This is a genomic window from Cnuibacter physcomitrellae, from assembly GCF_014640535.1.
Lineage (GTDB): Bacteria > Actinomycetota > Actinomycetes > Actinomycetales > Microbacteriaceae > Cnuibacter > Cnuibacter physcomitrellae.
In genome coordinates this window covers 3,461,125-3,574,101 of sequence record NZ_BMHD01000001.1, presented here as the reverse complement: position 1 = coordinate 3,574,101, position 112,977 = coordinate 3,461,125, and the positions used below count along the sequence as shown (strand labels likewise).

Genomic DNA, 112,977 nt, shown 5'->3' with positions numbered 1-112,977 from the left:
ATCTCGAGGCGGAGCTCGTTCTCGAGACCGGGCATGTCCTGGTGACGGCCGTCCTCGTCCACCGAGATGATCATGTACGCGGCGAAGTAGATGACCTTCTCGAGGTCCTTCGGCGCCATGTCGAGGAGGTACCCGAGGCGCGACGGGACGCCCTTGAAGTACCAGATGTGGGTGACGGGCGCGGCGAGCTCGATGTGGCCCATGCGCTCACGGCGGACCGAGGACTTGGTGACCTCGACACCGCATCGCTCACACACGATGCCCTTGAAGCGGACGCGCTTGTACTTGCCGCAGGAGCACTCCCAGTCACGGCTGGGCCCGAAGATCTGCTCACCGAACAGACCGTCCTTCTCGGGCTTCAGGGTGCGGTAGTTGATGGTCTCGGGCTTCTTGACCTCACCGTAGGACCACTTGCGGATGTCATCGGCCGTGGCGAGGCCGATGCGCAGCTCATCGAAGGTTGTAACGTCGAGCAATTGTCTTCTCTCTTTTCGAAAGACCGAAGGTAATCAGTGGTCGCCGGCTCAGATGTCGTCGATGGACGACGACTCGAAGCGGCTGGAGATGTTGATGCCGAGCTCCTCAGCGGCACGGAACACCTCGTCGTCGGTGTCGCGGAGGCTGACCGCGGTGCCGTCGGCCGAGAGGACCTCGACGTTCAGGCAGAGCGACTGCATCTCCTTGATGAGCACCTTGAACGACTCGGGGATGCCGGGCTCCTGGATGTTCTCGCCCTTGACGATCGCCTCGTAGACCTTCACGCGGCCGAGGATGTCGTCGGACTTGATCGTCAGGAGCTCCTGCAGCGCGTACGCGGCGCCGTAGGCCTCGAGGGCCCACACCTCCATCTCACCGAAGCGCTGGCCACCGAACTGCGCCTTACCACCGAGCGGCTGCTGGGTGATCATCGAGTACGGACCGGTCGAACGGGCGTGGATCTTGTCGTCGACCAGGTGGTGCAGCTTCAGGATGTACATGTAGCCGACCGAGACCGGGTACGGGTACGGCTCACCGGAGCGGCCGTCGAACAGGCGCGTCTTGCCGCTCGAGTCGATCAGGCGCTCGCCGTCGCGGTTCGGGATGGTCGAGTCGAGCAGACCTGCGATCTCCTCCTCCGACGCACCGTCGAAGACCGGGGTCGCGACCTTCGTGCCGGGCTCGGCCGAGCGGGCCTGCTCGGGCAGACGCGCGGCCCACTTGGGCTTGCCGTCGACCTCCCAGCCCTGCTTCGCGATCCACCCGAGGTGGGTCTCGAGCACCTGGCCGAAGTTCATGCGGCCGGGGATGCCGAGCGGGTTGAGCACGACGTCGACCGGGGTCCCGTCGGCGAGGAACGGCATGTCCTCCACCGGCAGGATCTTCGAGATGACGCCCTTGTTGCCGTGACGACCGGCGAGCTTGTCACCCGCGGTGATCTTGCGCTTCTGAGCGATGTAGACGACCACGCGCTGGTTGACGCCCGAGCCGAGCTCGTCGTCGTTCTCGGCCGAGAACTCCTTGACGGCGATGATCGTGCCCTCTTCACCGTGAGGCACCTTGAGGCTGGTGTCTCGCACCTCGCGGCTCTTCTCGTTGAAGATCGCGCGGAGCAGGCGCTCCTCGGCGCTCAGCTCGGTCTCGCCCTTCGGCGTGACCTTGCCGACGAGGATGTCGCCGGGACGGACCTCGGCGCCGATGCGGATGATGCCGCGCTCGTCGAGGTCGGCCAGCAGCTCCGGGCTGACGTTGGGGAGGTCACGGGTGATCTCCTCCTTGCCCAGCTTCGTGTCGCGCGCATCCACCTCGTACTCCTCGATGTGGATCGACGAGAGCACGTCGTCCTTCACGAGGTTCTGGCTGAGGATGATCGCGTCCTCGTAGTTGTGGCCCTCCCACGGCATGAACGCCACGAGGAGGTTCTTGCCGAGCGCGAGCTCGCCGTTCTCGGTGGCCGGGCCATCCGCGATGACCTCGCCCTTCTCGACCCGCTCGCCCTCGGAGACGACGACGCGGTGGTTGTAGGACGTGCCCTGGTTGGAGCGGTCGAACTTGCGGAGGTAGTACTCCTCGGTGCCGCCCTCGTCGAGCAGGACGGAGACGACGTCGGCGGAGACCTCCTGGACCACACCGGCGTTGTTCGCGATGACCACGTCACCGGCGTCGATCGCGGCGAAGCCCTCCATGCCGGTGCCGACGAACGGCGACTCGCTGCGCAGCAGCGGCACGGCCTGACGCTGCATGTTCGCACCCATGAGCGCGCGGTTGGCGTCGTCGTGCTCGAGGAACGGGATGAGCGAGGTCGCGACCGACACCATCTGGCGCGGGGAGACGTCCATGTAGCCGATCTCGTCGCGCGGGAAGAGGTCGACCTCGCCGCCCTTGCGGCGGGCCAGGACGCGGTCCTCGGCGAAGTGGAGGTCAGCGGTCAGCGGCGCGTTGGCCTGGGCGACGATGAAGTCGTCCTCCTCCGACGCGGTGAGGTAGTCGATGTGCTCGGTGACCCGGCCGTTCTCGACGCGACGGTACGGCGTCTCGATGAAGCCGAACGAGTTGATGCGCGCGAACGAGGCGAGCGAACCGATCAGACCGATGTTCGGACCCTCGGGGGTCTCGATCGGGCACATGCGGCCGTAGTGCGACGGGTGGACGTCGCGGACCTCGACGCCGGCGCGCTCACGGGACAGACCACCGGGGCCCAGCGCCGACAGGCGGCGCTTGTGGGTCAGGCCCGCGAGCGGGTTGTTCTGGTCCATGAACTGGCTGAGCTGCGAGGTGCCGAAGAACTCCTTGATCGCGGCCACGACGGGACGCACGTTGATCAGGGTCTGCGGGGTGATCGCCTCGATGTCCTGCGTGGTCATGCGCTCGCGGACGACGCGCTCCATGCGGGACAGACCGGTGCGGACCTGGTTCTGGATGAGCTCGCCCACCGCGCGGATGCGGCGGTTGCCGAAGTGGTCGATGTCGTCGACGTCGAGACGCAGCGTGACGGGCTGGCCGTCACGCACACCCGGGAGGGTGGTCTGGTTGTCGTGCAGGGCGACCAGGTACTTGATCGTGGCCACGATGTCGGCGACGGTGAGCACCGAGTCGGTGAGCGGCGCGTCGAGGCCGAGCTTGCGGTCGATCTTGTAGCGGCCGACCTTCGCGAGGTCGTAGCGCTTCGGGTTGAAGTAGAAGTTGTCGAGGAGCGCACGCGCGGCCTCGGCGGCGACCTGCTCGCCCGGACGGAGCTTGCGGTAGATGTCCTTCAGCGCCTCCTCCTTGGTGAGGATGGCGTCCTTCTCGAGGGTCGACTCGATCGACGCGAAGCCCTTGAACTCCTCGAGGATCTCCTCGCTGGTCATGCCGAGGGCCTTGAGGAACACCGTGACCGACTGCTTGCGCTTGCGGTCGATGCGGACGCCGACCTGGTCGCGCTTGTCGATCTCGAACTCGAGCCACGCACCGCGGCTCGGGATGATGCGCGCGGAGTAGATGTCCTTGTCGGAGGTCTTCTCCTGGGCGCGCTCGAAGTAGACGCCGGGAGAGCGCACGAGCTGCGACACGACGACACGCTCGGTGCCGTTGATGATGAACGTGCCCTTCTCGGTCATGAGCGGGAAGTCGCCCATGAAGACCGTCTGGGTCTTGATCTCACCGGTCTGGTGGTTCATGAACTCGGCCTCGACGTACAGCGGCGCGGCGTAGGTCTTGCCGCGCTCCTTGCACTCCTCGATCGAGTACTTCTCCGGCTCGAGGAACGGGCTGGTGAAGCTGAGCTGCATGGTCTCGCCGAGGTCTTCGATGGGCGAGATCTCCTCGAAGATCTCGTCGAGACCGCTGCGGTTCGGGAGGTCCTGTCGGCCCGCCTGCTTGGCCTCCTCGACGCGTGCCTTCCACGCGTCGTTGCCGACGAGCCAGTCGAAGCTCTCGGTCTGAAGGGCGAGCAGGTCAGGGACGGTGAGCGTGTCCGTGATCTTGGCGAAAGAAAGGCGGGAGTGGGCCCGACCGTTCTTGGGTGAGTTGGTGGTTGCGTTGCGCGCAGCAGCCAAGGAAATAACCTCCGTGGGCCCCGTCGGGCCTATGAGTCACTGTCGGTCGATGGTGGGATCACTCCGCAGATGTGGCCAGAACCCGCCATATGGTTCTAGAGTGTTGCTGCGACGAGGGTGTCCAGCCGTCCGGAAGGGCGACGATCACACCGCTCCATCACAGGTGCCGACCGCAATATGAAGGCATGAGATGTTCTGGGAGCGCAAAGAACAACTATAGGCACTCTCGACACGCCTGTCCAGTGGTTTGCTTGACCACTTTGAGATTCTCGGGTATAAGTTCTCGTCGATGAGCGGATCCGACCCCTCGGCGGCGTCTCCGCTGCCCCTCGGGCCCGAACGCTCGATCGACTCCTGGCTGCGTCGGCTGCTCGGGCGGGCGCCTCGGCGCGGCCCGCTGGCGTGGCTCGTCGAGCTGCTCGCCTTCGGCCTGAAGCAGGCCTGGGCATGCCTCTTCGGAGCGGCTCTCCTCGCGGTCATCCTCGCGGCGCGCCTGTGGTACCCGGACGGCGTGTGGCTCGCCCGGAACGACGCGCTCACCCTGGCGGCCGTGGCCATCCAGATCGTGATGATCGCGACCCGTCTCGAGACGTGGCGCGAGCTCAGGGTCATCGTGCTGTTCCACATCGTGGGGACGGTGATGGAGCTGTTCAAGACCGACGTGGGGTCGTGGACGTACGGCGCCGACGGGGTGCTCCGGATCGCGGGGGTCCCGTTGTTCAGCGGGTTCATGTACGCCGCCGTCGGGTCGTACCTGGTGCGCGTCTACCGCCTGTTCGACCTGCGCTTCACCCGGTATCCGCGGCTGTGGGTCACAGCGGTGATCGCGGCGGCCATCTACGCGAACTTCTTCACGCACCACTGGATCTGGGACCTGCGCTGGGTGCTGGTCGCCGCGGTCGTGGTGGTGTGGGGCCGGTCGATGATGCACTTCCGGGTGTTCCGCCGCACGCTCCGGATGCCGGTGCTGCTCGCCTTCCTCCTGGTGGCGCTGTTCATCTGGTTCGCCGAGAACATCGCCACCTGGTCGAACGCCTGGACCTACCCGTCACAGGCGGACGGCTGGGAGCTGGTGGGGATCTCGAAGCTGGTGTCGTGGTTCCTGCTGATGATCATCTCGGTCGTGCTCGTGACGTGGGTCTATCCGCCGCGAGCGCCCGCCGGGCCCGCTTCGCCGGCGGTGCCCGCCGGGCCCGCTGCCCGCGGGTAGGGTCGGAGCGTGGCACGCGGGGACGAGAGGTCGGAGACGCCGACCGTCAGGCTGGCGTCAGGCATGGTGGCCACCATCCGGCCGGATCCGTTCGAGGCCGGGTCTCGCATCCTCGTCGTGGACGGGACGCCGCAGTCGCACGTCGACCTCGAGGACCCGACGCACCTGTCGTTCGAGTACGTGCGGCGGATCGGGCACGCGATCGACGTGGTACGGCCCGCGGGAGAGCCGATCACGGCCGTGCACCTCGGCGCCGGCGCCTTCACGCTCCCCCGCTACGTGGCGGCGACGCGGCCCGGCTCGCGGCAGCAGGTGGTGGAGATCGACGAGGACCTCGCCGCCTTCGTCCGCCGCGAACTGCCGCTGCCTCGCGGAGCGAGCATCCGCGTGCGCTACGGCGACGCCCGGGAGGTGCTGTCGCGGCTCCCGGCCGGACTGCGCGGACAGGCGGACGTGGTGGTCAGCGACATCTTCGCCGGAGCCCGGACGCCCGCGCACGTCACGAGCGCGGAGTACTACCGCGAGGTGGCGGAGGTGCTCGCGCCCGACGGGCTGCTGGCCGTGAACGTCGCCGACGGCGCGGGCCTGGCGTTCGCGCGGTCGCAGGCGGCGACCCTGTCCCACGTGTTCGACCACGTGGCGCTCGCCGCCGATCCGCAGATGCTCAAGGCCCGGCGGTTCGGCAACATCGTGGCCTTCGCGTCGAACACAGGACTTCCCTTTGAATCGCTGCCCAGGCGGTTGGCGGGCGACCCGGTGGCGAGCAGGCTGGTCGAAGGAGCGGACGTCGGGCGGTTCGCGGCCGGGGCGCCGATCGCGACCGATCAGACGGCGACCGGCTCCCCGTCGCCGGCGCGCAGCGTGTTCCAGGTCCCCCGCGGAGGCGGGTGAGCTGAGCGACGGCGCTCCCGGACGAGGGCGAGGGAGAGAGGGACGGATGCGCAGAGCAGGGACGCTGACGGCGGTGGCCGCCCTCGCCGTGGGGCTCGCCGGCTGCACGGGGATCGTCGGTCCGGACCCCGAGGTGACGAACTCGCGGTACGCCACCTACAGCCCGGTGGGCACCCCGACCCCGTCGCCCACGCCCTCCCCCACCCCGACCGCCGCACCCGCGGAGGAGCTCGGGCCGGTCGTGCCCTTCGGCGACCCGGGCCCGCTCGTCAGCGGACTGGCCGCGCCGTGGTCGATCGCGCAGCCCGCCGACGGCTCCGTGCTCCTCAGCGAGCGCGACGAGGGCCGCATCGTGGAGGACGTCGGCGGCACCGCGGTCGACGTCGCCCGGATCGGGGACGTGGCCGCCGCCGGCGAGGGGGGACTGCTCGGGCTCGCACCGTGGCAGGGCGCCGACGGGTCGTGGCTCTACGCCTACTACACGACCGCATCCGACAACCGGGTGGTGCGGATGCCGCTCGCGGGGACGCCGGGAGCGCACACGCTCGGCGCTCCGGAGGTGGTGCTCGCGGGACTGCCGAAGGCGTCGAACCACAACGGCGGGCGCATCGCGTTCGGACCCGACGGGATGCTCTACGTCACCGTCGGCGACGCGAACCAGCGCGATCTCGCGCAATCGGTGGAGTTCCTCGGCGGCAAGATCCTGCGGATCACGCCGCAGGGGCAGGTGCCCGCGGACAACCCGTTCGCCGGATCGCCCGTGTGGTCGCTCGGGCACCGCAACCCGCAGGGCATCGACTGGGCCGCCGACGGGACGATGTGGGCGGCCGAGTTCGGGCAGGACACCTACGACGAGCTCAACGTCATCACCCCCGGTGCGAACTACGGCTGGCCGATCGCCGAGGGGTTCGCCGGCGACGGCCGCTTCACCGAACCGGTCGCCCAGTGGGCGACCGACGACGCCAGCCCCAGTGGGATCGCGGTCATCGGCGACACCGTCTTCATGGCCGGCCTCGGCGGCGAGCGTCTCTGGACGATCACCTTCGACGGTCGCTCGCAGGAGTGGTTCACCGGCGCCTTCGGCCGCATCCGGGACGTCGCCCCGGGCCCGGAGAACACGCTGCTCTTCCTCACCAACAACACCGACGGCCGGGGATCACCGCGCGACGGCGACGACGTGCTGTACCGAGTCGACCTCGCGAAGGCCGGCTGACGGCGCGGCGACGGGCACGGGCACGGTGGTGCTCGTTACCCTGGGAGGGACATGAGCATCATCACCGGGTACGACATGACCACCTTGCGCGAGAAGGTCGATGTCGACGCCGTGACCGAGAGGCTCGAGGAGCTCGGTCAGCTGCGCAGCCTGACCGCGCTCAACGAGAAGGTGGTGCTGCTGCGCCTCACCGGGCGGCTCGACGAGGCGATGACGGTCGCCAACGAGGCCGTGCGCCAGGCGCGCTTCTCGGGTGATCGCGAGCTCACCCTCGGCGCTCGCATCCGCCGCGCGCAGGTCATGCAGTACCAGGGGAAGCTCGCCGCAGCGCTGCAGGAGCTCTCTCTGTGCGTCGAGGAGGCGCAGAACCACGAGTGGGGCACCCTCGAGGCCGTGTCGACGCTGAGCCGCGGCAAGGTGCACTTCGAGCTGGAGGACTACCCGGCCGCCCTGGTCGACTTCAAGGTGGCCGTCTTCCTCATGGAGAAGCTCGGCGCCTCGCTCGACCAGCTCGAGTCGTCGCTCGTGGCGGTCGCCGTGACCGAATCGTACCTCGGGTCCTGATCGTGGCCGATCTGGCGCGGGTCACACGGTGGGCGGATGCCCTCATCGCGATGCACCTCGACTCCTCGTGGACCTTCGGGTTCGACAACGCGAAGACACGCGCCGGACAGTGCAACTACACCGCTCGACGGATCACCGTGTCGCGCTACCTCGCGTCGAGGTACGAGGACGACGAGATCCACCAGGTGCTGCTCCACGAGGTGGCTCACGCGCTCGCCGGCGCGGGCGCCGGCCACGGGGTGCGGTGGAAGACGGTCGCGTCGTCGATCGGCTACGTCGGGTCGCGTCTGCACGACGGCGAGCGCGCCGACGACCTCGCACCGTGGGTCGGCGTCTGCCCTGCCGGGCACTCGTACTTCCGGCACCGGCGGCCCACGACCCGGCTGTCCTGCAGCCGGTGCTCGCGCCGCTTCAGCGCCGCCCACCTCATCGAGTGGACGCGGCGCGACGTGTCGCCCGCCCGCGCTCAGGCTCGCCGCTCAGCCTGAGGCCTCCTCTGCCGGCCTCCGGCTTCGGCTGCCTCATCCCCAGCCGAGGCGGCCGGAGAGGGGGTCGGTGAACCAGATGGAGCCGTCCGGGGCGACGTCGATCGAGCCCAGGAGGAGGCCGGGCGTCGACGGGCCCAGGACGGTGAAACGGCCGCGCGGGTCGACCGAGACGATCCGGCCGGTGGTGTCGGCGTAGATGACGCCCTGCGATCCCGGGCGGAGGACGGTAGGGAGCGCGAGACCGGCCGGGGTGGTCGGCACGGGGAACCTGTCCTCCGTGCCTGCGGGGTCGAGACGCAGCAGGTCGGAGCCGTCGAGCATCCAGAGAGCGCCGTCGGCACCGGACTCGAGGTGCGACGCCCACCTCGACGACAAGGGGAGGCTCGTCACCGTGCCCGTCCCGGGGTCGAGTGCATCGACAGTTAAGGACCCGAACTGGGTCATCCACAGCCGCCCGTCCTGGCCCCACGTGACGCTCTCCGGGATCCCGCCGCTTCCACCCGTGATCGTGACGAGGTCGATCGATCCGTCGGGACGCGCGTGGCCGACCACGGAGGCGGTCGCCGTGCCGAACCAGACGGAGCCGTCTCGGGCTGCGGTGAGGTCGGTGATACGGTCGGCGCCGGGGAGAGCGAGGTCGGACACCGCCGCGGAGGCCGGGTCGTACCGGTGCAGGACGGAGTCGGACGGGTCGGCGAACCAGATCGCGCCGTCGCTCGACTCGACGAGCAGGCTCACGCGCCACGGCGAGGTCGCGGTCGTGGGGACCACCGCCCACGTGCCCGAGACCGGGTCGTAGGAGTTCAGCGTGCCGGTCGACTCGTCGTCGAACCACACGACGCCCGTGGACGCGACGAGGAGCGTCCGCGGGCGGCCTCCGGCCGGCTCCGGCAGCTCGCGCCACTGGACGAGCCAGTCCGACGGATGCGGCGCCACCGGCAGGAGGACCGTCGCATGCGCCCCCTCGAGGGTCGAGGCGACGGACGACGCGAGCACCGTCGCCAGGCCGACGCCCAGCGCGACGGCGAGGGCCTTCGGCCCACGGAACCTCGGCGCGCGGACCCTCATCCCCACCCCAGCGAAGCGCGCAACGGGTCGGTGTACCAGAGGGAGCCATCCGGCGCGAGAGCGATGGCCTGGGGCAGATGGCCGGCGCCACCGGGGCCGAGCGGGGTGAACGCCCCATCGGACGCCACGGAGAGGATCCGCCCCTCGGTGTCGGCGTAGAGGACGGCGTCGCCGCCTCGGGTGAGGGAGAACGGGAAGGCGATCGACGACGCGGGCACGATGAAGGTCTCGTCGGAGCCGTCGATACCCACGCGGTGGAGCGAGTTGTTGTCGACGAGCCAGAGGGCGCCGTCGGCACCCGCCTCGATCTCGCTCGTCGCGAAGGCCGAGATCGGGTAGCTCGTCGTGCGCGTCGAGACGGGGTCGTAGGCGTCGATCGCTCCGACGCCGTACTGCGCGACCCAGAGCCGCCCGTCTGGCCCCCAGGTGACGTCGACGGGTATCCCGCCGCTGCCCGCGAGCGTGACGAGCTCGAGCGGGGCGCCGTGCGCGACGTGCCCCACCTCGTCGGCGAGGGAGGTGCCGAACCAGATCGACCCGTCCGGTGACGCCGCGAGCGCCAGAGGACGGATGCCCGCGGGCATGAGGGTCTCGTCGATCACCCCGGTGTCGGGGTCCAGCCTCGACACCGTCTCGGCCGTCGGGTCGGAGTACCAGATCGCCCCGTCGGCCGCTTCCACGATCGAGACGACGAACGCGTCGCTCGCGAGGGGGTACGGGGCCAGCGACCCTGTGGCGGGGTCGTAGGCCAGCAGGCGGGATGACGCGCCGTCGGCGAACCAGACCGTGCCATCGGCCGCCGTCGTGATGACGCTCGGCTGAACGCCGGGAGGGAGCGCGACGTCGTGCCAGAGGACGTGCGAGCCGGGAGACGGCGGGGCGACCGGCGGACGCGCGTCGGCCACGAGGGGAGACACGAAGATCAGTGCCGTCGTCGTGAGGGACGCGGCGGCGAAGGAGAGGAGACGACGCACCCGCCCATCATGGGGGCGGGTGCGTCGGAGGGGACCTGAGTACTTCCTACTCGGTGACCTCGACCTCTTTCCAGAACGCGACGTAGTTCGAGAAGTCCTTGCCCACGCGGTCGAACGCGGTGGCGTACGGGTTCGGGTACGACCACGCGCGGTCGTGGAGCGAGGTGCCGTCGACGGTGACGTCGAAGTACTGGCACTCGCCCTTCCACGGGCACGTGTAGGGGGTGTCGCTCTCGCTGAGCAGCTCCGACCTCACGCTCGACGGCGGGAAGTACCAGTTGCCCTCGATGGCGATGAGGTCCTCCTTGGGCGCCTCCGCGATGACCGTTCCGTCGACCACTGCCTTCATGCTGAATCCTCCTGTGAGACTGTGACGACCACGCTACGCCTTTGCCGGCCCCGTGCATCCGGACAGACTGGGTGGATGCGCGTGCTGCTCAAGCTGATCCTCGACTGCGACCCGGACGCGGCCTGGCGCGCCATCCGCAGTCCCGCCGTCTTCCGCGAGGTGTCGAGCCCGCTGCTCGACATCGAGTCGCTCGCCGCGGACGGGTTCCCCACGGTGTGGGAGCCGGGTCAGCACCCGGTCGAGATCCGCGGCGGCGGGATCGTGCCGCTGGGGAAGCAGATCATCCGCTTGAGCGTCCAGACCCGTCAGCACGGCGACGTGCGCATCCTGCACGACTCGGGTCAGCCGGTCACGGGAGCACTCACGGCCGTGACGCTCTGGGACCATCGGATGGCCGTCGCCCCCGACCCGAAGGGGACGGGCAAGACGCTCTATCGTGACCAGCTCACCATCGGTGCGGGGCTGCTGACGCCCGCGGTCTGGTATTCGCTGTGGGCGTTCTGGCAGTGGCGCGGGCACAAGCTCAAGGAGCTCGCGCCCACCTGGGCGTACGACCTGCCCCGCGATGAGGAGGAGCCGGCGTGAGCATCCGCACCGCGCTCGAGACGGCTGACTGGCGTCAGCGCGTCTTCGCTCTCTACGCCGAGGTGCGCCGGGTGAGCGAGGTCGACCCCGCCGCCGCGCACGCGGCGTGGCGCGCCGCCCGCGACGAGCTCTTCGCGACGCATCCCGCCACTCCCCTGCTGCCCGAGGACAGGGCCTCGTTCCGCGGCCTGCCCGTTGCGGACTACGACCCCGCGTGGCGGTTCGTCGTCGACCTCGCCGAGCCGGCCGAGCCGGCGTCGTTCGAGTTCGAGACCGGGACCGACGGGCTCGTCCCGTTCGAGCTGCTCGGCGTCTCCCACGTGCCTGGCGTCGGCGACCTCGACGTGTGGCGTCTCGCGTCCTACGGCGGCGGGCTCTTCCTCCCGGTGAAGGACGGGCTCGCCGGGAAGCCCGGAGGGACCTACGGCGGCGGGCGGTACCTGCTCGACACGATCAAGGGCGCGCACCTGGGCGACCCCGACGGGCGGCTCGTGCTCGACTTCAACTTCGCCTACAACCCGTCGTGCGCCTACGACCCCGCGTGGGCGTGCCCCCTGGCGCCGGCGGGCGACACGGTCGCCTCGGAGATCCCCGTGGGCGAACGCTACGAAGGCGCTCACTGAGCATCCTGTAGGCTGAAGGGACGCAGGCTCCACGATGAGCCGCGTGCGTCGTAGAACGCTTCCTCGCGCATCCGCCACTCTGGCCGGTGCGGCGACACTTTCTCACGGCGAACGGATGCGCCGACCGGCGCCTTCGCCATCTTCAGCCTGAAAGGCTCCCCCTTGTCTTCTGACACCCTGTCCTTCGGCGCGCTCGGCGTGCCGGCCCCTCTCGTCGACGTGCTCGTCGAGCAGGGCAAGTCCTCCCCGTTCCCGATCCAGGCCGACACCCTGCCCGACACTCTCGCGGGCCGCGACGTGCTCGGTCGGGGGAAGACCGGATCCGGCAAGACCCTCGCGTTCTCCATCCCGATGGTGGCGCGCCTGGCGCAGGACGGCGCGAAGCGCGTCCCGGGTCGCCCGCGCGGCCTCATCCTCGCCCCCACCCGTGAGCTCGCGACGCAGATCGCCGCGACCCTCGAGCCCCTGGCGAGCAAGGCCCGCCTCTCGGTCACCACGATCTTCGGCGGCGTCTCGCAGAACAAGCAGGTCGCCGCACTCAAGGCCGGCGTCGACATCGTCGTGGCCTGCCCCGGACGCCTCGACGACCTCATGAAGCAGGGCTTCGTGAAGCTCGACGACGTCCAGATCAGCGTGCTCGACGAGGCCGACCACATGGCCGACCTCGGCTTCCTGCCCGTCGTCACGCGCATCATGAACGCCACGCCTCAGCGCGGCCAGCGCCTGCTGTTCTCGGCGACCCTCGACAACGGGGTCGACAAGATCGTGGCGCGCTTCCTCCACGACCAGGTGCTGCACTCGGTCGACGAGGCCACCTCGCACGTCGCGGCGATGACGCACCACCTCTTCGAGGCCGCGGACGCCGATGCCAAGAAGGACCTCGTCCGCGCGCTCGCGTCGGGCACCGGCCGCCGCATCCTGTTCATGCGCACCAAGCACCACGCGAAGAAGCTCGCCAAGCAGCTCACCGAGTGGGGCATCCCCGCCGTGGACCTGCACGGCAACCTGTCGCAGAACGCCCGTGACCGCAACCTCGCCGCCTTCGGGTCGGGCGAGGTGCGCGTGCTCGTCGCCACCGACGTCGCCGCCCGCGGCGTGCACGTCGACGACGTCGAGCTCGTCGTCCACGTGGACCCGCCGACCGAGCACAAGGCGTACCTGCACCGCTCGGGTCGTACGGCTCGCGCGGGCAGCGAGGGCGACGTGGTGACGATCATGCTGCCGGAGCAGCGCCGCGACGTCGCCGACATGATGCGGAAGGCCGCCATCAAGGTCGCCGCGCAGAAGGTGACGGCCACCTCGCCCGAGGTGCTGTCGCTCGTCGGCGAGCAGGCCGCCTACGTCGCGCCCGTGAAGAAGGCGCCGGTGCAGCAGGCGCCGTCGCGGCCCGGTGGGTCGCAGGGCGCGAACGCGCAGCGGAAGCGCGCTCGCCGCGGGGGCGGATCGGGTGCGGGCTCGGCTGAGGGCGCCGCTTCGGGTCGCTCGTCGTCGGGTCGTTCCGGCGGACGCGGCGGGGCGGGTGCCGCAGCCGGCTCGGGTTCGGGCTCGGGCTCGGGCTCGGCGGAGGGTGGTCGCCAGGGCCAGCGCCCGGCGCGCACCCGCGGTGGGGCCGGCGGCGGCTCCGGCCAGGCGCGTCGCGGGGGCGGCTCGACCCGCTCGGGCAGCAGCGTGACGTACAGCACCTCGACCGGCGGGCACAGCTCGGCCGCCGACTTCTCCGCCTCCTCGGGCGGCGGACGCCGCCGCGGTCGCTGACGCACGACCGTCATCACGGAATACGGCGAAGCCCCGCGATATTCACGGGGCTTCGCCGTATCTCGTGACGGGCGACCTCGTATCGCCGCCCGTCACGGTCGCTCCGACACCGGAGAGGGCGAAGCCCGACGAATACGGACGAGGTTCGCCGGAATCGGTGTCGAGGCGACGATGACTCCCGCACCACGACGCCGCGGGGCGACGCCCCGGACGAGCGACCGCCGTCGCTTCGACACCGAACAGGGCGAAGCCCGACGACTACGGACGAGGTTCGGCGGAATCGGTGTCGAGGCGACGATGACTCCCGCACCACGACGCCGCGGGGCGACGCCCCGGACGAGCGACTACCGTCGCTTCGACACCGAACAAGGGGAAGCCCGGCGAACACGGCCGAGGTTCAGCCGGATCGGTGTCGGGGTGACGGCTGGCGGTGACGGGGGTCAGGACTTGCGGGGGTAGAGGGTGTCGCCGGCGGCGAGCATGGCGACGAACTGCTCGATGCGGCGGGCCCGGGTCTCCGGGCGCTTCGCCTGGTGGATGCGGAACAGGATCGCGAAGCGGTTCTGGCTGTCGAGGCCGGCGAACGCCGCCTGCGCGGCCGGGTCGGCGGCGAGGGCCGCCGCCAGGTCGTCCGGCACCTCGATGCGGCTGGGCGGCGCGTACGCGGCGTCCCAGCGGCCGTCGGCCTTGGCGCGGTCGATCTCACGCTGGCCGGCCTCGTGCATCCGGCCCGCTCCGGTGAGACGCTCCACATGGCCGATGTTGACCTGTGACCACATGCTGCGAGCGCGGCGCGGGGTGAACGTCTGGAGGAAGGACTCCTCATCGCGCCGGTTCCGGATGCCGTCGATCCAGCCGAAGCAGAGGGCCTCGTCGATCGCCTCCGCGTGCGTCACCGAGGGCTGAGGCGCCCCCTTCTTGGCCAGGATGATGCGGATCCCGTCGACCGAGTCGTGGTGCTCCTCCAGCCAGGCGCGCCATTCGGCCGCTGAGGCGAAGCGCCGCTCCTCGTACGCGGGCACGACGTCGGCCTCAGGCCAGCCGGCCCACGGACGCGAGCGCGGCTCGGAGCAGCGCTCCGCGGCCGCCCTCCATCTCGGCGGCGACCGCATCCGACGCCGCCTCGGCCGGCGTCATCCACGTCAGCTCGAGCGCATCCTGACGCGGTTCGCAGGTGCCCGTGACGGGGACGACGTAGGCCAGCGCGACGGCGTGCTGGCGCTCGTCGTAGTAGGTCGAGACCCCGGGGAGCGGGAAGTACTCGGCGACCTGGAACGGCACAGGGCTCGCCGGCAGCTGCGGGAACGCCATCGGCCCGAGGTCCTTCTCGAGGTGGCGGAACAGGGCGTCGCGGATGGTCTCGCCGTACATGACCCGACCCGAGACCAGCGTCCGGGCGATGGTGCCGCTGGCACCCACGCGCAGCAGCACGCCCACCTCGATCACCTGGCCCATGCCGTCGGTGCGCACGGGGACCGCCTCGACGTAGAGCAGCGGGATCCGCCGCCGGACCTCCTCGAGCTCGCTGTCGCTCAGCCATCCGGAGTTGGGGTCTGGAGTGCGCACCGTCATGCTCCATTCTTACCCGACGCGGGCGACCCGCTGTGGGCGAACAGCGGTGGCCGTGTCGGAGGTGCGGGCCAGGATGGAGGGATGGGCGACGTGCTCGACAGGTTCTCCCCCGCCACGCGGGAGTGGTTCCGTGGCGCGTTCTCGCAGCCGACGCCAGCGCAGGAGGGCGCCTGGGAGGCGATCTCCGGCGGGCAGGATGCGCTCGTCGTCGCGCCGACGGGATCCGGGAAGACCCTGTCCGCGTTCCTCTGGGCGATCGACCGCCTCACCTCCGAGAAGCGGGAGGAGGGGCACGGCACGTCCGTGCTCTACATCTCCCCGCTCAAGGCGCTGGGCGTCGACGTCGAGCGCAACCTGCGGTCGCCGCTCGTCGGCATCACGCAGACGGCGAAGCGGCTCGGCACCGAACCGCCGGTCGTCACGGTGGGCGTCCGCTCGGGCGACACCCCGGCCCAGGAGCGACGGACGCTGGCGAAGACGCCGCCCGACATCCTCATCACGACCCCCGAGTCGCTGTTCCTCATGCTCACGTCGGCCGCGCGCGAGTCGCTCGCGTCGGTGAAGACCGTGATCGTCGACGAGGTCCACGCCGTCGCCGCCACCAAGCGCGGCGCGCACCTCGCCCTCAGCCTGGAGCGACTGGATGCGCTGCTCGAGACCCCGGCCCAGCGCATCGGCCTCTCGGCGACCGTGCGACCGCGCGAGGAGGTGGCGCGCTTCCTCTCGGGCGGGCGGCCGGTGTCGATCGTGGCTCCGCCCTCGACCAAGACCTTCGACCTCCGCGTCGTGGTGCCGGTGGAGGACATGACCCAGATCCCCTCGCTCGACACCCTCGAGGGGTCGGCGGCGGGCGCCTCGGCACCCGATCAGGGCTCGATCTGGCCGCACGTCGAAGAGGACATCGTCGACCGCATCCTCGAGCACCGCTCGTCGATCGTGTTCGCGAACTCCCGGCGTCTGGCCGAGCGGCTGACCGCCCGGCTGAACGAGATCTTCACGGAGCGGTTGGGCATCGCCGAGGAGGCCGACGCCGAGCTGCGCGAGCTGTCGCCGAGCGGACCGAGCCAAAGCCGGAGCCTGAGCCCGGACGCCGCGGCCGGCGGGGCGGCCGCACCCGCCACCACCCGACCGCCCGCCGCCCTGATGGGCCAGGCCGGCAGCACGGCGGGCGCCGAGCTCGTGCTCGCGAAGGCGCACCACGGCTCGGTGAGCAAGGAGCAGCGCGCCCTCATCGAGGACGACCTGAAGTCCGGTCGGCTCCGCTGCGTCGTGGCGACCTCTAGCCTGGAGCTGGGCATCGACATGGGCGCCGTCGACCTCGTCATCCAGGTGGAGGCGCCCCCGTCGGTGGCCAGCGGCCTGCAGCGGGTGGGTCGCGCCGGCCATCAGGTGGGCGAGATCTCGAAGGGCCTGCTGTATCCGAAGCATCGCGCCGACCTGCTGCACAGCGCCGTGGTGTCGATGCGGATGACGTCGGGGCTGATCGAGTCGATCGCGATCCCCGCCAATCCGCTCGACGTGCTCGCGCAGCAGACCGTCGCGGCGTGCGCGCTCGAGTCGATCGACGTCGAGGAGTGGTTCGACACCGTGCGTCGCAGCGCTCCGTTCGCGGGTCTGCCGCGCTCGGCCTACGACGCCACCCTCGACCTCCTCTCGGGGCTGTACCCCTCCGACGAGTTCGCCGAGCTGCGGCCGCGCCTGGTCTGGGACCGCGACGCCGGCACCCTGACCGGGCGACCGGGCGCGCAGCGGCTCGCGGTGACGAGCGGCGGCACCATCCCCGACCGCGGCCTGTTCGGCGTCTTCATGGTCGGCGGCGAGCCGACGGACGCCGGTCCCGAGTCCCCCGCCCCCGCGCGCTCCGCCCCGGGCAGACGCGTCGGCGAGCTCGACGAGGAGATGGTCTACGAGTCCCGCGTGGGCGACGTCTTCGCCCTCGGTGCGACCAGTTGGCGCATCCAGGAGATCACCCACGACCGCGTGCTCGTGCTGCCCGCGTTCGGGCAGCCCGGGCGCCTCCCGTTCTGGCGCGGCGAGGGCCTCGGCCGCCCGGCCGAGCTCGGCGCCGCCATCGGCGAGTTCACCCGCACGATCGCGGCCGACGAACCGGAGGCCGCGCTCGAGCGCGCCCGCGCCGCAGGGCTCGAGGAGCGCGCGGCGACCAACCTCGTGGCGTTCGTGAGCCAGCAGCGCGAGGCGACGGGCAGCGTCCCCAGCGACCGGACGCTCGTCGTCGAGCGCTTCCGCGACGAGCTCGGCGACTGGCGGGTCGTCCTCCACTCCCCCTACGGGATGCCGGTCCACTCGCCCTGGGCCCTGGCGATCAACGCCCGCGTGCGCGAGCGCTTCGGGGTGGAGGCGAACGCGGTGGCGAGCGACGACGGCATCGTCGTGCGGATGCCCGACACCGAGAGCGACCCGCCCACGGCCGAGCTGTTCCTCTTCGAACCGGCCGAGCTCGAGCAGATCGTGACCGACGAGGTCGGCGGATCCGCCCTCTTCGCCTCGCGCTTCCGCGAGAACGCGGCGCGCGCGCTGCTGCTCCCCCGACAGAACCCGGGACGACGCTCACCGCTCTGGCAGCAGCGCCAGCGGTCCGCGCAGCTGCTCGAGGTGGCCCGCAAGTACCCGACGTTCCCGATCATCCTCGAGACGGTGCGCGAGTGCCTGCAGGACGTCTACGACCTGCCGTCGCTGCTCGCCCTGGCGCGCGACGTGCAGTCGCGTCGAGTCCGGGTGGTCGAGGTCGAGACCCAGACCGCGTCGCCCTTCGCGAGCAGCCTGCTGTTCGGGTACGTCGCCTCGTTCGTCTACGAGGGCGACAGCCCGCTCGCCGAGCGGCGGGCGGCAGCGCTGGCCCTCGACCCGAGCCTGCTCTCCGAGCTGCTGGGCCGAGCCGAGCTGCGCGAGCTGCTCGACCCCGACGTCATCGAGCAGACCCAGCGCGAGCTGCAACGCCTGGCCCCCGACCGGCGCGCCCGCGACCTCGAGGGCGTGGCCGACCTGCTGCGTCTGCTCGGTCCGCTCTCTGAGGCCGAGATCGCCGAGCGCAGCCTCGACGACCTCGCTCCCCGCGTGGGCGAGGTCGTCGACGAGCTGGTCGCCTCCCGCCGCGCGCTGCGGGTGAGCATCGCCGGGCGCGACGAGGTCGCGGCCATCGAGGACGCAGGCCGCCTCCGAGATGCCCTGGGCGTCCCCATCCCGTTCGGCGTGCCCGACGCCTTCATCGCGCCCGTCGAGCAACCGGTGCTCGACCTGGTGAGCCGCTACGCCCGCACCCACGGCCCGTTCCTGGCGACGGAGGCGGCGACCCGATTCGGGCTCGGGGTGTCGGTGGTGCAGGATGCGCTGCGTCGGCTGGCCAGCGACCGCCGACTGGTCGAGGGTGAGTTCCGGCCGACGGGTGTCTCGGCCGACGCCGAGCGCCTGGGCCAGGCGGGCGCGACGGAGTGGTGCGACGCCGAGGTGCTGCGTCGCCTCCGCAGCCGTTCGCTCGCGGCGCTCCGGCACGAGATCGAGCCCGTCGACACCGCGACGTTCGGACGCTTCCTCCCGGCGTGGCAGCACGTCGGCGGGAGCCTCCGCGGCGTCGACGGGGTGCTCACGGTGATCGAGCAGCTCGCCGGTGTGCCCGTCCCCGCCTCCGCGTGGGAGACCCTCGTCCTGCCCGCCCGCGTACGCGACTACTCGCCCGCGATGCTCGACGAGCTCACCGCCTCCGGCGAGGTGGTGTGGACGGGCCGCGGCACGCTGCCGGGCAGCGACGGCTGGGTGGCGCTGCACACCTACGACTCCCTGCCGGTCACCGCGGTCGCTCCCGAGGAGATCGACGAGACCGAGGTGCACCGGGCGCTGCTCGCCGCCCTGGCTCGCGGGGGCGCGTACTTCTTCCGGAGCCTCGCCGACCACGTCGCGGCCGAGCTGCCCGACCGTGTCCCCGACGACGCGGCGATCGTCGAGGCGCTCTGGGACCTCGTCTGGGCGGGCCTCGTCACGAACGACACGGTCGCGCCGCTCCGCACGCTCACCGGCTCGGGCTCGTCGTCGCACAGCACCCGCCGCGCGGCTCCGCGGTCGCGGATGTACCGGGGCCGGGCGATCCCGCGCGCCACGATGCAGACGCGGGTCGGTCCACCGACGGCGGGAGGGCGGTGGTCGCTGCTGCCCGAGCCGGCCAGCGACGCGACCATCCGCGCCACCGCGAGCGCCGAGCTGCTGCTCGACCGCTACGGGGTCGTCACACGGGGCTCGGTGATGAACGAGCGCCTTCCGGGCGGGTTCGCTCTGGCGTACCGGGTGCTGAGCCGCTTTGAGGAGAGCGCCCGCTGCCGTCGCGGCTACTTCATCGAGACTCTCGGCGCCGCGCAGTTCGCCACCGGCGGCACGATCGATCGGCTGCGGGGCTTCGCTCCGGACGCGATCGGGCGAGACCGTCTGCGCGACGACGCACCGACGGCGCTCACGCTCGCCGCGACCGACCCCGCCAATCCGTACGGCGCTGCCCTGCCGTGGCCGTCCGTCGAGGGTCACCGACCCGGCAGGAAGGCGGGCGCCCTGGTCGCCCTCGTCGACGGCGAGCTCGCGCTCTACCTCGAGCGGGGAGGGAAGAGCATGCTCTCCTTCAGCGACGACCCTGCTGTGCTCGCGCTCGCCGCCTCCTCGGTGGCCGAGGCGGTGCGCGGCGGCAGGATCGACCGGCTGGCCGTCGAGCGGGCGAACGGCGACTTCGTGCTCGGCACCCCTGTCGGAGACGCCCTGGCCGCGGCGGGCTTCACGGGCACGCCCCGGGGGCTGAGGCTCCGTGCCTGAGGGAGACACCGTCTACCGCACGGCGGTGCACCTCGATCAGGCGCTGTCCGGTCGGCCGCTGACGGTGAGCGACATCAGGGTGCCGACCTTCGCCACCGTCGACCTGGTCGGGCAGACCGTCGACGAGGTGGTCAGCCGTGGGAAGCACCTGCTCACGCGGGTGGGGGACGTCAGCATCCACACCCACCTCAAGATGGAGGGCAGCTGGCACATCTACAAGCACGGCACGAAGTGGCGCCGTCCCGCCTACGCGGCGCGGATCGTGCTGGAGAACGCCGACTGGGTCACGGTCGGATTCGACCTCGGGATCGTCGAGGTGGTGCCGCGCGATCGGGAGGATGACGTCGTCGGCCATCTCGGACCCGACCTCCTCGGGCGGGACTGGGACGAGGGCGAAGCCCTGCTGCGCCTCTCGTCCGATCCCGCGCGTCCCGTCGTCGTCGCGCTGCTCGATCAGCGCAACCTGGCAGGGCTCGGCAACGAGCTGGCGAACGAGGTGTGCTTCCTCCGCGGCATCGACCCGCACCGCCCGATCGGCGAGGTGCCCGATCTCGCCGGGGTCGTGAAGCTCGCCCAGCGCGTCATCCTCGCCAACCGCGACCGCGTCGACCGCACCTTCACGGGCGACACCCGTCCCGGGATGCAGGACTGGGTCTACGGCCGCGAGGGCCGCCCCTGCCGACGATGCCGCACGCGCATCCGGCACGACCAGACCGGGGCGAACGAGCTGCAGCTGCGCGACACCTACTGGTGCCCGCACTGCCAGCGCTGAGGCACTCCTCCCGGTGCGCTGCGGGCGTCGGTGCCCCGGTAGGGTCGGAGGGTGGCTGACTCGACTCCGCTTCTCATCGACGACGACCTGGTCGTGTGGTCGGTTCCGGCCGACGCTCGCCGCGAGACGCTCGCGACGCATCCGCTGGTGATCGTCATGCACGGCAAGGGGTCGCATGAGCGCGATCTCGCCGGGCTGTTCGGCTACCTGCCCGCCGGCGCCGTCTACGCCTCGCTGCGCGCGCCGCTGGTGAGCCCGCAGCCGGTCGTGAACGGGTTCGAGTGGTTCCCGATCGGCGTCCCCGGCGACCCTTCCGCCGACGTCCTGGTCCCGGCGGCGGATGCGGTGCTCGCCTGGCTCGACCGGGTCGAGTCCGCGTACGGGACACCCCCGGCGGTGGCGGCGATGGGGTTCTCGCAGGGCGGCGCGATGTCGATCCAGCTCCTGCGCAGCGCGCCAGACCGCCTCTCGGCCGGGGTGAACCTCTCGGGGTTCTCCGCTTCGGCGACGTTCCCCGGCGACGAGGTGCTCGCGCAGACGAAGCCTCCGCTGTTCTGGGGCTTCGACCGCAACGACCCGATCATCGCCCACTCGGCGGTGGTCCGGACGGCGGAGTTCCTCCCCGGCCACTTCAGCGCGACGGTGCGCGAGTACCCGGGGATCGCCCACTCGATCTCGGGCGAGGAGCTCGGCGACGTGGCCGCCTTCCTCACCTCGGCCCTCCGCCTCGCCCGCTGACGTGGCGAAGAAGGCGGCCGCAGGGCCGACGACCGCGGCGACCACGGCGCTGGTCCGCGCGGGTCTGCCCTACGTGGCGCACACCTACACGCACGATCCCCGCGCCACCGACTTCGGGGCGGAGGCCGCCCGCGAGCTCGGCGTCGATGCCGCCCGGATCTTCAAGACGCTGATGGTCGAGACGGACGCGGGCTTCGGGATCGGGATCGTGTCGGTCGGCGACCTGCTCGACCTGAAGGCCCTGGCCGGAGCGCTCGGGGCGAAGCGGGCCGCGATGGCCGACCAGCAGGTGGCGGAGCGGAAGTCGGGCTACGTCGTCGGAGGGATCAGCCCGATCGGCCAGCGCACGCCGCTGCCGACGGTGCTCGACGAGAGCGCGTCGGGCTTCGAGACGGTGTTCGTCTCGGGAGGCCGCCGCGGCTTCGACCTCGAGCTCGCCCCCGCCGACCTCCTCGCCGCCACCCGCGGCACCCTCGCCGTCATCCGCCGCACCTGAGCGCTCTCCGCTAGGTCGAGGGGGCTCCCGGCCGCGGCCCTCGCGGCCGCGGGTGACCGTCGAAAGGTCGCCTGAGAGCACACACAGCGCGTATATCGCGTCACCTTCGCGCTGACGGTACCTTTCGACGCCCATCCCATCCCGCCCCGCGCCGCTCGTCCGGATGGGGCACGGGTACTTGGCCGCGGTCGGACGTCGGCCGGACCCTCAGGACTCGGGGGAGCCGAGGGCGGCGGTGCGGATGCGGCGGAGGAAGTGGGCGCCGGCGTCGTCGTTGACCAGGCCGTCCTCGGGGCGCAGGACCTCGTAGGGCTTCTCGACGACCGCGACGGGGCGGACGTCGACGTGGGTGACCTCGCGGCCGGTGTCGTGCATCCAGTCGGCCATGCGGTAGTCGCTCGGCGAGTCGCCCATCGAGAACCAGCGGCGGGGCACGGGCAGGCCATCGGCCTCGAGCATGCTCACCGCGCGCTCGGCGCCGAGGTCCTTGCCGACCCTCACGGACTCGATGTCGGTGGAGATGATGGTGGGGTCGATGCGGAAGTCGACCTCGCCGGCCGCATCCGGCGCGCGATCGCCGCCGAGCTCGACGCCCGTGCCGTGCTCACGGAAGAGCTCGAGCACGTCGCGGTCGAACGCGGGCTGGACGGCGAGGTAGTCCGCGGACTCGACGTCGGTGCGCTGCTCGACGGAGATCATCGTGCGCTTCGTGCGATCGAAGAACATCGTGCCCGCGTACCGCTCGGTGACGAGCGCGTCGACACCGTCGACCACCGCGGTCGGAGGGCGGAACGCCTCGTCGGTGGTGAGCTCCCCGATCCCGTCGGCGGTGACGTGGAACCAGACGCCGCCCTTCTCGCACACCCCGATGACCCGTCGCCCGGGGCGGATGCCGCGAGCGGCCAGAGCGGGCACGATCACCTCGGCGACGAACGCGTCGGAACGCCCGGTGTTGAAGACGACGACGGCGCCGGCATCGACGAGGGCGACGATGTCGTCGGCGATCGAGTCGTGCACGATGCGGCGGTGGACGGGGCTCGCGACCGGTCCGTCGAGGTCGAGGAGCAGGCCGAGGTCGGTGGGATCGATCATCGTGACCATCCTCTCAAACCACGAGCGACCCGGAGGCCTGAGCCACCAGACACCTCATCGCAGCGCGCGGCCGAAGCGGGTGTGCACGCCCGGCGAGAACAGCACCGAGTCGGGCGCCCGCTCGGCGAGCCCCGGCAGGCCTGCGGCGGCCAGCAGCTCGTCGTCGAGGTGCTCGAGCTCGGCCGTCTCGACCCGCCACGGCGGATGCTCGTTCGGGATGAAGAGCGTCCTCCCCCGGCGCTCGATGTGGAGACCCCAGCGCGCCGTGAGGAAGACCGCCAGCTCGTCCTCGCTGCGATCCCTCCCGGTGGGCACCACGTCGACGGCGGATGCGGGACCGCGACGGCCTCCCAGACCGCCCTGGCCCCGCCGGACGGAGCGGTAGCGGATCACGCCGCGCGCATCCGTGGTGATCGACATGTCGGCCCACTGGTACGGCAGCCCGAACAGCACCCGGGCCGCGACGACGGCGCCGAGGCTCGACGACTCGAGCGAGCGGAACACCACGCCGTGCCGGCCCCGCTCGTCGATCGAGTACAGCCGCACGTTGACCTCGGGGAACGTGCCCACCACGGGGATGGGCCCGAGCCCGGGCAGGCCGGGCGCGGTGGCGTTGGCCAGGCGGAACGGGATGAGCCCGACCCAGGTCGAGCCGTCGAACTCGTCGGGCCGGGTGCCCGCGGGAAGGAGCGGCGCGACGACGGCCGGATCGGCGCGCCAGTGCAGGAAGGCCAGCGACTGCCAGTCCTGCTCGTGCAGCATCCGCCGGAGGGGCGGAGCCTGCCGCGACGGCCCGTGCGGAGCGGTCACTCGCCCTCGATGGGCACCAGCACGAGGTCGACGCCCGGAGTCAGCAGGAGATGCGCCGGCTGGTAGCGCCCCTCCCCCACGTTCACCTCGAGCCAGGCGGGCTGAGCGGACGCGATCCCGGCGGCGATCTCGGCCTGCAGCTCGCCGATCTCGCGGTCGGACAACGAGTACTGACGCCCTCCGTAGAAGATGTTGACCCGCTTCATGGCACTCCGATCCGTCGTCCTGACGCCTCAGCGTAGCGAGCCGCGCCGACACCCGAGCGAAGATGGCGCGGCGGCGCGTCAGCACGTACCCTCTGAAGGGATGAGCAGCATTCCGACGCCCTACGAAGACCTCCTCCGCGACGTCTACACCAACGGCACGCACAAGTCCGATCGCACGGGCACCGGCACACGCAGCGTGTTCGGTCGGCAGATCCGATTCGACCTCGCCGAGGGCTTCCCGCTCATCACCACCAAGCGGGTCCACTTCAAGTCGATCGCGTACGAGCTGCTCTGGTTCCTGCGGGGCGACGGCAACGCACGCTGGCTCCAGGAGCACGGTGTCACGATCTGGGACGAGTGGGCCGACGAGAACGGCGACCTCGGACCGGTCTACGGGGTGCAGTGGCGGTCGTGGCCCACGCCGAACGGCGAGCACATCGACCAGATCAGCCAGGTGATCGAACAGCTGCGCTCGAACCCCGACTCGCGCCGCATCATCGTCTCGGCGTGGAACGTCGCCGACATCCCCTCGATGGCGCTCGCCCCCTGCCACGCCCTGTTCCAGTTCTACGTGGCCGACGGCAAGCTGTCGTGCCAGCTCTACCAGCGCAGCGCCGACATGTTCCTCGGCGTGCCGTTCAACATCGCCAGCTACGCGCTGCTCACGATGATGGTCGCCGCGCAGACCGGTCTCGAGCCGGGCGAGTTCGTGTGGACCGGCGGCGACTGCCACATCTACGACAACCACGTGGAGCAGGTCGAGACGCAGCTGTCGCGCGCCCCCTTCGCCTCCCCCCGCCTCGTCATCTCGCGAGAGCGCCCGAGTATCTTCGACTACGAGTACGAGGACTTCGAGGTCGTCGGCTACGAGCACCACCCCGCGATCCGCGCTGCGGTCGCGGTCTGACCCTGGGCGCGTCCAACGTGATCGGGCTCGTCTGGGCGGAGTCCCGCGAGGGGGTCATCGGCGCCGACGGCGGGATCCCGTGGCGGATCCCCGAGGACATGGCGCACTTCCGCGAGGTCACCGGCTCCTCCGTCGTCGTGATGGGGCGCCGGACGTGGGACTCGTTGCCCCCGAGGTTCCGTCCCCTGCCGGGGCGCGAGAACGTCGTCGTCACGCGCGACCGCTCCTGGAGCGCCGAGGGTGCGCGGGTGGCGCACTCCGTCGGGGAGGCGCTGTCCGGCCGCCGGGGCGACGTCTGGGTGATCGGCGGCGGTGAGATCTACCGCGAGGCTCTCCCCTCGGCCGACGTGCTCGAGGTGACGGAGGTCGACGCCTCCGTGGAGGGCGACACGGTGGCCCCCGCGATCGGCCCCGAGTGGACGCCCGAGGCGGGCGCTTGGCAGGAGTCGAGCGGCGGGATGCGCTACCGCTTCGTCACCTACCGACGTCGTTCATAACGGGAGACGCGCAAGCGACGCCCCCAGGGGCACCGCTTCGCCGGATTCCGTGACGAGCGACGGGAGGACGCGCGTCAGGAGACGGTGAGCGAGCGGAGACCCGTGAGCTGCAGCGAGCGACCGGCGGCGGAGCGCACGTAGGTGAGCATGGTGTGGCCGCAGGCCCGGCACATCACGATGACGCCCTCGTCGTCGAGCTCGGCGACCGCCTCGGCCAGCGGGCTGCGGTCGCCGCAGTGCCCGCACTCCCCCACGGCCATCGTCACGTCGAAGCAGAACAGCTCGCTCAGCGGCCCCGCGGCGGCGTTGCCGTCGACCCGCCCCACGTCGACCACGCCCGTCCTCGGATGCATCGCCGGCATCTCACGCCCCTCCGAATCTCTCGGTCTTCACGCGGCCCGGGTCGTGCCCGAGGTCGACCAGGATGCGGGCCACGGCCTCCACGAAGCCGGTCGGTCCGCAGACGTACACGGTCGGGTCGTCGGAGGCGGGCAGCGCGGACGCCTCGATCACGGCCCGGTCGATGCGGCCGGCCGGCCGCGCCCATCCGGCCGGCGTCGTCCGCGTGTAGACCCACTCGAGGCTGAAGCGGTCGCCCGAGTAGGAGTCGAGCTCAGCGGCGTAGTAGGCGTCCTCCGGGGCTCGCACCGAATAGATCATCCGGAATGGCGCCGCGCTCGACGACGCCTGGTGCGCCCGCACGATCGAGACCAGCGGGACGATGCCCGACCCGCCCGCGATGAGCTGCACCGGCTCGGTCTGCTGCTCGCGCCAGACGAAGTAGTTGCCGATCGGGCCCCGCACCTCGAGCTGATCGCCCGGCTGGACGTCCTCCACGAGGTAGGGCGAGACCTCACCGTCGGGGAGCTCGTCGACGGCGAGCTCCACCGTGGTGCCCGGTCCGTACGAGGCGATCGAGTAGGAGCGGACGGCCTGGTAGCCGTCGTCGGCCGTGAGCCGGAGGTCGAGGTGCTGCCCGGGCAGGTTGCCCGGCCAGGAGGGCACGTCGAGTCGGAGGATGCGCCCCGTCGGGGTGATCTTCTCGCCGCCCGACACCGTGCCCGTGGACCAGTCGGAGACGATCGCCACTACCAGTACCGCTGCTCTTTCCAGGGGTCGCCGTAGATGTTGTACCCGTTCTGCTCCCAGAACCCGGGATCGTCGTTCGAGTGCATGCGGATGCCGTTGACCCACTTCGCGCTCTTCCAGAAGTACAGGTGCGGCACGAGCAGACGCGCGGGGCCACCATGCTCGGGGTCGAGCGGCTCGCCCTCGAACTCGAAGGCGATCCAGGCCTTGCCGTCCAGGAGGTCCTCGAGCGGGACGTTCGTGGTGTAGCCGCCGTACGAGTGCACCATCGTGTACGCGTCGCTCGTCTTGACCTTCTCGAAGAAGTGGTCGAGGGAGACTCCGCGCCAGTGCGTGCCGAGCTTCGACCAGCGCGTGACGCAGTGGATGTCGGTGCCGATGTCGTCGATCGGCATCGCCATCATGTCGGCCCACGACCACGAGGTGCGGTCGCCCGTCTCGTTGACGATCGTGAAGCTCCAGTCGGCGGTGTCGATCGCGGGCGTGGGGCCCGCCGACAGCACCGGGAAGTCCTCGGTCAGGTACTGCCCAGGGGGCAGGTGCGGATCGCTCTCCCGCCGCCTCGAACCGAATCCCCGTGAGATGACGCCCATCAGGCCCTCCTCGCTCGTCATCCCAGCGTACAGAGGCCGACCCCTCTCCCGCGAGAGGCGCGGAGACGCTTCGGGGGCCCTGCGAGGGTCACGGTCGCCCCTGGGGCTCAGCTCTCGCCGACGATCGGGAAGCTCACGAGCGCGGGCCCCTCGAGGGATGGTGTCGGCAGTACCAGCAGGATCGCCTCGCCGTCCCGCGAGGCCGGCACGGGCGTGCCGTCGGCGAGCCGGGCGCTCGCCACGTCGATCCGATCGGAGACGCCACCGAGCCGCACCGGCCCGACGCCGTCGACGATCAGGTGGGCGGTGTCCGCCGAGCCCTCCGTGCTGCGCGTCCAGCGCGCCCAGGGCGCGTCCGAGGGAGCGGCGATCGAGGGGTCGAGGGGTCGGCTGCCGAACACCGCGCCGCCGTTCACCGCGTTCCACGCGGCCAGGTGCTCGAGGGTGCGGCGCTGCAGGTCGGGCACCGAGCCGGCGGCGGTGAGTCCGACGTTCAGCAGGAGGTTGCCGCCCCGGGAGACGATGTCGACGAACGTCCGCACCGCATCCGGACCGCTCAGCGTGTGCGTCTCGTCCTCCTGCGTGTTGTGCCCGAACGAGAGCCCGATGCCCCGGCAGTGCTCCCACGCCGCCGCGCCTTCGACCCGGCCGCCCAGCTGGTACTCGCTGGTGCGGAAGTCCCAGTGCGTCTCGCCCCAGCGGTCGTTCACCACTCCCTCCGGGGCGGTTCGGTAGAAGCGCTCGAACAGCTGCTCGAGGCTGAACGGCCCGCTCGGCTTGCCCGCATCCGGCCAGTCGATGTCGCCCCAGAGCACATCGGGCCGGTAGCGCTCGATGAGGTCGACGACCTGGTCGTAGGCGTACTCCGCGTACCGGGCGTCCACGGGGCGTAGGAACCCGTGCGTGTCCTCGACGATGGGGCCGAGGTCGGAGGCGTGCCAGTCGAGTCCGCCCGAGTAGTACACGCCGAAGCGGAGTCCCGCGGCGCGGGTCGCGCGCTCGAGCTCGCCGACGAGGTCGCGCCGGGGACCGCGGGACACGGTGTCGCGCCCGCCGGTGTGGGGAGCGTCCCAGAGCGTCACCCCGTCGTGGTGCTTCGCGGTCGGCACGAGATACCGGGCGCCGGTGCTCGCCACCAGCGCGAGGAGGTCCTCCGCGTCGAAGCGATCGGGTCGCCACGCGTCGAGGAAGTCGTCGTACGGGGCGTCGCCGTACGTCTTCCGGTGGTGCTCGGCGGCCGGGCTGCCCGGGATCCGGATCGTATTGGCGTACCACTCGGCGTAGGGGTTGTGCGCGTACCAGCCCTCCTGGATGGTCCCGAGCTCGCCGATGGGCTCGGCCCAGGCGGGCACGGAGTACGGTCCCCAGTGCACGAAGACGCCCAGCTTCGCGTCGGTGAACCAGCTCGGGACCGTGTGCTCGAACCGACGGTAGTGCTCGGGCCGCACGGGCTCGGCGTGGAACATCGCCATGGTCGGCTCCTCTCGTGGTGGGCGATCGGGTCATCGCGGGCGATCCAGCAGCCAGCGCACCGACCTGCTCAGGATCTCCCGGTGCACCGGGGCGTCGAACGACGCGGCGTCGTGCCCCAGGGCGTCGTAGACGACGCGGGCGTCCCCGAAGGTGCGCGGCCAGATCAGCGGATGCTCGCGGCCGTCGTGCAGGTGGGTGGCAACGGGCACGACGTCAGGACGCACCCGGAGCTCGGTGTAGAGCTCGTCGACCACGTCGAAGTCGGACAGTCCGGTCGCGACCTCGTGACGGTCGCCGTGCACCAGGACCCGCCCCTCGCCGTACTCGGGGTGGAAGCTGCGGCCCCGCACCCAGACCGCGCCGAGGATCTCCTCCCACTCGGGGACACCCCGCAGCGAGGTCGACGACACGTGCATCGCCAGGAGCGGCCGGCCTCGGCGCAGGTACGCGAGCAGCCCCGTCCTCCCCCGTTCGTCCGCCTCGGGATCGAGTCGGCCGGCGAGCGCGGGGTCGCCGATGTCGAGCACCAGCAGGTCGACGTCGTCGGAGTCGGCGAGGGCCGCCATCCGATCGTCGACCTCACCGGTGACCTCGACCGTCAGCCCCTCATCGCACAGCAGCTCGGCCAGTCGACCGGCGGTGACGTCGAACGGATGCCACGGGTCGGCGTACCGGCCCGCCCCGCACAGGAGCAGGGCACGCTGGGACCGTCCGGAGCCCTCGCTCACGCGCTGAACCTCATGTCGTCGCGTGTGACCTCGAAGCGGAGCGGCTCGCCCGAGACGTACCGTTCGAGCTCGTCGAGAGCCGCGTCGGTCATCCGCTTCGTCTCGGAGCCGAGCGAGCCGGCCAGGTGCGGGGTCACCATGACGTTCGGCAGACGGTAGAGCACCGAGTCGACGGGAAGCGGCTCGGGGTCGGTCACGTCGAGGATCGCGTTGAGCCGCCCCGACGCGCACTCGCGCTCGAGGGCCGCCGTGTCGACGAGCGCTCCCCGCGCGGTGTTGATCACGGTCGCGTGCGGCGGCAGCGCGGCGAGCTGCTCGGCGCCGATCATCCCCCGGGTCGAGGGAAGGGCCGGAGCGTGCAGCGTCAGCACGTCGACGCGCGGGAGCATCTCCTCGAGCGGGACCGGGACCCCTCCGGCGGCCCGGATGTCCTCCGGGCCGGCGACGGGATCGGCGACCAGGCAGGTCGCCTCGTGCAGCTGCCGGACGAGCTGGACCACCCGACGGCCCACGCGGCTGAAGCCCACCACTCCGATGGTCCGTCCCTCGTTCGAGAGCTCTCCGTAGCGCCCGATGCTCCTGCTGTCGTCGCGCCGCACCGCCGGGTCGGCGGCGATGAACGGCGCCTTCTTCCCCGCCAGCACGAGGGCGGCGAACGTGTACTCGGCGACCGGCACCGCGTTGGCCTCGGCGGCGGAGGTGGCGCGGATGCCGCGCCGCCAGAACTCCTCCGAGACCTGGGGCCTGACGCTGCCCGCACAGTGCAGCATCGCGCGCAGACGGGGCATCCGGTCGAGTCGCGCGGCATCGAGACAGGGTGCTCCCCACCCGGTGAGGAGCACCTCGACCTCGGCGAGCCGGCGCTCGAGCGCAGGATCGTCGAGGTCGTCGACGAAGATCGGGTCCGGCAGGCACGCGAGCCCTCCCAGGCGCGCCAGCCGAGTCTCGTCGAACTGCCGGTCGAAGGCGTCCCGGTCCATCACCACGAGCGCCGCGAGTCTGCTGCCGTCGATCGACACCGTCACCCCCGTCGTCCTCGGATCCGGCCGGAGCGGGTTGCCCGGGCCCGCCAGACAGTCCATACTCGGTCCCGCCCGATCGACATCATTCGTTCAGAGTCGAACATGAACATCATCGACCGATCAGCAGAAAGGCCTTCCGTGACGCGGCCTCGACACCCCGCTCCTCCCGGAACCCACCGGGGTCCGCTCTACGCCCTGTGGGGCGGGCGGATGCGCGAGCCTGCCCTCAGATCGACCTTCGCGGCCGTGGGGATGGATCGCCTGCGGGACCGGACAGGGCTGCCGTCGTCCGCCGACCGCCGGGCGTGGGAGGAGGTCGACAGCGCGACCCTGGACCGGATCCGGCACGAGGCGGAGACCGAGCGGACGAACCCGTGGTCCGACCCGACCGCCTCGCTGTTCGCACGGTTCGTCCGCGACGGAGACCGGACGGAGTACGAGCGCGCGGTGGACGCACGGCAGCAGAGGCTCACTCGCGCCACCGTGCTCGCCGCCGTCACCCGCGCGGACGCCTGGGTGGACGAGGCGGCGGACGGGGTCGTGGTGCTCTGCGAGCAGAGCACCTGGTGCCTCCCGGCCCACGACGAGACCCACGGCCGCACAGGGGACCTGCTGCCGGACGTGTCGGCACCGACGCTCGACCTCGGCGCCGGGGAGATCGCCGCGCAGCTCGCCGTGGCGGACAGACTGCTCGGCGAGGACTGGGACCTCCGCTGGCCGGGACTCCGTGCCCGCATCCGGAACGAGGTCGAGACGCGAGTGCTGGCGCCCTTCGAGTCGCGCGACGACCTGTGGTGGCTCGGCTACTCCCGCGAGGTCAACAACTGGAACCCGTGGATCCTCGGCAACGTGCTGCTGGCGGCCGTGCTCCTCCTCGACGACGCGGACCGGTTCGCCCGCCTCACCGCGCGAGCACTCGAGAGCCTCGACCGCTACGTCGCGACGCTCCCCGCCGACGGAGCGATCGACGAGGGCGTGACCTACTGGTGGAACGGCGCGGCGCGGATGCTCGAGGCCCTCGACCTGCTGTCCCGCGTCACGCTCGGCGGACTGGACGGCGCGGCGCTTCCCCTGGTCGCCGAGCTGCTGCGCTTCCCGCTCCGGATGCAGCTGGGCGACGACTGGTACGTGAACGTCGGCGACGGCCGGGCGCGGAGCCGCGGGGGCGAGCCCTGGCAGGTGGCGTTCCACTGGGGCCGTGTCCTGGACGATCGACGGGTCGTCGACTGGGCTCGCGGCGCCCGGCGCCCTGGTCACCCCGTCGCCTCCGCGACGGGCGGGCTGCCGCGCCTCGTGCGGGCGCTCGTCGACGCCTCCTGGCGGGAGGCCGTGCCGTCCGCGCCACCGTATCCGCGGCGGGTCTGGCTGCCCTCGGTGCAGGTGCTGGTCTGCCGCGAGCGCGAGGGCGATCCCTCCGGTCTGACGCTGGCGGTGAAGGGCGGCGACAACGGCGAGAGCCACAATCACAAGGACGTCGGATCGTTCCTCGTCGCGGTGGGGGGCCGGCCTCTCCTCGTCGACGTCGGGAAGCCCACCTACACGGCTCAGACGTTCAGCGCCGGGAGGTACGGCATCCGGGCCATGCAGAGCGGCTGGCACAACGTCCCCGCGCCACACGGACTCGAGCAGGGCGAGGGCCGCGACGTCGGCGCGAGAGTGGAGGGCGTCCCGCCGGACGGCGAGCCGCTCGTCACGGCGGGCGTCGCGACGGGCGTCGACCGATCGGCTCGTGCCGGAGTGCGTCTCGACCTCACGGGCGCCTACCCGCTGGGCGAGGACGAGCGATGGCTCCGATCGTTCGACCTGGTCAGCGAGAGCCGGATCGAGGTGGTCGACACCTGGCGGCTCGAGCCCGCCGGCGGCGCTCCGGCCGCCTTCCTCCATCTGGTGGCGGCGGGGGACGTGCGGATCGTCGACGACCGCGTCGTGGTGCGCTCCGACGATCGGGCGATCAGCATCAGCTCCGGAGGGGTCGTGCCGACCCTCGAGGAGTGGCGCCTGGACGACCCGGAGCTGGTGGCGGTGTGGGGAGCGCGACTCACGCGGCTCCGGTACCCGCTGCAGGAGCCCTCCGGATCCGTGACCACCGTGGTGGAGGCCGTGTCGTGAGCACGGGAGAGCCGCTGTACGGCGTCCAGCGCAGGGAGCGCATCCTGGCCCAGCTCCGCGAGAACGGATCGGTCAGCGTCAGCGCGCTCGCCCGGCAGCTCGGCGTCAGCGAGCTGACCGTGAGGCGCGACGTGAACACGCTGGCCCAGCAGGGTCTCGTCACGCGCGTGCACGGCGGCGCGACGCTGCGCAGCATCCTCGACACGACGCGGATCGCCGCGAGCGGTCCTGCCCCGCGGTACGTCGTCGGCATGGTGGTGCCCTCGCTGGACTACTACTGGCCGCAGGTCGTGAACGGCGCCCGAGCCGAGGCGGCGAGGCTCCGCACCACGATCCTGCTCCGCGCGTCCACCTACGACGCCCGGGATCAGCGGCGGCAGGTGGAGGCCCTGCTCCGCACCCCGGCCCTGGACGGTCTGATCGTCGCGCCCGACACGAGCGGGGATGAGGCGCTCGACACCCTGCGCTGGCTCGACGCGCTCCCGGTCCCCGTGGTCCTCGCCGAACGCCGGGTGCCCGCTGAGGCCGCCGAGCTGCGGCTCGACTCCGTCGCCTCGGACCACGAGGTCGGAGCGGGCCTCGCGGTGCGACATCTGCACCAGGCGGGTCACACGCGGATCGGGTTGTTCACGCAGCGGGACAACCCCAGTCGCGGGCCGGTGGAGGCGGGCTGGCGGTCGGCTCTCGAGACCCTGGGGCTGCCCGCGGATGCGGCCAGGCTCGACGGCATCCGCTTCGACGCGCCGGGTCGCGACGAGGCGATGGACGACGCTCTCGAGCTCCTGGAGCGCACGCGCACCTCCGCGGTCGTCGTCCTCCCCGATCCCCAGGCGCTCGCGCTCGAGCAGCACGCACTCGACCGCGGGATCCGCGTGCCGCACGATCTCGCGATCGTCGCGTACGACGACGATGTCGCACGGTTCGGGGACCCGGCCATCACGGCGATCCGTCCGCCGAAGGAGTCGGTGGGTCGCGAGGCCGTGCACCTCCTGGTGTCCCGGATCGAAGCCGACGAGGTCCGTCCCACCCACCGGGTGCGGCTCGGACCGGAGCTCCACGTGAGGCGGTCGTCGCTGCCGAGCGCCATCGATCCGGCGTCCGTCGCCGAGGCGGAGGGTGGGACGACGTGGACCGAGGACGGAGCCGAGTGACGCCGTTCGACCCCGCGCACATCGACCTGCCGCCGGAGGACCTCACGGTCTCCCCGAGCACGGGCTGGACCAGGGCGCACTGGGCGGCGGTCGCCGACCACCTCCTCCTGGCGCTGCGCCCCTACGCCACCCCGGCGCACAGCCGTCTGCTGCTGCCGGGGATCACCGGAGCGCACGGACGCGACAGCGACGGGCTCGAGGGATTCGCCCGGTCGTTCCTGCTCTTCGCGTTCCGGATGCGCGGCGAGAGCGGAGCGGATCCGCTGGGCTTCACGGAGTGGTACCGGAAGGGCCTCCTCGCCGGCTGCGCGGCCGGCGGTCCGGAGCGCTGGCCGTCGCCCCTCGACGTGCCGCAGGCCAAGGTCGAGGCGGCCTCGATCGTCGTGGGACTCCAGCTGACGAGGCCCTGGCTGTGGGACACGCTGTCGGCTCACGAGCGGGACAGCGTGCTCGACTGGCTCGCGGACGTCCCCCACGGCGCGTACCCCGACAACAACTGGCGCTGGTTCCGCATCACGGTCCAGACCTTCCTCGCCGGGGAGGGCCGGCCTCACGACCCGCGTCTCCTCGAGGCGGACCTGGCCGACGTCGAGTCGTACTACCGCGGTGACGGGTGGTACGCCGACGGTCCGCTCCGGGCGTTCGACCACTACTGCGGGTGGGCGATGCACCTCTACCCGATGCTCTGGGCCGGATCCCCCGGGGCCGAGGAGCTCGGCGCCGCCGAACGGCGGAGCACGTTCCGCGACCGGCTCGCCGACTACCTCGACGACTACGTGCACCTGATCGGCGCGGACGGCATGCCCCTGCTCCAGGGCCGGAGCCTGGCCTACCGCTTCGCCGCCGCCGCGCCGCTCTGGATGGGTGCCCTCACCGGAGCGAGCCGGGTGCGACCCGGCGTGCTCCGGCGAGGCGCGTCCGGCATGCTCCGGGCCTTCCTCGACAGGGGCGCGGTGGACCGCCACGGCCTGCTCTCCGTGGGCCTCCTCGACGCGTGGCCCGCGATCGCCCAGTCCTACTCCGGGTCGGCCTCGCCGTACTGGGCGGCGAAGGGGTTCCTCGGCCTGGCGCTCGGGGCGGATCACGAGGTGTGGACCGCGGTGGAGGAGCCCCTTCCGGTCGAGATCGAGGACGTACGGCGGATCATCCGCCCCGCGGGGTGGGTCGTCAGCGGGACGGTCGCCGACGGCGTCGTCCGAGTCGTGAACCACGGCACCGACCACGGTTCGCCGGCGCTCGTCACCGCGGACGCGCCGCTCTACACCCGTCTCGGGTACTCGACGACGACGCTCCCTCCGCTCCTCGGCACGACCCGGTCGTCCCCGGTCGACAACGCCGTCGGCGCCGTGGACCCGCGCGGGCGGCTCACCCATCGCTCCGGGTTCGTCACCGAGGACCTGATCGACGACGGTCTGGCAGCGATCGCGGGCTCGACCGCTCGGACGCACTGGGTCGAAGTCGAGGAGGGCGGATTCGATGTGGGCTGGGGATACCGGGGCACCACCACCGACGGGCCGACCCTGCGGACGGTCTCGGTCGTGCGCGGACCCTGGGAGGTGCGGGTGGTGCGCCGGCTGGTCGCCGACGAGGGCGACGAGCCCGTCCGGTTGCGGGTGAGCGGATGGCCGCTCGTGGATGCCCGCACGGAGCCCGGGATGGACGGCTCCCGACGCGTGGTCGTGCGGTCGGGCGGTGCCTTCTCGGAGCTGAGGGTCCTGCAGGGTGCGGGCCGGACGGGCGTCCACATCGAGCGGGGCACCTCGCCGATGGGCGCCGTGAGCGCCGTGCCCTGGGTCGAGTTCGAGGCCCTCGAGACCACGGACGTCGTGGCGGTCGCCGTGCGGCTCGGACGAGCAGACCCTCCCCCGGCTCCGCTCGCCGACCTGGTCCGCGGGCCCGACGGAGAGACCGTGGTCGACGTCCGATGGCCCGGTGCCGGCCGGAGTCGCGTCCGGGTCTGAGCCCTTGTCCCCTCTTGACGGGACGGAGCGTCGCTCATAAGTTATCGATAATCAACGATCGATTGGAGCAATGATGCCCATCCCGTCGCCCTCCCCCCGGTCCCGTCGCGTCCTCGGACTCGCGGGGACCGCCCTCGCCGCTTCCGCTCTCGTCGCAGGCACCGCCGTCCCCGCGGGGGCTGCCGCGCCACCGGGGCTCCGCCTCACCTCGGGCACGACGTACCACGTGTCCGCCGACGCCGCCCAGGGAGGCGACGGACTCTCGGTGCAGTCCGCGTTCTCCTCGATCCAGGCCTGCGCCGACGTGGCCGGGCCAGGCGACACCTGCCTGATCGAGACGGGCCGCTACGAGGAGACCGTCACGCCGGCGCAGTCGGGCACAAGCGGCTCACCCGTCACGTTCCAGGCCGCGCCTGACGCGGACGTCGTCGTCAGCGGCACCGAGGTCCTCAGCGGCTTCACCCCCGTCGACCAGACGCAGCTGGCGGGTGTCATCGCGACGGACCCGTTTGCTGCCGACTCCCTGTTCAGCGACGCTGTCGCGGCGGGGAAGGCGTACAGCGTCGCCGTCGATCTCGGCGACGCCGGAGGCGAGGCGCAGATCTTCACCGATGGCTCGATGGACATCGAGGCGTCGTTCCCGTTCCCCGGGACCGACCTGCTCGATCCCGTGATCGAGCGCGCCGACGCCGGGACCGCGAACGCGACCATCGTCGACTCCACGCTCACCCGACCCGCGGGCTACTGGGACGGCGCACGCGCCCTGACGTCGTACTGGTACGTCACCGCGACCGGGAGCGTCGCCTCGTCGTCGCCGGGGTCGGTCACGCTGACGACCGCGCCGCCGTGCGTGCACAAGGTCGAGCCGACCGAGACGTGGTTCCGCCTGTCGGGGAAGATCGGCGAGCTCGGCCACCCCGGCTCCTACTTCTACGACGCCGACGCGAAGCGGCTGTACGTCTACAGCGACGACGACCCGGCAGGACACACGATCGAGGCCAAGGTGCGCGATCTCGCCTTCGACCTGTCGGCGGCCAGCCACATCCGCGTGGAGGGCATCGGACTGTTCGGCGCGACGATCCGCACCGGCGACACCAGCACCGGGGTCGTGCTCGACGGGATCGACGGCCGGTACCTCAGCCACTACTGGGATGTGACCCAGGGCGCCACCGACTGCGGCGCGAACGTCACGCGCGGAGTGACGACCAGCGGCATCATCATCAAGGGCACGGGCAACACCGTGCAGAACAGCCACCTGCAGTACAGCGCGGGAAACGGGATCTCGCTCGGCGGATACGGCAACACGGCGATCGACAACGTCATCACCGATGTCGACTACGCCGGCACCTACGCCGCAGCGGTCGCGGTGCAGGGGCACAGCCAGACGGTCACGCACAACACCATGGCGCGGATGGGACGCAGCGGCATCAACCTGCAGTGGAACGGCGTGGCCGGCACGACGGCGGGTCCGGATCGGATCGCGTACAACGACATCTCGGGCCACGCGACGCTCTCCGTCGACACCGCGGCGATCTACTCCTGCTGCTCCGCGTACATGGAGGGCACGAGGGTCGATCACAACGTCCTGCACGACCCGACCCCGCGGCCCGGCGGGGTCTACCCCTTCGGCATCTCGGGCATCTACGCCGACAACGGCATGAGCGACATGCAGATCGACAACAACGTCGGGTGGGGCAACCACGAGGGCACGGTCGAGCTCAACGGACTCGGGACCGGATCGCACGACAACCTCGTGTACAACAACACCGGCGGGATGACGCTGTTCTACGTCAAGGAGCCCGGTCAGTCGACCGGGACCAAGATCTACAACAACATCGGGCCGATCACGGGACTGGCCGGGGCGACCGACGGCGGTCTGGAGCTGTCGAACAACCTCGTCGACGTCGATCCGCTGTTCGTGGACGCCGCGGCGCACGACTACCGGCTGCAGGCCTCGTCGCCCGCGCGCGGCGCGGCGATCCCGCTGCCGGGCGTGAACGACGGCTCGACCGATGCCGTGCCGAGCCTCGGGGCATTCCAGTACGGCGCAGCGCCGTGGACGGCGGGTGCTCGACCCTGACACCGGAGAGCGCGAGGGGCGGGATGCGGGACGCCGGTCCCGTCCCGTCCCTCCCGGCCCGGCCCGGCCCGGCCCGGATCCAGCGATTATCGATTATGCTGGTGCGATCCCCACGTGGGCCGGAGGCGCCCGGTGGAGGCAGAGGACGAAGGAGACCCATGACCCACCGCCTGGTCTTCGCGGGCGACTCCATCACCGACGCCGGTCGCGACCGAGCGGACGACGAGTCCCTGGGCGACGGGTACGTCTCGCTCGTGGCCGACGAGCTCCGCCGCCGTGACGAGGGTGCGGTGGTGCTCAATCGGGGGATCGCCGGGAACCGCGCGGTCGACCTCGAGCGCCGATGGGCGGACGAGGTGCTCGCCGAGGGCCCCGACGTCCTCACCGTGTACGTCGGCGTCAACGACACCTGGCGCCGTTTCGACAGCGACGACCCCACGAGCGTCGAGGACTTCGAGGCCACCTGCCGCAGGATGCTCGACACGGTGCCGGCGGCGACCACGGTACTGCTCGTGGAGCCCTACCTCGTGATCGCCCGTCCCGAGCAGCGCGACTGGCTGACCGACCTCGATCCCAAGCGCGCGGCCGTGGCCCGTCTCGCCGAGGAGAGAGGCGCTCGGTTCGTCCCGCTGCACGAGGCCATGACCGCGGCCGCGGCCTCGCGGGGTGCTGCGGCCGTGGCTCCCGACGGCGTGCACCCGACCCCGGCAGGATCCCGCCTCATCGCGGACGCCTGGCTGACCGCCTTCGACGCCGCTCTCGGGAGGGCACGCGCATGACCGATCCGTTCACCTCGCTGGCGGGGCTCAAGCGGGGCCTGCTCTCCGACCAGATCTACGAGCTGATGAAGTCGATGATCAAGGACGGCACGCTGCCCCCGGGCGAGCAGCTGGTCGAGTCGCAGCTGGCGAAGCGGATGCAGGTGAGCCAGGCGCCCGTGCGCGAGGCGCTCAAGCAGCTCTCGCACGAGGGGCTGGTCTCGCACGTGCGCCACCTCGGGAACTTCGTGGCCAGCTACTCCGAGGAGGAGTTCGCGCAGGCCAAGGCCGCGCGAGCCGAGCTGGAGGCGATCGCGGGGCGTCTGGCCTGCGGCGCCCTCTCCCCCGCCGACCGCTCCCGCCTGTCGGATCTCATCGAGCAGATGCACGGGGCCGCGGAGGCCGGCGACCTCGACGCCTTCCGCGAGCTCGACTTCACCTTCCACCGCAGCGTCGTCGAGGCGAGCGGGAACAGCTACCTCCCGAAGATGTGGGACATCCTCGAACCGAGCCTTCGCTCCATGCACGTGCTCGGCGACCCGAGCTTCGCCGGCGACTGGCACGAGGTCGCCGAGTGGCACCGGAGCCTTCTCGACCGCTTGGACGGGGACGACGCCCAGGCCGCTTCCGACCTCTTCCGCGCGCACGCCGCCGGCACGCTCCTGGAGGACGGCCAGGGTCAGAGCCGGTAGAGCTCGCGCGCGGTGCCGCCCCACAGGGCGACGGTCTCCTCGGCCCCGAGGGGAGGCAGTGCCCGGCGCAGACGCTCGACGATCCCGCCGTAGGGGGCGATCCGGGCCGACATCGGCCAGTCGCTGCCGAAGAGCAGCCGTCGGCCACCGAGGGCGTCGACCGCGATGGCCAGGCAGCGCCTCAGCCGTCGCTCGGCATCCGCGGAGCCGGCCGGACCGGTGACGAGGCCGGAGACCTTGGCGCGCACGTTCGGACGCGCAGCGGCGATCCGCAGTCCGTCCTCCCACACCGGGTCCGGGTCCGCCGCTCCGAGCCCGAGATGGCAGAGGACGTAGTGCGCGCCGGGATGGCGCGCTGCGAGCGCCGCGACGGCCGGAAGCTGCTCGGGGCGGATCAGGAACTCCACGACGGCGCCGTCGGCGCCGCTGCGCTCGCTCAGCTCGTCCAGACCCGGCACGTCGGAGAGATCCGGTCGGCGACTCGGCACCGCCACGCGCACGCCGCGCAGGCGGTCCCCCCTGACGACGGGTGTCGACTCCTCTCCCCGGCCCGATCGCACCGGCTCGTCCGGAACGTACTGGCGCACCACTCCGGCGAGGAGGGGATGCCGGAGCGCCGTCACCCAGTCGAGCTCCTCCCGCGTGTCTCCGGCCTGGACGGCGATCGCCGACCGGACTCGTCCGACCGGGGTCTCCGCGTCCGCCGACGCGAGCCCGAGATCCTCCACATCGGCGACGGACGGGAGACCGAGGTCATCGCGGAACCAGGGCAGACGCATCCGCCCGAGGTCCCACAGATGCACGTGAGCATCGACGGCCCCCGTCGTCATCGCGCTCCCCGACTCAGAGCGCGTCGAGGGCCGACCACAGCCCCTCCGGGATGTCGTCCCGTTCGGTGTCGGGGAAGGCCGCCACCTCGGCCGGTGTCCTGGCCCCGATGACCACCGCCTCGACCGCCGGAAGCCGGAGAGGGTACCGAGCAGCCGCCTCGGGGAGCGTCACTCCGTGGTCTTCGCAGACCTCGCGCATCCTCAGGGCTCTCTCCCGCAGCTCGGGGCTCGCCTCCCGATAGTCGAAGTACGGGCTGCCGTCCGGGTCGGCCAGGATCCCCGAGTTGTAGACCCCGGCGGCGATGACACCCACTCCGCGCTCCGCCGCCGCGGGCAGGAGCGTCGCCTCGGCCGAGCGGTCGAGGAGCGTGGTGCGACCGGCGATCATCACGACGTCGAGATCGGCCTCGAGCACCAGCCGGGTCAGGGGCTCCACCCAGATCATGCCGGCTCCGATCGCACGCACCACGCCCTCCTCGCGGAGTCGCACCAACGCGGGCACGGCCCCGCGGAGGGCTTCGTCGATGTCGGCCGGGTCGTGCAGGTGCAGGAGGTCGATGCGATCGGTGCCGAGCCTGAGGAGACTCCCCTCGACGCTGCGCAGCACCCCGTCGGCGCTCAGGTCGCCGACGGTGCTCGATCCCGTGCCGCCGATCGGGGCCGCTTCGCCGTCGTCGTCGACGATCACGCGCCCGACCTTCGTCGCGATCGAGACGGTGTCGCGGTCGACGCCCCTCAGCGCGTGGCCGAGCCGCCGCTCGCTGACCCCGGCCCCGTAGTGCGGCGCGGTGTCGAAGAACCGGATGCCGCGCTCCAGCGCCGTGACGACGGTCGCCTCGGCGGCGCCCTCGTCGACGTCGCTGTACAGGTTGCCGATGGGGGCGCAGCCGAGACCGACGCTCGCGGAGGCGCCGGGCGTCGGCGTCAGAGGGCGAACGCCTGTGCGGAACGCCACGCCTCGAACTCCTCTCGCGTGTCCGGGGTGAGCGGGTAGTAGTCGCCGAGCCGGGCGCCCTCGTCCAGGCGCCGACGGCTGAAGGTCTCCCACTCCTCGTGGTCGCGGGCGGCGTCGATCACGTCGTTCGACATCGCCTGCGGCACGATCACCGGGCCGTCGTCGTCGGCGATGACCACGTCGCCGGGCATGCACAGGGCTCCACCCACGGCGACCGGAACGTCGTAGGCCCAGGGGAAGAGCTCGGTCTGAGACGCGTAGTGGGGCGTCGTGCCGGTCGACCAGACCGGAAGCCCCAGCTGGCGGATGCGTGCTGCATCGCGGATGCGACCGTCGACGACGATGCCGGCCCCGCCCTTGCGCAGGAAGTAGCGCGCGAGGATGTCGCCGATGCATCCCGAGAAGCGGCTCCCGTACGCCTGGATCACGAGCACGTCGCCGGGCTGCACCTGCTCGAGCACGGCCCAGAGCGCCGTATGCCGCTCCACGTACTCCTGCCCGAGCCCTGACGCGAGGTCCTCGCGCTGCGGCATGAACTGGAGCGTGATCGCCGAGCCGACGACGCGCTGGCCCGGGCTCAACGGCACCGGTCCGTCGACCCAGGAGCGGGTGATGCCCATACCGTGGAGCTTGGCGCAGGCCGTGGCGGAGGTGATCGTGTCGAAGCCCGCGAGGGTGTCCGCATCCGCTCGCCGGTAGGCGTCGCCACGGACGGGGAGGGTGAAGTCGGGGTGCGGAAGCGCGCCCGTGGTGTCTGTCATGCTCTTTCCTTCATCTGCTCGACGGGGTCGATCGTGTCGTTCTGGTCGCTGTCCGGGGACGTCCCGCGGTGCCGCGGTCGCGCCGCCCCGACCGCGAGCACGAGCTCGATCCGGGCGTGGTGCGCGGGCGGGAGATCGACCTCCACGCCGTCGCCCGCGACCTCGAGGCTCTCGGTCCGTCGGGCCGCCCTCGTCGCGGCGTAGGCGGTGCTCGCCCCCGGGAAGACCGCGCCGGGCTCCGTCTCGTACCGCAGCCCGACCAGGGCATCGCCTCGGGACCGGGAGGGCCTGACCACGATGCGACGGGAGTGGATCGGCGAGGTGTTGACGAGCTCGACGGCGACCCGGTCGCGCTCCACCGCGGTGACGAGGGCGGCGACGTCGGGCGGCAGCCCCGGACGGCGGCGCTCCGCGTCCTCGTAGTCCACGGCCGCGAAGGGCAGGCCGCCGTTGTACAGCACCTGCGGCGCGCCGGAGACGAGCTGGGTCAGGATCTCCGTCACGACCGGGTTCACCCGCTGCCAGAAGTGCAGGTGCACGGTCGCGGGGTCGCTGTCGTCGGCCAGGATCAGCGCGATCCTGCGCGCCACCTGACCGAGCGCCATCTCCAGAGCGCGTTCCGGGTAGTCGGGCAGGCGTCCGTCGAGGAAGTCGAGCCACGGCGCCTCGTGCCCCGCCTCCGCCTTGTCGCGGAACGCCTTGACCGGCTCGGTCGTGGCGGGCAGTCCGTCCCGCACCCGCTGGAGGCGGGCGCGGTCGGCCTCGCTCCGTGACCACCACCACAGCCAGGTCGGGAGCTCGAGCGGCATCGGGGCGAAGTCGAACCAGCCCGCGGCGCCGAACCGATGGGGCACGAGGAGCGCCGGCCTGGCGGCGTCGGCGCCCAGCCGCGCCAGCCATCCTCCCCTCAGGCTGTACGTGGTCTCGGTGACCGGCGCCACGATCGCCTGCTCGAGCACCGCGTCGAGGACGCGGCGGCCCATGTCGAGGTACCGGTCGTCGCCCGTGACGAGGGCGGCGTTGAGCCCGGAGACGATCGTCGCCATCCCTACGGACGGCAGGCCGTGAGGCCAGGTCCACCCGTAGTGTCCGCCGTACCACCGGCCCCCGTGGAGGCCGCCGACGGTGCCGTCGAGGGCGACGCTGTCGGGCACCAGTCCCCCGTTGGCTTCGGCGCGCTCAGACCAGGCCGAGACGTACGCGGTGATCCAATCCGCCGCGACGGGGTCGCCGTCGTAGAGCCAACGGTTGGCGACGAGCGAGGTCGCGGCCAGGTTGACCACCACGTCGCCCTCCGCCGCCTGCTGCATGGCCTCCGCCATGGCCAGCGCGTTCGCGGGATCGAGCACGTCGGCCCACGTCGTGATGCCGGGCACCCCCTCGAGCGGGAGCCCGTACCGCTCCATCTCGACGGGCGCGGCCGGATACGGTTCCACCGTGTCGCCGAGGCCGGGACGCGGGCCGAGCGCGCCGTTGTGGGGGGCGCGGATGATGCGGTGCTCCGGGTCGTAGTTCCCGCGGGCGGGATCGGTGTAGAGCTCCGCGAAGCGGCGGGCACGGCGGGCGAAGGCCTCGTCGGAGGGATCGGCGGCGCAGAGCCCGTAGAAGAAGAGCAGCGACTCGCCCTGGTGGAACCAGTCGTACCCGTTCTCGTACTCGTCCGTGAGCATCCCGGCCGCCTCGAGCTGCGCCGTCACGCCCTCCCAGTGGCGCTTCGCGGCGGCGAGCACGTCGTCGCTGCCGCCGAGCAGGTAGAACGCCGGCCAGTTGAAGAACGGCTCGTACAGGTCGTCGACGCCGTCGCGATCGGTGAAGACGGCGGGGAACAGGATGCCTCCGTCGTCGCCCGTGTACCTGCGGGAGAAGAGACGCCAGGCCTCCTCGATGTCGGCGAAGAGCCTGCGCTCGAGCACGGCCCAGGCGGGCACGGAGTCGAGCGGGAGACCTCGGATGGTGATGTCCGCCATGGTCATCCCTTGGTCGCGCCGGCCACGAGGCCGCCGATGATGTGGCGCTGCATGATGATGAAGAAGACGATGATGGGCGCGATCGCCAGCAGCAGGGTCGGGAAGACCACGGTGTAGTCGGTCGAGAACTCCCCGACCGCCGCGTACACGCCCGTCGTGACCGTGTAGATGCCCGACCCCGTGCCGAGGATGATCTGCGGGCTCACGAAGTCGTTCCACACCCCGATCGAGTTGAGCACGACCACGGTCGCGACCACGGGACGCATGATCGGGAAGATGCACGACCAGAACGTGCGGATGCGTCCCGCGCCGTCCAGCGCCGCCGCCTCGTCGATGTCGCGTGGGACGGTGCGGAGGTAGGCGCTGAACAGGAAGATCGTCACCGGCAGGGTCGCCGCCGTCTCGAACAGGATGAAGCCGGGGATGGTGTTGATCAGCCCCAGCACCCTCAGCACGAACACCACGGGGATGAGCGTCACCTGGCCGGGGATGAACAGACCCGAGACGAAGAGCAGCAGGAGGCCGAGGTGCCACTTCCTCCGCCCCCGGGCGATGACGTACGCCACCGGTGCCGAGAGCAGGATGCAGAACAGGTTGACCAGCACGACGAAGAGCAGCGTCACGCCGTAGGCGGCGATGACGTTGAACTTGCTGCTCGTGATCGCCTCGCCCAGGTACTGCAGCGTGAAGGTGGTCGGGGAGATCGCCAGCGGGTTCTGGACGATCTCCTCCTGCGGCTTGAAGGCGCTGATCACCAGCACGTAGAGCGGCACGAGCATCACGAGGGCGGTCGCGCCCAGCGCGACCCACCTCACGATCGTCCCGATCGGCGATCGGCGTCCGGTGCCTCGGGACACCGCGCGCCTCTCGGGCCCGCGCGTCGATGCCGTCGCCGGCACCTCGGTGAGCAGAGCCTCCGCTCCGAGGTTGGGGGTGTCCTGCAGCGGTGTCGTCATCAGTCGGTCACCTTCCGCTCCGCGCCCCTCCGGGCGAACGTCACCGCGAGTCCGATCGCGGCCGTGATGAGAAGCAGCACCACCGACTGCGCGGCCCCGAGCCCGAGCTTCGACTGGGCGAACGAGTCCTTGAGGATCTGGTAGACGATGGTCTGCGTCGAGGCGGCGGGGCCCCCGTCGGTCAGGGCCAGCACGACGTCGTAGACCTTGAGGAGGCCGACCAGCGTGAGCACGAGGTTCACCGTCACGACGGGTGCGATCATGGGCACCGTCACGCTGCGGAACTGCTGCCACTTGCTCGCCCCGTCGACCGTCGCCGCCTCGTAGAACTCGGTCGGGACGGACTTGATCCCTGCGATGTAGAGGATCATGTTGAAGCCGAAGTGCGCCCAGACGATCGTCATGATCACGGTCGCCTTGGCGAACGTGGGGTCGGTGAGGAACGGCACGGGGCCGATGCCGATCCCGCCGAGGAGCCCGTTCACCGCGCCGTGCGGGGAGAGCAGCGCCGACCAGAGGAAGCCGATGATCAACGCGCTGATGATGTACGGGTAGAAGAAGATGGTCCGCAGCACGGTGTTGGCGCGGCCCGCGCCGGAGATCAGCGCGGCCAGTGCGAGACCGAGTCCGTTGCAGAGGACCGTGCCGACCACGGCGACGATGCCCGTGAAGATCGCGGCGTCGATGGTGCGCGGGTTGCGGAAGGCGAACTGGTAGTTCTCGAACCCGATGAAGTCGAACCGCAGGCTGTACCCGTTCCAGTCGGTCAGGCTCAAGACGAACGCCAGGATCATCGGGATGATGAACATGGCGATGAACACGATCACCGCGGGGGCTGCCATCACCACGCCGGCCACCCGGTCGCCCCAGCGGACGCTGGGGCGACGGCGGGCGCCGGCATCGTGGACCCGCGCCCGCGGGGCGCTGGTCAGGACGTCGTCGGTCAGCATGGCGGTCTCAGCGGGCGTTCGCGGCGAACCAGTCGTCCATCGCCTTGTTCACGTCGGCGGCCGACGTCCCGCCGAGGAGCGCCTGGGTCTGAGCGTTGATCTCGGTCGAGTAGCCGCTCGGCAGAGTGCGCTCGCCGTAGCCCTGACCGGTCGGCGTGTAGGCCTCGTCGGGGGTGTCGGAGACGATCTGCAGCAGCTCCGTGCCGAGCTCGCCCATCTCGTACTCGTAGCCGGCGCGGTAGTTGCCGTCGACCTTGAGCTGGTCGAGGATCGCGTCCTTGTCGGTCACCAGCCACTCCACCAGCTTGGCCGCCGCATCCTGATGCTCGGAGGACTTCATGATGACGTAGGGGCTCGCGATGTTGGCGCCCATGGCGGGCTGATCGGTGCCCTTGAACGCAGGAGCCCGGAACACCCCGATGTTCGCCAGCGACGACGCCGCGGTCTCGCTCGCGACGAACCAGCTGCCCATCGGATACAGCGCGGACTTGCCGGACAGGAAGTTCTGCTCGGCGTCGGCGTACTTGATGCCCAGGGCGTCGTCGTTGACGTAGCCCTTCGAGATCCAGTCCGCGTACTCGCTGACGGAGTCGCCGTAGGTCTGGCTGAAGGTGAGGTCGCCGTCGCTCATGCGCTGGTACCAGTCGTCGTTGTCGGCGACCACCGTGGGCAGCGCGACGGTCTGCAGCGCGTAGCTCGACATCCAGTCGCCGCCGGTCTGGATGGGGGTCCAGCCGGCGTCCTTGAGCTTCGCGAGGTCTGCGGAGAGCTCCTCCACCGTGGTGGGGGTCTCCGTGATGCCGGCGGCGGCGAACGCGTCCTTGTTGTAGAACCAGAGGCTCTGCACCTGGAGGCCGATCCCGGCCATGTAGTACTTGCCGTCGATGGTGTACTGATCGGCCAGCGGCGCCTGCGTGGCCCAGTCGTACTGCGAGAGGTCCACGAGCTCCGGCGCGAGCTCGGTCGACGGCGGCAGCGACTCGACGACGTCGGGCGCCTGTCCGGCCGCGAGCAGGCGCGGGACTGCCGCGGCGACACCCTCGGCGCCGGGGTTCTGGATCTGCACGTCGATGTCGGGGTTGGCCTCCTCGAACGGCTTCACCAGCTCGTTCCACCACTCCTCGGTGAGGTTCGGCGTGACGTTGACGAGCAGGCTCACGGTCTGCTTCCCGCCGTCGTCCCCTCCGCCGGAGGAGGCGGCGCAGCCGCCCAGCCCCAGGCCGACCACCGCGACGGTGCCGACCGCGATCATTGTTCGCCTGCCGATCATCATTGATCCTCTCCCGCGCACGACCTCCGTGACGCCGCGTCCGACAATAATCGATAATCGCTTATGGTGCAACGCTCACGCTCTTCGTCCCCTCCCCGGTCGCGCTCCTCGTCGCGCTCCGGGCGACACGACGACGGCCCCCGGCCCTCCTAAGAGGGGCCGAGGGCCGCCAGGGTCCGGGACGGATCCCGGGTCACTCCGTCTTCAGCGTGACGCCGAAGTCGGCGCACATCGACACCACCGTGAGGTACGAGTCGAGATAGGCGTTGACCTCGTCGGCGCTGGAGGACGCGCCCGGGTAGGTGGTGGCCGCGAACGCCTGCATGGTGCTGTCCGCCTGGGCGTAGCGTCCGCCGGCGGGGGCGGCCTGCGCGGTCAGCGCCGCGGCCTGCGTGCGGGCGGCGAGCCAGCCGTCACGACCTTGGTCGTATCCGGTGTTCAGCGTGTCGCACGCCGCCGTGATCGCCGCATCCGGATCCTGAGGCTCCGTCGTGGGCTCGGTCGTCGGTTCCGCGGTGGGCTCCGACGTGGGCGTGGGGGTGACCGTGACCGAGGCGCTGGGCTCGGGGGTCGCCGTGGCGGACCCGGTCGCGTCTCCGGAGCCGCTGGCGCAGGAGCTCAGCAGGAGGCCTACGGCGAGGATGCCGGCGATCCCCGCTCCCGCCGTCGTCGCTCGTCGCGGTCGTGCTCGTGTGATCACGGAGTGCTCCTGTCGTCGTTCGCTCGTGGTCATCGGGTGACCGCCTTGCACCCGATCTGCGGGTTGAAGGATCCGGTGCCCTGGTTGATCCCGTAGACGCAGACCTGGCTCGTCCCGGCGGGGACGGGCACCGCGATCGAGTAGCCGTGTCCGGACCCGTACTGGGGGAAGGCCGCTCCGACGTCGGTGCGCGCGCCGTCGGCGACGAAGCTCCCCGAGAAGGCGCCGTTGACGTAGACGTGCACGGTGACCGACTGCGCGGTATCGGGATCGATGACCCAGCCGCCCACCGTGGCCTTGCCGTCCTTCACCGTGGCGGTCTCCAGGTTGCCGAACGGATTGCCTCCGGGGATGTCGACCGTGCGGCACGCGAGCTGCGGGTTCCCGAAGTCGCGGACGTTGATCCCGTACACGCAGACCTGGGCGGGCCCACCGGTCGCGGGCACCTGGATCGAGTAGCCGTGCGCCGCGCCGTAGCCGGGGAAGGCGGCCGCCACATCCGGGCGCGACGCCGTGGCGGTCGCCTTGCCCGCCATCACGCCGTTCACGTACACGTGCACGTCGATGGGATCCGGAGTGTCAGGGTCGAGCGCCCACCCGGAGACCGTCAGCGAGCCCGGACCGGTGGCGACCGCGTCGATGTTGCCTCGCGGAGGACCCGACTGGGTCGAGACCGTCTGACAACCCAGGGGCCCCTCGCCGTCGCCTCCGGTCTTGTCGACGCCGTACAGACAGATGTCGCTCGTCCCGACCGGGATGGGGATCCCGCTGACCGCGAAGCCGTGCGACGACCCGGAGGCCGGGTAGGCCGCTCCGACGTCGGGGCGGGACGAGGACGCCGGATACGTCCCGACGGTCTTGCCGTTGACCGTCGCCCTGATGGAGATGCTCCCGGTGGTGTCCGGGTCGATCGCCCACCCCTTCACCCTGGCGGAGCCGTTGGTGGCGGAGGCCTCCTCGAAGGTCCCGAAGGGCGAACCGGACGTGGCGGTCACGGTCGGGCACCCGAGCAGCGTGGTCGAGCCCCCGCCGACGTTCTGCACGTAGACGCACGCCTGGGTGCGACCGATCCCGGCCGGGACCGGGGCGGTCAGCTGCATCCCGTGGTTCGCGCCGTACCCCGGGAAGGCGCTGGCGACATCGGGCCTCTGCACGTCGGCGACGTAGGCGCTGCCCCACCAGGCGGAGCCGTACGGGCCGCCCAGGTAGACGTTGAGGTCGACGCTCGCCGCGGTGTCCGGGTCCAGGGCCCAGCCCTTGATGGTGAGCTGGCCCTTCGACAGGGTCGCGCTCTCGATGTTCCCGACCGGCGGCCCCGTCGGCGGCGTGATGGACGGACATCCCAGGAGGACGCTGTCGCCGCCGCCGACGTTGATGGCGTAGACGCAGACGGATCGTGACCCGGGGACGATGGGCGTCCTGATCTGGAACCCGTGAGCGGCGCCGTAGCCCGGGAACGCCGACGCGATGTCGGAGCGGGAGGCGCTCGCGGTGAAGGAGCCCCCGAAGGTCCCCGTGCCGAACGGCCCGCCGTAGTAGAGGTGCACCGCGATGCTGCTGCTGGTGTCGGGATCGACCGCCCAGCCCTTGAGGCTGACGATGCTGCCCGAGATCGAGACGTCCTCGACGTTGCCGACGGGCGGACCGGACGGGGTCGACGCCTCTCGACAGCCGATCAGGGAGTTGGCCCCCTGTCCGACGTTGATGCCGTAGATGCAGATCTGCGTCGTGCCCGTCGGGACGGGGACGCTGACGGAGTACCCGTGTCGTGAGCCCAGGGGGGGATACGCGGACGCCACGTCGGGGCGGTCGATGTTGGCGACGAACGCCCCCGCCATGGTCCCGACGCCGAACGGGCCGCCCACGTAGACGTGGACCGTCACCGGGCTGGTGGGCTGATCCAGGTCGGCCGCCCAGCCGACCAGCGTGGCCGTGGTGAGGTTCGCCGACGCGCTGTCGAAGCCGCCGATCGGATCGCCCGAGACGTCGACGGTGATGCAGCCGATCGAGGGACCGCGCAGCTTCGTCGACGAGTCGACCCCGTACGCGCACACCTGGTTGGATCCGGGGCTCACCGCGAAGGACGCGGTGTATCCGTGGTTGGCGCCGTACCCGGGGTACACGGCGGCGACGTCCGCTCGTGCCGACTTCGCCGGCACGGTCGCCTTCACCGTGCCGTTGAGGGTGAGCACGACGTCGATGGGATCGGTCGTGTCGGGGTCGAAGGCCCATCCCTTGACGTCGATGTTGGTCCCGGCCCGGATCGCGGTGTCGAGCGAGCCGACCGGCGCTCCCGCCATCACCGTGGTCGTCGCACAGCCGAGCTGCGCGCGAGTCCCGTCCGTGGGGTCCACGGCCACGGCGCAGACCTGGTAGACCCCCGGCGAGGCCGGCACGGTCACGCCGAACCCGTGCGACTGCCCGATGCCCGGATAGGCCGCCTCGACGTCCGGCCTCGGACCATCGGCCCGCACGGTCGACGTGACCACGCCGTTGAGCGTGATGTCGACCTGGATGGGCTGGGTGGTGTCCAGGTCCGCGGCCCAGCCCCGGACGACGACGCCCCCTGGCTGCGCGTAGGCCTGGTCGAACGAGCCGATCGGCAGTCCGGTGTTCGCGGTCACGCGCAGGCCGGTGTTCGACTGGCCGATGTCCACGTGGAGGTGGTTGCAGGTGTCGTTGAACTCGTTGGTGAGGTAGCTGTAGCCGAGCGACGCCATCGAAGGCCGGCCGAAGCACCCCTTCTGACCCAGATGGGTGTTGGCGGGCATGAACTGGTTCATCAAGGCGATCAGCGAGTTGCTGCCGTCGCCCCACCCGTTGGTCCGCTGCGATCCGACCCGCCCGAAGTCGACGGCGACCGCGGGGATGCGGCAGTGCCACGGGCTCGGCGGGTGGAACTCGCCGGTGCAGTTGTACTCGCCGTCGTTCGCGCACCACCGGTTCAGGTCGTTGATCTTCACCGTGCCGAACTGCTTGATCGACACCACGAGCAGCTGCAGCACCCGCCCATCGATGTCGCAGCGCGGGTCGACCGTGCCGTTGGCGATGGGGGCGATCTCGTTCGCCCAGATCTCGTCGATCGTCGGGTCGACCTGGAAGCGACCCTGGTCGCGGGCCGTGAGCAGCCACTGGGCCAGCTCGCGCGGGCTCGCGGAGATCCCGGTGCACGCGGTCCCGCATCCGGCGGCGTCGGTCGGAGCTGCAGCGACGCTCGGAGCGGACGCGAGCGCGGGCGCCTCTGCCGATGCGGGCGTCGCCGTCGTCGCCGTGCTCGGCGCGGACGCGGCGGACGCGGTGCTCGATGCGGAGGCGGCGCCACCGGTGCTCGGCGCCGAGGCGGCGGACACCGTGCTCCTGCTCGGCGCGGAGGCGACGGCGGCGACCTGCGCGGCCCCGACCGGGGAGGCCTGCGTCGGCGCGGCGATGAGGGCTGCGAGCACACCGATCACTGCGACCGCACGAACCACCAAAGACAACGTTCCCTCACCTCTCGATGATCATAGGTCACAGCAGTCACATCCGTCACGCCTGCGAGGGAGATCAGTGGGGGCCGATCGAGGAAGGAACGCCTCGAACAGGCGAGAAGCCCCGGATCCTTCAGGACCCGGGGCTTCTCGAGAGCGGTACCGGTGGGATTTGAACCCACGGTGGAGTCACCCCCACACATGTTTTCGAGACATGCTCCTTCGGCCGCTCGGACACGGTACCGGGGTCGAGTGTACGCGAGCGTCGCGACGGACGCCAATCGGCGGGACGTCGGGCGGGCGCCGATATCCTGGCCGCATGGGTGTCACGATCACGGTCGTCATCCCGTGCCGCGACGACGCGCCCTATCTCGCCTCGGCGCTCGACGCCCTCGCGCGCCAGACCCGGCCCGCGGACGAGATCGTGGTGGTCGACAATGGCTCGAGCGACGACACCGCGGAGGTGGCTCGCGCCCACGGGGCGAGGGTCGTCGAGGAGCCGGTGCAGGGCATCCTCCGTGCCACCGCCGCGGGGTTCGATGCCGCCACCGGCGACGTCCTGGCGCGCATCGACGCAGACTCCATCCCACCCGTCGACTGGCTCGCCCGCGTCGCCGCCGCGTTCGATGGGCCGGAGGCGCCGACGGCGCTGACCGGGCCCGGCCGCTTCTACGAGATCTCCCGTGCCGGAGCCTGGGCCGGTGAGCACCTCTACCTCGGCGGCTACCGCTTCTGGCTCACGCTGTTCCTCGGCCACGCCCCGCTCTTCGGCTCGAACCTGGCCCTCACCCGCGACGCGTGGCTCCGCATCCGCGACACCGTGCACCGCGACGAGCGCCGGGTGCACGACGACCTCGACATCGCCTACCACCTCACGCCGGACATGACCGTCCGGTACGACCGCACCCTGGTCATGCCGATCTCGGGCCGCCCCTTCCACACCGCGAGCGGGCTCGGCCGCCGACTCGGGTGGGGATTCCGCACGATGGCCGTGAACGCGCCCGGGCAATGGCCATGGCAGCGGTGGTCGCACCGACGGCGCGCCCGACGTCGGAGCTAGTCGCGCGGCGTCCCCTCCTCACGGAGCGGGGCGGCGAAGAACGCGTGCTCGAACTCCGCCGACCGCCGGAACGCCTGCCGCATCGAACTCCGCCGTGCCGGGTCCGCCTCCGACGCAGCTGCCATGACGAGCTCCACCGCGCGCCGCGTGGAGGTCTCGAACGCGACGTCGGCGTACGTGTCGAGCCACGACCGGTACGGATGCGCGTCGTGCGACAGCGGATGGAGGCGCGTCCCGACGTCGTGGTAGAGCCAGAAGCAGGGCAGCAGCGCGGCGATCAGGACGGCGTAGTCCCCGCGTGCGCCCGCCGCGAGCAGATGGTCGAGGTAGGCGGTGGTCGTCGCGCCCGGACGCACGTCCCGGAGGTCGTCCTCGCTGATCCAGCTCTCGTGCAGCTGCAGCTCGGCGGCGATGGCGCCGTGGGCGGCCTGCGCCCAGAACGCCTGCTCCGCCGTCGTGGGTGCGAGGCGGCTGGCGATCGCGAGGACCCGCGAGTAGTCCCGCAGGTACAGCGCGTCCTGAGCGAGGTACCAGACGAAGGCCTCCCGCCCGAGGGTGCCGTCGCCGAGACCCCGGACGAAGGGCAGCTCGTCGATGCTCTCGCGGACGCCCCGGATGTGCTCCCACCAGTCGGCCTCGACCTCTCCCGGCAGCGGTCGGGTGTCCAGCCCACCCCGGGCCCACAGCCCGGCGAAGTGGCTGACCGGCCCACGACCGGAGCCGACGCCGAGATCGGCCCCCTCCCGGATGCTCTCGGCGAGCCACCTCTTCGACTCCGCCACGGCGCCCCCCCAGTCCTTCGATCGGGCGTACCGGGTCGCGAGCGCGGAGGAGAGCGAGCATCCTGTGCCGTGCGTGTTGCTCGCGTGGATCCGGGCGCCGGGGTACTCCGAGACGGACACCGCGCCGCCCGTGGCGTCGACCAGCGCGTCCGGGACGTCGTCGCCGGCGAGGTGGCCTCCCTTCGCCAGCACGATCACGCCGTGGCGCTCGGAGACGCGTGCCGCCTGAGCGAGCACGGCGGACCAGTCCGCGGCGACGCCCTCCCCCGCCAGGATCGCCAGCTCGGGGATGTTCGGGGTCACGACGTCGGCGAGGGAGAGGAGGTCGCGCAGGGCCTGCTCCGCGGAGGCGTCGAGCAGACGGTCGCCGCTCGTCGCGACCATGACGGGATCGAGCACGACCGCAGGAGGGTCGGTGCGCTCGAGCCAGCCGCGGACGGTGTCGACGACCTCGCGGGTGCCGAGCATCCCGATCTTCACCGCGTCGATCGCGACGTCGTCCGACACGGCCTCGAGCTGCTCGGCGAGGAACGACGCGGGCGGGACGTGCACCGAGCGCACCCCGTGGGTGTTCTGCGCCACCAGCGCCGTGACGACCGCCATCCCGTAGCCGCCGTTCGCGGCGATGCTCTTGAGGTCGGCCTGGATGCCCGCGCCTCCCGTCGGGTCCGTCCCGGCGATGCTGAGCACACGGGGGACGGGAGGGAGCGCGGTCACGAGCTCGCTCCCCACGCCGCGCGGAGGCGTCGAGCGGCGACCGCGGGATCGGGTGCCGAGCAGATCGCCGAGACCACCGCGGCGCCGGCCGCACCCGCCGCGCGCATCCGCGGCAGGTCCGCCTCGGTCACGCCCCCGATGCCCACCGCGGGCAGGTCGCCGACAGCGACCAGCCGCGCGAACTCGTCGTGCCCGAGGGCGGCGGGCGCGTCCCTCTTGGTCGTCGTGGGATGCAGCGCCCCGATCCCGACGTAGTCGACCCGCGACGGATGCGCGGCCGCCTCCCTCAGCTGCTCGGGCGTCGACGCGCTGAGACCGAGCAGCGCGTCCGGCCCGATCATCTCCCGCACCGTCGCGACGGGCAGGTCGGATTGGCCGACGTGCACACCGCTCACCCGCGCTCCCGACCCGCGCGCGGCGAGGAAGACGTCGACGCGGTCGTTGACCAGGAGCGCGACCCCCTCGGGAAGGGCCCGCCCGAGCCGGGTCACGGTGGCGAGGAACTCGCGAGCCGGTGCATCCTTCTCCCTCACCTGGACGGCGGTGGCACCGCCCTCCACCGCCGCGAGCACGAGCTCGACGAGGTCGTGGCCGGCAGCGGCGGCGAGGCGCGAGTCCGTCACGAGGTAGACGGAGAGATCGGCGTTCACGACAGCATCCCGAGGCGGCGGATCGTGTCGGCGTCGACGGCGGCGAGGGCGTCGAGCATCTCGACGCCGAAGCTCCCCGGGCCCGCGGCACGGGCCGCGGCGAGCTCGGCCGCGACCGTGTAGACGGTGATCGCCGCGACCGTGGTCGCGAAGCGGTCGTCGTCGACCGCGGCGAAGGCCGCCATCACCGCCCCCAGCGCGCACCCCCCGCCCGTGATCCGCGTGAGCAGGGGATGCCCGTTCGCGATCCGGATGACGTCGCGTCCGTCGGTGACGACGTCCACGGGCCCCGAGACCGCGACCACTCCCCCGGTCCGCTCCGCCAGCGATCGCGCGGCGGGCAGGGCCGACTCGACTCCGTCGGACGCGTCGACTCCGCGGCCGCCCGCTCCCGCGCCCGCCACCGCGAGGATCTCGGAGGCGTTCCCCCTCACCACGGTGGGGCCGAGGTCGACGAGCCGTCCGGCCAGCGCCGTGCGCACGGGCAGGGCCCCGACCGCGACCGGGTCGAGCACCCACGGCGTGCCCGCCTCGCTCGCTGCGGCCACCGCCTCCAGCATCGCCTCCCGCTGCTCCGAGGTCGGGGTCCCGAGGTTCACGAGGAGGCCCGAGGCGACCGTCGCGAACGGCCCGGCCTCCCCGGGGATGTCGACCATCGCAGCGGAGGCGCCCAGGGCGAGCAGGGAGTTGGCGGTGACGTTCACCACCACGCTGTTCGTGATGCACTGCACGAGCGGCGTGCGTGCGCGGACCTCCTCCAGCGCGGAGCAGGTGAGGTCGAGCAGATGGTCAGGCGTGCGCGTCAAGAGCGACATCCCTTCGCTAGTACGAACTAGATCAGGTTCGACGGGTGTGTTCTCAGCCCCGCAGGGCACCCCGTGTCACGTGTGATCCCACCCTAGCGCGGCAGGGTTCAGGCCGACGGCGCTGGTGGATCCGCCTTCTCGAACAGCGCGAGCATGTCGGCGGCCAGCTCGTAGGGCGCATCCTCGCAGGGGCTGTGCCCGGTGCGGTACACGCTGATGCTCGCCCCGATGGCCTCCGCGAAGCGGGCGTGCCGCTCGAGCGGCCACAGATCGTGCTCGCCCACAGCGACGGCCTTGGGGATGCTCAGCGCCCGCAACCGCGACTCAACGTCGGGCGCCTCCATCATGATGCGCATGATGTCGCGATGCGCATCGCGCCTGGTGAAGCGGAAGCGGTCGCGCACGAACGCCAGCCGCCCGGGCTTGACGTGCAGCACGTTGACCTGGACGCCCCAGCGCATGAGCGCCGCGGCCGCGCCGGGGGTGGCGAGCCGGGCGAAGGGGCCGAGCCGCTTCACCCCGGCGAAGCTCTGCCCGGGGTCGGGAGGGGTGCCGAGGAACGTGAGGCTCGCCACCAGCTCGGGTCTCTGGACCGCGACCACCGCGGCCACCACCCCGGCGAACGAGTACCCCAGGAGGTGCGCCGGTGTCGTGCCGGCCTCGAGGAACGCGATCATGTCGTCGACGAAGAGTCGCAGCGTGTACCGGTCCTCCGGCGGCTCCAGGTTCCACGGGCCGGCGCCCGCCGACTGGAAGTTCCCCGCCAGGTCGTAGCTCTGCGTGAAATACCCGGCCGCGACGAGCTCGGGCATGAGGAAGTGGAAGTCCTCCTTGGAACCCGTCGCCCCCGCGACGAGCACGACCCGCGGATGCGCGGGATCGCCGAGAGACCAGGTGGCGAGGCGGCCGCTCGGAGCGAGGAAGGTGGAGACGACCGTCCCCGCCGGAGGATCGGCCCAGTCGACATCGGGCAGACTCTCGTCGCGCGCCACCGCGACGCGTCTGGCCTCTGCCCCCGAGTCTGACACGCGACCAACCTACCGTCTGCTCCCGTCGGCCCGTGGGATCGTGGTGCCGACATGACCGAGAGCAGCCCGCACGTGCCGCGCGCGCCGCAGGAACCGCGCGCGTCGGACGAGCCGCACGCGCCGCATCCCGAGCAGGAGCGCGGCTGGGTGCGCGCCACCCGGAGCCTCCTCCTCTGCCTGTCGCTCGCGTTCCTCGTCGCGTACAGCGTTCAGGTGCTCGCGACCGACCTGACCGGTGACGAGCGGACGGCGCTCACCCTCTTCATCTCCGCCACCTGGACGCTCTTCGTCGTCGAGTACCTCGTCCGCTTCCTGCGAGCCCCGCGCAAGGCGCGGTTCGTCCGCGAGACCCCCGTCGAGCTGCTCGCGGTCATCGTCCCGGTCTTCCGGCCTCTGCTCCTGCTGTCGTACCTCCACCGCATCCCCGCCCTCCGGGGCCGGTCCGGATCGGCCGTGCGCGGGCGCGTCGTGAGCTACGCCGCTCTGTTCGCGGTCCTCTTCGTCTACTCCATCTCCCTCGGCGTGCTCGCCGCCGAACGGGGAGCACCCGGAGCGAACATCGAGACCTTCGGCGACGCCCTGTGGTGGGCATGTGTCACGATCGCCACGGTGGGATACGGCGACTACTACCCCGTCACCGCGCTCGGCCGCATCCTCGCCGTCATGCTGATGGCCGGGGGCATCGTCATCGTGGGCGTCGCGACGGCGACCATCGTGTCGGTGCTCGGCGAACGCATCCGTCGGACGCCTGCGGAGCGGTCCCGCGACTGACCCCCGCACGCGGGGTCGACGGAGACGGGCTCGTGGGGCATCATCGTCTGTTGGCCCGACTCGCGGACTCCTGTCGCCTGACGTTCACCTTTTCGTGATTGGGTCGTGTGAAGCAGTACGCACCACCGACACGTCGAACCGACCCGAAACGGGACATCAGTGACCATGCGCACGGCCGAATACCCGAGGCCGAACCACTTCCTGCTCCACATCAGCGACACGCACCTCCTCGCCCGACGCGGCAAGCTGTACGACCGCGTCGACAGCACCGCCTACCTCGAGCAGCTCTTCGACGAGCTCGAGGCCTCCGGCGGCAGGCCCGAGGCGATCGTCTTCACCGGCGACCTCGCCGACAAGGGCGAGGCGGATGCGTACCGGAACCTGCGGGCGATCGTCGAGCCCGCCGCGCAGCGGCTCGGCGCCCGCGTCATCTGGGTGATGGGCAACCACGACGAGCGCCGCGCCTTCCGGGCTGGGCTCTTCGGCGAGGTGCCGACCGACAAGTCGGTCGATCGCGTGTACGACGTGAACGGCCTGCGCGTGATCACCCTCGACTCGACGGTCCCGGGCCATCACCACGGCGAGGTGTCGGGCGAGCAGCTCGACTGGCTCGCCGAGGAGCTCGCCATCCCGGCCCCGCACGGCACCATCCTGGCGATGCACCACCCGCCCGTGCCCAGCGTGCTCGATCTCGCGGTCTCGGTCGAGCTGCGCGACCAGCGGAGCCTCGCCGAGGTCGTCGAGGGCAGCGACATCCGGTCGATCATCGCCGGCCACCTGCACTACTCGACCACGGCGACGTTCGCCGGGATCCCGGTCTCCGTCGCCTCCGCCACCTGCTACACGCAGGACCTCAACGTGGAGACCGGCGGCACGAGGGGTCGCGACGGCGCCCAGGGCTTCAACCTGGTGCACGTCTACGAGCACACGGTGCTGCACTCGGTCGTCCCGCTCGGAAGCTTCCCCGCGCTCGACCACATCACCGCGGAGGAGTCGGCTCGCCGACTGGCCGCGCAGGGCGTCCGGATCGCCGAGGCGGTCAGCCCACGGGTTGCGCCAGAGCCCCCGATGACGATGCCGGTCCTTCTGCCGACCCGACGCTGACCTCGGCGCGCGACTCCTTCTCCCACGGAGCGGGGAAGGGGAAGTAGCGCTCGAGGAAGTCGATGACCGCGGTCGTGCGCTCCTCGACCCCGATCTCGGGCTTCGAGCCGTCGTTGAGGCAGAACATGTCGGCGTCGCGGCGCTTGAGGAGCCGGCGCATGGCCTTGAGCGCCGAGCGGAGCGTGGTCTCGATGTACTGCACCCGCGCCTGCGTCTGCACCACCGCGCGGCCCGTCATCAGGGCGTAGTAGTGGTAGAAGGAGTTCGTGACCGAGATGTCGGTCGCCGAGCGGAACGGGCTCGCCGTCGTCCGTGCGAAGGCCTCGGCGAACTCGTCCTCCAGCTCGAACATGACGCTCTTCCGGAGCGGCGCGGCGCTGTGCTCGAGGTGCCGCGTGGTGATCCGGCCGAAGCGCTCCTGGAGCAGGGCGCGGTTGACCCGCGCGGCGTTCTCGAACCCGCTGCGCGAGGGGTCGTTGCCGCCGAGACCGACGCGTGTGGTGGCCTCGACGAACTTCGTCACCCCGCCGGGCGAGAAGAACATGTCGGGGCTGAGCGGACGCCCGAAGAACATGTCGTCGTTGCTGTAGAGGAAGTGCTCGGCCAGGCCCGGGATGCGGTGCAGCTGCGCCTCGACGGCGTGCGAGTTGTGCGTGGGCAGGTCGTCGGGGTTGCGGAAGAACTCCTCGCTGCGCACGATGGTGACCCGCGGGTCGTCGGCGAGCCACGCGGGCGCCGGGGAGTCGGTGGCGATGAAGATGCGACGCACCCACGGCGCGTACATCCACACGCTCCGCAGGGCGTACTTCAGCTCGTCGATCTGGCGGTAGCGGGCCTCGGAGTCGTCGCCGTCGCCCACCACGTAGTTCGCCATGCGCTTGGCGCGGGCACGCTGGAACTCGATGTCCGTGCCGTCGACCCAGGAGAACACCATGTCGATGTCGAAGTCGACGTCGGAGGCGAGCGGCTGGAACATGCCGTCGATCGTCCGCCAGCTGCGGCCGTACAGCTCGACCGTCGACTCGACGACCTCGTCGCGCGGGATGGTCGTCCGCGTGAGCGAGTTCTCGACCGGGGTCGTGATGGTGTTGTTCGACACCCGCCAGAACTCGAGCTGCACCGCGCCCTCCGCCCCGTAGCGGAGGTGTCCGGTGCGGTCGAGCCGCGGACGGTAGATGCGCACGACGCGGGGCTTGCCCGCGAAGGCGTCGCCGTCGGCCACCAGGTGGGCATGCTCTCCCGGGGCCTTCGCATAGAAGGGCTCGTCGGCGAACGCCGCGGTCAGCGCACGGCGCACGGCCTTCCGCGACTTCGCCTGGAGCGCCAGAACGGGGCGGTCGTCGTTGCCCCGGATGAGGAGGTAGGGGATGTTCGCCGAGTCGAGCGCATCCGCCACCGCCAGGAGGTCGGCGACCATCGACTCCCGTGGCGTCGTGCGCGCCACGTCGAGCGTCAGCTCCCCCTTGGAGAGCAGAAGGTCGGACCTCATCAGGACCGGTGGCGCCGTCTGCGCCAGGGACTCGAGAAGAGGGGGGTTCACTCCGCGGACGTCGTCGGACACGGTCGCCTCCAATCGGTCGTTTCTGTGTGGTTCTCCTGCCGCCATCGCCAGACGTTCCATTCTACGCCGTGCCATGTTTCGACCGGATGTCGGCGAACGCCGCCGCGACCCTGAAACGCTTGTATTCAAGGTGTTAGCCTGACCTCAGCAGAGAGCGGGATCGCGCCGCTCCCCCACCTGAAAGGGCATCGTCCCCACGATGAGCTACATCACCTCGAAGGCCCTCGACGAGACGGGCTACGTCGTCCTCGACGATCACGACCAGGCCGCCGATCCGCAGGAGTGGCTCGACCTCGAGTACGTCGACTGGAAGTCCTCCGGCGACACCCGGTTCGCCCCGCTGACGAGCGCGTTCGGCGAGATGGAGTGCGACGGGTTCTGGAACCACACTCCCCCGCGCACCGACAAGGACGGGGTCTGGGTCGAGGCCAACGCCGCCAAGGCGCCCGTGCTCCGCGCCCGTGCCGAGGAGCCCGGCACGAACATCGGCCGCTGCCGCGTGATCGAGCTCAAAGCCGACACGTACCCCACCGCCCTCTACAACCTGCACCAGGACGACAACAACCGCCTGAACCCCGACGGCACGGGCTGGATCGTGCGGGCGTTCTTCAACCTCTCGGACGACCCCGACTCCTACCTCATCCTCCGCGAGGACCGGTTCGACCCCGAGACCGAGGTGCGCATCTCCCTCCCCGCGGGCCGCCAGGTCATCGTCGACACCCAGCGCTTCTGGCACGCCGTGTGGCACCAGGGCTCGTCGCCGCGCTACTGCCTCATCGCGTCGTGGGAGTCCGGGCCCGCGCTCGACGCCTACATCGAGAAGTACCACGGCGACCCGCGCTTCCCGTCCGCGCCCCTCGACCCCGCCTTCGTCGAGGAGTCTCAGGCCGACGTGCGACACCGCCTCGCCGAGCGCGCCGCCACCGTGGCGGCCCAGGGCCGGGCCGCGCGTGCCGCGTCGCAGGAGTCCGCGCAGTCGGAGAACTGAGCCTGTCGGCTCCCGCACCGTCGCGCTTCTCGGCCCCGCTGTCCCCAGGACGGCGGGGCCGAGTCGCGATGTCGGCGGAGGCACCTAGGGTGTGAGGCATGGCGACCAGAGCATCCGCGCGCACGACGAGCGGCTTCCGCTGCACGGAGTGCGGGTGGCAGGCGGCGAAGTGGGCGGGGCGCTGCGGCGAGTGCCAGAGCTGGGGCACCGTGGTCGCCGTGTCCGAGCAGGAGGGCATCCTCCGCACGGTCAAGCCCGTGGTGGTCGACGAGGCGCGCATCGCCAGGCCCATCACCGAGATCGACTCGGATGCGGCGTCCCACTGGGCCACGGGGATCGGCGAGTTCGACCGCGTGCTCGGCGGTGGGCTCGTGCCCGGCGCCGCCATCCTGCTCTCCGGCGAGCCCGGCGTGGGCAAGTCCACGCTGCTGCTCGAGGTCGCGGCGAAGGCCGCGTCCGAGCACCTGAGGGTGCTCTACGTGTCGGCCGAGGAGTCGGCGTCGCAGGTGAAGCTGCGCGCGGAGCGGACGCACTCGCTGTCTCCGACGCTCATGCTCGCCTCCGAGACCGACCTCGGCACGGTGCTCGGGCAGATCGACGCGGTCCAGCCGCACCTCCTGATCGTCGACTCCGTGCAGACCGTGTCGTCCTCCTCGCTCGACAGCGCGGCAGGCAGCCCCACGCAGGTGCGCGAGGTCGCGACGTCCCTCATCCGCATCGCCAAGCAGCGGTCGCTGCCCGTGCTGCTGGTCGGCCACGTCACGAAGGACGGGTCGATCGCCGGCCCTCGACTGCTGGAGCACCTGGTCGACGTGGTCTGCCAGTTCGAGGGCGACCGCCAGACCTCGCTGCGCTTCGTCCGCGCGCTCAAGAACCGCTTCGGCCCCACCGACGAGGTGGGCTGCTTCGAGATGACGGGCGACGGCATCCGCGAGGTGCCCGACCCGTCGGGCCTGTTCCTCTCCCGGGGGTCGGATGCGGTGAGCGGCACCTGCGTCACGGTCGCGCTGGAGGGGCGTCGGGCCCTGCCCGTCGAGGTGCAGGCTCTCGTCGTCGCGACGCCGTCGCCCAACCCGCGGCGGGTCACGAACGGTGTCGACTCCTCGCGGGTGGCCATGATCCTCGCGGTGCTGGAGCGGCGAGCGCGTCTCACGCTGAGCGACAAGGACGTCTACGTCTCGACCGTGGGCGGGGTGAAGCTGGTCGAGCCGGCCGCCGATCTCGCGATCGCGCTGGCGCTGGCCTCGGCGGCACAGGACCGCCCGCTCGCCCACGCGCTGGCCGCGTACGGCGAGATCAGCCTCGCCGGGGAGGTGCGTCCGGTGGCCTCCGCGCGCATCCGCGCCGCCGAGGCCCGCCGCCTGGGCTTCACCACCCTCGTCGACGACGAGGCGCGCCACCTCGGCCGCGCCCTGGGCCGCGCCTTCTCCTAGCGCGCGAGCGCGTCCCGCGCCGCGCCCCGCCCGCGCCGCGCACGCCGCGCATTCGCCGACTGGCGAGGAAGCGCCCTTCCCGCGAGCCCGAACGGGCCATTTCTCACCGCTCGACGAGGGGCCCGGAGACACCGCGTGCGCGCATCCGTCGACTGGCGAGGAAGCACCCTTCCCGCGAGCCCGAAGGGGCCTCTTCTCGCCGCTCGACGAAGGGGCTCAAGACACCCGCGTTCGCACATCTGCCGACCGGCGAGGAAGCGTCCTTCCCGCGAGCCCGAACGGGCCACTTCTCGCCGCTCGACGAAGGGCCCGGAGACACCCGCGTTCGCGCATCTGCCGACCGGCGAGGAAGCGCCCTTCCCGCGAGCCCGAACGGGCCACTTCTCGCCGCTCGACGGGACCCCGACACGCTCGGCGAGGAGCGGGCGCGCGAGCGGGTCAGACATGGGGGACGAAGAGGCGCCAGGCGTGGCGGCGGGTGGCGCGGGGATCCGCCTCGATGCGGTCCTCCTCGTCGATGATGAGGGTGCGACGCGCCTCCATCTCGTAGCGGGGCCAGTCCGACTCGTCGAAGAGCTCGCCGTGGGCGAAGGCGAGCCAACGGGAGCGCATCCGCCGACTCGTGGCGTGGAAGGCGCGGCGACCGCCGAGGGCGGTCATGAGCCGGCCGAACGGGCGATCGATGCGGTCGAAGACGGCGAACAGGTCGAGCCCGTGGGTGGCGTCGAAGCCCATCCAGCGCACGAGGCGGGGCGCCAGGTCGAAGCGGTAGAAGTACGTCGGCTGGAACTGCGAGTGCCGCTCCGCCACCTTCACGCTCGGGAACCAGAAGGCGTAGTCGCCGCCGAAGTCCGCGGCAGGGCGCCGGGCCGGCAGCCCGGGGTACTCGGCCTTGATCGCCTTGCGTGCCTTCTTCTTCGTGTTCGCGAAGATCGCGCGGATGCGGGAGGGCGTCGTCGCGAGGATGTCGAGTCGCCCCGTGAAGAGCGCCCCCTCCCGATCCATCGTGCCGATGATGAGGGGGACGGGCGCCGCGCGGCCCTCCTTGAAGGCGTCGAGGGGACGCTCCGGCAGCAGCTCGCCGTCGATGACCGGGGACAGCGCGATCGTGCCGGGATGCGCATCCGGGGTCCGGAGCGTCAGGGTCACGGTGGCCTCCGCGAGCTGCTCTGCCGACGCCGCGGTGAGCACGGCGCCGCCCTCGTCGTCGGAGGTCGCCTCGACCTCCCGGTCGCCCACGAGGTCGCTGAGGATCGCCACGAACTCCTGCGCCCACACCGCCGTGACCTCGGGCGGGTAGATGGCGTTGGCCGGGGACGACTGCGCGATGGCCCGGGCGAACAGCCCGTGCGCCGCGGGGACGGCCATGAGCGTCGTGACCGCGTTGCCGCCCGCCGACTCTCCGAAGAGCGTGACCCGTGCCGGATCCCCGCCGAAGGCCCGGATGTTGTCGCGCACCCACTCGAGGGCCACCACCTGGTCGCGAAGGCCCAGGTTCGACTCGATCGGGCGCTCGGGCGTGGAGTAGCGCGTGAGATCGAGGTAGCCGAGCGCTCCGAGGCGGTAGTTGAAGCTCACGTAGACGACGCCGCCCTCCGCGACGAGCGCCTCCCCGTTGCGCCGGTGCTCCGCCGACGACCCCACCATGTAGGCGCCCCCGTGGATGAACACCATGACGGGCAGCCCGGTCTCGTCGCTGTCGGGACGGATCACGTTGACGGTGAGGCAGTCCTCCGACATCGCGGCGTCGCGCGCCGCCCCGACGAACGCGCCGTTGCGCGACTGGATGGGGATGGCGCCGAACTCCGAGGCGTCGCGGACGTCGTGCCACGGCTCCACCGGCGCGGGAGCGCGAAAGCGTCGCTCTCCCACCGGCGGCGCCGCATAGGGGATCCCTCGCCACATCCGCAGACCTCGCCGCAGCACGCCCCGGACGATCCCGCCGGTGACCTCGACGTCATGACGCGGCGGCGTCCCGCGAGGCGGCGACAGGCGGCGCGTCGAGAGGGTCACCGCCGCATGCTAGCCGCGCCGGGTGAACACCGTGCGGCGAGGTCCTCGTAGGCTGGTCGGGTGACCCGCGGCGACCAGACCCCGTGGTGGCGCACCGGGCGAGGTCTCCTCGGCCTGGCCCTCGCCGCCGTGATCATCGTCGTCTTCGTCGGCCTCACGCTCTGGATGGCGACCACCGCCGCGCAGCACCTCGGCTCCTGAGGCGTCCCGGCGCGTCCTCGCTCACGAGCCCGAGATCACTCCGCCCTGCTTGAGGTGCCGCACGGTGATGAGCGTCCGGATGAGGACGACCGTCGCCACCGCGACCAGGGCGACCACGCTGGCGATGCCGAGCACCACGAGCCACGGTCCCAGCTGGTCGATGAACGCCCAGTGGGCGATCAGCTGGAACACGTCGGCCAGCGCCACCACGTAGATGATGCCGACGGCGACGAAGCTCGTCCGAGGGGACTGCTGCTTGCGATTCTTCATGAGGAGATAGACCACGTCGACACGGTATCGAGCGAGTCGCCATCGCCTCATCCCCGCATCCGGGGGCTGGACAGGCTGCGCCGCCGGACCTCAGTAGAGGAGGATCTGGGCGTCGGTCTTCGAGGGGATGCCTGCGACGTCGACGTGCACGTGGTAGCTGGCGCCGCCCGCGGGGACGGGTTCGCGAGCGATGTTGCACGTCTCCGGGGTGGAGCGCGTGCGGTCCCAGGCGAAGGGTGCGCTCGTGACGGTCTGGCCCGCCTCGAGCAGGGCCATCGTGTCGCTCGCCCCCACCTGGCAGTCGGTCGACGTCCAGTAGGTGTCCGATCCGCTCGTGATCGTGTACTTCTGCTGGGACGTGCCCGCGTTCAGCGTGCAGGGGACGGACCCGGTGTTCGTCATCGAGAACGAGAGCTGCGGCTGGGCGCCGGCCGAGTAGGAGTCGGAGTCGGTGATCGGCGTGATCGTGAGCACCGAGGGATCGCAGGCGACCGGCGACGAGGCCTCGACCACCGCGGGCGCGGGGGTGGGCGAGGGATCGGCTGCGGGAGTCGTGGGCGCGGCGGTCGCGTGGTCGTCGGCGGCTGCGGCGGCATCGGCCGCGGCCTGGTCCTCGGCCGCGCCGGCGGTCGAGGTGGGCGTCGGGGTGCCGGCCGCAGCGGGCGGGCCGTCGTTCGATCCGGGCCGCACGATCACCAGCACGACGATCGCGATCAGCGCGATCAGGACGGCCAGCACGGTGAGTCGACGCCGGAGGTACACCTTCTTCGGCAGCGGGCCCACCGGGTTGCGGAGCGTCGACATGCGCCCAGAGTAGACGAGCGCCCGTCGTGGCCCCGGCATCGTGCATCCGCCACGCCGCGTGTTGCGGCGGATTCATAGAAACGCGGATGCGCCGGACGCGAGGGCGGATTCAGAGCAGGGCGGCGTCGTGGATCTCGTGGCCCGAGACCGTGGTGCAGTCCTCGCCGAAGACGAAGTCGGCGAAGATCCGCTCCCCGGCCAGCACGCCCGGGAGCCAGTAGCGGGCGTCGTCCCACATGCCGTCGAGGGGCAGGCGGTCGACCGGGTACCAGGCGGGGGTGAGCTCGTCCGACTCCTCCGGCTCGCCGGTCCATCGGGTCACCACGAAGACCGTCGAGTCCTGGCTCCAGTTCTCGCGGTACGGGAACGCGAAGCGGACGAGTCCGCGCTCGGACACGTCGTCGGGCGCCACGACGAGCCCCGACTCCTCGTGGATCTCGCGCACGATCGCGTCGACGGCGGTCTCCCCCGCCTCGATCTTGCCTCCGAGCCCGACGATGTTGCCCGAGCCCAGCCCCGTCTTCTTCTTCCCCAGCAGCACCTCGGGCCCGTCGGCGCCGTCGCGCAGGAGGAAGGCGACGCAGACCTGGTACGGAGACACTCGGGACACGCCGCGAGCCTACGCCCACCGCGTGTCCCCCATGTTTCGCGCCCCTGAGCGCGCCCCCACCCTCCTGATCCGTCACTTTCGGCTAGTCGCGGGGCCGCGCACTAGCCGAAAGTGACGGATCAGGATGGGCACGGACGCCCGCGGCTCAGGCGGGGGCGGCGGGGGCGAGGTCGAAGGCGACGAGCTCGTCGTCGGTGAGCATCCGGGAGCGGATGAGGAACCGCTTGCCCTCGGGCGCCTCGAGGGAGAAGCCGCTGCCCCGCCCGTCGACGAGGTCGATCGTGAGGTGGGTGTTCTTCCAGTACTCGAACTGCGAGCGGGACATGTACACCTCGATCGGGTACGCGCCCTCGACCTGGAGCGTGCCCAGCAGCACGTCGGACGACCCGACCCGGAACATCCCGACCGGGTAGCACATGGGTGACGAGCCGTCGCAGCAGCCGCCCGACTGATGGAACATCAGCTGCCCGTGGGTGCCCGACAGCTGCCGCAGCATGTCCGCTGCGGCAGCCGTCACGTCGACCCGCGAGAGCGCTGTCGGCTCGGGCATCAGAAGAACCCCATCGGCCCTTCGGCGTAGGAGACGAGGAGGTTCTTCGTCTGCTGGTAGTGGTCGAGCATCATCTTGTGGTTCTCCCGCCCGATGCCCGACTGCTTGTACCCGCCGAACGCCGCGTGAGCGGGGTACTGGTGGTACGTGTTCGACCAGACGCGACCGGCCTCGATCGCCCTGCCCGCCCGATAGAGCGTGTTCACGTCGCGGCTCCACACCCCGGCGCCCAGGCCGTAGAGGGTGTCGTTGGCGATCGAGATCGCCTCGTCGAACGTGTCGAACGAGGTCAGCGAGAGCACCGGGCCGAAGATCTCCTCCTGGAAGATGCGCATCGAGTTCTGCCCCTCGAACACCGTCGGGTTGACGTAGAAGCCGCCCGAGAGCTCGCCGCCGAGGTCGGCGCGGTCGCCGCCGATGAGCACCTTCGCACCCTCCTGGCGCCCGATGTCCATGTAGCTGAGGATCTTCTCGAGCTGGTCGTTCGACGCCTGCGCACCGATCATCGTCGACGTGTCGAGCGGGTTGCCCTGCTTGACCTTCTTGACGCGCTCGAGCGCATCCCCGACGAAGCCGTCGTAGATCGACCGCTGCACGAGGGCACGGCTGGGGCAGGTGCACACCTCGCCCTGGTTGAGGGCGAAGAAGCTGAACCCCTCGAGGGCCTTGTCGTAGAAGGAGTCCTTCTGCTCCGCCACGTCGGCGAAGAACACGTTGGGGCTCTTTCCGCCGAGCTCGAGCGTGACCGGGATGAGGTTCTCCGACGCGTACTGCATGATGAGGCGTCCGGTCGTGGTCTCCCCGGTGAAGGCGACCTTGCGGATGCGCGGATGCGACGCCAGCGGCGCGCCCGCCTCGATGCCGAAGCCGTTGACGATGTTGAGCACGCCGGCCGGCAGGAGGTCCTTCACGAGGTCGAGCCACACGTGGATCGACGCGGGGGTCTGCTCCGCCGGCTTGAGGACGACGCAGTTGCCCGCCGCGAGCGCCGGCGCCAGCTTCCACGTCGCCATGAGCAGCGGGAAGTTCCACGGGATGATCTGCCCGACCACCCCGAGCGGCTCGTGGAAGTGGTACGCGATGGTGTCGTGGTCGAGCTCGGAGATGCCGCCCTCCTGGGCGCGCAGGGCTCCCGCGAAGTAGCGGAAGTGGTCGATGGCGAGCGGGATGTCGGCGGCGAGCGTCTCGCGGACGGGCTTGCCGTTCTCCCAGGTCTCCGCGACCGCGAGCAGCTCGAGGTTCTGCTCCATCACGTCGGCGATCTTGAGGAGGATGTTGCTGCGCTCGGTGGGCGAGGTCCTCTTCCACGACTCGAACGCCTTCCACCCGGCCTCGACGGCGCGGTCGACGTCCTCGGCGGTGCCACGGGCGACCTCGGTGAAGACCTGCCCGGTGACGGGGGTGACGTTCTGGAAGTACTGGCCCTTCGCCGGCGGGACGTACTCCCCGCCGATGAAGTTGTCGTACCGCGGACGGTACGAGACGACGGAGCCCGCGGCCCCGGGGTTGGCGTAGACGGTGGAGCCCGGGGTCGCCGGGGCCTCCTCCGTCTCGGGCCGATCGATGATGGTCATGTCGTGATCCCTTCGACGACGTTGTCCAGGACGTCCGGGGCCGGCGCGGCCCTCGGATGCGGTCGACGGTACGCCGCGCGAGGTTGCACCCCGTTGCACGGGCCCGATCAGCGGGCGTCGCGGTCGAGGAAGGGTCGCAGGTCCTCCTCGAGGACCCGCGCCATCACCTTGAGACCCTTCGCCGTGGGGTGCACGTCGTCGTCCTGCATGAGGTCGGGACGACCGAGGAGCGGCTCGCCGACGTCGATCCACTGCGCGCCTTCGTCGAGCGCCGCCCGCTCGACGGCCGCGTTGAGCGGTGCGAGACCCTCGTCGGGCTCGTCGCTGCCCCAGATCGCGCTGATGCCGACGAGGAGGGTGTCGGGGAAGGCGGCCCGGAGGGAGGCGAAGGCCGAGTGGGCGGCATCCTCGATCTCGTCCGGATCCTCGCCGAGGTCGTTGCTGCTCGCCGAGACGACGATGAGGGAGGGCGCATCCGGCAGCAGCTCGGCCTCGGCCACCTGATCGGCGAAGACGCCGCCGTCGTCGCCCACCGAGAGGAAGCCGGCGCCGTCCTCCGCCAGGTTCGTGAGGTCCCACTTCTCGTGGTGGGCCAGGAGCACGGGCCAGGCCTGCTCCGGATCGAGGCCGTTGCCCGTCATGATCGAGTCCCCGATGGTGACGAGCGAGACCGGGTGGCCGCTGGCGATCGTCTGAGCGGGGGCGGGCTCGGAGTCGACGGTGTCGGGCTGGTCGCGCACCCCGATGTCGGTCTTCACCGGCGTCGAGGCCGCGCAGCCGCTCATCACCACCGCAGCGCCCACCGCGAGGACGGTGAGGCTCGCCCGCATCCCGCCCCGTCCCATCGCCACCCCCGCAGTCTCGCATCGGCTCCCTGGCGGCGGCTGGGTGCGGGCTCAGGGCTCGCTGCGTTCCAGCTGCTCCAACCGCGCGACGAGTGCAGCCCGCCGCGGGGAGCGCGGGGGGAGCACGCGCAGCAGCTCGCGCAGCACCTCGACGTCGTCGGCGCCCTCGCGGGTCGCGGTGTAGGCCAGCAGCACGTCGGGCGAAGCGGCGGCGAGGAGGGCCTCCCGCATCCGCGCGGTGACGTCGGCACGGATCTCGGCCACTCCGGGTGCGTCGGATCCGGGCAGCGGGCCCCCGAGGTATCCGGCGAGCGCCACCCTGTGCGCGCCGCGATCGAGGAGCGAGACGACCCGGTGGAGGTCGAGCTCGAGGGCGCCCTCCAGGCGATAGGGACGCGAGGCGAGCTCGATCCCGGTCGGCTCGAGCGCTCGCCGCAGACGGACGATCTCCGCACGGAGCGTGACGGCCGAGCCGCCCTCCCCGTAGACGAGATCGCAGAGGAGGTCGGCGGCGAAGCCCTCCCGGTGCCAGGCCAGCAGGGTGACGATCTCGGCATGACGGGCGCTCAGCTCCACCGATCCGCCGTCGGGCAGCTCGAGCTCGCCGGTGTCGCGCCCGAGCACGTGCAGCACCTCCCGGCCGCGGGTGTCTCGGCGCGACGCCGTGCGCGCCCGGTCGACGGCGCTCCCGGCCGGCGCGGAGACGGTCCCCGACGCCGTCGTCGGCCCGAGCGGGATCGCCACGGCCGCGCCGGGCGCCGCGGCCGCACGCTGCCGCAGCCGCATCACGAGCAGCTCCGCCTCGGCGGCGGCCGCCGTCGCCTCCATCAGCGGCAGGGTGTGCGGGTCGACGGCGCGCTCGTCCCCCGTGATGTCGATGACACCCAGGATGCGCCGGGTCTCCGGGTCGTGCACCGGCACGGCCGTGCAGCTCCAGCCGTGCACGAGCCGGTTGAAGTGCTCGTCGTCGTGGATCTGGATGCCGTGGTCCAGCGCGAGGGCCGTCCCGGGCGCCGAGGTGCCGACCCGGTCCTCCGCCCAGCCCGCCCCCGCGACGAATCGCATCTCCTCGGCCCGGCGCCGCGCATCCGGGTCGCCCTCGACCCAGAGGAGACGGCCGTGCTCGTCGCCGACCGCGACCAACAGCCCGGAACCCTCGGCGTCCTGCACGAGCAGCCGGCGGATCACCGGGAGCACCGCGGCGAGCGGGTGTCCGGTGCGCACGTCGACGAGCGTGTCCTCGGCGACCTCGAGGTCCGGCAGCAGACGCTCCGGGTCGAGGTGCCGACGCCGAGCCCTGTCCCACGACTCGACCACCACCGCGCGCGGACGAGCCACGGGGCGGCGCTCGGGCAGCGCGAGCCACTGGCTGGAGTCCATCGCTTCTCCGATCCACGTCGATCGCCGGGCGAGGGCCGGTCACGGCCCGCCTCCAGTATCGCTCAGCCGAGCCCGGTGAGGCAGACTGAGATGACCCGGGGGATCGAGCAGGAGTCACATCATGCCGAGCAGGACGACGAAGGCGGCGCAGCGCGCGGCGCTCCGCCTCGCCACCGCGCTGGTCACGGCGATCTACGGCGTGTACCGCCTGCATCCGGCGCTCTGGCGGTTCACCGCCCGTCACTACCACCCCGCGCTCGAGGCCTTCGCCCGGCTGAACGCCTGGATGGTGTGCCAGCGCGCGTACGTCGACGTGCCCGCGTACCGCGCGTACCTCAACGAGTCGGGCTTCTCGTTCCGCTGGTGGAGCCTCCGCAACTACCGCCCCACGTCGAAGCACGAGTACGTCGACCGCTACGACGAGGAGGAGCGGTGCTGGCACGGCGAGATCGTGACCGTGGGCACGGTGGTCGACGAGTCGAGCGGGTCGAGCGGCACCCCCTACAACTGGATGCGGTCCAAGTGCGAGCTCGACACCGTGCACAAGAACGTCGCGGGTTACGTGACGCTGCTCTTCGGGACTCGGCGCCTGTTCTGCATCAACGCGTTCTCGATGGGCGCCTGGGCGACCGGCACCAACACGGGGCTCGCGATGTCGAAGATCGCGATGGTGAAGAACACCGGACCGGACATCGACAAGATCGTCGACACCATCCGGCACTTCGGTCCGCGGTACACCTATCTGATCAGTGCGTACCCGCCCTTCCTCAAGCACCTGCGCGACCGGCTCGACGCCGACGGCTTCGACTGGGACGCCCACGACCTCAACGGCTTCGTCGGCGGCGAGGCGCTCACGGAGGCGCTCCGCGACTACATCGAGGACCGCTTCACCCGCGTCTACTCGGGCTACGGCGCCTCCGACCTGACCATCGGGATGGCCGGGGAGAGCGACCTGTCGGTGTGGCTGCGGCGGGCGCTGGTCTCGCACGCCGACCTCCGCCGCGACGTCCTGGGAGACGACGAGCAGCGCACGCCGATGATCTTCCAGTACAACCCGCTCGAGACGTACCTCGAGACCACGGCCGAGGGCGAGCTGCTCGTCACGCTCAACTCGACCGCGATCATGAGCCCGAAGCTCCGCTACGACATCGGCGACGAGGCCCGGATCGTCACCTTCCCCGAGATGCAGGCGCACGTCGCGCGCTATCCGCGTCTCGCCTTCGCCTTCGAGCGGGCCTTCGCGACCCAGCGGATGAAGCTGCCGTTCGTGATGCTGTTCGGGCGCAAGGACTCGACCATCTCGTACATGGGCGCCAACATCTACCCGCTCGACGTCGAGAACGGGCTCTACCTCGACAACCCGCACGCCTCGCACATCGAGTCCTTCCGGCTCAGCCTCCTCGACATCGGCGACCACGAGCAGCGGCCGGTGATCCACCTGCAGCTCCGGAAGGGCGCGGCCCTCTCGGCGACGGAGCGCGACGACCTCCGCGCGCGGTCGGCCGCCGGGGTGCTCACCCACCTCGCGCGTGTCTCGCGCGACGTCGCGCAGTCGCTCGAGGAGGATCCGACGGCCTCCGATGTCCGGGTCGAGGTGCACGACTACGGCACCGGGGTCTTCGCGGGCGGGACGTCGAAGATCAAGAACGTCTACCTCGTCGCCGCCGAGGACCGCGGCTGATGCGCACCGTCGACTTCTCGAGGGCCCCGCGCCAGGCGCGCGCCGAGGCGATGGCCCTGGTCGAGGCCGGGAAGGTCGAGGGGGTGCACGTCTCACCCGGCGCCGTCGCGCGGGCCGCCAGGCGCGCCGAGGGGTTCGTGTGGCTGGCGCGCATCCGCCGTCGCCGGAGGCACGGGGTGATCGCGTGCTTCCGCACACCGCAGCAGGCCGCCGCCTTCACCGACGGGCTCGATGCCGGATGGTCGAGCCGGGTGCTCGTCGCCGAGCGGTCGGGCTACAGCAACGGGGTCTGGCGTGCGGAGGGCGACGTCATGCGGCACATCGACCGCTTCACCCCGACGAGCGCCGAGACGGCGGCGCACCGCGAGCCTCCGCTCGTCGCGCGCCCTGTGGATCTCGCCCGGGCTCGTCGCCGTCCGTCGGGCGTCGCGGACCCGGACCGACGGCAGCGGCTCGAGTCGACGCCCCTCACCGAGGCCTCCGCGATGTTCATCGGGGCCACCCGCTACCGCGGCCCCCGCGCCCTGCGGGTGCTGTCGCGCACCTGGTACCCCATGGTGGCGCGGATGCAGGGCCTGACCGGGTACGTCTGGCACCGCGTGTACTGGGAGCCGCCGTTCACCCTCGGGACCCTCGCCTTCTTCCGCACCCGCGACGACCTCCTCGGGTTCGCGCGTCTGCCCGCGCATCGCCTGCTCATGCAGTGGATCACCCGGGACCGGCGGAACGGGACGGGCGGGTACATCCGTCTCCACGTCGCGGAGGAGAGCGTCGAGGGCGGATCCGGCGCGGAGGGTCCGCGATGAGGATCCACACGGTCGAGACCAGGACGGAGCTGGACGAGTTCCAGCGCCTCACCTCCCGCGTGCATCCCCGCGACCTCGCCGTGCCGCTGCTCGAGTCGACGGTGCGGTCGTGGTGGAACGGGCACAGCCCGCATCCGGAGCCCATCCGCCTGCTCGTCCTCAGAGACTCCGCGGGCGACGTGATCGGCCGCACCACCGTGCACACCGACGCCCGTCTGGACGAGCGTCTCGGGCAGCCCAGCCTGCTGTTCGGCGCCACCGACTTCGCTGATGCCGCCGCCGCCCGCTTCCTGCTCGCGCACCTGGACGAGCTCGGCTCGCGCAGCGGACGACGGCAGCTCTTCGGACCGGTGTCGCTGCTGCCCAACCAGGCCGGCGGGGTCATCACCTCGGGGTTCGAGGAGCGCGGGTTCGTGGACTCCGCCTGGAACCCGGAGTGGGTGCCGAGCGTGTACGAGGACGCGGGGTTCGAGCGCTGGGGCGAGTCGGACACCTGGGTCGTCGAGACCTCCGCCGCGCGTCCCGAGGTGGACGGCGCCCCCTCCCCCGCCGAGTGGGACGCGGCGGGGGTGCGGCTGGACTACGGCGCGGCCTCGAAGGTCGACGAGCTCCTGCCCGAGCTGCGGACGGTCCTCAACGCGTCCTTCGCGGCGCTGCCGTACTTCACCGAGATCACCGCCGCCGAGCTGGCGGCGGCCACCGACGGGCTCGGCCACCTGATCGACGAGCGGCTGCTGCCCCTCGCCCGCGACGCCGAGACCGGTGAGCTCGTGTCGTTCATCCTCGCGGTGCCCGACATCACGCGATTCGTGCAGGAGATCGAGGGACGGTTGGGCGTCACCGCCGGGCTCCGGCTCCTGGCCTCCCGCCGCCGCTACCGGTCCGAGGCGATCCTGGTGATCCAGGGCACGCACCCCGATCGTCAGGGCCGTGGCATCCTCACGCTGCTCAGCCGACAGCTGCAGGCGAACCTCGCGCAGGCCGGTTACCGGAGGCTCCGGAGCACCTACGTCGGCCGCGACAACCCCGGGTCGACCGCCCAGTTCCGCCGCTTCGGCGGCCGCCCGCTGCACGGGTACACGTTCTATCGGAAGCCGATCATCCCGGAGGACGACCTGTGAGCCCCGCACCCTCGACCGAGACCCTCCGCGAGCTCGTCCTGCTGGCGAGCCGCGCGCCCTCGGCCCACAACACGCAACCGTGGAGCCCGCGCCTCGTGCGCGGGGCCGTCGAGGTGTCGGTGATCCCGAGCCGCACGCTGCCCGCCGGCGACCCCACCTTCCGCGACCTCGTGCTGTCCCTCGGCGCCTGGGTGGAGTCGTTCGCGATCGGCGCCGCGGCCCTCGGCCGGCGCGTGGTGGTCGAGCCGCTCCCTGCGCTCGAGCACCTCGACGAGCTTCCGGTCACCGGGCCCGCAGACCCCGCCGCCCCCGTGCTGCGGATCACGGCGCCGTCGGCGTCGACCCGGGCGAAGCCGTACGCGACCCCCTTCACCCCCGACGACGTGCGTCGCCGCCGTGTCCACCGCGGACGCCTCCGCGGGCGGCCCGGGGCGTTCGACGACCTGTCGACGCTCGCCCTCCCCCGCTGGCTCTCCCTCCGCCGCCTCGACGACCGGGCGATGGGCCAGCTGAGCCGGCTCGGGATCGCCTTCACCGCCTCGCGCCGGACCGTCGCCGACGAGCTGCTGCACTGGCTCCGGCTCAGCCCCGCGCATCCGCAGTACCACCGCGACGGGATGACCGACGCGATGCTCGCCATGCCCGCGGCGCTGGCCCGCCTGAGCGCGCCCGCGACCCGGCGTGCCGCCCTCCGCGACCCGATCGTCGCGGTCGCGGGGGTGATCGGCCGCACCGCGGAGTCCCTCGGCCGCGACGCACCGCTGCCGCCGTACGCGCGATCGCTCGCAGCCTCACCTCCCGACGCCCCGGAGCACCTCGTCCTCGTGGCCGACACCCGCGCGGCCGGGGTGGACGAGACCATCAGCCTCACCGAGGCGATGGACAGCCGGATCGGCCTCCCGGAGCGGAACGTGCTCGAGGCGGGGCGCGTGCTGCAGAGGCTGTGGCTCCACGCCCGGGTGCAGGGCATGGCGGTCTCGCCGCACTCCGAGCTGATCGACTCCCCGGCCGCTCACGGCATCCTCCGTCGTCGGCTGTCGTTGGGCCGCGCCGACATCGCCCTCTCGGTGTTCAGCACCGGGGAGCCGGTCGGCCCCGTCGCACGGTCGCCGCGCCTGACGGACGTGACCGGGTGAGCCGCATCCCCCGTCGGGTGCGCGCCTGGGGTGCGCTGATGGACCGGATGCGGTCGATGCACGTCGCGACGATGACCGACGCCGACATCGCCCGCAACCAGACGCTGCGGCACGTGCCCGCGCCGGTGAAGGCCGTGGTGTTCGGGCCCCGGGTGCAAGGCGTCGTGGCGACCGATGCGGTCGCCACCCGATCCACCTCCCGCGCAGGGTCCGGCGTGCCGGTGCGGGTGTACCGGCGTTCGAAGCAGGGCGACCGCGATCGGCCGCTCCTCCTCTACTTCCACGGTGGCGGGTGGACGCTCTTCGGCGGGCTCGACGCGTGCGACCATCTGCCGAGCGTCCTGGCGGCACGGCTGGACGCCGTCGTGGTGGCGGTCGACTACCGGCTGGCGCCCCGGCATCCGCATCCCGCGCAGCTGGACGACTGCGAGGATGCGCTGCTCTGGGCCGTCGACTCCGCCTCCTCGCTCGGCGCCTCCCCCGCACGGGTCGCCGTCGTCGGCGACAGCGCGGGCGGCCACCTCGCCGCGGCCGTGACGCTGCGGGCGAGGCGCCTCGGCGGCCCGGTCCTCTCGGCGCAGGCGCTGATCTACCCCGTCGTGTCCCGGAGCGTGGACGACGCCTCGATGCTCGAGAACGCGGGCGCGCCGGTCCTCCATCGCGCCGACATGGTGCGATTCCTCTCGCTGTTCACGGCCGAGGGCGCCGTCGCCGCCGCTCCGAGCCCGGAGGCGTTCCCCGAGGAGGCCGACTCGCTGGCCGGTCTGCCGCCCGCGTTCGTCCAGCTCGGTTCGCACGACGTGCTGCGCGATCAGGGACGGCGCTACACCGATCGGCTCGAGCGCGAGGGGGTCGCGGTCCGCGTCGCGGAGTATCCCGATGCCCCGCACGGGTGGGTCTCCTACCCGCGGATCATGTCCCCGATCTTCGAGACCGCGACGGCCGACCTCGTCGCCTGGCTCGAGGATCGGCTGGCGCCCTGAGCCGCTCGGGGGAACCCGGTGGTCGGTGTCGTCGGATTCGCGTAGGGTCGCCCTCATGAGCACCTTCATCGACCCGCTCGAGCCCGAGTCGTTCGAGCACAACGGCCAGCACCCCGAGATCGACGAGGAGACCGACTCCTTCGACGAGGACCTCCAGGAGAAGCTGGGCGAGTTCGTCGCCGAGCCGGAGCCCTCCGACAGCGAGGCCCCCGGCGCCTGACATCGAGCACCCCCACGAGGGCCTGACCGCTCCGCTCGAGCGCCTGCGCGCCGAGCGGAGCGAGGCCGCAGCGACCCGCGCGTCGACCGCGGCGGAGATGGAGTCGCTGCTCGCCGACCGGCGAGCGTCGTCCGACGACGACGAGCACGACCCCGACGGCGCTCCCCTCAGCGGCGAGTGGGCCCGGCTGCGCTCACAGCTCGACGCGGTCGACGCGCGGATCGCCGACATCGACGCCGCGTTCCTCCGAGTCGACGAGGGGACCTACGGCCTGTGCGCGACCTGCGGCCTTCCCATCCCCGACGAGCGGCTCGAGGTCCGGCCCACGGCGACGCAGTGCGTGCCGTGCGCCTCGCGGCGCTGAGCGGCCGCAGCCGCCGGCCGTCGAAGCGCGGCGCGGCATCGTGCACCGCGCGCGGGGCGCCTAGCTGCGTCCGTCGCCCTCGCCCGACGGCGCCGGATCCGCGCCACCGTCCTCCTCCGCCCTCGGGCCGCCGAGCTCCCACGGCAGCGGACCCTCCAGCTCCACGGGCTCGGCGGGCGGCGCGTCGAAGCCGCCCGGACGCTGCACACGACCGAAGAAGCCCATCTCGGAGACGCCGCTCCCGCGCGGGGTCGCGTCGAGCCCCGCGGGCTCGTCAGCCGGCTCGCTCTCGGCTCCGGGCCTGCGCCCGAAGAAGCGGTCGCGCATCCGCTCGTTGAAGGATCGATCCTGGGTGGCCATGACGCTCCCTACCTCAGGTGCTTCAGCATGCGCGTGTTGCCGAGGGTGTTCGGCTTCACCCGGGCGAGGTCGAGGAACTCCGCCACACCCTCGTCGGGTGAGCGGACCAGCTCCGCGTAGACCTCGGGGTCGACGAGAGAGAGCGGCGACGCCGTGTAGCCCTGCCGTTCGAAGAACGGCACCTCGAAGGTGAGGCAGAACAGCCTCGACAGGCCGAGCTCCAGCGCATCCTGCTCCAGCCGGTCGACGAGGATGCGCCCCACGCCCCGACCGCGGAAGTCGTCGTGCACGGCGAGGGTGCGCACCTCGCCGAGGTCCTCCCAGAACACGTGCAGCGCGCCGCATCCGACCAAGCGTCCGTCCGCATCCTCAGCCACACGGAACTCCTGCACGGCCTCGTAGAAGACCACCGCATCCTTGCCGAGCAGGATTCGTCGCTGCACCAGGGGCTCCACGAGGGCCTGGATGGCAGGGACGTCGCTCGTGCGCGCCCGCCGTACCGTGACGGCGGGCCTGATGTCGGTGGTCATCGCACCAGCGTAATGCGCGCGGAAACACCCCCCGAACGCACGAGATCCGCCAGCTCCCGCGGGTGTCCCCTGCCGGGACCCACGGGAGCTGACGGATCAGGTGTGGTCGAGACGGGCCAGAAGCCCGTCTCGGGCTCAGTCGTTCGGGATGTCGCCCAGAGCGGCCGCAGCGGCGGCGTTCGACGCCGACGAGTCGGCGCCCGCTCCCACCGCGAGCGGCTCGCGCGAGGTGGTGAGGAACGTGAACTTCCCGTCGACGAAGTCGACGTGCACGTGGTCGCCCGCGTTGAGCTCACCCTGCAGGATGCGCTCCGAGAGCTGGTCCTCGACCTCGTGCTGCATGGCGCGACGCAGCGGACGCGCACCGAGCGACGGGTCGAAGCCCACCTTGATCAGGCGCTCCTTGGCGGCGAGCGTCAGCTCGATCGTCATGTCGCGGTCGAGCAGGCGGTCGCGGAGGCGCTTGATGAACAGATCGACGATCTGCAGCAGCTCCTCCTGGTTCAGCTGCGGGAACACGATGGTGTCGTCGACGCGGTTGAGGAACTCCGGCTTGAAGTTCTTCTTCAGCTCCTCCGAGACCTTCGCCTTCATGCGCTCGTACGAGGTGGACTCGTTGCCCGACACCTGGAAGCCGATCGGGGCTCCCGTGATGTCCTTCGTGCCGAGGTTGGTCGTCATGATGATGACGGTGTTCTTGAAGTCGACGACGCGACCCTGACCATCCGTCAGACGTCCCTCCTCCAGCACCTGGAGCAGCGAGTTGAAGATGTCGGGGTGGGCCTTCTCGATCTCGTCGAACAGCACCACGCTGAACGGCTTCCGGCGCACCTTCTCGGTGAGCTGGCCGCCCTCCTCGAAGCCGACGAAGCCGGGAGGGGCACCGAACAGCCGCGAGACGGTGTGCTTCTCGCCGTACTCCGACATGTCGAGGGAGATCAGCGCGTTCTCGTCGTCGAACAGGAACTCGGCGAGCGCCTTGGCGAGCTCGGTCTTCCCGACGCCGGTGGGGCCGGCGAAGATGAACGAGCCCGAGGGGCGCTTCGGGTCCTTGAGGCCCGCACGCGTGCGGCGGATCGTGCGCGACAGGGCGGCGATCGCCTCGTTCTGGCCGATGACGCGCTCGTGCAGCGCCTTCTCCATGAAGATGAGCCGGGACGACTCCTCCTCGGTGAGCTTGAACACCGGGATGCCCGTGGCCTGAGCCAGCACCTCGGCGATCAGGCCCTCGTCGACGATGCCCGACGTCTGGATGTCGCCCGAGCGCCACTGCTTCTCGAGACGGAGACGCTCGCCGAGGAGGTTCTTCTCCTCGTCGCGCAGGCTCGCCGCCTTCTCGAAGTCCTGGTCCTCGATCGCGGCCTCCTTCGAGGCGCGCACCGTGGCGATCCGCTCGTCGAACTCGCGCAGCTCCGGCGGGGCGGAGAGGATCGACAGGCGCAGACGCGCGCCCGCCTCGTCGATCAGGTCGATCGCCTTGTCGGGCAGGAAGCGGTCCTGCACGTAGCGGTCGGCGAGGTTCGCCGCGGCGACGATCGCACCGTCGGTGATCGACACCTTGTGGAACGCCTCGTACTTGTCGCGGAGGCCCTTCAGGATGTTGATCGCGTGGGGCAGGCTCGGCTCGGCCACCTGGATGGGCTGGAAGCGGCGCTCGAGGGCCGCATCCTTCTCGAAGTGCTTGCGGTACTCGTCCAGCGTGGTCGCGCCGATGGTCTGCAGCTCGCCACGGGCCAGGAGCGGCTTGAGGATCGAGGCCGCGTCGATCGCGCCCTCAGCAGCGCCCGCGCCGACGAGCGTGTGGATCTCGTCGATGAAGGTGATGATGTCGCCGCGGGTGCGGATCTCCTTGGTGACCTTCTTCAGGCGCTCCTCGAAGTCGCCGCGGTAGCGGGATCCGGCGATGAGCGAGCCGAGGTCGAGGGTGTAGAGCTGCTTGTCCTTCAGCGTCTCCGGCACGTCGCCGCGCACGATCGCCTGGGCGAGACCCTCCACGACGGCGGTCTTGCCGACGCCGGGCTCGCCGATCAGGACGGGGTTGTTCTTGGAGCGGCGCGACAGGATCTGCATGACGCGCTCGATCTCCTTCTCGCGCCCGATCACCGGGTCGAGCTTGTTGTCGCGCGCGGCCTGCGTGAGGTTGCGGCCGAACTGGTCGAGGATCTGCGACCCCTTGTCGGGGGCTGCCTCGTTGCCGCCGACGGCGACCTGCTCCTTGCCCTGGTAGCCGGAGAGGAGCTGGATGACCTGCTGGCGCACCCGGTTGAGGTCGGCGCCCAGCTTCACGAGCACCTGGGCGGCGACGCCCTCGCCCTCGCGGATGAGACCGAGCAGGATGTGCTCGGTGCCGATGTAGTTGTGACCCAGCTGCAGCGCCTCGCGGAGGCTGAGCTCGAGCACCTTCTTCGCGCGCGGCGTGAACGGGATGTGACCCGTCGGCTGCTGCTGGCCCTGGCCGATGATGTCCTGGACCTGCTCGCGCACCGCGTCGAGCGAGATGTTCAGCGACTCGAGCGCCTTCGCTGCCACGCCCTCACCCTCGTGGATGAGACCCAGCAGGATGTGCTCGGTGCCGATGTAGTTGTGATTGAGCATCTTGGCCTCTTCCTGGGCCAAGACGACGACGCGACGGGCGCGATCGGTGAATCTCTCGAACATGTCTGTCTCCCTGGTCGCCAGGGCAGGATGACGACCGTTGAGATAGAGACTAACCAGCGGTCCAGGGGCTGCGGCGGCCTGTTCGCCGTGGGCGTGACTGCTCTACTGGCTCGGCCGGACGACCCGTGCGTCGCTCCAGCCCAGGATCGGGTAGCCGATGAAGAAGAGCAGCCAGAGCAGGAAGAACGAGAACGCGGGTCCCTTGCCGAACCGACGGCCGACGTCGCGCGCCACGATGATGCCGAGCACGGCCCCCAGCACGGGGACGACGAAGAGGATGCCCCACCACCCGGGCCTGCCCGCGACCCGGGCGAGCACCCACACGTTGTAGAACGGCACGACCGCCGGCCACCCCGGCCGGCCCGTCTTGCGGAACACCGACCACATGCCGAACACGGTCAGCGCTGCGATCGCGAGCCCGAGGTACAGGCTGGACGGGTCGTAGGTGACCGCCGGGGAGGTGACTGGCCGCAAGGGTGGCTCCGGTGAGGTGTGCTGGGGGTGCCCCACGATTTTAGCCGCGTCGTCGAGGGGGCCCCGCGGGCCTAGGATGCGGCTGTGAGCAACCTCGAACGGGACCCGGACGCCACGTGGTCGGCGACCGCGGTCGCGCCCGCACGCCGGCCGGAGATCATCGAGGCGCGGGAGGTGCCGCTCGGCGGGCCCCGGGCGATGACCGTGCACCGTACCCTCCCCTCACGGGAGCGGACGCTGATCGGCGCCTGGTGCTTCATCGACCACTACGGCCCGTCCCCCGTCTCGGAGACCGGGGGGATGGTCGTGCCGCCGCATCCGCACACCGGACTGCAGACGGTGAGCTGGCTGTTCTCGGGCGAGATCGAGCATCGCGACAGCGTCGGATCGCACGCGTTCGTGCGGCCGGGTGAGCTCAACCTCATGACGGCCGGCCGCGGCATCTCCCACTCCGAGATGTCGACGCCGGCGTCGGATGCGCTGCACGGGGTTCAGCTCTGGGTCGCGCTGCCGTCGGAGTCGCGGTCGGTGGAGCCGTTCTTCGAGACCACCCCGTCCGTGCTCGCCGAGATCGACGACGCCCTCGTCCGCGTCTTCATCGGCTCGCTCGCGGGGGCGTCGACCGAGGTCACCACCTTCACCGAGCTCGTCGCGGCCGAGATCACCCTGCCGGCCGCGGGGTCGGTCGAGCTCCCGCTCCGGCCCGAGTTCGAGCACGGCGTGCTCGTCGACGCCGGACCCGTCACGGTCTCGGGCGTGGAGGCGGCGCGCACCGAGCTCGTCTTCCTCGGGCAGGGCGCCGAGTCGGTGCGGCTGTCGGCAGGCCCCGAGCCGGTCAGGGTGGTCCTGATCGGGGGCGTGCCGCTCGGCGAGCAGATCCTCATGTGGTGGAACTTCGTCGGACGGTCGCACGACGAGGTCGTCGACTACCGCTCCGAGTGGCAGCGCGAGGCGGGATTCGACGCGTCGCCCGCCGCCGGGGCCGCGTGGCGCCGCTTCGGCGACACGGACCACCACTACGAGGGCACACCCCTCCCGGCGCCGGAGCTGCCCGGCGTGCGCCTCAAGCCCCGCGCCCGCTGAGCGCGGGCTCCGGCCCCTACTGGAGAGCGGAGGTGAGGCGGGCGAGGTTGTCGAGGATCGTCGAGCGGAGGGGCTGCTCGTGCCACGCCTCCTTGGTGAGCTCCTTCGAGATGGCGCGGTAGCCGTCCTCGACCCGGCGCATCGACTCGACGAACGAGCGTCCGCGCACCATGAGCGAGACCTCCATGTTGAGGCTGAAGGAGCGCATGTCCATGTTCGACGAGCCGATCACCGCGACCTCGTCGTCGATCGTGAAGTGCTTCGCGTGCAGGATGTACGGCGCCGGGTACATGAAGATGCGCACGCCGGCGTTGAGCAGACCCTCGTAGTACGAGCGCTGGGCGTGGTAGACCAGCGCCTGGTCACCGATCTCCGACACGAAGAGGTCGACGGAGACACCGCGCTGCGTCGCGGTGGTGATCGCGTAGAGCATCGCGTCGTCGGGGACGAAGTACGGGCTCGTGATCACCACGCGGTCGGTGGCGCTGTAGAGCAGGGCCAGGAAGAGGCGCAGGTTGTTCTCGCCCGCGAACCCCGGGCCGGAGGGGACCACCTGCATGTCGAGGGCGTCCGGATCCTTGTCGATGACCTCATCCGTGATGGCGCGGGTCTCGCGGAGCAGCAGCTCGTTGGTCTCGCTGTACCAGTCGGTGATGAAGATCGCGTTGAGGCCGGCGACGATGGGACCCTCGAGGCGGGTCATGAGGTCCTGCCACTTCAGGCCGCGCTTGAGGTTGGTGCGCTTGTTGTAGCTGCGGTCGACCATGTTCTGCGACCCCATCCAGGCGACCTCGCTGTCGATGATGAGGAGCTTCCGGTGGTTGCGGAGGTCGGGTCGCTGGTACTTGCCCTGCAGCGGCTGCACCGGCAGCATGAACGACCAGCGGACGCCCAACCGGTCGAGCATCTTCACCGTCTTCTTGTGGCCTGGAGCGCGCACCGACGCGATGTGGTCGAGCAGCACGCGCACCGTGACGCCGCGCTTGACCGCGGCTCCCATGGCCTCGAAGAACGGCTTGGTCACTTTGTCGTAGCTGAGGATGTAGAACTCGACGTGGACGTACCGCTGCGCCTCGGCCACGTCGGCGGTCATCTGCCGGATGGCCTCGTCGTACTCGCCCGTCAGCGTCGCGGAGTTGCCGCCGACCAGCGGCATCGCGCCGAGGTTGCGGTTGAGCTCGACCACCGAGCGCAGCCACGGCGGCCAGGGGTCGTCGTCGCTGACGCGGTCGATGCCCTCCGTGGTCTCGATGATGAACTCGTTGATCGCCTTCTGCTTGTCGCGCCGGCGCTTCGGCAGCTTGTACGACCCGAGCAGGAGGAACAGCAGGAAGCCGACGTAGGGCAGGAAGAAGATCGCCATCAGCCACGCGATCGCGGTGGAGGGGCGGCGGTTCCTCGGCACGATGATGACCGACGAGATGCGGATGGTGAGGTCGATCAGCAGCAGCGCGAGCAGCACGACGTCAGCCATGTCGAACCCCGAGACCTCCACCGTCACGCGCTGCTCCCCCTCGTCCACGGTGCAGGACCGCTAGCGCTACCGTAGCGGGTCGGCGGAGGCGCCGCGCGCGCTACTCGCCCGCGGGCTTGGGCGGGAGTCCGAGACGGGCGCGCTCCTCCGCCTCGATGCGCTTGTAGGCGCGGCGCTCGTCGCGGTCGGCGCGCACGACCTTGCGCATGATGAACCAGAAGAGCAGCCCGAGGAGCACGGTCGGCGCGAGCGACCACACGGCGGCGAGGAAGTAGTCCATCCCCTCCAGGATACGTCACCCCGCCTGAGCGCCTGCCCGAACGTAGTCGGCCGAGACGCCTCGAATCACCCCACTACTGATCTATCCTCAGCTTAAGGCTAAGATGCAACTCATGGGATTGAACCGCGAAGGTGAAACCGAATGGCATCGGACGAGCACCATTTACATGGCGGTCATCGTCATCAACACCACGGTCGTTTGGTCAGCGATTGCGCTCGTCGGAGCACTCCTCATCACGGGGATCCTTCAACCAGAGCAGGGCCAGCAGGTTCCTGAGCTGGTTAGGTCGACTGCAGTCGTGATCGTGATCATGACTACGGTCGCGGTGATGGGACTCATCACAAGCCTCCTTCGCGCTCGGTCGATCAGATACCGCGTCGGCGCGACAGAGATCGACTTCACTTCTGGATTCTTTTCGCGAACGACGACCTCGCTTCCGTACGACCGGATTCAGACCGTCTCGATACAAGCCGGCATAGTCAGCCGAGCGTTCGGATTGTCAAGTCTCGTGCTTCAGTCAGCGGCCGATCAGAGCAGCGTGACGATCCCGGGCTTGACGATGGAACAGGTGAACTCCGTGAGCGAAGCGGTGCTCAGACGTGTCCGTCGTCTACAAGACCACGGCTCCCCGTTGCTGTGACCGTTTCGCTGTTACGATCAAAGCTCGGGATTGCCCGACCCCTGCTCGGCAGTCCGATGTATCGGCTTAGGCCCTCCCGTGAGCGGGCAATCGTTGGGCATCCGGAGGAGAGGGCTCCTCGAAATCGGGGAGCACGGCATGCCGTAACTCACTCCGGATTCGGATCTGTCATCCACGTCGTCTTCGGGGGAGCCACAGCATTCATCCTGCTGGGATTGCTGACGCGCCGCATCTTGAGATGGAAGATGTGTCGGCCGGTCCGCTTGTCGCGTGCAGGGGGCGCTCTTCGGATACGAGTCGACGATCGATCGTCCCGGATTCAACTCGCAGCCATCCGCTCTGCGAGGCTCTCCTCCTGCTGGTACGGCTATGCACTGGGGCTCGTCGATCTGGTCATCGTCGAATGCGATAGTCGGCTCGTCATAACCGACCTTGATGTGCACCAGGGGCTGGGTTTGATGAGGTTGCTTTCGGGCGGTTGAACGACCCGGGGGGTTACTTCACGAGGGGGAAGAGGATGGTCTCGCGGATGCCGAGGCCGGTGAGGGCCATGAGGAGGCGGTCGATGCCCATGCCCATGCCGCCCGACGGGGGCATGCCGAACTCGAGCGCGCGGAGGAAGTCCTCGTCGAGGCGCATCGCCTCGACGTCGCCCGCCGCGGCCTGGCGCGCCTGCTCGACGAAGCGCTCGCGCTGGATGACGGGGTCGACGAGCTCGGAGTACGCCGTGGCGAGCTCGAACCCGCGCACGTAGAGGTCCCACTTCTCGACCACGCCGGGCTTCGACCGGTGCGCCCGGGTGAGCGGGCTGGTCTCGACGGGGAAGTCCATCACGAAGGTCGGGCGGGTGAGGCCGCCCTTCACGAAGTGCTCCCACAGCTCCTCGACGAGCTTGCCGTGGTTGGGCAGGTGCACCTCGACGCCGACGCTCGCGGCGAGCGCCTCGAGCTCCGCCAGGCTCGTGGCGGGCGTGATCTCGACGCCGGCCGCCTCCGAGAGGGAGCCGTACATGTCGATGCGGTCCCACTCGCCGCCGAGGTCGTACTCGGTGCCGTCGGCCCAGGTCACGACGTGCGAGCCCGACACGGCCTGGGCCGCGTTCTGCACGAGGGTCTGGGTGAGCTCGGCCATGGTGTTGTAGTCGCCGTAGGCCTCGTACGCCTCGAGCATCGCGAACTCGGGGCTGTGCGTGGAGTCGGCGCCTTCGTTGCGGAAGTTGCGGTTGATCTCGAACACCCGGTCGATGCCGCCGACCACCGCGCGCTTGAGGAAGAGCTCGGGCGCGATGCGCAGGTAGAGCTCGGTGTCGAATGCGTTCGAGTGCGTCACGAACGGACGCGCGGCCGCGCCGCCGTGGATCGTCTGCAGCATCGGCGTCTCGATCTCGAGGTAGTGCCGGTCGGCGAACGTCGCCCGCAGGCTCGCCATCGCCGCCGCACGCGTGCGCACGGTCTGGCGCGCCTGGTCGCGCTGGATGAGGTCGAGGTAGCGGGAGCGCATCCTCGTCTCCTCGTTGAGCTCGGTGTAGAGGTTGGGCAGCGGGAGGATGGCCTTGGCGGCGATCTGCCACGCATCCGCCATGACGCTGAGCTCGCCGGTGCGGCTCGCGATGACCTCGCCGTGGACGAACAGGTGGTCGCCGAGGTCGACGAGCTCCTTGAACTCGGCGAGCGACTCCGCGCCCACCTTCGCCTGCGACACCATGCCCTGGATGCGCGTGCCGTCGCCGGCCTGCAGGGACACGAAGCAGAGACGGCCGGTGTTGCGGAGGTTGACCACGCGGCCGGCGAGGCCGACGACCTCGCCGCTCTCCTCGCCGGGCTGCAGGTGCTGCCAGAGCGCGCGGACCTCAGGGATGGTGGTGGTGACGGGGACGCTCACCGGGTAGGCGCCCGGGCCGGCGTTCAGCCGCTCGCGCTTGCCCAGTCGCACGGCCTTCTGCTCGGAGACATCCTGCTCCGTGACGTCCTGCTCGGTGGCGGCGTCGCCCGGGGTCTCGAGGGCGGTGGCGGGCGTGGCGGTGGTGTCCTCTGTCACACGTCGATCCTACCGAGGGCGCCCTGCCGGCCGAGCCCGGGGGGGTCTGCGGACGTGCGCTCACGGCGGGCGGGGTCAGGCGCGACCGAGGCGGCTCACGCGTGACCGAGGCGGCTCGCCTGACCGAGATGGCTGACGTGTGACCGAGATGGCTCACACGCGACCGAGGCGGCACGCGTGTCCGAGATGGCTCAGGCGTGACCGAGGTAGATGGGCTCGTTGTCGATGAGGCGCACCCCGCCGACGCGTGCCGCGACGAGGACGGTGGCGCGACCGGTGTAGTCGTCGTCGACGGGCAGGAACGTGCGCGGGTCGACCACGGCGAGGTAGTCGAGGTCGACGTCGTCCTGCCCCATGAGCACGGACTGAGCCGCGGCGAGCACCGCGTCGATGCCGCGGTCGGCGGCCGACTCGGCGGCCTCGAGCATCGCCGGGAGGGCGAGCGCCGCGCGCCGCGCCTCCGGGTCGAGGAAGCGGTTGCGGCTGGACAGCGCGAGACCGTCGGCGTCGCGGACGGTGGGGACGACCTCGACGCGGACGGGCATCGTGAGGTCGGCGACCATCCGGGAGACCAGGAACACCTGCTGGGCGTCCTTCTGGCCGAAGAGCACCACATCCGGGCCGACCGCGTGCAGGAGCTTCGCCACGACCGTGAGCATGCCGTCGAAGTGGCCGGGACGGCTGCGCCCCTCGAAGAGCTGAGCCGCCCGTCCGCCCGTGACCCGGGTCGCGGGGTCGCCGTCGGGATAGAGCTCGGCGGCCTCGGGGGCGAAGACGAGGTCGACGCCGTGGCCCTCGAGGCACGCGAGGTCGCCCTCGAGGTCGCGGGGGTAGCGCTCGAGGTCCGCGGGATCGCTGAACTGCAGCGGGTTCACGAAGATCGACACCACCACGATGTCGGCCAGCTCGCGCGCGCGGTCGACGAGCTCGAGATGTCCGTCGTGGAGGGCGCCCATCGTCGGCACGAAGGCGACGGCGGGGCCCGTATCGCCCCTCGGGGGCGCCTCGGTCCGGCGCGCCTCGCGGAGGCCTGCGACCTCGGCACGGATGCCGGCCACCGTCTCGACGACGACGGGACCGGACGGGCGGACGGCGGCGTGGTCGCTCACGTCGTCGCTGACGCGGACGGTGTCGGGCTCGGGCTGCGGCTGCTGGGCCACGGTGCTCCTTCGGGTGGTGCGCGCGACCCTCGCGGTCGCATCCCACGATGCTACCGGCGCGGGGGCACGTCTCTGCCGCGAGCGCGGACTGCGGGTCGACCCCGGCCAGGTGGGCAGGGATTGCTCATAACGCCACGTCGGCGAGCGACCGTAGCGTGTGCGGATCGCGGCCACCCACCGCACCCCTCGAAAGGACCGATCCGAATGCGCAGACTCCTGTGCGCCCTCCTGGCGGCCGCGGCCGTCGTCGGCGGGGCCGCCCTCACCGCCCCCTCGCCCGCGGACGCCCGCGGCTTCGACCTCGACACGACGTGGTCGGGGTTCGTCGACGAGCGCGCCGACGTGCTCGCGCCGACGCCGTGGGGTGGCGCCTACGTCGTCGACAACACCCGCGGCCTCATCCGCACGATCGACGAGCACGGCGTGGTCTCGCCGAACATCCGGACCCTCCCGCCGGGCATGATCGTCTCCGACGCCGTCACCGACGGCTACGGCGACACGGTCCTCTGCGGCCAGGGGAACAGCGGCATGATCGCGATCTCCCGCGACGGCCGGCAGCGCGACGTCGTACCCCGCGGCACCGGGCTGGGACTCGCCCACTGCGCGGTCGACTCGAGAGGGAACATCGTCTTCACCAGGCCGGATGCGGGGGCTCTCGGGCGCATCGACCGCTTCGGCTCCCTCGACCTCTGGTGGGCGTCACTGCCGACCGGATGGGAGCCGCTCCAGATCTCGATCGCGGGCGACGACTCCGTCTACACCTGGGATCGGACGAACACGATCTCTCTCGTCACGCAGTCACAGGGCGTGATCTATCCGTTCATCACGTCCGCTCACGACACGTGCGCGTGGGACTTCGATGCCACCAGTTCGGCGCTGTACGTCACCGACCCGTGTCGTGGAGGCGTCCTCCAGTACAACCTCGGCGGCGCGCTCGTACGCACCATCTCCCTTCCCGCCGGTTCTCCCCAACCGACCGAAGCCGCCATCAGCGATCAGGGCAACCTGTTCCTCCGCGCCTCCGGGACCCCCACGGTCTGGCAGGTGCCGAGCTCGGAACCGCTGGCGACCGAGCCGACCGTGCGCTGGGACCTGGCCGGGAAGGTGACCCGGATGGCTCTGCTCCCGAACGACACCCTGTACGCCCAGGCCGCCGGCTACCTGCACCGCATCGACCCCGTCTTCGACATCTGGCCCGACACCGGCGCCGCCGCGTCCGTCTCGGCGCCGTACACCGACCGGTACTTCACCGACTCGCCGTTCTGGGTGACGCTCTCCGTCAGCGGTGGGGCGCTCCCTCCTGGCCTGACGCTCGACGGGCCCACCGGCATCCTGTCGGGCACCCCCACCCGAGCAGGAACCTATACGTTCGACCTCACGGCCGACAACGTGAAGACGAAGCCCATCACGAAGACGTTCACCGTCGTCGTGAACCCCTGAGCGAGGTCTCGTGCCCCGTCTGCGTCCACGCGGCGCAGGCGGGGCTCTCGACCGGGCGGGGCCGCGACCGGTTCAGACCTCGGGCGGGAGCGCGTCGGGCGTGGAGCCGGCGGCGGCACCTGCTCGGGCGAGGGCCTCCTCCACGGCAGAGCGGACGAGGGGCGCGAGCACCCGGCCCGGAGCGTCGATGCCGGCGTCGGAGAGCAGGCCGGCCGCCTGCTCGATGATCGCCGTCGAGAAGCTCGTCGCCGTGGCGACCGCCTCCGCGTAGGCCGGTCGGTCCGCCTCGGCGACGACGACGGGCTCGCCGCCCATCTCGACGACGAGGGCCTGAGCGATCGGCAGCACGGCCGACGGCGCGGTGACTCCGAAGTGCACCCCGACGAGCCGCGAGACGTCGACGCTCGTGCCCGTGAACACCATGGCCGGATGCACGGCGAGCGGGATCACGCCGGATGCGCGTGCCGGATCGAGCACGGAGACGCCGAACTCGGGCGCCGTGTGCATCACCAGCTGTCCCATCTGCCACGCCCCCGTCTCGGCCAGGCCGGCGACGAGCCCCGGGAGCTCCTCCGACGGCACCGCCAGCACGACCAGCTCGCTGCGCTCGACCACGTCGGGCACGCTGAGCACCGGCACGCCGGGCAGCAGCACGTCGGCCCGCTCGCGGCCCACGTCGGAGATGGCGGAGATCCCGACCACGGCGTGGCCGGCGCCGCCGAGCGCCGCACCGAGGACGGGACCCACCCGCCCCGCGCCGATGATGCCGACGCCGAGGCGCCCCGAGCGTTCCGACGGTCTCATGGCTCCATCCTCTCCCCTGCGCCCGACGGCGAAGCACCGCCGTCGCCGTCGCGGCCTGGCCCGCTCGCCGACCCCGTCGAGGGATGCGCTCGCCAGCGGTGGGTGCGATCGGCGGCGGCCGCCGCGACCGCCGCGGCGGACCAGCGCGCGAACGCGGCCTCCCCGACCGCGCGCTCGGCCGCCGGGAGCTGCGCGTGGACCGGCCCGGCCACGGTCTGGACGTCCAGCCCGACGAGGCCGAGCATCCGGCGCCACGGGCCCTGCTCGATGCGCACGCTCTGCACACGAGCCAGCGGCACCACCACGAGCCGACGCCAGAGGAACCCGGTGCGCAGCACGACCGCATCCGTGGTCTCGGCGAAGCCGGTGGTCCGCCAGGCGAGCGGGCGGACCCACCGGGCGCGGGGCGGCGCCGTGACGAACCCGCCGGCTCGGGGATCGTCGAGGCCCGCGTCGAGGATCCGTCTGGTCTCCTCCGCGGCCAGCCCGGGCAGGAGGAGCGAGAGCACCCGCGTCGCGTCGCCGGCCGTGCCGACCGGGAGCATCGTCGTGCTCGCCTGCGCGCTGCCCTCCCCCGCCGCGCCGGCCCGGTCGATGCGGATGGCCCACCAGCCCGCGAGCCGCCACAGCAGGGGCTGATGGACCTCGATCGCGTGGATGCGTCCGGGTGGGAGCGTGTCGTTGCTGGTCGAGAGCAGTCCGTATCCGATCCGGACACCGTCCGGCGTCCCCGCGATGCTGTAGCGCAGCGAACGGGTGAAGCGGTTGTACACGTACCCGACCGACGCGAGCAGCATCGGCAGCACGACGAACACGGCGAAGCCGAGCCGATCGGTCGTGACCAGCCAGACGATGACGGCCACGAGCGCGAGTCCGACCAGGGTCCGTCCGCTCAGCAGGAGCGAGCCCGCGAGCCGACCCGGCGGGATGCGCACCACCGACTCGGGCGGTGCGGTCGAGGGGTCGAGCTCGGGAGCCATGAACTCGCGCATCCGCGTCTCGAGGACTCCCCGCGGAGCGACCGAGGGCTCGGGGGCGAGCGGGGCAGCCTCGACCGAGGACGGCGACGGCGGCAGGGCCGTCGCTCCGGGCCCGCCGGAGGACGCCGTCTCCGTCGGGCCGGCTCCCCGCCTCGACTCGGCGGCTCTCGCGCCCGATGCCAGCGCGAGGACGTCCACCCGCAGCCTGTCTGCATCCGCGCTGCGGAGGTAGGCGAGCTGCACCTTGGCGTCCTGGCCGGCGACGCTGACGTCGAGCTTCGCGGCTCCGAACAGGCGCGCGAACAGCGGTCGTGCGATGGCCACACCCTGGATGCGGTCGAGCGGCGCGCGGCGATGCGTGCGGAAGAGGATGCCGCTGCGCACCTCCACGACGTCGTCCCCGACCCGGAAGGTGTGGACGCGCCAGCTGAAGAAGAACAGCACGACACCGGCCACGAGCGCTGCGGCGACGATGAGGCCCGCCCAGCCGAGCTGGCCGTTCTGGTACGCGGCGTCGAGCGGGTCGGTCGGTCCGTCCGGGGATCCGAGGACCAGCTCGACGATCCGCTCGCGGAGGTTGGCCAGCAGGAATCCGACGACCGCGACGAACGCGATGCCCCCGCGCAGGAGCGGTGTCGCGGGATGGAGCCGGTGCCACTCGCCGTCGGCGAGCGAGGCGCTGGGGGCGGCGGCGGGGCCGGCGGAACCCTCCGGTCGCTCGTCCCGGGGCTCGAGCGGGGCGCTCACAGTCCCACGCGTCTCGTCTCGGCGAGGGCGACGAGACGGTCGCGCAGCTCGTCGGCGGTCTGCTCGGGCAGGCCAGGGATCGTGACGCCGGTGGACGCGGCGGCGGTGACGAACTTCAGCTCGGAGAGACCGAGAGCACGCGCGACGGGACCGCGGTTGATGTCGATCAGCTGCATCCGGCCGTAGGGCACCGCCACCACGCGGTGCCACATGATGCCGCGCTTGAACAGCAGGTCGTCGGCGCGCAGCACGTAGCCGATCGCGCGCACGCGACGAGGGGCGAGCACGAGGAGGACGACGGAGAGGACGATCGCGACGCCGAGCGCGGGCCAGCCGAACCAGGTCTGCAGCAGGATGAACGGGACGCAGATCGCGCACAGCACCACGGCGGTGAGGATGCTCGCGACGATCTCGACGCCGAGGTACCGGGAGCTGACGCCGACCCATTGCTCGTCGACGTGCATCCGCCCGCCGTCGGCTGAGGAGGCCGCGCCACCGTCGGGTGAGGAGGCCGCGCCACCGTCGGGTGAGGAGGGCGCGCCGGCGTCGGGTGAGGACGGTGCGCCACCGTCGGGTGAGGAGGGTGCGCCGGCGGGGGCGCTCTCGCTCGAGCCGTCAGTGGGCATGGGGACCGTCGGGGGCGTTCGGATCGTCGGGCGGAAGAGTGCAGAGGCGCTCCGCGACGATGCCCGCCACCAGCAGCACGACGCCGCCCACCGCGGCGACGATGGAGGCCCAGATCGTGGCGGTGTCGGCGATCACGGGCCGCGTGAAGAAGAACACGGCGACGCCGGCGGCCCACCCCGCGATCAGCGCGCCGACGAGGCTCGACGCCTTCGCGAGCACCACCACCCGCATCGCCCGGAACGGGTTGATGCGCGCCTGGGAGCGACCGCTGATCGACCGGCGGATGGGGATGGCGAGCGCGACCACGATGAGCGCGGCGGCGATCACCGTGATGGGGAGGGTGTAGGGCGGGACGACCGCCTGCATCCCGCCGCCGACGAGCGCGATCTCCATGCCGAAGCCGATGGCCGCGCCCACGAGGAGGTAGACGACGATGGTGAGGGGGTTCGTGTGCTTCATCGGCGCTCTCCCGCGTAGACGGTGAGGGTCGAGGTCGGCAGCCCGCGCAGCAGCTCGTCGGCGCGCCCGCGGCCGGGCACGACCGCGTCGGGGTCGATCTCGAGCCAGGGGACGAGGACGAAGTCGCGCTCGTGCGCTCGGGGATGCGGGAGCGTCAGCGTCGCGTCGTCGCTCGTGAGGTCGCCGTAGAGCACGACGTCGATGTCGAGCGTACGATCGCCCCACCGCTCGACGCGCACGCGGCCGTGCGCGTGCTCCACGCGGTGGACGAGCGCGAGGAGGTCGAGCGGCGACAGCCCGGTGCGGATGCGGGCCACGCCGTTGAGGTACGACGGCGCCTCGTGGTCGACGCCGTCGGGCTTGACCGCGACCGTCTCGTAGAGCCGCGACGCCGCGACGAGCTCGACCCCGGGCGCAGCGGCCAGCGCGGCGAGCGCCGCCTCGACGGTCGCCTCGCGATCGCCGAGGTTGCTGCCGAACGCGAGCACCGCATCGATCGGATGCGCGGGCACGGTCACGAGGAGGGAGTCGGTCATGCCTCCACCTCCTCTCGCACGCTGGGCCACGCGTCGCGGGACCGGGTGATCGCGATCGAGACGTCGGCGAAGGGCACCTGGATCGGTGCGTCGGGCTTGTGGACGGTCACCCGAGTCCGCGCGACGGCGGGATAGGCCAGGACGACGCCCGCGATGCGTTCGGCGAGGGTCTCGATGAGGTCGACGGGGTCGGACTGCGCGGCGGAGACGATCTGCTCGGCGAGCACGCCGTAGTGCACCGTGCGGTCGAGGTCGTCGCCCGTGGCGGCGGCACGCGTGTCGAGCCAGAGGGTCGTGTCGATCACGAAGCGCTGCCCCTGCTCACGCTCGAAATCGTAGTAGCCGTGGTGCGCGAACACCTCGAGGCCGGTGAGGGTGAGCTCGTCGAGGGGTCCCGCGGCGGTGCGCTGGGCGGGGGCGTGCTCGTGCTCGGCGGGGCGGCGTGCGGGCTCGTGCTCGGCGGGGTCGGCGCTGGTGGTGCTCATGCGTCGAGGGTCCTTCCGTCGTCTGCGGGCATGGGCGCGGGACTCGGCGCCACGGGGCCGGCGTCGAGTTGGCCCGGGGTGTCCGCGCTCGGGGACGCGGGCCCGCGGTCGGCATCGGGCACGGGGCCCGGCGCCGCGCGGCCGGCGGCGCGCGCGACGCCCTCGGGGTGCTGGGCGAGGGGTCGGCGGGCGCGGACCTCGGACACCAGGCGCACCGGAGTGGCGGCCGCACGGAGCGCGGCCTCCACCGCCAGGGCCGATCGCGTCGAGGGCACGTCGTGCACCCGCACCGCCCATGCGCCGGCCCGCGCGGCGAACGCGGCGACGACCGCCGAGGCGACGTCGCGGTCGCCCGGCGCGGCGCCGTCGAGCGCACCGAGGAACCGCTTGCGCGACGCCCCCACCAGCACCGGGGCGCCGAGCGCGCGGAGGTCGGCGAGGCGGGCGAGCAGCTGCCAGTTGTGGTCGGCGTCCTTCGCGAACCCCAGGCCGGGATCGACGATCAGCTGCGAGGAGTCGACACCCGCGGAGATCAGGCCGTCCATGCGACGTCTCAGCGCATCCGACACCTCGGCTACGACGTCGCCGTACCTCGCGTGCTGCGTCATCACGTCGCTGTGGGCTCGCCAGTGCATCACGACGAAGCGGATGCCCGACTCGGCGACCAGCGCATCCATCGCGGGGTCGGCGAGACCGCCCGACACGTCGTTGACGAGGACCGCGCCCGCCTCGATCGCCGCGGCCGCGGTCGACGCGTTCATCGTGTCGACGCTCACCGCCACGCCATCGGCCGCGAGGGCCTGGACCACCGGGATCACCCGACGGCGCTCCACCGCTGGATCGACACGACGGGCACCGGGGCGCGTCGACTCGCCGCCGACGTCGACGATGTCGGCGCCCTGCGCGACCATGTCGAGCCCGTGGCGCACGGCGTCATCGCGGTCGTACCACTCCCCGCCGTCGCTGAACGAGTCGGGCGTCACGTTGAGGATGCCCATGACAAGCGTCCGCCCGCGGCCGTCCAGCGCGTCGAGCGCGGGGGTGCGCGCCGAGGAGCCCCCGGCGTCGCCCGCGCCGCCGTGGCCGTCGACGCTCATGAGCGGGCCACCAGGGCCATCACCTCGGCGCGAGCCGCGGGGTCGGCGAGCGACCCGCGGGCGGACAGGGTGACCGTGGTGCTCGCCGTCTGTCGCGGTCCGCGTGCGGTGACGCATCCGTGGCGAGCCTCGATGACGACGAGGACACCCCTCGCCGTGAGCCCGCGCTCGACCGCATCGGCGATGTCGTCGCCGAGGCGCTCCTGGAGCTGCGGGCGCGACGACGCGACCTCGACGACGGCGGCGAACCTCCCGAGGCCGGCGAGCTCCGCATCCGGTTCGTAGGCGATGTGCACCACACCCTCGAAGGGCAGGAGGTGGTGCTCGCAGATCGAGCGGAACGCGAGGTCGCGCATCAGGACCACCGACCCGATCCGGTCGAGGGCCTCGTCGGCAGCGTCCGCGGCCTCGTCGGCAGCGTCCGCGGTCGCGTCGGCAGCGTCCGCGGTCGCGTCGGCGTCGCCGTCCGCATCCGCGTCGGGGAGGCCGGCGACCTTCGCGGCGCCTGATCCGGCCCGATCCGCTCCGGCATCCGATCCCCCGTCGCGGAGCGCGAAGGCCCCACCGAACGCGTCGGCGGGGTCGTCGCCGACGCCGGCGAAGAGCTCACCGTACAGCTCGGCGACCCTGCGCGGGGTGTCGCGCAGACCCTCCCTGGCCGGATCCTCGCCGATGGCGGCGAGGATCTCGCCGACCGCGGCGCGGATCCGGTCTCGGTCGACGGATCCCACCGCTGCGGGTCAGGCCGTCGCGGGGCGCGGACGGATGCGGGGAGCGCGCTTCGAGGGCGACGGGTCGGGCTCGGGGTCGGACTCGATCCCGCCGTCGACGGCACCCCCGTCGACCGGCGCCTTGCTCGGGAACGCGATCGGGGGGATCGTCGACACCGGGCGCTTGTCGCTGGAGAGCCACTGCGGACGCTCCGGGAGCTTCTTCACGTTCTTGAAGATCTCCTCGAGCTGCAGGTGGTCGAGCGTCTCGTGCTCGAGCAGCTGAGCCGCGAGGTCGTCGAGGATGTCGCGGTTGTCGTTCAGCACCTGCCACGCCTCGTCGTGCGCGTTCTCGATGAGGGTGCGCACCTCGGAGTCGACGCGCTCGGCGAGCGACTCGGAGTAGTCGCGCTCGTGGCCCATGTTGCGGCCGAGGAACATCTCGCCCGAGGCGCTGCCGAGCTTGACCGCACCGAGGTCGGCGGACATGCCGTACTCGGTCACCATCTTGCGGGCGGTGCCGGTGGCCTTCTCGATGTCGTTCGAGGCGCCCGTGGTGGGGTCGTGGAAGACGATCTCCTCCGCGACGCGGCCGCCCATGGCGTAGGCGAGCTGGTCGAGGAGCTCGTTGCGGCTGACCGAGTAGCGGTCCTCGAGCGGGAGCACCATCGTGTAACCGAGCGCCCGGCCGCGCGGGAGGATCGTGATCTTGGTGACCGGGTCGGTGTGCCGCATCGCGGTGGCGACCAGGGCGTGACCGCCCTCGTGGTACGCCGTGACCAGCTTCTCCTTGTCGTTCATCACCCGGGTACGACGCTGCGGACCGGCGATGACGCGGTCGATCGCCTCGTCGAGCGCGCGGTTGTCGATGAGCTGCGCGTTGGAGCGAGCGGTGAGCAGCGCGGCCTCGTTCAGCACGTTCGCCAGGTCGGCGCCCGTGAAGCCCGGGGTCTTGCGGGCGACGACCTCGAGGTCGACACCGGCGGCCAGTGGCTTGCCTCGGCCGTGCACCTCGAGGATGCGCTTGCGGCCCTGCAGGTCGGGCGCGTCGACGCCGATCTGGCGGTCGAAGCGGCCCGGACGCAGGAGCGCCGGGTCGAGGATGTCGGGACGGTTCGTCGCCGCGATGAGGATGACGTTGGTCTTGACGTCGAAACCGTCCATCTCGACGAGGAGCTGGTTCAGCGTCTGCTCGCGCTCGTCGTGACCGCCGCCCATGCCGGCGCCGCGGTGGCGACCGACGGCGTCGATCTCGTCGATGAAGATGATCGCCGGCGAGTTCTCCTTCGCCTGCTGGAACAGGTCGCGGACGCGGCTCGCGCCGACGCCGACGAACATCTCGACGAAGTCGGATCCGGAGATCGAGTAGAACGGCACGCCCGCCTCACCCGCGACAGCGCGGGCCAGCAGCGTCTTGCCGGTGCCGGGAGGGCCGTAGAGGAGCACACCCTTGGGGATGCGGGCGCCCACGGCCTGGAACTTCGCCGGCTCCTTCAGGAAGTCCTTGATCTCCTGGAGCTCCTCGATCGCCTCCTCGCTGCCCGCGACGTCGTCGAAGGTGACCTTCGGGGTCTCCTTGGTGACGAGCTTGGCGCGCGACTTGCCGAACTGCATGACGCGGTTGCCGCCGCCCTGCATGCCCGAGAGCATGAACCAGAAGAAGGCCGCGATGAGGATGATCGGCAGGAAGATGCTCAGCGCCGAGAGGAACCAGTTCGGCTGCGGCACCTGGTCGTTGTACCCGTCGGACGGGTTGGCGCTCGTGACCGCCTCCACCACCTCGCTGCCGCGCGGGGTGACGTAGTAGAACTGCACCTTCGAGCCGTACTTCTCGTCGGGGCTGGTCAGCGTGAGGTCGACGCGCTGCTCACCATCGATGATGGTGGCCTCCTGCACCTTCCCGCTGGAGAGGAAGCCGAGGCCCTCCTGCGTCGTCACCTGCTGGTAGCCGGCGCTGGTGATGATGCTGAACCCGATCCAGAGCGCGACGACGCCCAGAAGGATGTACGGGATGGGAGATCGAAGGATGCGTTTCGCGTTCATGTCTCTTCGCTTCGGGCCGGTGTAGTGCCTGCAAGGCTATCGCGCCCCGTCTGAGCCCCGCCTCCATGTTCCCTAGGGGCGAACCTGCCCTTTCCCCAGCCCGCCGCCCCGCACATCCGATTCGCCATACCCAGGTGGTTTCGCCAGGTCGATCGGTGTGGCGAAACCACCTGGGTATGGCGAAACAAGGGGGGTGGACGCACGAGGGCCCCGCATCCGAACGTGGATGCGGGGCCCTCGGGAGCGAGCGGTCAGTGACCGCCCTCGGCGGCGAGCTTCGCGAAGCCCGCCTGCACGATCGCGTCGGCCTCGGCGGCGTCGCCCCAGCCCTCGATGTTGACGAACTTGCCCGGCTCGAGGTCCTTGTACCGCGTGAAGAAGTGCTCGATCTCCTTGCGGGTCTGCTCCGGGATGTCGTTCAGGTCCTGGATGTGCTGCCAACGCGGATCCTTGTAGGGCACCGCGATGACCTTCGCGTCGGATCCGGCCTCGTCGCTCATGTTGAGCACGCCGACCGGGCGGACCTTGACGCCGACGCCCGGGAACACCGGGTACTCGAGCAGCACCAGCGCGTCGACGGGGTCGCCGTCGAGGCCGAGGGTGTTCTCGAAGAAGCCGTAGTCGGTGGGGTAGACGAAGCTCGTGAAGAGCACGCGGTCGAGGTACACGCGGCCGGTCTCGTGGTCGACCTCGTACTTGTTCCGGCTCCCCTTCGGGATCTCGATGACGACGTCGTAATCGGCCATGCGCAGCAGCTCCTTGTTCGGCGAGACGGTGCCGAGCATCCGCCCGGCGACTGCAATAACGTTACTGGATGACCTCCACGCCGCAGGAGGCTCCGGGCGCCGACGACTCGGGGCGCCGCCCACGGCTCACGCCCCCGATCGCGGATGTGCGGCGCGCGGTGCGCGAGTCCTTCGAACGGATGCGCGCGGCCGGCTTCGCGACCGACTCCGCCGCCTCCGCCGACGTGCTGGTGGCGCTCAGCGGCGGCCCCGACTCCCTCGCCCTAGCGGCGGCCGTCGCCTTCGAGGCGCCGAGGGCCGGGATCGCCGCCGGCGCGATCGTCGTGGACCACGGACTGCAGCCCGGATCGGCCGCGGTCGCCGAGCGCGCCGCGCGGCAGGCGGTCGAGCTGGGTCTCGAGCCGGTGCTGGTGAGGCGGGTCGAGGTCGCGGCGGGCTCGGGCTCCGAGACGGGCGGCCCCGAGGCCGCGGCGCGCGCCGCGCGCTACGACGCGATCGACGCGGCGCTCGCCGAGACCGGGGCCCGCGCGGTGCTGCTCGGGCACACCCTCGACGACCAGGCCGAGACGGTGCTGCTCGGCCTGGCGCGCGGCGCCGGCGCGGGGAGCCTGTCGGGCATGGCCCCGCAGAGCGGGTCGCGCATCCGCCCGCTCCTCGGCATCCGGCGCGCCACGACGACGGCGTTCTGCGCGGACTCCGGCCTCGAGCCGTGGCGCGATCCGCACAACGACGAGGCGCGCTTCAGCCGCGTGCGCGTGCGGAACGAGGTGCTGCCCGTCCTGGAGCGCAAGCTGGGCCCGGGCGTGGCCGAGGCGCTCGCGCGGACGGCCACGCAGCTGCGCGAGGACGACGACGCCCTCCACGACATGGCGGTCGAGACGATCGAGGACCTCGTCGAGCACGTCGAGGCGGGCATCGGGATCTCGGCGGGCGCGCTCGAGGCGAACCCGCCCGCGCTCCGGCACCGCGTGATCCGCTACGTCGTCGAGAGCGAGTTCGGCGTCTCGCTCAGTCGCGCGCAGACCCTCGCGGCGGCCTCCCTCGTCACCGACTGGCACGGCCAGAAGGGCGTCGACCTGCCAGGGATTAGAGTGGTCCGACGAGGGCGCCTCCTCGTGTTCGAGCGGGCCGCCTGAGGCATCCGCAGGTCGAGCAGCAGAGGGAGCACATGGACATCGCCGACGTCGAGGACGACATCACGGAGGTCCTGTTCACCCAGGAGCAGATCCACGCGAAGATCGCCGAGCTGGCCCGCCAGATCGAGGCGGACTACGCGGGTGAGGACCTCCTCATCGTCGGCGTCCTCAAGGGCGCCGTGATGGTGATGGCCGATCTGGCCCGCGAGCTGAAGATGCACATCACGATGGACTGGATGGCGGTCTCCTCCTACGGGTCCGGGACGCAGTCGAGTGGCGTGGTCCGCATCCTCAAGGACCTCGACACCGACCTCTCCGGCCGCAAGGTGCTCATCGTCGAGGACATCATCGACTCGGGGCTCACGCTCTCGTGGCTGCAGGCGAACCTCCGCTCCCGCGGGCCCGAGTCGGTCGAGATCTGCACCCTCCTCCGCAAGCCCGAGGCTCTCAAGGTCGAGGTCGACGTCCGCTACGTGGGCTTCGACATCCCGAACGCCTTCGTCGTCGGCTACGGCCTCGACTACGCCGAGCGCTACCGCAACCTCCGCAGCATCGGCATCCTCGCCCCCCACGTCTACTCCTAGCGGCCGGGCGCGTTTCGCCACACTCAGGTGGTTTCGCCTCCTCGATCGGTGTGGCGAAACCACCTGAGTGTGGCGAAACGGGTCCGGCGTGTGGTGAAGCGCGGGAATTGCACAGATGGATGCACGAGGAGCTCTGTCCACGCCTTCCCTGCGCGTCGACCGAGCCGGTGATCGTGCTGCGAACCTCAGGGCATGGAACTCCTCAGCGACTCCGGATTCGTGACCTTCGCCTCCGAGAGCAGGGCCGGCCGCCGGTACGAGCTGGAGGGCTCCGTCGCATCGGGCGAGAGGGTGCGCCTCTGGCGGGGCGTGTACCTCGAGAGCTCGGTCTGGGATGCGGCGAGCCGAGAAGACCGTCATCTCTTGCGACTCGAGTCGCTCCGGCGTTCGAGAGGTGACGGATACACGTTCTGCGACGAGTCCGCAGCGGTCATCTGGGGCCTGCCGCTCGTGCCGAGTCGTCTCGAGAGCATCACGGTCCTCGCCTCCACGGATGAGGGGGGCCGATCGCGCGGTGAGCTAGTCAAGAGGGCCTCGAGGGCGCCTCGGGAGACTGAGGTTCATCGCGGCCTCGTCGTAACGACTGCCGCTCAGACCGTCGTCGACCTCGCTCGAAGACTGCCGTTCGGTGAAGGCCTGGGTGTCGTCGACCACGCGCTCCGCTTGCGCGTTGTGACACCGGCGGATCTCGACGACCGCCTCCGGGCCTTCGCCTCCTCCCGCGGAGCGCGTCGCGCGCGTCGCACGCTGGACCACGCTGACGCACGCTCGGAGTCGCTCCTCGAGTCGATCAGCAGGGGCACGCTGATCGACCTCGGGGCACCACCTGACGACCTGCAGAAGGCTGGCGTCGATGCACGTGGCCGCACCTTCCGCGGCGACTTCTGGTGGGAGCGGGCGCGGCTCGTCGGGGAGTGCGACGGCAGGGCAAAGTACGAGTACGAGGGCTTCACCCGGGATCGCTCCGCCGGTGATGTGCTGTGGGAGGAGAAGCGTCGCGAGGATGCGGTGCGGGCGACCGGCGTCAACGTGGCGCGGTGGGGCTGGTACGAGGCATGCCGCCCCCGGGAGCTTGCACGGATCCTCCGCGCCGCGGGCCTGCCCATCGCCTCATGACGTTTCGCCACGCTCAGGTGGTTTCGCCACGTCGATCGGTGTGGCGAAACCACCTGAGTGTGGCGAAACGCGAGGGCGGACGGGGGGACGGCGCGGGGCTAGAAGGAGACGCCTAGGGGGCCCAGGAGGGAGCGGGGGTTCTGGGAGGTGCCGTTGGTGCGGGTCTCGAAGTGGACGTGGCAGCCGGTGGAGGCGCCGGTGGTGCCGGCGTAGGCGATGGGCTGACCCTCCGAGACGGTGGCTCCACGGCCGACGATGAGACTCGAGTTGTGGCCGTACACGGTGGTCCAGCCGTTGCCGTGGTTGATCGTGACCGAGTTGCCGAGCCCGCCGTTGTAGCTGGCCTGGGTGACGGTGCCCGCCGAGGCGGCGTACACGGTCCGCCCGCAGGTGCCGCCGCTGTAGACCAGGTCGATGCCCGCGTGCAGCCGCCACACGTGGTCGATGGGGTGGAACCGCTGGCCCCACTCGTCCGACACCCGGGATCCCGGGAACGGGTTCGACCAGCCCTGTCCGCCGGGCCCGACGGCGTAGGAGCCGCCTCCCCCGGACGGGCTGCCCGCGGCGACCGCGGCTGCGGCGGCCGCCGCCGCAGCCGCGGCGCGGGCGGCCTCCTCCTGTCGCCGACGCTCCTCGACTCCGGCCTGGTACTCCGCCTCGGTCTTCGCCGTCGCGTCGGTGAGCGCCTTGAGCTGCTCCTCGAGCACGATCCGCTGGGACTCCTGCTCGGCGAGCGCCGCCTCGGAGGCGGCCTGCGCCTCCTGCGCGACGACGAACGCGGCCTCGGCGGCGATCCGCAGGCCGTCGAGCTCGGAGGCGGCGATGTCCGCCTGAGCGGTCAGCGCATCCGCCGTGTTGCGGTCCTGCTCCGCCACCTCGTGGAGCCGGATGGTCTTCTGCGACAGCTGGCTCATGGCGCCCAGCTGGTACAGCATGTCGCTCGACTGCTCGCCTGAGACCAGGAGGTTGACGGTGATGTCGCCTCCGCCGGTGCGGACGAACTGCGAGATGAGCAGACCCGCCTGGCGGTTCGACGCCTCCGCCGTGGCACGCGCCTCCTCGGCCTGGGTGGAGAGCTCCCCTGCCCGGAACACCCCGGTGTCGTACGCGTCCTGTGCCGCCGAGTACTCGTCCGCACGCTGGATGGCCAGCGCCTGGGCGGCGGCGACCTCGTCCTGCAGCTGGGCGATGAGGCCCTGGATGCGTGTGACCTCCGCGCTCTTGGCGGCCTCGTTGCCGCGCGCGGCGAGCACGTCCTCCCAGGACGGGTAGTCGACGGCCCGCGCACCGGTCTCGCCGCGGAGCACGTCGACCGCCACGATCGACGCGGCCAGCACCATGCCGGCGAGGAAGCGCCCGAGCGGGAGTCCTGCGGACCGCGAGCGACCGGAACGCGACCCGGAGCGGACCGGGGACGGAGGGGGTGGGGATGTGATCGTCATCCGAACTCGATTCCTACTGCCTGCATGAAGGGACGCGGGTTGATCCCGGAGCCGTTCTGGCGCACCTCGTAGTGCACGTGGCATCCGGTGGAGTTGCCCGTGGTGCCCGCGAGCGCGATCGGCTGGCCGGGCTGGACGTAGGCGCCGACCCCGACCAGGAGCCTCGTGTTGTGCCCGTAGCCGGTGGAGATGCCGCCGCCGTGGTCGATCTCGACGAAGTTGCCGTAGCCGCCGTTCCAGCCGGCGTACTCGACGATCCCCTCGGCCGCCGCGTAGACGGGCACGCCGCAGGATCCGCCGCTCACCACCAGGTCGATGCCCGAGTGCATGAGGTACGCGCCCGAGACGGGGTTGACGCGCATCCCGTACTCGTCGGACGAGTAGCCGCCCGGGAACGGGCTGGCCCATCCGCTCGCCGCGATGAAGGGAAGCGTGGGCAGGCCGGCGAGCATCGCCTGACGCGCTGCCTCGGCTCGCGCCTCGACGCCCTTCTGGTAGTCGGCCTCGGTCGCCTGGCGGTTCTCCGTCAGGACCTGGAGCTGCGTCTGCAGCTCGACCTCGTGGTTCTGCTGCTCTGCGAGGGCGGACTCGGCGGCCTGCTGCGCGCTCACCGCCTCGTCGCGCAGCCGCTGGGCCTCGGCCGCGAGCGCCTCGAGCTCGGCGCGGGCGATCTCGGCCTGCGCCGAGAGCGCGGCCGCGGTGTTGCTGTCCTGCTCCGCCTGCGCGTAGATCTGCGACGTCTTCGACGTGAGCATCGACATCGTGCCGAGCTGGTAGAGCAGATCGCCGGACCCGGACGCGCCGCCACCCGCGAGGAGGGAGACGGTGAGGTCGCTGTTGCCCGCCCGCCCGAGCTGGGCGGCCAGCTGTCCCGCCTGCCGGTTCGACGCATCGGCGCGCTGCTGCGCCTCAGCGGCCTGCGTCTCGAGCTCGTCGGCCTTGTAGGCGGCGGTGTCGAAGGCGGCCTGAGCCCGGTTGTACTCCTCGCCGCGCTGCTGCGACAGCGCCTGCGCGGCGGCGACCTCGGCCCGCATCCCGTCGAGCAGACCCTGGATGCGCGTGACCTCGGCCTGCTTGGCCTGCTCGTCGGCCTGCGCGTTCTTGACGTCGTCCCACGTGGGGTAGTCGTCCGCCCAGGCGGCGCCGGGGAGCGCGACCGCACCCGCGACCACCAGGGCGGCCGTGGCGAGGGCACCCAGGAGCGCTCGTCTCAGCGGCACTCGACGTCGCCTCGATCGTTCACTTCCGTCACACTGCACACCGGCATCCAAACAGGTGAGACCCCGGATCCCCGGTCGCCCACGCGGTGTCGGCGGCAACTGACCGCACCCGCAGGAGGGTCGCCGGCCCTGGTCGAGGTGCGGCCGAGCGGCCTCGATTGGAAGTGCGGCGGACGATGTGGCATACTCGTCGAGTTGTCGCGAACGGCCCCATCGTTTAGCGGCCTAGGACGCCGCCCTTTCACGGCGGTAGCACGGGTTCGAATCCCGTTGGGGTCACCCCAGGCAACAGATACAATTACACAAGCATGGCCCTGTAGCGCAGTTGGTTAGCGTGCCGCCCTGTCACGGCGGAGGTCGCGGGTTCAAGTCCCGTCAGGGTCGCTCATTGCGAGGCCCTTCCCGATCGAGGGGAGGGCTTTTCGCAAGAAGGCCGACGAGAGTCGGCATGGCTCTGTAGCTCAGTTGGTAGAGCGTTCGACTGAAAATCGAAAGGTCACCGGATCGATGCCGGTCGGAGCCACACGGGTGATCGTTACAATCACCCCAGGAACCCTCGCGTAGCTTCTACATCGCGGGGGTTTCCGCTTGTCTTGGCCCCGTCGTCGCCGTGGCGCGTCATCCCGGATGGTCGCTCGACACCGTTGCAAGGGTGCGACCCGCTGAGGCCCCGAACCGTCGGGCGAACGCGGTCGCCGCGGCCCGGCCGGCACGATTCGCGCCGACCGTCGACTGCGATGGTCCGAAGCCGACCAACTGGATGCGCGGATCCACCACCACGGTCGTGCCGCGCATCCGGATGCCGCCCGCGGGGTCGCGCAGGTCGAGCGGGTCGAGGTGGCGCACGTCGGGGCGGAAGCCCGTCGCCCACAGGATCGTGTCGACCGAGGTGAACGTGCCGTCCGCCTCCCGCACCCCGTGGGGCTCGATCGCGGTGAACATCGGGCGCCGCTCCAGCGCGCCCCGATCGCGCGCGGCCAGGGCGTAGGGCGACCACCCGAGGCCCGTGTAGGAGACGATGCTCCGCGAGGGCAGACCGGCCTCCACATCCGCGACGACGCGGGAGATGGTGTCGCGTCCCGTGGTCTCCGGATCGAAGTCGCCCTCGAAGAAGACGGGCTCTCGACGGGTGTACCAGGCAGTCCAGGCCACGCGGGAGATCTCCTCGAGCTGCTGCACGGCCGAGATCCCCCCGCCGACGACCGCGACGCGATGGCCGGCGAACTCCGACAGGTCGCGGTAGTCGCGGGTGTGGAGCTGCCGTCCGAGGAAGGTCTCCTGTCCGGGGTAGCGAGGGAGCACCGGGTTCGTCCAGGTCCCGGATGCGTTCACCACGCCGCGCACCCGCCACGGCCCGGAGCTGGTCTCCACGAGCAGCGGGCCGTCGGGGTCGTCGTCGAGAGCGCGAACGGCGGTCACGGTGACGGGCCGGAGGATCGGCAGGTGGAACCGGCGCTCGTAGTCGGCGAAGTACCGCGGCACGGCGTCCCGGCTGGGCTCCTCGGGATCGAGCTCGGGCTTCGGCATCCCGGGGAGGTCGAAGATGCCGTTGACGGTGGCGATCCTGAGCGACTCCCAGCGGTGCTGCCAGGCGCCGCCCGGCGTCGCCGCGGCATCGAGGACGACGTAGGTGGGCGCACCGGGGGCGGGTTCCGCGTCGAGCGCGCTGACGAACCCCGTCCGCTGGAGGTGGAAGGCGGCGGACAGCCCCGCCTGTCCCGCACCGATCACCGCGACGGTCGCCGATCGCATCCGCTCGTCCACCTCGGGTACAACGCAGCGCAGCGCCGAGCCTTCCCGCACGGAGCGGCGCCGGGTCGCGCGGGTCGCTCCGGCTCGCGCGCGCGATCACAGCAGAACGGCCGCTCCCCCGTCAAGTCCCCCCACGGACTTCCCTCTCCGGGGGGAAGGTCCGATCTCAACGGATAGGCTCGAGGGGAGGGCGGGGCCTGCTTTCCATCCCGGCTGCATGCCTCGTCCTCTTCGCACCGTACCCCCGAGTCCGCGAAGGCGCATCGACCGGGTGGGTCCGCGAAGGCGCACCGGCTGAGTCGCGAAGGCAGAACGGCCGGGAGCGATGTCGCGGCCGGACGCTCAGCCCGCCTGGGTCATCCCCTCGACGGGCCACTGCTCCACGGCGCCGGCCCAGGCGGCCGCCTCCTCGAGAGCACGGCGGGCATCGTCCTCGCTCTCGTAGACGCCCAGGATCCGCTCCGACGCGTCGGCGAGGTCGATCGCCAACCAGACCGAACCCGTCATGGCGAAGACCCTACGCTCCTCGTCGGAGGCGGCAAGGGGACCCTTCGTCCCGGGAGGCCGTCCCGACCCGGCGGCACTCCCCCTCGGGCGGCATACTGAGCGCATGGCTCTGCGCAGCGCGGACATCCCCCGGCTGAGGCTGGAGGCCCAGGGGGTCGCGGTCTCCGGGAGCGATCGTCGTCGGGAGCACGAAGCGGCAGCCGGCGCGGACTCGGTGATCGACGCCGTCGACCGTCTCGTCGCCGTCCAGGCGCAGGACTTCGGACAGTCGCTCTGGGCTCTCGGCGCCCGCGCTCCCGGGACGACCCTGCACGACGTCGAGGCCGCGTTCGAGTCGCGCCGGATCGTGCGGTCGTGGCCCATGCGCGGCACCCTGCACATCCTCTCGCCCGACGACCTCCGCGCCGTCCTCGCGCTGACCGCCGAACGCACCGTCGCCGGCACCCGCACGCGGCACCGCGCACTGGGCCTCGACGAGGACGTCTTCGCCCGGGCGTCCGCGATCCTCCGCGAGGGCCTGGCGGGACGCTCGCTCGAGCGGGACGAGGTGCTCGGGCTGCTCGAGTCCGGCGGCGTCGAGACGGGCGGCCAGCGGGGCATGCACCTGCTCTGGCGCCTCGCGCACGACGGCCTCGTCTGCTGGGGACCCACCGAGGGCACACGTCAACGGATGGTGCTCCTGGACGAGTGGGCGCCCCCCGGAGAGGAGCACGGTCGCGACCAGACGCTCCGTGGGCTCCTGGTGCGATACGTCGCCGGGCACGGGCCGGTCACGCTGCGCGACTTCGCGTGGTGGACGAAGCTCACGATGAAGGACGTGACCCGGGCGCGGGAGCTCGCCGGCGATGAGCTCGCCGAGCACGAGGTGGACGGCCGGATCCAGCTGATCGCCCCGGATGCGCCCGAGCGGCCGCAACGGGCCTCGAGCGGCGTCGTCGCGCTGCCCTCCTTCGACGAGTACCTGCTCGGCTATCCCGATCGGACGCCGATGGTGCGGGAGGAGTGGCTGGACCGGGTGGTCCCGGGAGCGAACGGGCTCTTCCTGCCGATCGTCGTCGCGGCGGGCCAGGTGGTCGGCACCTGGCGTCGGCGGATCGAGCCGACCCGGATCCGGGTCTCGGCCCAGCCGTTCGAACCGTGGTCGGAGTCCGTGCGCCGCGGCTTCGAGCGCCATGTCGCCGGGCTGGGCAGGTTCTTCGGCCTCGCCGTCGAGCACGTGGAGTCGCTGCGGTGACGACGCTCACGACGACGTTCCTCACCCGGTCCGGAGAGCTCGCCGCCCTCGAGACCGACGAGCTCTCCGGAGGGCTCGTGCTCCGCATCCGCGGTCATGCGCAGTCGCACGTGCATCCGGGTGAGCCCGAGCGGCTGCACTACGACTACATGCGCAGGATGGCGGCGGCCGCCGAGCTCGCCCTGAGCGGCCTCGCGCCGGGCCGGCCCGCGAGAGCCGTGCACCTGGGCGCCGGCGCGCTGACCTTCCCGCGATGGGTCCAGGCCCGCCATCCGGGCGCCGACCAGACGGTGCTGGAGCTGGAGCCCGATCTCGTCGACTTCGTGACCGCCACGGTCCCGCTGCCCTCCGGGACGCGGCTCGAGCTGATCTCCGGGGATGCGGCGGAGACGACGGCGCGGCTGACCCGCCTGCCCGCGGATCTCGTCGTCGCCGACATGTACCGGGGTACCGCCACGCCTCCGCACCTCATGACGCCCGAGTTCTACGCCGAGCTCGGGCGGGTCGCCGCCGACACCGGGGTGCTCCTCGTGAACGTCGCGGACGACGACGGCCTGCCCGCCACGTTCGCGCACGTCGCGGCGCTCGTCCCCACGTTCCCGCACGCCGTGATCGTGGGCCCGTCCTCCGTGGTCGAGAAGGGGCGGGAGGGCAACGCGGTGATCGTCGCCTCCCGATCCCCCCGGGTCGAGGAGTGGGCGGGAGAGCTGTTGGCGGCGGGTCCGCATCCGGGAGCGGTGGTGTCCGCCTCCTCGTTCGGATCGACCGCACGCTGACCTCCGCCCGCCCGCGGCGGTGAGGGCGGACGCGCCCACGGCGGCGGACCGCATGTCCCCGGTTGGGAGGACTGTCGGACCGCCAATCGCGGGAGAGAATGAAGCGTGCGCGCCGGTCGTCCCCTTCTCCGTCTGACGACGGTCGCGGTCCTCGCGGCGGCCGCCGTGGGCCTGTCGGCCTGCTCCTTGCTCGCCGAGCCGGCGGCGGCGCCGGTGACCGTGACCGCGACGGCGACCGTCACCGCGACGCCGACGCCGACCCCCACGCCGACTCCGACCCCGACGCCGACGCCCGCTCCCAGTCCGACGGAGGAGCCGCCCCCGCCACCGCCGCCTCCGCCACCGCCCACCCCGCCCAACGCCGCGGGTGGCCAGACCGACGGCGGGAACACCGCGAACACCCCCGAGGTGCAGGACACCGGCCCGCAGCCGTTCGCGCAGGGCACCAGCGAGGCGCTCAACGGCTACGAGTACCACTACACCGTCGCGCAGGGCGATCAGCTGCTCGCCATCGCGTCCCGGTTCATGCTGCAGACCGTCGACGTGCAGAGGGTGAACTTCCCCTGCTCCGACGGGCTCACCATGCAGCCGGGTGACGTGCTCGACATCCGCTGGCCGCTCGACTCGGAGCAGCTGGGCTCCGCCTGCACGGTCTCGCGCTGATCCGCCCCGACCTCGGCGCAGCCGCTCGGCCGCCCCCGATGTCGGCCCCCGGTGCGAGGATGGACGCATGTGCGGGCGGTTCGCGATGGACACCGAGACGGACGAGCTGATCAAGGAGTTCGTCGCGCGCGGCGGCGAGCTGCGCGACTGGCGACCGTCGTACAACGTGGCCCCCACCGAGGAGTCGCCGATCGTGCGGGAGCGCCTCCACGACGGCGAGGCCGCCCGCGAGATCGAGGGCGCCGCGTGGGGGCTGAAGCCCTCGTGGGCGAAGCCGGGCGGTCCGGCGCCGATCAACGCCCGACTCGAGAGCGTCGCCACGAACGGCCTGTTCCGCCGCGCCTTCGCGCAGAAGCGCTGCATCGTGCCCATGAACGGCTACTACGAGTGGCAGGCCACCCCGAGCGGCAAGCAGCCCTACTTCATCCACGGTCCCGAATCCCTCCTCGCCGCCGCGGGCCTCTACGAGGTGCGCAAGGAGGGAGACGACTGGGCCGTGAGCTTCACGGTGATCACGCGCGAGGCGGCCGACGCCTCGGGCGAGGTGCACGACCGCATGCCCGTGTTCCTCACCGAGGACGTCTGGAGCCAGTGGCTCGACCCTCGTCCCGTCGAGGCTCGGGACGAGAAGGACGAGCTGCTCGCCATGCTCGACCGCGCCTCTCTCGCCGTCGCGCACACCATCACCACGTACCCCGTCTCGAAGCGCGTCAACAACGCCCGCGACACCTCCGTCGCGAAGGACGACCCCACCCTCATCGCGCCCATCACCCTCTGAGTCCGGTTTTCGCGCCCTCTCTGGCCTTCCGCGCGCCCACTGACCGCGCGAAAGGTCAAGGAGGCAGCGAGAAGCGGAAGACGCGAGCAGGATCGGGACATGGACGCGGTCACGGAGTGGTTCGGCGCGTGGTTCGGCGCGGGCCACTACGAGTTCGCCCGGCAGATGCTCCAGCGCGGGGTCGCCGCGATCTACGTCGTCGCCTTCCTGTCCACGCTCGCCCAGTTCCCCGCCCTCCTCGGCGAGCACGGACTCCTGCCCGTGCCCCGCTACCTCGCACGGGGAGGGGCGGCCGGGATGCCCACCCTCTTCCGCCTGCACTACAGCGACCGGATGCTCCGGGCCGTCTGCGTCGTCGGCGCGGTCGTGGCGGCGGCGCTCGTCGCGGGCCTGCCCCAGCTGGGCCCGCCGTGGCTGCCGCTCGTCGCCTTCCTGCTGCTGTGGATCCTCTACCTCTCGATCGTCAAGGTCGGCCAGACGTTCTACGGGTTCGGCTGGGAGATGCTCCTCTGCGAGGCCGGGTTCCTCGTCGCGTTCCTCGGGTCGAACGAGGTGGCCCCGCCCATCCTCGTGATCCTGCTGGTGCGCTGGCTCGTCTTCCGGCTCGAGTTCGGCGCGGGGATGATCAAGATGCGCGGCGACCGCAGCTGGCGCGACCTCACCGCGCTCTACTACCACCACGAGACGCAGCCGATGCCGAATCCCCTGAGCCGGTTCGCGCACCTGCTGCCGAAGTCGGTGCACCGGATGGAGGTCCTCGGGAACCACGTCGCCCAGCTCGTGGTGCCGTTCCTCCTCTTCGCGCCGCAGCCGGTGGCGTCGATCGCGGCCGCGGTCGTGATCCTGACCCAGCTGTGGCTGGTCCTGACCGGGAACTTCGCGTGGCTCAACGTCCTCACCATCGTGCTCGCGTTCGGTGCGGTCTCCGACGACGCGATCCACGCGATCATCCCCGCGATGCCCGCCACGACGTCCTACTCCAGCGACCCCGCCCCGCTCTCCTGGGTGGCCATCGTCCTGATCGCCACGGCGCTCATGGTCGTGCTCAGCTGGCCGCCGCTGCGGAACCTCTTCTCGAGGCGTCAGCTCATGAACGCGTCCTTCAACAGGTTCTCCCTCGTCAACGCGTACGGCGCGTTCGGATCGGTCACGCAGGAGCGCTACGAGGTGGTCATCGAGGGCTCGATCGCCGAGAGGCCGCTCCGGGAGGAGGACTGGCGCGCCTACGAGTTCAAGGGCAAGCCAGGAGACGTGCGCCGGATCCCCGGGCAGTTCGCCCCCTACCACCTGCGTCTGGACTGGCTGATGTGGTTCCTCGCCCTGGGCTCGCCCGACTCCGGCTGGTTCCGGGCGCTGCTGGGGAAGCTCCTGGTGGCCGACCGTGCCACCCTGCGGCTCCTCCGGCACGACCCGTTCGACGGTGAGCCGCCGACGTGGATCCGGGCGCGGGTGTACCTCTACCGCTTCGCCTCGCGGTCCGAACGGCGCGAGACCGGGCAGTGGTGGATGCGCGAGGAGACGGGAGAGCTCGTGGCCCCGTCGCGCCTCCGGTGACGCTCCCGGGCCGGCCGGCGGGCGTCCGGCACCCGCCCTCAGCCGACGGTGACAGACTCTCCTCCATGTCGGCGATCGAGGACCTGCGTGCCGAGGTCTCCGCGCATCCCGACAACGCCTGGGCCCGCGAGCGCGGCTACGAGCCGCTCGTCGTCGCCTCGCCGGAGGCGCGGATCCTGCTCATCAGCCAGGCGCCGGGGCGTCGTGCCCAGGAGTCGGGCATCCCCTTCGACGACCCGAGCGGCCGACTCCTCCGGTCCTGGCTGGGCATGACGGACGAGGAGTTCTACGACCCGACGAAGCTCGCCATCGTGCCGATGGACTTCTACTACCCGGGCAAGGCCAGGAGCGGCGACCTCCCTCCGCGCCGCGGCTTCGCGGATCTCTGGCATCCGCGCGTGCTGGAGCTGCTGTCGGACGTGCGCCTGACCGTGCTCGTCGGCTCCTACGCCCAGCGCCGCTACCTGCCCGGCGGCTTCACGACGCTCACCGACGCGGTCCGCGCCGCCCCGGACCACGATCCGCTGTTCCCGATCGTCCACCCCTCTCCCCTCGCCGGGGTCTGGCGGCGGCGCAACCCGTGGTTCGAGGAGGAGATCGTGCCGCTCCTCGCCGAACGCGTGCGGTCGGCGCTGGCCTGAGCGCCGCGAGGAGCCGTGGGGCGCGCGACATCCGGCTCACCGGGGCCTCGCCCCTCCTGCTAGCGTGTGGCTCATGAGGAATCGGATGCGGATCGCGACCGCGGTCGCCGGGGCGGGCGTCGCAGTCCTCGCGCTGGCGGGCTGCATGACCAGCTACCCCACGGAGTCCTTCCCGGGCGACCCGGAGGAGACCCTCCAGAGCGTCGGGGGCGAAGAGGACGGCGTCATGATCTCGTGGCTGCACCAGGGCGGCCAGATCGCCCTGACCACGTGGGGCAGCTCGACCTGCCCCGTGGTCGGCTCCGACATCAGCGTCGTGAGCCCCGCGGGCGAGGGCAACACCGTCGCGATCACGACCGAGAACCCCGCCGAGAACCAGATCTGCACCATGGACTACGTCCCTCACACCAGCGTGTTCTGGACCCCGCAGGAGGTCATCACCGGCGAGCCCCTCACCGTCCAGGTGCTGGGCGAGGAGTTCGTGCTCCCCATCAAGTGACCGCCGACTGGGGTGCCCGGGCGGATGCCCTCCAGGGCGCCCTGACGTCGTCGTTCGCCTCCCGCCTGGTGCGAGGACGCTACCGTCGGCTCGCCCGACCGCGACTGCTCGGCGCCCACGGCTTCGACTACTGGTGGATCGCCAACCTCGTCGAAGCGCGACTGGACGGCGTCGAGCGCGGTGCCGACGCGCTCGCGCCCTCCGCGGCCGCGGCGTTCGAGTACGCGCGCCGCCGCTCACGCGGCCTGGTGGTCAACTACTTCGACGACATGGGCTGGATGGCCCTGGCCGCCCTCCGCCTCGGCAGGCTCGACGACGCCGTGCTGCTGTGGAACGAGATCGTGGGCTCGGCGTGGAACGACACGCACGGGGCGAGCGCGTGCTGGCGCCGGCAGCAGCCGTCGTACAAGAACGCCCCCACGAACGGACTCCTCGCGCTGCTGTCGCTGCGGCTCCACGCCGCGACGGGCGTCGAAAGGTACCTCCAGAGAGGCCACGACGCCCTCATGTGGCTCGAGTCGACTCTGAGGCTCCCTTCTGGCGTCCTCGTCGACGGGATCGACCGCACAGGCGACGGCGTGATCGACGCCGGATGGGTGTTCTCGTACAACCAGGGGCTGTACGTCGGCGCCCTGGTGGAGCAGTTCGACCGCACGGGCGACCGGACACGCCTCGAAGAGGCGGCGCGGACCGCCTCCGCCTACCTCGCGGAGGCGGCGCCGGACGGCGTGATCCGCGGCGAGGAGGCGCGGCCCGGACCGGGCGGCGGCGACGCCGGCCTGTTCAAGGGGGTCTTCGTGCGCTACGTCACCCGACTGGTGCTGCGGATGACGGAGAGCCCCGAGCGGGAGCGGCTCCGGTCCTGGATCGAGTCGTCCACGGAGGCGATGTGGTCCTCGCTGCGACGGCCGGGGCTCCTCGCCGTCGACACCTGGGAGCCCCGCCCTGCGCCCGATCCGACACGGCGCCGCGTCCCGACCTTCCTCTCGACCCAGCTGTCCGCCGTGATCGCCGCCGAGTCCCGTGCCCTGCTCAGCGGGAGCGCTGGGCCCGCCTGAACTCGTCGAGCGAGGTGATCTGAGCATCCTGCCCGCTCAGGGTCG

At 71.4% G+C, this 112,977-nt stretch carries 108 protein-coding genes, 4 tRNA genes and 1 riboswitch (2 of these 113 cut by a window edge); of the genes, 50 read left to right on the top strand and 62 right to left on the bottom strand.

From position 1 onward, the window contains the following. Both rpoC and rpoB read right to left on the bottom strand, forming a co-directional pair. A protein-coding gene (gene rpoC, locus IEX69_RS16785) for a DNA-directed RNA polymerase subunit beta' (RefSeq protein ID WP_085018723.1) crosses the window boundary here: on the bottom strand, positions 1 to 476 show its start. It extends 3,403 nt beyond the left edge of the window; the window shows 476 of its 3,879 coding nt (coding positions 1–476); its start codon is at positions 474 to 476; its stop codon lies beyond the left edge, outside the window. Between the two features lie 48 nt (positions 477 to 524). Continuing rightward, positions 525 to 4,013 (bottom strand): DNA-directed RNA polymerase subunit beta, encoded by a 3,489-nt coding sequence (rpoB, locus tag IEX69_RS16780; RefSeq protein ID WP_085018722.1) that lies wholly within the window; start codon positions 4,011 to 4,013, stop codon positions 525 to 527. A 289-nt stretch (positions 4,014 to 4,302) separates the two neighbouring features. Between rpoB and IEX69_RS16775 the strand changes: the two genes are divergently transcribed. Genes IEX69_RS16775 through IEX69_RS16755 form a run of 5 tightly spaced genes read left to right on the top strand, consistent with a single transcriptional unit; the run spans position 4,303 to position 8,379 of the window. After that, positions 4,303 to 5,223, top strand: a complete 921-nt coding sequence (locus tag IEX69_RS16775; RefSeq protein WP_085018721.1) for a DUF817 domain-containing protein — start codon at positions 4,303 to 4,305, stop codon at positions 5,221 to 5,223. Positions 5,224 to 5,232: 9 nt separating this feature from the next. Further along, positions 5,233 to 6,114 carry a spermidine synthase gene (locus tag IEX69_RS16770; protein ID WP_373284482.1) on the top strand — a complete coding sequence of 294 codons (882 nt, stop codon included), beginning with the start codon at positions 5,233 to 5,235 and terminating at the stop codon, positions 6,112 to 6,114. Positions 6,115 to 6,160: 46 nt separating this feature from the next. After that, positions 6,161 to 7,327 carry a PQQ-dependent sugar dehydrogenase gene (locus IEX69_RS16765; protein WP_085018719.1) on the top strand — a complete coding sequence of 389 codons (1,167 nt, stop codon included), beginning with the start codon at positions 6,161 to 6,163 and terminating at the stop codon, positions 7,325 to 7,327. 51 nt (positions 7,328 to 7,378) lie between these two features. After that, entirely contained in the window at positions 7,379 to 7,891 is a 513-nt protein-coding gene (locus tag IEX69_RS16760) for a hypothetical protein (protein ID WP_174604400.1), read from the top strand. Between the two features lie 2 nt (positions 7,892 to 7,893). Continuing rightward, the gene (locus IEX69_RS16755; RefSeq protein ID WP_085018718.1) at positions 7,894 to 8,379 is read left to right on the top strand and encodes a SprT-like domain-containing protein; all 486 of its coding nucleotides are present in this window, start codon (positions 7,894 to 7,896) and stop codon (positions 8,377 to 8,379) included. Between the two features lie 33 nt (positions 8,380 to 8,412). Here the strand turns inward: IEX69_RS16755 and IEX69_RS16750 are convergent, their stop codons facing one another. From IEX69_RS16750 to IEX69_RS16740, 3 genes are read right to left on the bottom strand one after another with little or no spacing between them, the layout of a single operon-like run. After that, complete coding sequence (locus IEX69_RS16750) at positions 8,413 to 9,447, bottom strand: Vgb family protein (protein WP_085018717.1); 1,035 nt, start codon at positions 9,445 to 9,447, stop codon at positions 8,413 to 8,415. Further along, positions 9,444 to 10,421: a Vgb family protein gene (locus IEX69_RS16745; protein WP_085018716.1), complete on the bottom strand. Its 978-nt coding sequence runs from the start codon at positions 10,419 to 10,421 to the stop codon at positions 9,444 to 9,446. Before IEX69_RS16745 ends, IEX69_RS16750 begins: the two co-directional genes overlap by 4 nt. Positions 10,422 to 10,467: 46 nt before the next feature. Continuing rightward, positions 10,468 to 10,770 carry a DUF427 domain-containing protein gene (locus tag IEX69_RS16740; protein WP_085018715.1) on the bottom strand — a complete coding sequence of 101 codons (303 nt, stop codon included), beginning with the start codon at positions 10,768 to 10,770 and terminating at the stop codon, positions 10,468 to 10,470. Between the two features lie 75 nt (positions 10,771 to 10,845). Here IEX69_RS16740 and IEX69_RS16735 point away from each other — a divergent pair, with 75 nt between their 5' ends. The 3 genes from IEX69_RS16735 (at position 10,846) to IEX69_RS16725 (ending at position 13,733) form a co-directional block, all read left to right on the top strand. Beyond that, positions 10,846 to 11,355: a hypothetical protein gene (locus tag IEX69_RS16735; RefSeq protein WP_085018714.1), complete on the top strand. Its 510-nt coding sequence runs from the start codon at positions 10,846 to 10,848 to the stop codon at positions 11,353 to 11,355. Continuing rightward, positions 11,352 to 11,978 carry a DUF1684 domain-containing protein gene (locus tag IEX69_RS16730; RefSeq protein WP_085018713.1) on the top strand — a complete coding sequence of 209 codons (627 nt, stop codon included), beginning with the start codon at positions 11,352 to 11,354 and terminating at the stop codon, positions 11,976 to 11,978. Before IEX69_RS16735 ends, IEX69_RS16730 begins: the two co-directional genes overlap by 4 nt. Before the next feature lie 162 nt (positions 11,979 to 12,140). Continuing rightward, on the top strand, positions 12,141 to 13,733 hold the full coding sequence (locus IEX69_RS16725; RefSeq protein ID WP_085018712.1) for a DEAD/DEAH box helicase: 1,593 nt from the start codon (positions 12,141 to 12,143) through the stop codon (positions 13,731 to 13,733). Positions 13,734 to 14,173: 440 nt separating this feature from the next. Here the strand turns inward: IEX69_RS16725 and IEX69_RS16720 are convergent, their stop codons facing one another. Both IEX69_RS16720 and IEX69_RS16715 read right to left on the bottom strand, forming a co-directional pair. After that, positions 14,174 to 14,755, bottom strand: coding sequence for a YdeI/OmpD-associated family protein (locus IEX69_RS16720; protein WP_229756397.1), 582 nt, complete (start codon positions 14,753 to 14,755; stop codon positions 14,174 to 14,176). Between the two features lie 10 nt (positions 14,756 to 14,765). Then, positions 14,766 to 15,305, bottom strand: a complete 540-nt coding sequence (locus IEX69_RS16715) for an NUDIX hydrolase family protein (RefSeq protein WP_085018710.1) — start codon at positions 15,303 to 15,305, stop codon at positions 14,766 to 14,768. An 81-nt stretch (positions 15,306 to 15,386) separates the two neighbouring features. On the opposite strand from IEX69_RS16715, the gene IEX69_RS16710 reads away from it, so the two are divergent. Genes IEX69_RS16710 through ybaK form a run of 4 tightly spaced genes read left to right on the top strand, consistent with a single transcriptional unit; the run spans position 15,387 to position 22,120 of the window. Next, on the top strand, positions 15,387 to 20,114 hold the full coding sequence (locus IEX69_RS16710; protein ID WP_085018709.1) for an ATP-dependent helicase: 4,728 nt from the start codon (positions 15,387 to 15,389) through the stop codon (positions 20,112 to 20,114). Further along, positions 20,107 to 20,886, top strand: a complete 780-nt coding sequence (locus IEX69_RS16705) for a DNA-formamidopyrimidine glycosylase family protein (RefSeq protein WP_085018708.1) — start codon at positions 20,107 to 20,109, stop codon at positions 20,884 to 20,886. Before IEX69_RS16710 ends, IEX69_RS16705 begins: the two co-directional genes overlap by 8 nt. Positions 20,887 to 20,937: 51 nt before the next feature. Then, complete coding sequence (locus tag IEX69_RS16700) at positions 20,938 to 21,624, top strand: alpha/beta hydrolase (RefSeq protein ID WP_085018707.1); 687 nt, start codon at positions 20,938 to 20,940, stop codon at positions 21,622 to 21,624. A 1-nt stretch (position 21,625) separates the two neighbouring features. Continuing rightward, positions 21,626 to 22,120, top strand: a complete 495-nt coding sequence (gene ybaK, locus IEX69_RS16695) for a Cys-tRNA(Pro) deacylase (protein WP_085018706.1) — start codon at positions 21,626 to 21,628, stop codon at positions 22,118 to 22,120. Between the two features lie 207 nt (positions 22,121 to 22,327). Here the strand turns inward: ybaK and IEX69_RS16690 are convergent, their stop codons facing one another. The 3 genes from IEX69_RS16690 to IEX69_RS16680 are packed head-to-tail and all read right to left on the bottom strand — an operon-like array spanning position 22,328 to position 24,228. Next, positions 22,328 to 23,212, bottom strand: a complete 885-nt coding sequence (locus tag IEX69_RS16690; protein ID WP_157127099.1) for a hypothetical protein — start codon at positions 23,210 to 23,212, stop codon at positions 22,328 to 22,330. Between the two features lie 54 nt (positions 23,213 to 23,266). Beyond that, a complete protein-coding gene (locus IEX69_RS16685) occupies positions 23,267 to 24,022 on the bottom strand; it encodes a YqjF family protein (protein WP_229756396.1) in 756 nt (251 codons plus the stop codon). Then, entirely contained in the window at positions 24,019 to 24,228 is a 210-nt protein-coding gene (locus IEX69_RS16680) for a hypothetical protein (RefSeq protein WP_085018704.1), read from the bottom strand. Before IEX69_RS16680 ends, IEX69_RS16685 begins: the two co-directional genes overlap by 4 nt. 100 nt (positions 24,229 to 24,328) lie before the next feature. Between IEX69_RS16680 and IEX69_RS16675 the strand changes: the two genes are divergently transcribed. Next, positions 24,329 to 25,135, top strand: coding sequence for a thymidylate synthase (locus tag IEX69_RS16675; protein ID WP_085018703.1), 807 nt, complete (start codon positions 24,329 to 24,331; stop codon positions 25,133 to 25,135). Between the two features lie 17 nt (positions 25,136 to 25,152). After that, positions 25,153 to 25,632: a dihydrofolate reductase gene (locus IEX69_RS16670; protein WP_085018702.1), complete on the top strand. Its 480-nt coding sequence runs from the start codon at positions 25,153 to 25,155 to the stop codon at positions 25,630 to 25,632. Positions 25,633 to 25,706: 74 nt separating this feature from the next. On the opposite strand, the gene IEX69_RS16665 is transcribed toward IEX69_RS16670, so the two are convergent. The 6 genes from IEX69_RS16665 to IEX69_RS16640 all read right to left on the bottom strand — a co-directional run bounded on the left by IEX69_RS16665 (position 25,707) and on the right by IEX69_RS16640 (position 30,540). Next, a complete protein-coding gene (locus tag IEX69_RS16665) occupies positions 25,707 to 25,985 on the bottom strand; it encodes a DUF6510 family protein (RefSeq protein WP_085021341.1) in 279 nt (92 codons plus the stop codon). 10 nt (positions 25,986 to 25,995) lie between these two features. Then, complete coding sequence (locus IEX69_RS16660) at positions 25,996 to 26,721, bottom strand: ferredoxin reductase (protein WP_308420512.1); 726 nt, start codon at positions 26,719 to 26,721, stop codon at positions 25,996 to 25,998. After that, positions 26,721 to 27,314: a sulfite oxidase-like oxidoreductase gene (locus IEX69_RS16655; protein ID WP_085021339.1), complete on the bottom strand. Its 594-nt coding sequence runs from the start codon at positions 27,312 to 27,314 to the stop codon at positions 26,721 to 26,723. The genes IEX69_RS16660 and IEX69_RS16655 overlap by 1 nt, the downstream gene beginning before the upstream one ends. A 107-nt stretch (positions 27,315 to 27,421) precedes the next feature. After that, positions 27,422 to 28,786 (bottom strand): alpha-L-fucosidase, encoded by a 1,365-nt coding sequence (locus tag IEX69_RS16650; protein ID WP_085018701.1) that lies wholly within the window; start codon positions 28,784 to 28,786, stop codon positions 27,422 to 27,424. Between the two features lie 30 nt (positions 28,787 to 28,816). After that, a complete protein-coding gene (locus tag IEX69_RS16645) occupies positions 28,817 to 29,515 on the bottom strand; it encodes a ThuA domain-containing protein (protein ID WP_085018700.1) in 699 nt (232 codons plus the stop codon). Then, positions 29,512 to 30,540: a hydroxyacid dehydrogenase gene (locus tag IEX69_RS16640; protein WP_229756395.1), complete on the bottom strand. Its 1,029-nt coding sequence runs from the start codon at positions 30,538 to 30,540 to the stop codon at positions 29,512 to 29,514. Before IEX69_RS16640 ends, IEX69_RS16645 begins: the two co-directional genes overlap by 4 nt. A 249-nt stretch (positions 30,541 to 30,789) precedes the next feature. Here IEX69_RS16640 and IEX69_RS16635 point away from each other — a divergent pair, with 249 nt between their 5' ends. From IEX69_RS16635 to IEX69_RS16610, 6 genes are all read left to right on the top strand, one after another. Next, on the top strand, positions 30,790 to 32,646 hold the full coding sequence (locus IEX69_RS16635) for a heparinase II/III family protein (protein ID WP_085018698.1): 1,857 nt from the start codon (positions 30,790 to 30,792) through the stop codon (positions 32,644 to 32,646). Next, on the top strand, positions 32,643 to 33,797 hold the full coding sequence (locus tag IEX69_RS16630) for a substrate-binding domain-containing protein (protein ID WP_229756394.1): 1,155 nt from the start codon (positions 32,643 to 32,645) through the stop codon (positions 33,795 to 33,797). Before IEX69_RS16635 ends, IEX69_RS16630 begins: the two co-directional genes overlap by 4 nt. Further along, positions 33,794 to 35,758: a DUF2264 domain-containing protein gene (locus tag IEX69_RS16625; RefSeq protein WP_174604399.1), complete on the top strand. Its 1,965-nt coding sequence runs from the start codon at positions 33,794 to 33,796 to the stop codon at positions 35,756 to 35,758. Before IEX69_RS16630 ends, IEX69_RS16625 begins: the two co-directional genes overlap by 4 nt. A gap of 73 nt (positions 35,759 to 35,831) precedes the next feature. Then, positions 35,832 to 37,838, top strand: coding sequence for a right-handed parallel beta-helix repeat-containing protein (locus IEX69_RS16620; protein WP_085021337.1), 2,007 nt, complete (start codon positions 35,832 to 35,834; stop codon positions 37,836 to 37,838). A 158-nt stretch (positions 37,839 to 37,996) separates the two neighbouring features. Further along, positions 37,997 to 38,617 (top strand): SGNH/GDSL hydrolase family protein, encoded by a 621-nt coding sequence (locus IEX69_RS16615; protein WP_085018696.1) that lies wholly within the window; start codon positions 37,997 to 37,999, stop codon positions 38,615 to 38,617. After that, a complete protein-coding gene (locus IEX69_RS16610; protein WP_085018695.1) occupies positions 38,614 to 39,288 on the top strand; it encodes a GntR family transcriptional regulator in 675 nt (224 codons plus the stop codon). Before IEX69_RS16615 ends, IEX69_RS16610 begins: the two co-directional genes overlap by 4 nt. On the opposite strand, the gene IEX69_RS16605 is transcribed toward IEX69_RS16610, so the two are convergent. The 10 genes from IEX69_RS16605 to IEX69_RS16560 form a co-directional block, all read right to left on the bottom strand. Continuing rightward, the gene (locus IEX69_RS16605) at positions 39,276 to 40,118 is read right to left on the bottom strand and encodes an amidohydrolase family protein (RefSeq protein ID WP_085018694.1); all 843 of its coding nucleotides are present in this window, start codon (positions 40,116 to 40,118) and stop codon (positions 39,276 to 39,278) included. The genes IEX69_RS16610 and IEX69_RS16605 overlap by 13 nt on opposite strands. Positions 40,119 to 40,131: 13 nt before the next feature. Beyond that, on the bottom strand, positions 40,132 to 41,073 hold the full coding sequence (locus IEX69_RS16600) for an aldo/keto reductase (RefSeq protein WP_085018693.1): 942 nt from the start codon (positions 41,071 to 41,073) through the stop codon (positions 40,132 to 40,134). Further along, positions 41,043 to 41,834: an RraA family protein gene (locus IEX69_RS16595; protein ID WP_085018692.1), complete on the bottom strand. Its 792-nt coding sequence runs from the start codon at positions 41,832 to 41,834 to the stop codon at positions 41,043 to 41,045. Before IEX69_RS16595 ends, IEX69_RS16600 begins: the two co-directional genes overlap by 31 nt. Next, entirely contained in the window at positions 41,831 to 43,801 is a 1,971-nt protein-coding gene (locus IEX69_RS16590; protein ID WP_174604398.1) for a DUF8034 domain-containing protein, read from the bottom strand. The genes IEX69_RS16595 and IEX69_RS16590 overlap by 4 nt, the downstream gene beginning before the upstream one ends. 2 nt (positions 43,802 to 43,803) lie before the next feature. Beyond that, on the bottom strand, positions 43,804 to 44,757 hold the full coding sequence (locus IEX69_RS16585; RefSeq protein ID WP_085018690.1) for a carbohydrate ABC transporter permease: 954 nt from the start codon (positions 44,755 to 44,757) through the stop codon (positions 43,804 to 43,806). Next, positions 44,757 to 45,707 (bottom strand): carbohydrate ABC transporter permease, encoded by a 951-nt coding sequence (locus IEX69_RS16580; RefSeq protein WP_085018689.1) that lies wholly within the window; start codon positions 45,705 to 45,707, stop codon positions 44,757 to 44,759. Before IEX69_RS16580 ends, IEX69_RS16585 begins: the two co-directional genes overlap by 1 nt. A 7-nt stretch (positions 45,708 to 45,714) precedes the next feature. After that, entirely contained in the window at positions 45,715 to 46,977 is a 1,263-nt protein-coding gene (locus tag IEX69_RS16575; protein ID WP_085021336.1) for an ABC transporter substrate-binding protein, read from the bottom strand. Positions 46,978 to 47,170: 193 nt separating this feature from the next. Further along, positions 47,171 to 47,677 (bottom strand): hypothetical protein, encoded by a 507-nt coding sequence (locus IEX69_RS16570; RefSeq protein ID WP_085018688.1) that lies wholly within the window; start codon positions 47,675 to 47,677, stop codon positions 47,171 to 47,173. Between the two features lie 29 nt (positions 47,678 to 47,706). Next, entirely contained in the window at positions 47,707 to 51,147 is a 3,441-nt protein-coding gene (locus tag IEX69_RS16565; protein ID WP_157127097.1) for a hypothetical protein, read from the bottom strand. Between the two features lie 154 nt (positions 51,148 to 51,301). Next, a tRNA-Ser gene (locus IEX69_RS16560) sits at positions 51,302 to 51,388 on the bottom strand. Between the two features lie 75 nt (positions 51,389 to 51,463). Between IEX69_RS16560 and IEX69_RS16555 the strand changes: the two genes are divergently transcribed. After that, a complete protein-coding gene (locus IEX69_RS16555; RefSeq protein WP_085018686.1) occupies positions 51,464 to 52,204 on the top strand; it encodes a glycosyltransferase family A protein in 741 nt (246 codons plus the stop codon). Here IEX69_RS16555 and thiD read toward each other — a convergent pair. The 4 genes from thiD to IEX69_RS16535 all read right to left on the bottom strand — a co-directional run bounded on the left by thiD (position 52,201) and on the right by IEX69_RS16535 (position 56,187). Further along, entirely contained in the window at positions 52,201 to 53,703 is a 1,503-nt protein-coding gene (gene thiD, locus IEX69_RS16550) for a bifunctional hydroxymethylpyrimidine kinase/phosphomethylpyrimidine kinase (RefSeq protein ID WP_188760955.1), read from the bottom strand. The two genes, IEX69_RS16555 and thiD, sit on opposite strands and share 4 nt — an antisense overlap. Next, a complete protein-coding gene (thiE, locus tag IEX69_RS16545) occupies positions 53,700 to 54,353 on the bottom strand; it encodes a thiamine phosphate synthase (RefSeq protein WP_085018684.1) in 654 nt (217 codons plus the stop codon). Before thiE ends, thiD begins: the two co-directional genes overlap by 4 nt. After that, the gene (gene thiM, locus IEX69_RS16540) at positions 54,350 to 55,168 is read right to left on the bottom strand and encodes a hydroxyethylthiazole kinase (RefSeq protein ID WP_157127096.1); all 819 of its coding nucleotides are present in this window, start codon (positions 55,166 to 55,168) and stop codon (positions 54,350 to 54,352) included. Before thiM ends, thiE begins: the two co-directional genes overlap by 4 nt. Further along, positions 55,151 to 55,242, bottom strand: a riboswitch (TPP riboswitch). (Overlaps the previous gene by 18 nt.) Before the next feature lie 24 nt (positions 55,243 to 55,266). Next, positions 55,267 to 56,187, bottom strand: coding sequence for an alpha/beta fold hydrolase (locus IEX69_RS16535; RefSeq protein ID WP_085018683.1), 921 nt, complete (start codon positions 56,185 to 56,187; stop codon positions 55,267 to 55,269). A gap of 51 nt (positions 56,188 to 56,238) precedes the next feature. Between IEX69_RS16535 and IEX69_RS16530 the strand changes: the two genes are divergently transcribed. After that, positions 56,239 to 56,958 carry a potassium channel family protein gene (locus IEX69_RS16530; protein WP_085018682.1) on the top strand — a complete coding sequence of 240 codons (720 nt, stop codon included), beginning with the start codon at positions 56,239 to 56,241 and terminating at the stop codon, positions 56,956 to 56,958. A 165-nt stretch (positions 56,959 to 57,123) separates the two neighbouring features. Then, entirely contained in the window at positions 57,124 to 58,062 is a 939-nt protein-coding gene (locus IEX69_RS16525; RefSeq protein WP_085018681.1) for a phosphodiesterase, read from the top strand. Here IEX69_RS16525 and IEX69_RS16520 read toward each other — a convergent pair. After that, entirely contained in the window at positions 57,998 to 59,551 is a 1,554-nt protein-coding gene (locus tag IEX69_RS16520; RefSeq protein WP_157127408.1) for a stealth family protein, read from the bottom strand. The genes IEX69_RS16525 and IEX69_RS16520 overlap by 65 nt on opposite strands. Positions 59,552 to 59,822: 271 nt before the next feature. Here IEX69_RS16520 and IEX69_RS16515 point away from each other — a divergent pair, with 271 nt between their 5' ends. After that, positions 59,823 to 60,611 (top strand): cupin domain-containing protein, encoded by a 789-nt coding sequence (locus tag IEX69_RS16515; RefSeq protein WP_085018679.1) that lies wholly within the window; start codon positions 59,823 to 59,825, stop codon positions 60,609 to 60,611. 98 nt (positions 60,612 to 60,709) lie between these two features. Continuing rightward, positions 60,710 to 62,044, top strand: coding sequence for a DNA repair protein RadA (gene radA, locus IEX69_RS16510; RefSeq protein WP_085018678.1), 1,335 nt, complete (start codon positions 60,710 to 60,712; stop codon positions 62,042 to 62,044). Positions 62,045 to 62,482: 438 nt separating this feature from the next. On the opposite strand, the gene IEX69_RS16505 is transcribed toward radA, so the two are convergent. Next, positions 62,483 to 64,057 (bottom strand): carboxylesterase/lipase family protein, encoded by a 1,575-nt coding sequence (locus IEX69_RS16505; protein ID WP_085018677.1) that lies wholly within the window; start codon positions 64,055 to 64,057, stop codon positions 62,483 to 62,485. 60 nt (positions 64,058 to 64,117) lie between these two features. Between IEX69_RS16505 and IEX69_RS16500 the strand changes: the two genes are divergently transcribed. Next, positions 64,118 to 64,258 (top strand): hypothetical protein, encoded by a 141-nt coding sequence (locus IEX69_RS16500; RefSeq protein WP_157127095.1) that lies wholly within the window; start codon positions 64,118 to 64,120, stop codon positions 64,256 to 64,258. 21 nt (positions 64,259 to 64,279) lie between these two features. Here IEX69_RS16500 and IEX69_RS16495 read toward each other — a convergent pair whose 3' ends face one another. The 7 genes from IEX69_RS16495 to IEX69_RS16465 all read right to left on the bottom strand — a co-directional run bounded on the left by IEX69_RS16495 (position 64,280) and on the right by IEX69_RS16465 (position 70,291). Next, a complete protein-coding gene (locus IEX69_RS16495; protein ID WP_157127094.1) occupies positions 64,280 to 64,543 on the bottom strand; it encodes a hypothetical protein in 264 nt (87 codons plus the stop codon). Between the two features lie 75 nt (positions 64,544 to 64,618). Further along, positions 64,619 to 65,332 carry a hypothetical protein gene (locus IEX69_RS16490; RefSeq protein ID WP_085018675.1) on the bottom strand — a complete coding sequence of 238 codons (714 nt, stop codon included), beginning with the start codon at positions 65,330 to 65,332 and terminating at the stop codon, positions 64,619 to 64,621. A 109-nt stretch (positions 65,333 to 65,441) separates the two neighbouring features. After that, positions 65,442 to 65,942, bottom strand: a complete 501-nt coding sequence (locus IEX69_RS16485) for an 8-oxo-dGTP diphosphatase (protein ID WP_229756393.1) — start codon at positions 65,940 to 65,942, stop codon at positions 65,442 to 65,444. A gap of 145 nt (positions 65,943 to 66,087) precedes the next feature. Then, entirely contained in the window at positions 66,088 to 66,492 is a 405-nt protein-coding gene (locus IEX69_RS16480) for a DUF779 domain-containing protein (RefSeq protein ID WP_085018673.1), read from the bottom strand. After that, positions 66,492 to 68,066, bottom strand: a complete 1,575-nt coding sequence (exaC, locus tag IEX69_RS16475) for an acetaldehyde dehydrogenase ExaC (protein ID WP_085018672.1) — start codon at positions 68,064 to 68,066, stop codon at positions 66,492 to 66,494. Before exaC ends, IEX69_RS16480 begins: the two co-directional genes overlap by 1 nt. 107 nt (positions 68,067 to 68,173) lie before the next feature. Further along, positions 68,174 to 68,911, bottom strand: a complete 738-nt coding sequence (locus tag IEX69_RS16470; RefSeq protein WP_085018671.1) for an SGNH/GDSL hydrolase family protein — start codon at positions 68,909 to 68,911, stop codon at positions 68,174 to 68,176. Positions 68,912 to 68,962: 51 nt separating this feature from the next. Then, on the bottom strand, positions 68,963 to 70,291 hold the full coding sequence (locus IEX69_RS16465; RefSeq protein ID WP_085018670.1) for a helix-turn-helix domain-containing protein: 1,329 nt from the start codon (positions 70,289 to 70,291) through the stop codon (positions 68,963 to 68,965). A 121-nt stretch (positions 70,292 to 70,412) separates the two neighbouring features. Between IEX69_RS16465 and IEX69_RS16460 the strand changes: the two genes are divergently transcribed. From IEX69_RS16460 to IEX69_RS16430, 7 genes are all read left to right on the top strand, one after another. Further along, positions 70,413 to 71,972, top strand: a complete 1,560-nt coding sequence (locus IEX69_RS16460) for a phenylacetate--CoA ligase family protein (protein ID WP_085018669.1) — start codon at positions 70,413 to 70,415, stop codon at positions 71,970 to 71,972. Beyond that, positions 71,972 to 72,778, top strand: a complete 807-nt coding sequence (locus IEX69_RS16455) for a hypothetical protein (protein ID WP_085018668.1) — start codon at positions 71,972 to 71,974, stop codon at positions 72,776 to 72,778. The genes IEX69_RS16460 and IEX69_RS16455 overlap by 1 nt, the downstream gene beginning before the upstream one ends. Beyond that, positions 72,775 to 73,899, top strand: coding sequence for a GNAT family N-acetyltransferase (locus IEX69_RS16450; protein WP_085018667.1), 1,125 nt, complete (start codon positions 72,775 to 72,777; stop codon positions 73,897 to 73,899). The genes IEX69_RS16455 and IEX69_RS16450 overlap by 4 nt, the downstream gene beginning before the upstream one ends. Next, entirely contained in the window at positions 73,896 to 75,035 is a 1,140-nt protein-coding gene (locus tag IEX69_RS16445) for a hypothetical protein (RefSeq protein ID WP_085018666.1), read from the top strand. The genes IEX69_RS16450 and IEX69_RS16445 overlap by 4 nt, the downstream gene beginning before the upstream one ends. After that, complete coding sequence (locus IEX69_RS16440; RefSeq protein ID WP_085018665.1) at positions 75,032 to 76,018, top strand: alpha/beta hydrolase; 987 nt, start codon at positions 75,032 to 75,034, stop codon at positions 76,016 to 76,018. Before IEX69_RS16445 ends, IEX69_RS16440 begins: the two co-directional genes overlap by 4 nt. Before the next feature lie 55 nt (positions 76,019 to 76,073). After that, positions 76,074 to 76,238 carry a hypothetical protein gene (locus IEX69_RS16435; RefSeq protein ID WP_157127092.1) on the top strand — a complete coding sequence of 55 codons (165 nt, stop codon included), beginning with the start codon at positions 76,074 to 76,076 and terminating at the stop codon, positions 76,236 to 76,238. 97 nt (positions 76,239 to 76,335) lie between these two features. Then, positions 76,336 to 76,602 (top strand): TraR/DksA family transcriptional regulator, encoded by a 267-nt coding sequence (locus IEX69_RS16430; protein ID WP_085018664.1) that lies wholly within the window; start codon positions 76,336 to 76,338, stop codon positions 76,600 to 76,602. 60 nt (positions 76,603 to 76,662) lie between these two features. Here the strand turns inward: IEX69_RS16430 and IEX69_RS16425 are convergent, their stop codons facing one another. From IEX69_RS16425 to IEX69_RS16410, 4 genes are all read right to left on the bottom strand, one after another. Beyond that, complete coding sequence (locus IEX69_RS16425) at positions 76,663 to 76,962, bottom strand: hypothetical protein (protein ID WP_085018663.1); 300 nt, start codon at positions 76,960 to 76,962, stop codon at positions 76,663 to 76,665. 8 nt (positions 76,963 to 76,970) lie between these two features. After that, a complete protein-coding gene (locus tag IEX69_RS16420; RefSeq protein WP_085018662.1) occupies positions 76,971 to 77,492 on the bottom strand; it encodes an amino-acid N-acetyltransferase in 522 nt (173 codons plus the stop codon). Positions 77,493 to 77,627: 135 nt separating this feature from the next. Next, on the bottom strand, positions 77,628 to 80,150 hold the full coding sequence (locus tag IEX69_RS16415) for an ATP-dependent Clp protease ATP-binding subunit (protein ID WP_085018661.1): 2,523 nt from the start codon (positions 80,148 to 80,150) through the stop codon (positions 77,628 to 77,630). A gap of 102 nt (positions 80,151 to 80,252) precedes the next feature. Next, the gene (locus IEX69_RS16410) at positions 80,253 to 80,624 is read right to left on the bottom strand and encodes a DUF5684 domain-containing protein (RefSeq protein WP_085018660.1); all 372 of its coding nucleotides are present in this window, start codon (positions 80,622 to 80,624) and stop codon (positions 80,253 to 80,255) included. Positions 80,625 to 80,708: 84 nt separating this feature from the next. Here IEX69_RS16410 and IEX69_RS16405 point away from each other — a divergent pair, with 84 nt between their 5' ends. Continuing rightward, positions 80,709 to 81,707, top strand: a complete 999-nt coding sequence (locus tag IEX69_RS16405; RefSeq protein ID WP_085018659.1) for a pirin family protein — start codon at positions 80,709 to 80,711, stop codon at positions 81,705 to 81,707. Positions 81,708 to 81,723: 16 nt separating this feature from the next. On the opposite strand, the gene cls is transcribed toward IEX69_RS16405, so the two are convergent. Further along, positions 81,724 to 83,181, bottom strand: coding sequence for a cardiolipin synthase (gene cls / locus IEX69_RS16400; protein WP_085021334.1), 1,458 nt, complete (start codon positions 83,179 to 83,181; stop codon positions 81,724 to 81,726). A gap of 100 nt (positions 83,182 to 83,281) precedes the next feature. Beyond that, complete coding sequence (locus tag IEX69_RS16395; RefSeq protein WP_085018658.1) at positions 83,282 to 83,461, bottom strand: hypothetical protein; 180 nt, start codon at positions 83,459 to 83,461, stop codon at positions 83,282 to 83,284. A 112-nt stretch (positions 83,462 to 83,573) separates the two neighbouring features. Between IEX69_RS16395 and IEX69_RS16390 the strand changes: the two genes are divergently transcribed. Next, a complete protein-coding gene (locus tag IEX69_RS16390; protein ID WP_174604397.1) occupies positions 83,574 to 84,101 on the top strand; it encodes a PH domain-containing protein in 528 nt (175 codons plus the stop codon). Positions 84,102 to 84,596: 495 nt separating this feature from the next. Here IEX69_RS16390 and lysS read toward each other — a convergent pair whose 3' ends face one another. Continuing rightward, positions 84,597 to 86,033 carry a lysine--tRNA ligase gene (gene lysS, locus IEX69_RS16385; protein WP_229756441.1) on the bottom strand — a complete coding sequence of 479 codons (1,437 nt, stop codon included), beginning with the start codon at positions 86,031 to 86,033 and terminating at the stop codon, positions 84,597 to 84,599. A gap of 296 nt (positions 86,034 to 86,329) precedes the next feature. Beyond that, on the bottom strand, positions 86,330 to 87,196 hold the full coding sequence (gene panC / locus IEX69_RS16380; RefSeq protein ID WP_229756440.1) for a pantoate--beta-alanine ligase: 867 nt from the start codon (positions 87,194 to 87,196) through the stop codon (positions 86,330 to 86,332). Between the two features lie 306 nt (positions 87,197 to 87,502). Between panC and IEX69_RS16375 the strand changes: the two genes are divergently transcribed. After that, complete coding sequence (locus IEX69_RS16375) at positions 87,503 to 88,738, top strand: Ig domain-containing protein (protein ID WP_085018655.1); 1,236 nt, start codon at positions 87,503 to 87,505, stop codon at positions 88,736 to 88,738. Between the two features lie 72 nt (positions 88,739 to 88,810). Here IEX69_RS16375 and IEX69_RS16370 read toward each other — a convergent pair whose 3' ends face one another. The 10 genes from IEX69_RS16370 to IEX69_RS16320 all read right to left on the bottom strand — a co-directional run bounded on the left by IEX69_RS16370 (position 88,811) and on the right by IEX69_RS16320 (position 97,972). After that, positions 88,811 to 89,542: a Rossmann-like and DUF2520 domain-containing protein gene (locus tag IEX69_RS16370; protein ID WP_085018654.1), complete on the bottom strand. Its 732-nt coding sequence runs from the start codon at positions 89,540 to 89,542 to the stop codon at positions 88,811 to 88,813. Continuing rightward, positions 89,539 to 91,269 carry a PH domain-containing protein gene (locus tag IEX69_RS16365; RefSeq protein WP_085018653.1) on the bottom strand — a complete coding sequence of 577 codons (1,731 nt, stop codon included), beginning with the start codon at positions 91,267 to 91,269 and terminating at the stop codon, positions 89,539 to 89,541. The genes IEX69_RS16370 and IEX69_RS16365 overlap by 4 nt, the downstream gene beginning before the upstream one ends. Continuing rightward, positions 91,266 to 91,733, bottom strand: a complete 468-nt coding sequence (locus tag IEX69_RS16360) for a PH domain-containing protein (protein WP_085018652.1) — start codon at positions 91,731 to 91,733, stop codon at positions 91,266 to 91,268. Before IEX69_RS16360 ends, IEX69_RS16365 begins: the two co-directional genes overlap by 4 nt. A 151-nt stretch (positions 91,734 to 91,884) precedes the next feature. Further along, positions 91,885 to 92,355: a DUF3180 domain-containing protein gene (locus tag IEX69_RS16355; protein ID WP_085018651.1), complete on the bottom strand. Its 471-nt coding sequence runs from the start codon at positions 92,353 to 92,355 to the stop codon at positions 91,885 to 91,887. Then, on the bottom strand, positions 92,352 to 92,891 hold the full coding sequence (gene folK, locus IEX69_RS16350) for a 2-amino-4-hydroxy-6-hydroxymethyldihydropteridine diphosphokinase (RefSeq protein WP_085018650.1): 540 nt from the start codon (positions 92,889 to 92,891) through the stop codon (positions 92,352 to 92,354). The genes IEX69_RS16355 and folK overlap by 4 nt, the downstream gene beginning before the upstream one ends. After that, a complete protein-coding gene (gene folB, locus IEX69_RS20995; RefSeq protein ID WP_085018649.1) occupies positions 92,888 to 93,376 on the bottom strand; it encodes a dihydroneopterin aldolase in 489 nt (162 codons plus the stop codon). The genes folK and folB overlap by 4 nt, the downstream gene beginning before the upstream one ends. After that, on the bottom strand, positions 93,373 to 94,473 hold the full coding sequence (folP, locus tag IEX69_RS16340) for a dihydropteroate synthase (RefSeq protein WP_217348669.1): 1,101 nt from the start codon (positions 94,471 to 94,473) through the stop codon (positions 93,373 to 93,375). The genes folB and folP overlap by 4 nt, the downstream gene beginning before the upstream one ends. Beyond that, on the bottom strand, positions 94,470 to 95,204 hold the full coding sequence (gene folE, locus IEX69_RS20990) for a GTP cyclohydrolase I (RefSeq protein ID WP_085018648.1): 735 nt from the start codon (positions 95,202 to 95,204) through the stop codon (positions 94,470 to 94,472). The genes folP and folE overlap by 4 nt, the downstream gene beginning before the upstream one ends. A gap of 9 nt (positions 95,205 to 95,213) precedes the next feature. Next, positions 95,214 to 97,226, bottom strand: a complete 2,013-nt coding sequence (ftsH, locus tag IEX69_RS16325) for an ATP-dependent zinc metalloprotease FtsH (RefSeq protein ID WP_085018647.1) — start codon at positions 97,224 to 97,226, stop codon at positions 95,214 to 95,216. 251 nt (positions 97,227 to 97,477) lie between these two features. Next, positions 97,478 to 97,972, bottom strand: a complete 495-nt coding sequence (locus IEX69_RS16320; protein WP_085021332.1) for an inorganic diphosphatase — start codon at positions 97,970 to 97,972, stop codon at positions 97,478 to 97,480. Between the two features lie 68 nt (positions 97,973 to 98,040). Between IEX69_RS16320 and tilS the strand changes: the two genes are divergently transcribed. The 3 genes from tilS (at position 98,041) to IEX69_RS16305 (ending at position 100,808) form a co-directional block, all read left to right on the top strand. Then, on the top strand, positions 98,041 to 99,108 hold the full coding sequence (tilS, locus tag IEX69_RS16315; protein WP_085018646.1) for a tRNA lysidine(34) synthetase TilS: 1,068 nt from the start codon (positions 98,041 to 98,043) through the stop codon (positions 99,106 to 99,108). A gap of 32 nt (positions 99,109 to 99,140) precedes the next feature. Continuing rightward, positions 99,141 to 99,692, top strand: coding sequence for a hypoxanthine phosphoribosyltransferase (gene hpt / locus IEX69_RS16310; RefSeq protein ID WP_085018645.1), 552 nt, complete (start codon positions 99,141 to 99,143; stop codon positions 99,690 to 99,692). A gap of 192 nt (positions 99,693 to 99,884) precedes the next feature. Then, entirely contained in the window at positions 99,885 to 100,808 is a 924-nt protein-coding gene (locus IEX69_RS16305; protein WP_085018644.1) for a type IV toxin-antitoxin system AbiEi family antitoxin, read from the top strand. A gap of 98 nt (positions 100,809 to 100,906) precedes the next feature. On the opposite strand, the gene IEX69_RS16300 is transcribed toward IEX69_RS16305, so the two are convergent. Continuing rightward, on the bottom strand, positions 100,907 to 102,250 hold the full coding sequence (locus IEX69_RS16300) for a M23 family metallopeptidase (protein ID WP_157127090.1): 1,344 nt from the start codon (positions 102,248 to 102,250) through the stop codon (positions 100,907 to 100,909). Next, a complete protein-coding gene (locus IEX69_RS16295; RefSeq protein ID WP_085018642.1) occupies positions 102,247 to 103,470 on the bottom strand; it encodes a M23 family metallopeptidase in 1,224 nt (407 codons plus the stop codon). The genes IEX69_RS16300 and IEX69_RS16295 overlap by 4 nt, the downstream gene beginning before the upstream one ends. A 206-nt stretch (positions 103,471 to 103,676) precedes the next feature. Here IEX69_RS16295 and IEX69_RS16290 point away from each other — a divergent pair. From IEX69_RS16290 to IEX69_RS16280, 3 genes are all read left to right on the top strand, one after another. Further along, positions 103,677 to 103,749 (top strand) — tRNA-Glu (locus IEX69_RS16290). Between the two features lie 31 nt (positions 103,750 to 103,780). Next, positions 103,781 to 103,854: transfer RNA gene (locus IEX69_RS16285), tRNA-Asp, on the top strand. Positions 103,855 to 103,920: 66 nt separating this feature from the next. Then, positions 103,921 to 103,993: transfer RNA gene (locus tag IEX69_RS16280), tRNA-Phe, on the top strand. Positions 103,994 to 104,088: 95 nt separating this feature from the next. Here IEX69_RS16280 and IEX69_RS16275 read toward each other — a convergent pair. Together IEX69_RS16275 and IEX69_RS16270 are read right to left on the bottom strand one after the other, a co-directional pair. Then, complete coding sequence (locus IEX69_RS16275; protein WP_085018641.1) at positions 104,089 to 105,222, bottom strand: NAD(P)-binding domain-containing protein; 1,134 nt, start codon at positions 105,220 to 105,222, stop codon at positions 104,089 to 104,091. A gap of 342 nt (positions 105,223 to 105,564) precedes the next feature. Beyond that, positions 105,565 to 105,729, bottom strand: a complete 165-nt coding sequence (locus IEX69_RS16270) for a hypothetical protein (protein WP_157127089.1) — start codon at positions 105,727 to 105,729, stop codon at positions 105,565 to 105,567. A 103-nt stretch (positions 105,730 to 105,832) separates the two neighbouring features. Between IEX69_RS16270 and IEX69_RS16265 the strand changes: the two genes are divergently transcribed. The 8 genes from IEX69_RS16265 to IEX69_RS16230 all read left to right on the top strand — a co-directional run bounded on the left by IEX69_RS16265 (position 105,833) and on the right by IEX69_RS16230 (position 112,932). Further along, a complete protein-coding gene (locus IEX69_RS16265; RefSeq protein WP_174604396.1) occupies positions 105,833 to 106,963 on the top strand; it encodes a winged helix DNA-binding domain-containing protein in 1,131 nt (376 codons plus the stop codon). Next, positions 106,960 to 107,739, top strand: coding sequence for a spermidine synthase (locus tag IEX69_RS16260; RefSeq protein WP_085018639.1), 780 nt, complete (start codon positions 106,960 to 106,962; stop codon positions 107,737 to 107,739). Before IEX69_RS16265 ends, IEX69_RS16260 begins: the two co-directional genes overlap by 4 nt. Positions 107,740 to 107,844: 105 nt before the next feature. After that, the gene (locus tag IEX69_RS16255) at positions 107,845 to 108,402 is read left to right on the top strand and encodes a LysM peptidoglycan-binding domain-containing protein (RefSeq protein ID WP_174604344.1); all 558 of its coding nucleotides are present in this window, start codon (positions 107,845 to 107,847) and stop codon (positions 108,400 to 108,402) included. Positions 108,403 to 108,469: 67 nt separating this feature from the next. Continuing rightward, a complete protein-coding gene (locus IEX69_RS16250) occupies positions 108,470 to 109,180 on the top strand; it encodes an SOS response-associated peptidase (RefSeq protein WP_085018638.1) in 711 nt (236 codons plus the stop codon). 99 nt (positions 109,181 to 109,279) lie between these two features. Next, the gene (locus IEX69_RS16245) at positions 109,280 to 110,734 is read left to right on the top strand and encodes a lipase maturation factor family protein (RefSeq protein ID WP_085018637.1); all 1,455 of its coding nucleotides are present in this window, start codon (positions 109,280 to 109,282) and stop codon (positions 110,732 to 110,734) included. A gap of 65 nt (positions 110,735 to 110,799) precedes the next feature. Continuing rightward, positions 110,800 to 111,375 (top strand): uracil-DNA glycosylase family protein, encoded by a 576-nt coding sequence (locus IEX69_RS16240; protein ID WP_085018636.1) that lies wholly within the window; start codon positions 110,800 to 110,802, stop codon positions 111,373 to 111,375. 73 nt (positions 111,376 to 111,448) lie between these two features. After that, complete coding sequence (locus IEX69_RS16235) at positions 111,449 to 111,874, top strand: hypothetical protein (RefSeq protein WP_157127087.1); 426 nt, start codon at positions 111,449 to 111,451, stop codon at positions 111,872 to 111,874. Then, positions 111,871 to 112,932, top strand: coding sequence for a glycoside hydrolase family 76 protein (locus tag IEX69_RS16230; RefSeq protein ID WP_085018634.1), 1,062 nt, complete (start codon positions 111,871 to 111,873; stop codon positions 112,930 to 112,932). The genes IEX69_RS16235 and IEX69_RS16230 overlap by 4 nt, the downstream gene beginning before the upstream one ends. Here the strand turns inward: IEX69_RS16230 and IEX69_RS16225 are convergent. Then, a protein-coding gene (locus IEX69_RS16225) for a hypothetical protein (protein WP_085018633.1) crosses the window boundary here: on the bottom strand, positions 112,907 to 112,977 show its end. It continues 400 nt past the right edge of the window; the window shows 71 of its 471 coding nt (coding positions 401–471); its start codon lies off the right edge, out of view; the stop codon is at positions 112,907 to 112,909. The genes IEX69_RS16230 and IEX69_RS16225 overlap by 26 nt on opposite strands.

What these genes read in the sequence shown, in the direction of transcription:
- IEX69_RS16415 (WP_085018661.1), bottom strand. Translation starts at nt 80,150, where the DNA reads ATGTTCGAGAGATTCACCGATCGCGCCCGTCGCGTCGTCGTCTTGGCC.
- IEX69_RS16455 (WP_085018668.1), top strand. Translation starts at nt 71,972, where the DNA reads ATGCGCACCGTCGACTTCTCGAGGGCCCCGCGCCAGGCGCGCGCCGAG.
- IEX69_RS16530 (WP_085018682.1), top strand. Translation starts at nt 56,239, where the DNA reads ATGACCGAGAGCAGCCCGCACGTGCCGCGCGCGCCGCAGGAACCGCGC.
- IEX69_RS16240 (WP_085018636.1), top strand. Translation starts at nt 110,800, where the DNA reads ATGTCGGCGATCGAGGACCTGCGTGCCGAGGTCTCCGCGCATCCCGAC.
- IEX69_RS16575 (WP_085021336.1), bottom strand. Translation starts at nt 46,977, where the DNA reads ATGATCGGCAGGCGAACAATGATCGCGGTCGGCACCGTCGCGGTGGTC.
- IEX69_RS16370 (WP_085018654.1), bottom strand. Translation starts at nt 89,542, where the DNA reads ATGAGACCGTCGGAACGCTCGGGGCGCCTCGGCGTCGGCATCATCGGC.
- IEX69_RS16390 (WP_174604397.1), top strand. Translation starts at nt 83,574, where the DNA reads ATGGGATTGAACCGCGAAGGTGAAACCGAATGGCATCGGACGAGCACC.
- folB (WP_085018649.1), bottom strand. Translation starts at nt 93,376, where the DNA reads ATGAGCACCACCAGCGCCGACCCCGCCGAGCACGAGCCCGCACGCCGC.
- IEX69_RS16580 (WP_085018689.1), bottom strand. Translation starts at nt 45,707, where the DNA reads ATGCTGACCGACGACGTCCTGACCAGCGCCCCGCGGGCGCGGGTCCAC.
- IEX69_RS16595 (WP_085018692.1), bottom strand. Translation starts at nt 41,834, where the DNA reads ATGACAGACACCACGGGCGCGCTTCCGCACCCCGACTTCACCCTCCCC.
- IEX69_RS16655 (WP_085021339.1), bottom strand. Translation starts at nt 27,314, where the DNA reads ATGGGCGTCATCTCACGGGGATTCGGTTCGAGGCGGCGGGAGAGCGAT.
- IEX69_RS16715 (WP_085018710.1), bottom strand. Translation starts at nt 15,305, where the DNA reads ATGACGGTGCGCACTCCAGACCCCAACTCCGGATGGCTGAGCGACAGC.
- IEX69_RS16760 (WP_174604400.1), top strand. Translation starts at nt 7,379, where the DNA reads ATGAGCATCATCACCGGGTACGACATGACCACCTTGCGCGAGAAGGTC.
- ftsH (WP_085018647.1), bottom strand. Translation starts at nt 97,226, where the DNA reads ATGAACGCGAAACGCATCCTTCGATCTCCCATCCCGTACATCCTTCTG.
- IEX69_RS16515 (WP_085018679.1), top strand. Translation starts at nt 59,823, where the DNA reads ATGAGCTACATCACCTCGAAGGCCCTCGACGAGACGGGCTACGTCGTC.
- IEX69_RS16555 (WP_085018686.1), top strand. Translation starts at nt 51,464, where the DNA reads ATGGGTGTCACGATCACGGTCGTCATCCCGTGCCGCGACGACGCGCCC.
- IEX69_RS16680 (WP_085018704.1), bottom strand. Translation starts at nt 24,228, where the DNA reads ATGAAGCGGGTCAACATCTTCTACGGAGGGCGTCAGTACTCGTTGTCC.
- IEX69_RS16265 (WP_174604396.1), top strand. Translation starts at nt 105,833, where the DNA reads ATGGCTCTGCGCAGCGCGGACATCCCCCGGCTGAGGCTGGAGGCCCAG.
- IEX69_RS16430 (WP_085018664.1), top strand. Translation starts at nt 76,336, where the DNA reads ATGGAGTCGCTGCTCGCCGACCGGCGAGCGTCGTCCGACGACGACGAG.
- IEX69_RS16395 (WP_085018658.1), bottom strand. Translation starts at nt 83,461, where the DNA reads ATGGACTACTTCCTCGCCGCCGTGTGGTCGCTCGCGCCGACCGTGCTC.
- IEX69_RS16665 (WP_085021341.1), bottom strand. Translation starts at nt 25,985, where the DNA reads ATGCATCCGAGGACGGGCGTGGTCGACGTGGGGCGGGTCGACGGCAAC.
- IEX69_RS16620 (WP_085021337.1), top strand. Translation starts at nt 35,832, where the DNA reads ATGCCCATCCCGTCGCCCTCCCCCCGGTCCCGTCGCGTCCTCGGACTC.
- IEX69_RS16270 (WP_157127089.1), bottom strand. Translation starts at nt 105,729, where the DNA reads ATGACGGGTTCGGTCTGGTTGGCGATCGACCTCGCCGACGCGTCGGAG.
- IEX69_RS16615 (WP_085018696.1), top strand. Translation starts at nt 37,997, where the DNA reads ATGACCCACCGCCTGGTCTTCGCGGGCGACTCCATCACCGACGCCGGT.
- tilS (WP_085018646.1), top strand. Translation starts at nt 98,041, where the DNA reads ATGACCTCCACGCCGCAGGAGGCTCCGGGCGCCGACGACTCGGGGCGC.
- IEX69_RS16735 (WP_085018714.1), top strand. Translation starts at nt 10,846, where the DNA reads ATGCGCGTGCTGCTCAAGCTGATCCTCGACTGCGACCCGGACGCGGCC.
- IEX69_RS16765 (WP_085018719.1), top strand. Translation starts at nt 6,161, where the DNA reads ATGCGCAGAGCAGGGACGCTGACGGCGGTGGCCGCCCTCGCCGTGGGG.
- folK (WP_085018650.1), bottom strand. Translation starts at nt 92,891, where the DNA reads ATGACCGACTCCCTCCTCGTGACCGTGCCCGCGCATCCGATCGATGCG.
- IEX69_RS16775 (WP_085018721.1), top strand. Translation starts at nt 4,303, where the DNA reads ATGAGCGGATCCGACCCCTCGGCGGCGTCTCCGCTGCCCCTCGGGCCC.
- IEX69_RS16355 (WP_085018651.1), bottom strand. Translation starts at nt 92,355, where the DNA reads ATGAAGCACACGAACCCCCTCACCATCGTCGTCTACCTCCTCGTGGGC.
- IEX69_RS16450 (WP_085018667.1), top strand. Translation starts at nt 72,775, where the DNA reads ATGAGGATCCACACGGTCGAGACCAGGACGGAGCTGGACGAGTTCCAG.
- IEX69_RS16710 (WP_085018709.1), top strand. Translation starts at nt 15,387, where the DNA reads ATGGGCGACGTGCTCGACAGGTTCTCCCCCGCCACGCGGGAGTGGTTC.
- IEX69_RS16275 (WP_085018641.1), bottom strand. Translation starts at nt 105,222, where the DNA reads ATGCGATCGGCGACCGTCGCGGTGATCGGTGCGGGACAGGCGGGGCTG.
- radA (WP_085018678.1), top strand. Translation starts at nt 60,710, where the DNA reads ATGGCGACCAGAGCATCCGCGCGCACGACGAGCGGCTTCCGCTGCACG.
- IEX69_RS16375 (WP_085018655.1), top strand. Translation starts at nt 87,503, where the DNA reads ATGCGCAGACTCCTGTGCGCCCTCCTGGCGGCCGCGGCCGTCGTCGGC.
- IEX69_RS16235 (WP_157127087.1), top strand. Translation starts at nt 111,449, where the DNA reads ATGAGGAATCGGATGCGGATCGCGACCGCGGTCGCCGGGGCGGGCGTC.
- IEX69_RS16740 (WP_085018715.1), bottom strand. Translation starts at nt 10,770, where the DNA reads ATGAAGGCAGTGGTCGACGGAACGGTCATCGCGGAGGCGCCCAAGGAG.
- IEX69_RS16320 (WP_085021332.1), bottom strand. Translation starts at nt 97,972, where the DNA reads ATGGCCGATTACGACGTCGTCATCGAGATCCCGAAGGGGAGCCGGAAC.
- IEX69_RS16305 (WP_085018644.1), top strand. Translation starts at nt 99,885, where the DNA reads ATGGAACTCCTCAGCGACTCCGGATTCGTGACCTTCGCCTCCGAGAGC.
- IEX69_RS16250 (WP_085018638.1), top strand. Translation starts at nt 108,470, where the DNA reads ATGTGCGGGCGGTTCGCGATGGACACCGAGACGGACGAGCTGATCAAG.
- IEX69_RS16460 (WP_085018669.1), top strand. Translation starts at nt 70,413, where the DNA reads ATGCCGAGCAGGACGACGAAGGCGGCGCAGCGCGCGGCGCTCCGCCTC.
- cls (WP_085021334.1), bottom strand. Translation starts at nt 83,181, where the DNA reads ATGGCTGACGTCGTGCTGCTCGCGCTGCTGCTGATCGACCTCACCATC.
- IEX69_RS16585 (WP_085018690.1), bottom strand. Translation starts at nt 44,757, where the DNA reads ATGACGACACCGCTGCAGGACACCCCCAACCTCGGAGCGGAGGCTCTG.
- IEX69_RS16675 (WP_085018703.1), top strand. Translation starts at nt 24,329, where the DNA reads ATGAGCAGCATTCCGACGCCCTACGAAGACCTCCTCCGCGACGTCTAC.
- IEX69_RS16425 (WP_085018663.1), bottom strand. Translation starts at nt 76,962, where the DNA reads ATGGCCACCCAGGATCGATCCTTCAACGAGCGGATGCGCGACCGCTTC.
- IEX69_RS16750 (WP_085018717.1), bottom strand. Translation starts at nt 9,447, where the DNA reads ATGAGGGTCCGCGCGCCGAGGTTCCGTGGGCCGAAGGCCCTCGCCGTC.
- IEX69_RS16470 (WP_085018671.1), bottom strand. Translation starts at nt 68,911, where the DNA reads ATGGGACGGGGCGGGATGCGGGCGAGCCTCACCGTCCTCGCGGTGGGC.
- IEX69_RS16525 (WP_085018681.1), top strand. Translation starts at nt 57,124, where the DNA reads ATGCGCACGGCCGAATACCCGAGGCCGAACCACTTCCTGCTCCACATC.
- thiM (WP_157127096.1), bottom strand. Translation starts at nt 55,168, where the DNA reads ATGTCGCTCTTGACGCGCACGCCTGACCATCTGCTCGACCTCACCTGC.
- IEX69_RS16635 (WP_085018698.1), top strand. Translation starts at nt 30,790, where the DNA reads ATGGATCGCCTGCGGGACCGGACAGGGCTGCCGTCGTCCGCCGACCGC.
- IEX69_RS16490 (WP_085018675.1), bottom strand. Translation starts at nt 65,332, where the DNA reads ATGTCGACGCTCCGCAACCCGGTGGGCCCGCTGCCGAAGAAGGTGTAC.
- IEX69_RS16590 (WP_174604398.1), bottom strand. Translation starts at nt 43,801, where the DNA reads ATGGCGGACATCACCATCCGAGGTCTCCCGCTCGACTCCGTGCCCGCC.
- IEX69_RS16360 (WP_085018652.1), bottom strand. Translation starts at nt 91,733, where the DNA reads ATGCACGTCGACGAGCAATGGGTCGGCGTCAGCTCCCGGTACCTCGGC.
- IEX69_RS16480 (WP_085018673.1), bottom strand. Translation starts at nt 66,492, where the DNA reads ATGCCCGAGCCGACAGCGCTCTCGCGGGTCGACGTGACGGCTGCCGCA.
- exaC (WP_085018672.1), bottom strand. Translation starts at nt 68,066, where the DNA reads ATGACCATCATCGATCGGCCCGAGACGGAGGAGGCCCCGGCGACCCCG.
- IEX69_RS16420 (WP_085018662.1), bottom strand. Translation starts at nt 77,492, where the DNA reads ATGACCACCGACATCAGGCCCGCCGTCACGGTACGGCGGGCGCGCACG.
- folP (WP_217348669.1), bottom strand. Translation starts at nt 94,473, where the DNA reads ATGAGCGTCGACGGCCACGGCGGCGCGGGCGACGCCGGGGGCTCCTCG.
- IEX69_RS16605 (WP_085018694.1), bottom strand. Translation starts at nt 40,118, where the DNA reads ATGACGACGGGGGCCGTCGATGCTCACGTGCATCTGTGGGACCTCGGG.
- IEX69_RS16245 (WP_085018637.1), top strand. Translation starts at nt 109,280, where the DNA reads ATGGACGCGGTCACGGAGTGGTTCGGCGCGTGGTTCGGCGCGGGCCAC.
- IEX69_RS16465 (WP_085018670.1), bottom strand. Translation starts at nt 70,291, where the DNA reads ATGGACTCCAGCCAGTGGCTCGCGCTGCCCGAGCGCCGCCCCGTGGCT.
- hpt (WP_085018645.1), top strand. Translation starts at nt 99,141, where the DNA reads ATGGACATCGCCGACGTCGAGGACGACATCACGGAGGTCCTGTTCACC.
- IEX69_RS16610 (WP_085018695.1), top strand. Translation starts at nt 38,614, where the DNA reads ATGACCGATCCGTTCACCTCGCTGGCGGGGCTCAAGCGGGGCCTGCTC.
- IEX69_RS16520 (WP_157127408.1), bottom strand. Translation starts at nt 59,551, where the DNA reads ATGAGGTCCGACCTTCTGCTCTCCAAGGGGGAGCTGACGCTCGACGTG.
- IEX69_RS16435 (WP_157127092.1), top strand. Translation starts at nt 76,074, where the DNA reads ATGAGCACCTTCATCGACCCGCTCGAGCCCGAGTCGTTCGAGCACAAC.
- IEX69_RS16690 (WP_157127099.1), bottom strand. Translation starts at nt 23,212, where the DNA reads ATGATCGATCCCACCGACCTCGGCCTGCTCCTCGACCTCGACGGACCG.
- IEX69_RS16650 (WP_085018701.1), bottom strand. Translation starts at nt 28,786, where the DNA reads ATGGCGATGTTCCACGCCGAGCCCGTGCGGCCCGAGCACTACCGTCGG.
- IEX69_RS16300 (WP_157127090.1), bottom strand. Translation starts at nt 102,250, where the DNA reads ATGACGATCACATCCCCACCCCCTCCGTCCCCGGTCCGCTCCGGGTCG.